Here is a 113,486-nt window from a genome sequence, read left to right on the forward strand (position 1 = left end):
CGTACCGGTTCCTGTTCATGCCGGGCACGATCGGCGCCATCACCTGGCTCGCGCGCAACGACGAGCGCGTCCGCCGGATCAAGGCGGGACTCGTGCTGGCGTGCGCGGGAGACCCGGGATCGTTGACCTACAAGCGAAGCCGCCGGGGCGACGCCGAGATCGACCGCGTGCTCGCGTACGTCCTGGCCGATCGCGCGCACAAGATCGTGGACTTCTCGCCGTACGGCTACGACGAGCGCCAGTTCTGCTCCCCCGGCTTCAACCTGGGTGTCGGCTCGCTGACGAGGACGCCGTACGCGGGCTATCCCGAGTACCACACCTCGGCCGACAACCTCGATTTCGTGTCCACGACGGCCATGGAGGAAACCCTCCAGACCTTGCTGGACACGTACGCCGTTCTCGACCGCAACCGCAGCTACGTCAACCTCAGCCCCTACGGCGAGCCGCAACTCGGCAAGCGCGGGCTGTACGACTCGCTCGGCGGGCGGAGCGACGCCAAACAAGCCCAGATGGCCATGCTCTGGGTGCTCAACCTCTCGGACGGCGAGCACAGCCTGCTCGACGTCGCCGAGCGGTCCGGGTTGCCGTTCGATTCCGTCGTCGCGGCCGCTCAGGCGCTGCACGACGCCGGATTGCTCAAGGATTAGAGGCCCCATGCGATCACTTCTGCGTTCCCAGGCCATCCGTGCCATGGCCGGACGGCTCAGCTGGGGCCTCGGCGACCAGGCCGTCTCCAGCATCACCAACTTCGCGGTCGGTCTCTACGTCGCGCGTTCACTCGGCACGTTCGCGTTCGGCATGTTCAGCCTCGCCTGGGTCAGCTACGGCGTGGTGCTCAACCTTTCGCGCGGGCTGACGACGGATCCGCTGATGGTGCGGTTCTCCGGGGTGTCCACCGAATCCTGGCGCGCCGCGACCGCGCGGGCGACCGGGACGGCGCTCACCGCGGGTGTCGCGGCCGGGATGATCAGCGTGGCCGCCGGGCTCATCGTGGGCGACACCACCGGCGGGGCGTTCGTCGCGCTCGGCGTCGTCATCCCCACGCTGCTCCTGCAGGACGCGTGGCGGTTCACCTTCTTCGCCGCCGGACACGGGAAGAAGGCGTTCCTGAACGACGTCGTCTGGGGGATCGCGCTGATCCCGGCGTTGTTCATCGCGCACCACACGTCCGACACCGTCGTCGCGTTCATCCTGGCGTGGGGCCTTTCCGGGGCGGTCGCCGCCGCCTTCGGCTGCTTGCAGTCCGGGGTCCGGCCGGATCCGCGCGGCACGGTCGTCTGGCTCAAGGCGCACCTCGACCTCGGCGCCCGCTACCTGGTCGAAAACGTCAGCAACAGCGGTTCGTCGCAACTGCGGATGTACGGCCTCGGCGCGATCGCCGGACTGACGAGCGTCGGCGCGGTCCGTGGCGCCGAACTGCTCCTCGGGCCGTTCTTCGCGCTCTTGATGGGACTTTCCCTGGTCACGGTCGCCGAAAGCGCGCGGGTGCTCCAACGGGCCCCGCACCGCTTCCGGAAATTCTGCGCCGTCCTCGGCGCCGGCCAGGCGGCGGCGGCCCTGCTCTGGGGCCTCGCCTTGCTTCTGGTACCCCATGACGCCGGCCGGTTCGTCCTCGGCGACGTCTGGGATCCCGCTTCGAAACTGATCCTCCCGGTGACCATCGGTATCGCCGCGGCGGGGTTCAACACCGGAGCGGCCGCCGGATTGCGTGCGCTCGGCGCTGCGAAAAGGAGCCTTCGCGCCCAGCTGATCAACTCGGCCGGCTATGTCGGTTTCGGGCTCATTGGCGCCTTCTTGGCCGGGGCGTCCGGATCCGCGTGGGGGGTCGCGTTGGCGATCACCAGCGGGTCAGCGGTGTGGTGGTTCCAGCTGCACATCGCCCATAAAGAAGCCCTCAACGAACACCAGACTTCGGAGAAGGAAGAAATGAGGACGTCATGAGCACCGCTCCTCGGCTGAGCATCGGGCTCCCGGTCTACAACGGCGAGGACTACCTCGCCGAATCGCTGGACGCACTCCTCGGCCAAAGCTTCGGCGACTTCGAGCTGATCGTCTCGGACAACGCGTCCACCGATCGCACCGAAGAGATCAGCCGTGACTACGCGAAACTGGACTCCCGCGTGCGCTACGTGCGTCAGCCGGTGAACATCGGCTGCGCGCCCAACCACAACTACTGCGTCGACGTCGCCCGCGGCGAGCTGTTCAAATGGGCCTCCGACGACGACCTCTACGCACGTTACCTGCTGGAACGCTGCATCGAGGCGCTCGACGAGCACCCCGAGTTCGTCCTCTCGCACTCGTGGACGGCGATGATCGACGAGAAGGGCGTCGTCACGCAGGCGCTGGAGTACCCGCTCAACACGGTTTCGCCGCACGCCGCGGAACGCTTCCGCAGCACACTGTTCGCGCCCGGCGGGGACGACGACGGCGCGGTGATCCGCACCGAGGTGCTGCGCCGCGTCGCGCCGCTGGACAGCTATCACCACGCGGACCGCACGATCATCTCGGAGCTGGCCCTGCACGGCCCGTTCCACCAGGTGCCCGATTGGCTGTACTTCCGGCGCGACCACCCCGGCCGCTCCGAACACGAGCACCCGACCGTGCGCCGCCGGGCCACCAACCTCGACCCGAAGCGGGCCGACAAGCTGCGTCACCCGATGATCCGGCTGCTCGGCGAGTACGTCCTGGGGTACGTCAACGCGATCCGCAACGCGCCGATCTCCGGCGCGGAGAAGCGTGAATGCTTCCGCTACCTGCGGCAGTGGGCGCTGAACCGGGCCGGGAACCCGGCCATGGGACGGATGCCCGTCCAGGCCGAGGCCGAAACCGGCCCGCGTGAGGTCTCCGTCGTCTCGGTCGTCGCCGGCCAGGAGGGACGAGTCCCTTGACCCCGCCCGCGAGGATCGGGCTGTTCGGACTCCTCGGATCGGGGAACCTCGGCAACGACGGTTCCTTCGAGGCGGTCCTCGGGTATCTGCGCACGGAGCATCCGGACGCCGCCATCAGTGTGATGTGCGGCGGGCCGGAAATCGTCGCGTCGCGCTACGGACTCGAGACGACCGCGTTGAACTGGTACCAGGGTGAGTACCGCACGGCCTCCGGTCCGCTTTCCATCGCCATGAAGGCTTTCGGGAAACTCGTCGACATCGTCCGCACGACGGCGTGGGTCCGGCGTCAGGACGTGGTGATCGTGCCGGGGATGGGCGTCCTGGAATCCACTCTTCCCTTGCGGCCTTGGGGTTTCCCGTACGCGCTGCTGCTGCTCTCGGCGTCCGGCCGGCTGGTCGGGACCAAGGTGGCGCTGGTGAGCGTCGGCGCCAGCGTGAGCTCGCAGCGGGTCACCCGCTCGGTCATCGGCTGGGCCGGGCGGCTGGCGTCGTTCCGGTCCTACCGGGACGAGCCGTCGCGGGAGGCGATGCGCGCGATGGGGGTGGACGTCACGAACGACCGCGTCTACCCCGATCTCGCGTTTGCCCTCCCGGCGCCGTCGGAGCCGGTGCTGCCCCGCTCCGTCGGGGTCGGGGTGATGGCCTACCGCGGCGGGAACGAGGACCGGGCCCGCGCCGACGACATCTACGAGTCCTATGTGGACAACATGACGCGGTTCGTCGCCAGGCTGGTCTCCGACGGCCGCCCGGTGCGGTTGTTCATCGGCGACCAGGCCGATCGGCAGGTCGTCGACGAGATCATGCGGGAACTGGAGTCCCCGTTGATCGCCGCCGCCGACACGTCCACTTTGGACGAAGTCATGCGGGCGATGTCGGCCGTCGAGACCGTCGTCGCGACCCGGTACCACAACATCCTGTGCGCGTTGAAGCTGGCGAAACCGACGCTGTCCATCGGGTACGCGAGCAAGAACGAGGTCCTCATGACCACACTGGGGCTGGGGGAATTCTGCCAGTCGGCCAGGGAGATCGACTTCGACGCGCTGGTCGGCCAGTTCGCCGAACTCGAATCCAGGGCGGGCGAACTGTCCGGGATCGTGGCGAAACGAGGCGCGGAACAAGTGCGACTCCTGGACGAGCAGTTCGCCGAACTGTCGGCCGCCTTCCTGCCGATGGGAGTCCGATGAAGGTGATCCCGGTGCCCGCCATCGCGGGCGCGTACCTGTTCGAACCGACCCCGCACGCCGACGAACGCGGCTTCTTCAGCCGCACGTTCGACGCCGGCGTCGTCCGCTCGGCCGGGATCGACCCGGACGGGTTCCTCCAGGACAGCGTTTCCCGGTCCCGCAAGGGAGTACTGCGCGGGATGCACCTCCGCTCGGGACTCGGTGAGGCGAAACTGGTCCGGTGCTCGTGGGGCGCCGTCTTCGACGTCGTCGTCGACCTGAGGCCGGATTCGCCGACGTACCTCGGCAAGGAGACGTTCGAGCTGTCCGGGGAGACCCAGGTCTCGCTGTACATCCCGGCAGGCTGCGCGCACGGGTTCCAGGCGCTCACCGAGATCGCCGACGTCTCCTACCGGATCGACCGCGAGCACGACCCGGCCGAGGACGTCGCGATCGCGTACGACGACCCGGATCTGGCGATCCCCTGGCCGCTCCCGGTGGCGCTGATGTCGGAGCGGGACCGCCAGGCCCTTCCTCTTTCCGCGGTACTACAAGACACGAGGTGAGAGCATGACCCGTCAGCTTCCCAAGTCGATGCGGGCCAACGAGCGCCTCCACGCGATGATCCCCGGCGGCGCGCACACCTACGCCAAGGGCGACGACCAGTACCCGGAGAACCTGGCGCCGGTCGTCTCCCACGGGCTCGGCGCGCACGTCTGGGATGTCGACGGGAACGAATACATCGAGTACGGCTCGGGGCTGCGCGCGGTCAGCCTCGGGCACGTGCACCCGCGGGTCAGCGAAGCCGCCCACCGCGAGATCGACCGGGGCGCGAACTTCGCCCGTCCGTCCATCGTGGAGGAACGGGCGGCGACGAAGTTCCTCGAAACCGTCCCGACCGCCGAGATGGTCAAATTCGCCAAGAACGGTTCGGACGCCACCACGGCCGCGGTCAAGCTCGCCAGGGCGGTCACCGGCAGGCCGCTGGTGGCGATCTGCCGTGACCACGCGTTCTTCTCCATCGACGACTGGTTCATCGGCACCACGGCGATGTCGGCGGGCATCCCGGACGAGATCACCGATCTCACCGTGTCGTTCCCCTACGGCGATCTCCAGGTGACCGAACGGCTGCTGCGGGAGAACGCGAGCCAGATCGCCTGCCTGGTGCTGGAGGCGTCCACCCAGCTCGAACCGCCCCCCGGGTATCTCGTCGGCCTGCGGGAACTCGCCGACCGGTACGGCTGCGTCCTGATCTTCGACGAGATGATCACCGGTTTCCGCTGGTCCGAGGCGGGGGCACAGGGTCTCTACGGCGTCACGCCGGACCTTTCGACGTTCGGCAAGGCGCTCGGCAACGGGTTCGCCGTCTCCGCGCTCGCGGGCAAACGCGAGCTGATGGAACTCGGCGGCCTGCGCACCACCAAGGACCGCGTCTTCCTGCTGTCCACCACGCACGGCGCCGAGACGCATTCGCTGGCCGCCGCGATCGCGGTCATGGAGACCTACACCGAAGAAGGCATCGCCGCGCGGCTGCACGCGCTCGGCGACCGGCTCGCCGCCGGGGTCCGCGAAGTCGCGGCCTCGGCCGGGGTCGGGGAACACGTCGTCGTGCGCGGCCGGGCGAGCAACCTCGTCTTCGCCACGCTCGACGCCGAGAAGAAACCGTCGCAGGACTACCGAACATTGTTCCTGCGGCAGTTGGTCACGGGCGGGGTCCTCGGACCGTCGTTCGTGGTCAGCGCCGCGTTGTCCGAAGAAGACATCGACCGGACGGTCGAAGTGGTCTCGCAGGCTTGCCTCGTGTACCGCAAAGCGCTCGACGCGGATGATCCGGCGCCGTGGCTGGGTGGCCGTCCGGTGAAGCCGGTTTTTCGGAGAAGGGTATGAGTTCAGGGATCGCACATCGCTCGGTCGGCACGCGTGCGCTTTGCGTCACGCTGTCGGTGTTATTGCTCCAGGTCTCGGTCGAAACCACGGCTGAGGCATCCGAAGAGCCGGCACGAGGGGTATGCGGCACGACAGTCGGCGTCCCCTCCGCGCCGGAAGGCGCCCTGGTCGTCGAACCGGGCACCGATCTGACCGACCGGACCCGCTTCAGCCCGCCGGGGACCACGTTCTGGCTGGCACCGGGCACCCATCACCTGTCCGACGACCAGTTCGGGCAGGTGATGCCCAAGGACGGCAACGTCTACCTCGGCGCACCCGGCGCCGTGCTCGACGGACGAAGACTCAACCGCGCGGCGTTCACCACGTCGGCCAAGGACGTGGTCATCCGAGGACTGACGATCCGCGGCTTCCTCGGCCAGCAGGACCAAGGCGTGGTCAACCACGACTCCGGCGAGCGCTGGACCATCCAGGGCAACGTCATCGAGGACAACGACGGCGCCGCGATGATGACCGGATCCGGTCAGCGGGTGATCGGGAACTGCCTGCGCAACAACGGCCAGTACGGCATCAACGCCTACCGCGCCGGCGGCGGGCTCTCCGATCTGCTGATCGAAGGCAACGAGATCACCGGGAACAACACCGGCGACTGGGAAACGAAGATCCCGGGCTGCGGGTGCAGCGGCGGCGCCAAGTTCTGGGCCGTGAACCGCGCCGACATCATCGGCAACTTCGTCCACCACAACCACGGTGTCGGGCTCTGGGCCGACACGAACAACAACGACTTCCTCATCCAGGACAACGTGATCGAGGACAACGCGTCCGAGGGACTGTTCTACGAGATCTCCTACAATCTGGACCTGATCGGGAACACGTTCCGACGCAACGCGCTGGTGCAGGGCCGCAACCGGGCCGCGAAGGGCGACAGCTTCCCGGTCGGGTCGGTGTACATCAGCGAGTCAGGCGGGGAGCCCAGGCTGCCCGCCCGGACCAGCCAGATCGACATCCGGGGCAACCTGTTCTCGGACAACTGGTCGGGGATCACGCTGTGGGAGAACGCGGACCGGTTCTGCAACAGCCCGGCCAACACGTCGTCGCTCTCCTGCACGGCACTGGTCTCACCGATGTCCACCTGCTCCGACCCGGGCATCACGACCGCGCCGCTGTACAGCGACTGCCGGTGGAAGACGCAGCGCGTTCTGGTACACGAGAACACGTTCGAGTTCGACGAGTCGCTGGAAGGCTGTCTCGACCGCTGCGGCCGGATGGCGGTGCTCTCGAACTACGGGACCTACCCGGCCTGGTCACCGTACCGGGGGAACGTGATCTCCGAGGCGATCACCTTCCGGCAGGAGAACCGGTGGTACGACAACCAGTACTACGGGCCTTGGCGGTTCGTCGCCCAGGACGCGTCACGGCAGCTGACGTCGGCGCAATGGCAGGCGGAGCCCTACCGGCAGGACGTGTGCAGCGGGTTCGGTGAGACGGTGACCTGCTGAAGTTTCACCTGTAAGTGTCCATCTGGGACGGTCCATAGTGGCCTACCGTTTCCGGTATGCCCGCGTTCCTGGTGGTCCTGCTGATGCTCGCGGCAGGAGTCGTCACGGCCTCCCCGGCTTCGGCGGCTCCTGCCGCGGCTTGCGCTTCGGGTCCGGAGAGCCCTTCGAAACCGGACGACGCCGTGGTCGTCGCGCCGGGGACCGATCTGTCCGAGAAGACACGCGAGCTCCCGGCCGGCACGACGTTCTGGCTGACCGGGGGCAAGCACACCCTGGGCCAGGACGAATACGGCCAGATCATCCCGAAGGACGGCAACGCCTACCTCGGCGCACCCGGCGCCGTGCTGGACGGGGGCGGCGTCAACCGCTACGCGTTCACCCAGCAGGCGCGCGACGTCGTCATCCGCGGCCTCACCATCCGCGGTTTCGCCGCGCCGCGGGATCAGGGCGTGGTCAACCACGACTCCGGCGAGCACTGGACCATCGAAGGCAACACCATCGAGGGCAATCGCGGCGCCGCGATGATGGCGGGGCCGCGTCAGCGGATCCTGCGGAACTGCCTGCGGGACAACGGCCAGTACGGCATCAACGCCTACCGGGCGGGTGATGGGATCACCGGGCTGCTCGTCGAGGGCAACGAGATCACCGGGAACAACACCGACGACTGGGAGACGAAGGTCCCCGGCTGCGGCTGCAGCGGCGGCGCGAAGTTCTGGGCGGTGGACGGCGCCGACATCCGCGGGAACTGGGTCCACCACAACCACGGCGCCGGGCTGTGGGCGGACACGAACAACAACGACTTCCTCATCGAGGACAACCTGATCGAGGACAACGAGGCGGAGGCGCTGTTCTACGAGATCTCGTACAACCTCGTGGTCCGCGACAACACCTTCCGGCGGAACACCCTGGTGCAGGGCCGCGCTTTCGCCGCGCGCGGAGACGATTTCCCGGTCGGGACGATCTACCTGTCGGAGTCGGGCGGCGAGCCGCGCGTCCCGGCGCGGACCTCTTCGGTGGAGATCGTCGACAACGTCTTCGAGGACAACTGGGCCGGGATCACCGCCTGGGAGAACGCGGACCGGTTCTGCAACAGCCCGGCGAACACTTCCTCCGGGTCGTGCACTCGCCTGGTTCCTTCGGTTTCTTCGTGTTCTTCGCCGGGGATCGCGTCACGGCCGTTGCACGACGACTGCCGGTGGAAGACGCAGCGGGTTTCCATACACGGCAACAAGTTCTCTCACGGGTCTTCGTGCACGGGGTTGTGCGGACGGATGGGGCTGTTGGCGAACTTCGGGACTTATCCGGAGTGGTCGCCTTACCGGGGTGCCGTGGTTTCGGACGCTGTCACGTTTCGGCAGGAGAATCGGTGGTACGACAACGCTTACTCGGGTTCTTGGCGTTTTGTCGTTCATGACACTTCGCGGACTGTGGGGGCTTCGGTTTGGCAGGGGGCTCCTTACTCGCAGGACGCGGGGTCGAGCTTCGGGTGACCGGACCTTTCGCGGTACGCGCGGCTAGGTCGAGTGTGGAGGATTTGGGACATCGAGCGCCCCAAATCCTCCACGCTCGAAAGATTTCGGGCGTGACCGGACCGTTCATCGCCTCGGGGAGCGAACTTTGTCGGTGGCGAGGTTCATGGTGATCGGGTGCAACGAGGAACCTGGTCGACCGACCCCCTGCTCATCCACGGCCCGCTGGTCGTCCGCGCGGCCGCGCTCAGAGCCGCCGGCGTGCCGGGACGAACCATTTCACGCCGATGCGGCCCCGGTGGCCCCTGGCAGCGGTTGCTGCCCGGAATCGTGCTGCTCCACAGTGGAGAACCCACCGGTGAACAGCAACTCCAGGCGGCGCTGCTCCACGGCCGTGAAACCGCGGTCCTGACCGGTCTCTGGGCGCTCCGCCGCCATGGGCTGGAGCGGCTGCCGCCACCGCGGGACGTGCATGTTCTGGTGTCCGCCGATCGTCGTGTCACGTCGACCGGTTTCGCTCACGTCGAGAGAACTCGGCATCTGCCGAGGCCGCACTTCCGAAACGACCTCCCCGTGGCACCTGTCCCCCGAGCCGTCATCGACGCCGCCCGCAGGCTCACCGACCCTGACGAGATCCAGGCGATGATGGCCGAGTCCGTCCAACGCCGCTTCTGCACCACCGAAATGCTCACCCGCGAACTGGACCAAGCCGGCCGGCCCGGAACAGCCCTGCCCCGGCAAGCTCTGGTCCCGCTTATCTGCGGGGCGAGATCAGTCGCAGAAGCCGACGCCTGGCGTCTCTGGCGAAGATCCGGCCTCCCGCCGGGCCATTGGAACGTCCCGATCTTCGACGCGAACGGCACCTACATCGCCACCCCGGACTTCTGGTGCGACGAGATCGCGTTCGCCTGGGAGATCGACTCCTACCGCCACCACGCGAACCTCGAAGACCATCGGGACACCGTCGCCCGCAACGCCAGGTACGTCGCCGCCGGGATCGTCGTGCTCCAGACATTGCCGTCCCGGCTGCGCACCGAGCCGGACCAAGTGCTCAGGGAGCTTCACGCCGCGTTCCGGACCGCCCAAGCCCGACCCAGGCCCACCGTCAGGCGGGCTGCCGCGTGAGCCGATCCACCGCCCACCCCACCATCGGGACCACCGCGACAGCGACCCCGAAACCCCCGAAGGTGTCCGTCGGATAGTGCGCCCCCAGCGCCACCTCCGCCCACCCCATCGCCAGCCCCGCGAAAGCGACCATCCCTGCCAGCACCCAAGAACCGCCGAGAGGTCCGAGCCCCCGCACGTCGATCACCAGCAGCGCGACGACGGTCGCGACGGTCACCGCGAAGGCCGTGTGCCCGCTCGGGTAAGACAGGAACTCATCGTGGATCAGCCTGCCGACCAGGGGTTTCAGGCCGGTGGTCAGCGCCACCGTCACCCCGCTGGCCGCCACCATCAGGATCGCGATCCGCGGCCGCCGGTGCCGCAGGCACAGCCAGCCGAACAGGGCGATGACGACGACCGCGCCGATCGGTTCGCCCGCGAAGTCGATGGCGGTCGCGACGTACCAGAGCGGGCCCTCGACCCGGTCGACGACGGGAAGCACGAGGGCGTCCAGTCCGGCGAGATGGGAGGTGCCGGCGTAGCGGATACCGAGCACGAGCGCGACGACGAAGCCGAAAGCGCCCAGGGTCCAGAGCGGGATCCGCGCCCGCGGTGGCAGCGCGGGCGGACCGGCGATCACGCGAAGGACACCGAATCGATCGCGGCCTGGTAGCCGCCGACGAGCCGTTCCAGGCCGACCTTCGGCGTGAACTCCTGCTCGTAGACCAGCCGCGCCGCCCAGCCCATCTCCTGGTTCCGTTCGGCGTCGCCGACGATCTCCCGCAGGCGGGCCGCGAGGGCCTCGGGGTTCCCGGGTTCGTGCAGCAGGCCGGTGACGCCGTCTTCGACGAGTTCGCGGAAGGCGCCGTGGGCCGAGGCGACCGTCGGGACACCGGCGGCCATCGCCTCGACGACGACCAGCCCGAAGGCCTCCAGCCATTCCGACGGCGCGATGACGGCGTTCGAGCGGGCGATCAGGTCGCGACACTCCTCTTTGGACTGAAGACCGACGTAGCGGACGTCGTCGCGGCCGTCCGCCCAGCGCGCGACCTCGTCCTGCATCGGACCGGTGCCGGCGATCACCAGCGGCGGCAGCGGGCCGCCCGCGGCGACGAGCAGGTCCCACGCCCGCATCAGCAGGCCGACGCCCTTCTCCGCGGTGATCCGGCCGAGGAACAGCAGGTGCTCCCCAGCGCCCTGGCGCGTCTTGCCGGGATCGGTCACGTAGTTGTACTTCACCCCGAGCCGGTCGGCGGGCATCCCGGCGGCGATCAGCACCTCACGTTGCGCCTTGGAGATGCAGAAGAACCGCGACACCCCCGACCACCAGCGGTTCCGGTTCAGCATCAGGCTCGCCGCCATCGGCACGGTCGCGAGCCCCGAGCCGCGGTAGCACCCGTGCCGCACGGCGGGCATCGGCGACCTGCCCACGCAGTCGGTGCACACCTGGCCGTCGCGGTACAGCGTGCCGGGCGGGCAGATCAGGGTGTAGTTGTGCACGGTCGCGACCGTCGGGACCCCGGCGTCGGCGCAAGCGGCCAGTACCGACGGCGAAAGCAGCGGGAACGTGTTGTGGATGTGGACGACGTCCGGCCGGTCGTCGGCCAGGCGCCGGGCCAGGTCCGCGCGCACGGCCCGGTTCCACGGCACCTGGAGCGGGACGACGGCCTTGCGCGGCAAGGACATCTCCGCGATGTCGTCGCTGCGCCGCTCGAACAGGCCGACCTCGTGCCCGGCCTCGGCCAGCAGCGCGGTCTCCTGGTCGACGACGTTGTTCTCCCCACTGGGCTGCTCGGATCTGTACCGGTTGTGGATCACGAGGACCTTCACGCGGGCTCCTTGAGAAACTCAGGTTCGTCGGTGGGCACACGCACCAGCAACGACGCGGCCAGGGCCAGATGCAACAGGTAAGGCGACGCGTCGCCGAGACCCGCCTCGGTGTAGGAGGCGGAAAGACAGTAGGTGATCAGGAAGATCGCGCACGCCCTGGCAGGCGACGGCGGGCGCAGCACCGCGACCACGACCAGCACGAGCAGGTACGCCGCCACGATCACGATCCCGACATAACCCTGTTCGTGGTACACCGCGAGCCAGCTGCTGTCGATCGGGAGCCCGTCGTAGGACTTGTCGGTCAGGCCGACGCCGAACAGGTACTCCAGCGTCGTCCGCGGCGCGTCGAGCAGCGCGTCCCACACCTTCGCGCGGCCGGTGAGACTGGAGAAGTTCTCCTCGGACTGTCCTCGCAGGAACCATGACTGCACGAGCCCGCCCAGCGCGACCACGACGAACAACCCGCCGAAGATCAGGCCGGTGAACACCTTGCGCGCGCGGGCGCTGGACATCCATTGCGAGATCAGCGCCACGATGGTCCCGACGACCAGGCCGAGCATCGCGGTGCGGGTATGGGTCAGCAGCAGCACCGCGAACGTCGGGACGATGACGACCAGCGCGTGCTTCCGTGCCAGTTTCCCGCTCAGCCACAACAGGATCGTGAGGCCGATGACGATGGCCGCGTACTGCCCGACCTGCGGCGGGGTCAGCGGCCAAACCGTGCCGGTGAGCCGTCCGCCGTATTCGAACGGCAGCGCGTTGCCGGGGCTGAGCCCGAGCCCGATCACCACCGTCACCAGCACGGCGCCGTAGGTGCGGATGTGCTGGCGGACGAGGTCGAGGCCGCCGTCCCACCAGCGGGTCAGCAACCACAGCGTGCTCAAGAAGAGCGCGAACCGGAAACACCGGAACAGCGCGCCGAAACCGCCTTCCAGGTTCAGGCTCGCGACCACGCTCAGGATGGCCAGCAGCGTGAGCAGGAAGAGATAGGCGTTCGGCCGGAACCGCAGCCTGGGGTTCAGGGCGAGCGCGATGATGAAGGCACCGCCCAGCGCGCCCATGGTGATCAGCTGGCTGACCGACCTGGGCAGCGGGAGGACCGTCTTCGCCCCGGTCGAGCCGAGGGTGTTGATGATCAGCAGCGTCCAGGCGATGGCTGTCGCTTTGGGAAAGCCCCGGATCGCGGGAGCGGGCCGGACGGCGGGATCGAGCATGTCAGCCTCCTCCCGCGCGGGTCAGTTTGCTGCCCTGGTCCTGGCGGTAGGGCGCGCCCTGCCATTCACCGAAGCCCAGCACGCGGCTCGGCTCGAACGCCACGAAGTTCCACGGCCCGGAGTAGGTGTTGTCGTGGAGCCGGTTGCCCTGGTCGAAGGTGATCGCCTGCTGGACGACCTCGCCCTTGTACGGCGACCACTCCGGGAAGGTCCCGAAGTTCGCGAGCATCGCCATCCGCGCGCAGCTCTCCTCGCAGCCGGTGACGACCGGGTCGAGCACGAACCGGTTGTGGTGGATCTCGACGCGCTGCGTCTTCCACCGGCAGTCCTCGTTCAGCGCGCCCGACGCGATCGCGGGCTGCGCGCATTTCGCCTGTTCGGGCACCAGCCGCGTGCAGGAACCGGACGAGGTGTTGGCCGGGCTGTTGCAGAACCGGTCGGAGTTCTCCCACAGGGTGACGCCGTTCCAGTTGTTCTCGAACGAGTTGCCGGAGATCTCCAGTTTGTCCGTGCGTGCCTTCACCCTCGGCTCGCCGCCGGACTCGGACAGGTAGATCGACGCCACCGGGAAGCTGTCGCCGCGGTCGATGTAGCCCTTGCCGTCCACCCAGTTGTTCCGGCGGATGGTGTTGCCGCGGATGACGGCGTTGTAGCTGGTCTCGTACATCAGGGCGGAGCCGTCGTTGTTCTCGATGACGTTGCCCTCGACGAGGAAGTCGTTGTTGTTCGTGTCGGCCCACAGCCCGACGCCGCGGTTGTCGTGCACCCAGTTGCCCCGGATGTCGGCGCCGTCGACCGACCAGAACTTGATCCCGCCGGAGCAGCCGCAGCCGTCGATCTTGCTTTCCCAGTCGCCGGTGTTGTTACCGGAGATCTCGTTGCCCTCGACTACCAGGCCCTTGATCGCGTTGCCCTGCGCGTAGGCGTTCATGCCGTACTGCCCGTTGCGCCGCAAGCAGTTCGCGCGGACCTGCTGCCGCGCGCCCGCCATCAGCGCGGCGCCGTCGTTGTCCTGGACGGTGCTGTGTTCGATGACCCAGCCGTCGGCCGAATCGTGGTTGACCACGCCTTCATCGTGCGGCGCGGCGAAGCCCTGCACGGTCAGGTACTGGATCTTGACGTCGGCCTCGTGGCCGGAGAAGGCGTACTGGTTGATCTTCCGGCCGTCGAGGATCGCGTTCGGCGCGCCGAGGTAGACGTTGCCCGTCTTCGGGTTGACCTGGTCGTAGCGGTCGTCGCCGAGTTTGTGCGTGCCCGGCGCGAGCCAGAAGGTCGTCCCGGCCGGGCTCGACCGCGTCTTCGCGGCGAGGTCGCCGGGCACCGCCGGGTCGATCTTGACCGCACCCGCCGGCGCTTCGGCCGGCCCCGCCTTCGCCTTGTCGCACACCTGCGCGATCGAGCCGGACGGCGCCTGCGCCGGATCAGGCCCCTTCCCTGCCTCGTCCGGTCCGGAAGTGCAGGCGGTGAACGTCAGCGAGCCGAGCAGCACCAGAAGTGCTGCCCGGCGGAGACGGTGCGGTCGTGCTGTCACAACGGCGGGTCCTCGTTACTGGTGTCGAAGGTGAGCTCGGTGGTGAAAGTGGCGCCGTCGGAGGCGATGCCGCCGCCGAACAGGGTCCACGCGGGCTCGCGCCTGCCGAACCCGGCCGAGTACCAGCCCATCGGGAGCCCGGTCTCGCCGCGGTGCGCCGACCAGTCCAGCTCCGGCGGCAGCATGAGCGAAGCCGTCCGGACCTGGCCGTCGGCCGTCCAGGACAACGTCGCCGTCCCGCCGGAAAGCGAGACCTCGACGGCCGGGCCGAAGTGGAACGCGAGACGGCAGTGCTGGGCCTCCCCGCCGCGGACCTCGTCGAGGATCCGGAGCGCCGAGTCCGCCAGCTCCACCGACCGGCGGTGGATCGCCGGGGCGTAGCCGTCGTGTTCCGCGCACCAGCGCGACGGTGTTCCCGCCGCGTTCACGGTGGTGACGGCGTGTTTCGTCCACAGGAACGGGCCGCCGGAGACGGACTGGTCGGTGCGGGACAGCTCCAGCGTGTTGTGCGCGGCCGTGGACCGGAAGTACGACCGCCACTTCGGTTCGCCGTGGTAGCAGTAGGTCCCGGGGTCGGCGAGGATGTCGACGCCGTCGTGCCGGACCTCCACCGAGAGCGCGTCCGCGTGCGCGTGCGCGGCGATCGACAGGAAGCCGTGCGGCCCGCCGTCGCAGCGGGCCCAGACGGCGCCCTCGCGCAGGATGGTCATCCCGGCGTCGGCGAAGTCGTCGCGGCGCCGGGCGGGACGCTGAATGCCGACCTGGACGTCCTTGGCCAGCGCGGAGAAGAGCGTCGTGCGGACATCGCCCTCACGCGTCTCCGGCCACCAGTCCAACCGTCCGAAAAGGACGGACCCGGTGTTGAGCAGCGACGCCCAGCGGCTGGTCTCGTCGCCATCGACGATGAGCCCGAAGCCGTCGTCGGCGTCACCCTGCCGCGGCGGCCGCAGCCTGTTGTCCACAATGGACGCCAGTGCGTCGGTCATCCTCAGCAGCACCAGCCAGGTCGACTCGGGCACCGCGACCCCGGCGGCCTTCGCCTCCAGTGCCCCGGCGAGCCCCAGTTCCAGGACGAGCCCGTGGTACTCGGTGGCGAGTTCACGGTTGAGACCGGAGTCGAAGGTGTTGTGGCGCAGCATCTTGTCCAGCGACGTCAGCGCCGCGTCCCGCCACTGGCCGGATTCGGGGAACCAGGCGAACGCGCAGGCGGCGGCGAGCTGCCCCGCGTCCTCGGCGATCACGTGGTTGTTCGCCGACGAACCCCGGCTCGGGAACGCGGCCAGCCAGCGCTGGTGGTGCCAGATCTGCGTGAGCGCCTCGGGGTTGTCCTCGAACAGCGCCGGGGCCTGCGCCCAGCCGTCGAGCAGCCGCCGGACCCACACCCACGACAGCAGCCGGATGCCGAGTTCGATCCCGCTGACCCAGTGCACCCCGCACATCGGCGGGTTGGCCGCCCACCACGACTTCAGGTGCGCGGCGACGCGCTCGGCGTAACGGTCTTCGCCGGTCAGCGCGTACGCCGCAGCCAGCACGGTGAGGTGCTGGTGCCGCGACGGCTCCCAGATCTGCTTGATGTCGCCGACGGTGTCCTCGCTGCGGTACGGGACGTCGAACGAGTACACGTCGGACGGTGCGCGGCGGCCGGTCTTCGGGTCGTACGACCAGTCCGGGTCGACGAGGTCGTCCCGCTCGACGCCGAAGTACTCGGCGTGCCCGTCCATCAGGCGGTCCGCGGTGACGAGCAGATCCTTCACCGCCTCACCCGAGACGGCGGCCAGGACGTCCTCGCCGGGCACCGGCGCGAACCGGCGGTCCGGCAGCCACGCGGGCCTGTCCCCCGCGACCCCGCGCCACTGGCGTTTGCGCACGACGTCGGTGACCCGGCCCGCGACCTCGGCCGGCCCCATCCGCGACAGTCTTCGCAGGTACCAGGACGGATCCATCAGGCCAACCCCTCCTTGGCGTTGATCCGCACGGCGGCGCCGGTCTCCAGGCTGCGGTTGACCGCCAGCGTGGCCAGCGTCGTCGCGACGAGCGACTCGACGGACACCGGCATCGCGACCCCGGTCCGCAGAGAAGTGACGAACGCCTCCAGCTCGGCGGCCTGGCCCTTGTCCCGGCCCTTGGGGATCCGCGAACTGGCCCACTTCTTGCGGCCGAACACCGACGCGCGCGCGAAGTCGTCGAACTTCAGCACCTTGCCGTCGGCGGTGACGTCGATCGTCTCCTTGGGGAACGCCGAAGAACCGCTGGTGGTGTAGGCGATCGACGCGGTCGAGCCGTCCGGGTAGCGCAGCAGGATCTGCAGGTCCTGGTGCCCGGGGGTCGCGGTGGCGTACACCGAGACCGGGTCGGAGCCGAGCAGCCAGCTGACCGTGTCGATGAAGTGACCGCCCTCGCCCGCGAACCGCGAACCCTCGCTGTCGGCCTGGTTGTACCAGCTGCCGGCGTCGAGCTGACCGGCGTTGACCAGGTACCGCACGGAAGCCGGGCCGATCCGCGGCCCGAAGTGGAGCACCGACTCGCCGAGCAGCGGGGCGAACCGGCGGTTGAACCCGACCTGCAGCCGGTCGTTGCCGGACTCCTCGATCGCGCCGAGCACGATCTCGAGTTCCTTCTCCGACAGCGCGAGCGGCTTCTCGACGAAGACGGCCTTCCCCGCGAGCAACGCCCGCCTGGTCAGCTCCGCGTGCGAGCTGTGCCGGGTCACGATGAACACGGCGTCGATCGAGGAGTCGTCGAGCATCGTGTCGAGGTCGGTGGTGGCGCGGCCGAAGCCGAACTTGCGCTTGGCGTTCGCGCCCGAGAGCGCGGAGGTGGTGACGACCTCGGTGAGGTCGACGCCCTCCATCTCCGTCAGATGCGGCAGAAGCATCGAGGACGCGTAGTTGCCCGCGCCGATGAACCCGATCCGCACGCCGCCGGGCCTCGGCACCGCGCGCGTGGTCACCGTCTTCGGCATCGCGACCTCGGCGACCGGCTCGGTGGTCGTGGCGGCGCGCTTCTCGTACTCGAACAGCACCGCGACGGCCTTGAGCTCGCCCTCGTTCAGCTTCCGGTACGTCTCGACGGCGTCGGAGAACTCCGAGACGTGCGAGATCAGCGGCTCGACGTCGAGACGGCCGCTGCCCATCAGGTCGACGACGCATTCGAGGTTGCGGCGCTCGGTCCAGCGGACCTGGCCGATCGGGTAGTCGCGGCCCTCGAGTTCGTACTCCGGGTCGTAGCGGCCGGGGCCGTACGAACGGGAGAACCGGACGTCGAGTTCCTTTTCGTAGTAGGCGTTCCACGGCAGGTTCAGCGAGCACTTGCCGATGTCGATCACCCGGCCGCGGTCGCGGGCCAGCTTCGCGGCCAGTTCCACCGGCTCGTTCGTGCTGCCGCCCGCGGCGAGGTACACTTGGTCGACGCCGTGCCCGGAGCTGATCTCCGCGACCGCGGTGTCGATGACGCCGGACGACGGGTCGCCGCACTTCAGGGCACCGAGCTGTTCGGCGAGCGCGCACCGCGCCGGATCCGGGTCGACACCGACCACGCGGACCCCGGAGGCGACCAGCAGCTGCACGACCAGCTGGCCGATCAGGCCCAGCCCGATGACCAGCGCGATGTCGCCGATCTGCGGTTCACCCTGGCGGACGCCCTGCATCGCGATCGAGCCGACCGTGCCGAACGCGGCGTGCCGCGGGTCGACCCCGTCTGGCACCTTGGTGTACAGGTTCTTGGGCACCCAGTTCAGTTCCGCGTGCAGTGCGTGCTCGTTCCCGGCGCACGCCACGTAGTCCCCGACGGCGACGTCGTGGATGCCCGCGCCGACCTCCTCGACCACGCCGCACAGCGAGTAGCCCAGCGGCGTGTACGAGTCGAGCTTGTTCATCGCCTTGCGGTAGGTGGCGCCGAGCCCGTTGGTCGCGACGCTCTGCATCACCTTCGCGACCTGGTCCGGCCGCGCCTTCGCCTTGCCCACCAGGGAAAGGCTCGCCTCGGACACCTTCATCATCTCGGTGCCGGTGGAGATCAGCGAATAAGCGGTGCGGACCAGCACACCGCCCGCTTTGCACGCGGGGACTTCGACGTCGAGGAGCGCCAGCTCCCCGCTCTTGTAGTTCTGCACTACCTGCTTCACGTCGCTCCTCAGCGATCAGGTGGTCCGGGCCGCGACGGCGCCGCGGTACCAGTACTCGAGGGTCAAGATGTGCCAGAGGTGCTTGGACCGGTCCTGCTGCCCGGACGCGTCTTCGTCCACGAGCTTCTGCAGCGCCTCACGACGGAGGAACCCGGCCTTCACCAATTCACCTTCGTTCGTCACCTCGCGCACCAAGGGCGCGAGGTCGCGGCTCATCCAGGCCCGCAGCGGCGCGCTGAACAGACCCTTCGGCCGGTGCACGATCTCGGCGGGGAGGATCGACAGCGCCGCTTCCTTCAGCGCCATCTTCCCTTGGCGCTTCACGATCTTCTTGTCACCGGGGATCCGGAACGCGGCCTTGACGACCTCGATGTCGACGAACGGCGTCCGCACCTCGGTCGACGCCGCCATGCTGGACCGGTCGGTGTAGGCGAGGTTGAGCCCCGGCAGGAAGAGCCGGGAATCGGCGAGACACATGCGGTTCACGAAGTCCGACAACGTGTTGTCGTGATAGGTGTCCGCGTGCTCGGTGATCACGTCGTCGACGGCGCCCGCCAGGTCCGGGTTCAGCAGCCCGGCGAGTTCGGCCTGGTCGTACATCGTGTAGCTGCGCCGAAACGCGGTCTCCTCCGGCAGTTCCGCGAACGAGAGGAACCGTTTGGCGAACCGGACCGACCGGAATCCGCGCTTCGACGTCGCCACCGGCAGTCTGTCCACAAGGGACTCGACGGGGCGGCGGACGAGGCCGGGCACCCGCTGGTACTGCACGGCGAGCGTGTTCGCGAGGTGCTTGCGGTACCCGGCGAACAGCTCGTCGGCGCCCATCCCCGAAAGCATCACCTTGACGCCGGCCTCGCGGGCGGCGGTGCAGATCAGGTAGCTGTTGATCGCCGCCGGATCGCCGATCGGCTCGTCGAGGTGATATGTCATCCTCGGCAGCAGGTCCAGCACCTGCGGCGCGATCTCGATCTCGTGCAGGTCGACGCCGAACTTCGCGGCGACCTTCTTCGCGTACATCAGGTCGTCCGGCATCGCCTCGAACTTCGCGTCCTCGGCCCGGAAACCGATGGTGTACGCGGAGATCCCCGGCTGCTCGCGCGCGGCGAGCGCGGTCAGATAGCTGGAGTCGAGCCCGCCGGAGAGGAACGTCGCGACCGGCACGTCGGCCATCAGGTGCTTGCGCGTCGAGTCCTCGATGACGGCGTTGAGGTCGAACTCGCCTTCATACGCCGCGCCCTCTTCGGCGACCTGGCGCAGCGACCAGAAGCTGCCGCGCTCGACGTCGCCGTTCGGGCGGAACCGCGCCCAGCTGCCCGGCGGCAGTTTTTCGGCTTCGCTGAACGCGCAGCGGCCGTCCGGGACCCAGTAGTAGAGCAGGGACGCGACGAGCGCGGTGTCGTCGACGGTCAGGGAGCCGCCCAGCTCGGTGGCCAGCGCCTTCAGCTCGGACGCGAACGCGACCCCCTTGCCGCGGCGCACCAGGAAGAGCGGTTTGATGCCCAGCTGGTCCCGGACCAGGGTCAACGTGCCGGTGCGCTCGTCGAAGACGCCGAACGCGAACATGCCGCGCAGCCGGTGCAGGCCCTCGGTGCCCCACTTGCGCCAGGCTTCCAGGACGACCTCGGTGTCGGACGTCCCCCGGAAGCGCACCCCGGCGGCTTCGAGTTCCTTCCGCAGTTCCGGCGAGTTGTACAGCTCGCCGTTGTAGGTCAGCGCGAGCCCGTCCTTGACCATCGGCTGCGCGCCGGTCTCGGTCAGGTCGACGATCGACAGCCGACGGTGTCCTAAATGGACTTCACCGTCGCCCGCCCGGTGGTCGTACCGCCCCGAACCGTCCGGTCCGCGATGGGCGAGGATTTTCGTCAACCGATCGGTGAGCGGTCCCCCGTCCGGCCAGAAGTAGGCCCCTGCGATGCCGCACATCTGTTTTCGCTCCCCTTATAAGGCTTCGGCGTTATCCGGTGAAACGGGCGAGAATCGTTTGGTCGGCTGATCGGCGTTGTCCTGGTCCTCGGGCCGCTTGTACGGCGTCGGCGGACGGCGTCGCGCGGACTTCTTCTCCCGCGGCGGCTCCAAAACCCGCTCGACGGTGCGTTCGGCGTCCGTCTCCACCGGCGCCACCGTCGAGAGCCGCCGCACCGGGGCGTCCTCGTCGGGGAACATCTCGACCGGCTTCGGCGCGGGCCGCGGCACCCGTCGTTCCGGCGCGACCTTCCGCTCGGGCAGGACCTTGCGCTCCGGTGCACGGGCAGGTGCCACCGGACGGGGGGTCATCACCGGCCGCGCGGGCACCGGGATCGGCTCCGGCGTGGCACCGGCACGGCCGCGCAACGCGGTGTGCAGGCCGTCCCACAGCGTCCCGTCGGTGTGGTCACGCGGATCCGGATCCACCAGGACGACGCCGATGATCGGGATGCGCCGGTCCGCCAGCTGGCGGGCGACGGTGTGCAGCCATTCGGTGTTCGCGTGCGCGGTGCGGACGACGAGGATCGTCTCCTCACCCAGGAATTCGAGGTCGGTCCACGCCGTGCCCGGCTCGATCGAACCGACTCCGATGCGGCGTTCCTTGCCATTCAACGGAGCGTCGCCGCGGTCCAGCACCTGGATCGGGGCGTCGCCCGCCAGCTCGCGGAGGTTCGCCTTCGGCAGGTCGTCGACGAGCGAGACCGGCCCCTTCTCCGCCAGTTCGCGCGCCATGTCGACGGCGAGCGCGGCGGTGACCCGGCGGGCGCCGAGGTCGAGCAGCGACACCGAACCGCCCTCCTGGGAGACGGCGCGGACCAGGGTCGCCGCGGCGCGCTGCCGCCGGGTCACCGCCCGCGAACGCCGCAGGAACCGGGGCGGTTCGGGCAATTGCGCGATCACGGAGGCGCCGAGGTGCCGCGAGATCTCCCGGCGCAGGACCGGCCGGTCCTTCACCACGCTCGTGATGGCCGCGAGTCCCAGCCCGGCGAGCAGCCCCAGCGCGAGGCCGATGCCCATGTCGGTGCCGAGGGTCTTGAGCAACGACTTCGGCAGGATCCGCGGCGCGTCCACGATCTGCGTCCCGGCGGCGACCTTCGGCGTGCCGATGCCCGCCTCCTGCGCGCGGCCGTCGTAATCGGAGATCTTGGAGGTCAACTCCGCCCGGCGCGAGTACAGCCGCTCCAGCTGGGCGGGGTTGGCGTTGCGGCCCTTGGCCTCTTCGGTGACGATCGACGCTTCGATCGGGGTGAGTTCGTTCTGGGCCTGGTTGCGCTGGTCGAGCAGGGCCTTCTGCTGCGCGGCCGCGGCCGCCTGGTTGCGGCCGATGTACTCGGCGATGAAGGCGTCGGAGATCGCCTGCGCGCGGGCTATCGCCTCGTCCTTGGTCTTGCCCTTGACCGTCAGCTGGAGGACGTTGTTCGTCAGCCCGAGCCCGTCGTAGTCCTTGAGGAACTCCTCCGGAGCTTGCGTGCTGTTCAGTTTCTTGAGCGCCTCACCGGCGGTCTTGGTGGTCTTGAGCACGGCGACGTCGGTGCGCATCAGCGTCCCGCTGTCGGTCGGTGAGTCGTCGGGGTGGATGACGAGGATCTGCGCCACCGCCGTGGGCGGCGACGGCAGGAGCATCGCGACCAGGCCGCCTGCGATCAGCCCCAGCAGAGCGGTGGCCGTCCACAGGCGACGTCGTCTCCGGATCGAGACGACCAGTCGCTGGAGGTCGATGAGCGGTTCGGACTTGGTCTTTTCGGCGCTGGTCACGCGGTACCTGCCAGTGCTTCGTGGTCGGTCGGGGTGGTGGCGCCGGGGCCGGTGCGGGTCGGCCGGACCGGGCGGATCAGCACGGTGCCCACCACGGCGAGCCCGGCGTCGGCGACGGCTTCGGCGATCCCGACCAGCTCCCAGGCGGACCGGGAACCGAGGCCGGCCACGACGAGGATCCCCTCCGCGTCGCTGTCTTCGATGACGGGCCGGACCGGGGAGATCGTCGCCACGGTGTACCAGCGGTCGGCGAGGGCGGCGATCCGCTCGGCGGCCACCTGCCCGGCGTGGTCGTCTTCGGCGGCCACGATGAGCAGCCGCCGACCGGGGAGCCGGGAAACCAGCCGCCGGTAGTGGACTTCGACGTCGATCTCGTCGGCGTGGACGTCGACCCGCGGGATGTTCCACGGCCTGTCGTCACGGAGGAGCTTGGCGCGCAAGGTCTTCCCGGCGGGTCGTTCTTCGACGGCGTCGAAGGTGGCCAGCACCGGGCCGCTGATCGCCGCGGCGATCTCCTCCTCGTCCTTCAGCCGCCGGTCCGTGCGGACGGTGAAGAGGTGCCCGAACAAGCCGACGAGGAAGAACAAGAGCGCGCCGCCGAGGGCGAGCTGCGGCAGAGTGGGCGCCGCCGGCGCGGACGGCAGCTGGGCCGAACCGAGGACGACCATGTTGCCGAGCCCGCTGGCGGTGTCGGCCGCGTTGAGGCTGGACATGGCCGACTCGATCGACGTGCGCAGGCCCTGCAGTTCGGTGCGGAGCTGGACGCTTTCCACGGTCGTCTTGCCTTCGTTGACCTTCGTGGAGAGTTCGCTGATCCGCTGGTTCGTCTGCGCGACCTGCTGCCGCAGCGTCTCGCGGCGTTCCTGCGCCAGCTGCACCGCGGCGTCGCCGGAGCCGGCGATGATCTGCGTCGAGTACTTCACGAACTCGCTCGCGACCTGGTCGGCCAGCCGCTGCGTCTGTTCGGCGGTGTCACCGGTGACCCCGATGGTGATGACATTGCCCTGTGCGACCGACGTGGCCACCTTGTCCCGCAGGTCGGCGCCGGTCTGTCCGTCGCCGAGCGTGGCGGCGGCCCGGTCGAGCACGACCGAACTGGTCGCCACCTCGGCCTGGGTGAGCAGTTCGTCCGCCTCGCGCGGGCCTTGCAGCAGCACGCTGGACGACGTCCGGTAGCCCGGAGAAAGGATCATCGAAGATCCCGCGCCGATCAGAGCGCCGAGGAGGGCGAGGGCCACCAAGGTCCGCCATCGCCCGCGCAGAACCTGTCCGATCATGGACAGGCGCACCGTGTCGTCAGTCAAAGCCGGGATCTCCCATCGGTGCGTGCGGGTGCAGCATCAATCCCGTCGGAGCGACCGCGATGTTGGTTACAGGTTTGCGCGAGTCTTGTTCAAAACGCGATCGGGAAGCCGATCAACGGACGGCGGCCGCATAGGCCGCGAGCAGGGCTTTCTGGGAGTTCTCCCAGGAGAGCGGACCGGCGACGCGCTCCCGGCCCAGCTCGCCCATCTTCGCCCGGTCCTCCGGCGAGTCGAGCAGATGCGCGATCAGCTTCGCGAACTCCGGCTCGTCGTTCGCCGGCGCGTAGAGCGCGGCCTCCCCGGCCGAGACCCGGGCCTCCCGCAGTTCAAAGGAGACGATCGGGCGGCTCATCGCCATGTACTCCATGATCTTGTTCATGGTCGACACGTCGTTGAGCGGGTTCAGGGGGTCCGGCGACAGGCAGACGTCGGCCGCGGACAGGTAGCGCAGCAGGTCGGCGTCGGAGATCCGGCCGGTGAACTCGACCTGGTCGTCGAGCTTCAGTTCCTTGGTCAACGCCACCATGGCGTCGAAGGCGTCACCGGCGCCGATGAACACGGCGTGCCAGTCGGTGCGGCCGACCTCGTCACGCAGCGAAGCGAGCGCGCGCAACGCGTAGTCGACGCCGTCCTGCGGGCCCATCACGCCGAGGTACGCCAGCAGATGCGGCTTGCCCTTCTTCAGCTCGGGCTCGGCCGGGACCATGTGGAACCGCTCGACCACGGGCGCGCTCCGCACGACGAAGACGTCTTCCGGCGCTTTGCCGCCGCGTTTCACGGCGACGTCCTTGTAGCTCTCGTTGGTCGCGATGACGACGTCGGCCGTCTTGTAGGTGCGTCGTTCCAGCGCGCAGACCGCGCGGTAGAGCAGGTCCTCACCGCGGTTGAAGCGCGAGAGGTACAGCTCGGGGCAGAGGTCGTGCTGGTCGAAGATGAACTTCGCGCCCTGGCGCTTGAGGTACAGCGCGACGAGGAACAGCATGTCCGGCGGGTTGCAGGCGTGCACGACGTCGATCTTTCCGCCCCGGCCGACCTTGCGGGCGAGCCGGAGCGTGTGCCACAACGCCGAGCCGTACTCCTGGACGTACCCGGCGGGACCACCGGTGGCGGCCTTCAGCGGGTAGCGCAGGATGTGGACGCCGTCGATGGTGACTTCGGCTTCGGTGTCCCGTTTCGTCCCTTGTGGACAGATGACGTGGACTTCCCAGCCGGCGTCGCGGAGTGTCTGGCACTCCTGCCAGACGCGGCGATCGAAGGGGACGGAAAGGTTCTCGACGAGGATGAGAGCTTTACCAGGCAAGACCGACATATCCCTCTTCAGCCCGGCGCCGGTCGGCGTCGGGTACGCGGACGAGATCGATGATGGTGCGGCCGCCGCCCGCCGGGAGCGCCGCGAGGACCTCCGGATCGACCGTGCCGATGAGGCAGACCTCGGCGTGGTCGGCGACCTCTTCGATGGAGCCGGCGAGCAGCTGGCCGAGATGCGGCAGCCTGCCCTCGATGTACTCGCGGTTCGCGCCCATCAGGCGGGAAAGGCTGACGTTGGCGTCGTAGATGCGGAGGTCGTACCCCTTGCCGAGCAGCCGCTCGGCAAGCTCGACGAGCGGGCTCTCGCGGAGGTCGTCGGTGCCGGGTTTGAAGGACAGGCCGAACAGGCCGACCTTGCGCTTCCCGGTGTTGGCGACCAGGTCGAAGGCGCGCTGGAGGTGTTCGTCGTTGGAGGGCAGCACGTGCGAAAGGATCGGGACGGCGACGTCCGCGCGGTGCGCGGCGTAGACCAGGCCGCGCAGATCCTTGGGGAGGCACGAGCCGCCGAAAGCGAACCCGGGGCGGAGGTAGGCGGGGCTGATGTTGAGCTTGCGGTCGGCGAGGAAGACGTCGATCACCTGGTGCGAGTCGAGCCCCAGGGCGCGGCAGATGGCGCCGAGCTCGTTCGCGAAGCCGATCTTGAGACCGTGGAAGGAGTTGTCGGCGTACTTCGTCATCTCGGCGACCGGGATCGCGACCCGGAAGACCTCGCCGGGAAGCCCTTCGTAGAGCGCCGCGACGACGTCGCCACTGGCCGGGTCGAGCTCGCCGATGACGGTCTTGGGCGGGTCGAAGAAGTCCTTGACGCTGCTGCCCTCGCGGAGGAACTCGGGGTTCACCGCGACCCCGAAGTCGACGCCGGCGGTGCGGCCGGACGACTTCTCGAGGATGGGGACGAGCAGGTCCAGGCAGGTGCCCGGGAGCATCGTGCTGCGGAAGACGACGGTGTGCCGCTCGGCCTTGTCCCTGAGCGCCTCGCCGATCTCCTCGGCGACGCGTTCCAGGAACGCCGTCGACAGGCTGCCGTTCGGCGCCGACGGGGTGCCGACGCAGATCAGGGAGACTTCGCTGTCCGCGATCGCCTGTCTTACGTCGGTGGTCGCTCTCAGCCTGCCCTGGGCGACCACTTCCGCGGTCAGTTCCCCGATGCGTTCTTCGACCACCGGCGCCTTGCCGCCGGAAATGAGGTCGATCTTCACCGGGTTCACGTCGACCCCGACGACCTCGTGCCCCTGCCCGGCAAGGCACGCAGCCGACACGCAACCGACGTAACCGAGCCCGAAGACACTGATCTTCATCACGAATTCCTCCAGCCGCATTCCGCTGCCCGTTGGTCGGCGGACGGACCGGGTTCGTTACCGGTGTCCGTGGTTCGCCTTCTTTTGGCGGAATGCCTGTGCGGCAAGGGAATTACTCATCGCTCGGCAGGCACGAAACGCTACAGGCGACGCGTAACGATCTCGTGAGTGATTTGGGTCGGGCGGGGAGGGGCAGGGCGGCGGTGAGGGAGAGGGAGAAGAGAGGGAGGGCTGCGGTGAGGCGTGGGTCGGGGTGGTCGTGAGTGGTAAGTGACGTTAGAACGTCACTTACCACTCACGACCACCCCGACCGAAGTTATCCACAGCCATCCTGCTCTCTCACCCCGTTATCCACAGATCCGCTCCAGGCTCTCCACAGCGGCGGTTCGGCGGCGATCGTCGAAGGGTGCCCACCCACGAACGCTGGTCCGAGGAGTCGATCCCGGCCGAACAACGCCCGAGCTGGCCGGTCCTCCTCGCCGAGCAGCACGGAATCGTCTCAAGAAGCCAATTACGCGCCTACGGCCACACCATGTCGGACATCAGGGCGAATCTCGCGGGCGGGCGCTGGCGGCGAGTTCTCCCGCGCGTTTACTCGACGTTCACCGGCGAGTTGTCCCGCTCGGCGAAGATCCATGCCGCGTTGCTCTACGGGAGCGGCTACGCCATCTTGAGCCATCGCACCGCCGCAGAAGAATGGAAACTTCTCCCGATCATCGAGGGACCGGTCGAAATCACGGTCCCGTACACCTTCTCCGCGATCTCGCAGGAGCCTTTGGTGATTGTGCACAGATCCCGCGCACTGCCCCATATCGCCGCCGGAACGAATCCGCCGCGGACCAGAGTCACGGACACGATCCTGGATCTGGCCACCGCTCAGCGGACACCGCGACAAGCGACGAACGTCATCGTCGACCTGCTCGGCCGGACCAGGATCTCAGTGGCCGCCATGGAGGCTTGCGTGTTCGTCAGGCCGCCGTTCCGCTATCGGCCCGCCATCCGATACGGCCTCGCACTCGTCGGCGGCGGACTGATGTCGGCGCTCGAAGTGGAGTACAAGGAATCAGTCGAAGACGAGCACGGTCTCCCGCAAGGCAGTCGGCAAACACCTTTCGAGGTGAACGGCAAGACCTTGTGGGAGGACGTCACCTACGACGCGCAGGGCGCCGCGGTGACCGTGCGGCTGGATGGCCGCGCGACCCACGCCACGCCCGGCGTCGCCTTCCGGGACCGTCGCCGTGACAACGCCGCGGAACTGGCTGGGCGGGCAAGGCTCGTCTACGGGTGGCAGGACGTCCGGGACTCACCGTGTGAAGTAGCGGCCGAGGTCCGCACCATTCTGATCCGGGAGGGCTGGATTCCTTCGAACGCAACAAAAGGTACGTGCTGTCACTGCCGCTGATCGCGTGAACGATCTCTGGAACACGTCCAGGCCACCCGTACGGTTGCCCGGCCTCGGCGCCGGAATGTTCCGCACTGGCCACTCGCCCGATCCGGACTTTAGGTTCGATTCGTCAACGACGATCGCCTGGGGCGCCCGCTACGGACGGGCGCGCCGGACGAGACTGGGGAGAACCGATGCGAAGAACATCGCTGCGCGCCCTCGGCGTGCTCACCACGACCTTCACCCTCGCCGGGGTGCTGACGGCCACGCCCGCGAGCGCCGAACCCGGGCCCAACCTCAAGGTGACGGCGACGGTCGTCCAAGGCCGTTATCTACCGGGCGACGAGATCCCGGTCGACGTGGTGGTCACCAACGTCGGCGACACCGCCGCCACCGAGGCCAAGGGGAGCAACTACACGACTTCGGGGCCGTACTACGCGGTCCCCCGGGGGGCCTGGGGCGACCTCGACAACGCGGGCCCCGGGGCCTCCTTCGCCCCTGGTGAGACCCGGACCTATCGCGTGGCAGGCAAGTCGATGTCCGGCGGCAGGGAGAACCCCGTCGTGCAGTTCGAGGTGCGCACACCCGGCGATGTCGACTACCGGGACAACACTTCCATCGTCACCCTGGAACACGTTCCGTTCGGCACGACCGATCGTGTCGCCGGGCAACTGTACGGCGACACGAACGGCGACGGCCTGCCGTCTCCCGGGGAGGGCCTGGCCGGGGCCGGGGTCCACTTGAGCGGCGTGGGCATGACCGGTCCCCTGGCCACGACCACGGACTCCACCGGCCGGTTCGAGTTCGCCGCCGTACCGGTCAGCCCCAACGCGGGTTTCTACTTCGACAACGTTCCCGACAACTGGGTCACCCCCTACACGGGCGGCCTCAGGGTGGACGGATCCGGCGCGCACACCGCGCTCGCGGTCAAGGCGACCCGCCCTTTGACCGATGTGCTCAAGGCCAGTGGCAGCCTCGACAAGGCGAACTACGCCGTGGGTGACATCGCCAAGGCGAAGATCGTCCTCACCAACACCGGCGCCCGGGAGCTCACCGGTCTGTGGCTGGGCTGCGACCCGGTCGGCAGCGGACTGCATCTCGAAATCGACGACACCCAGTGGGGCGACTTCAGTCCGCTGAAACGGGCCGGCGTGCTGGCGCCGGGTCAGCGTCTCGAGTTCACGGTTTCCGGCAAGGTGCCGGAAAAGGCGAGTTATTTCGGCAGGGTCTTCCTGGGGTGCTACACCGCGAGCGGCGACGACTCCAGCGGTTCTCACGTCGAGGCGTCCGGCAAGGTGCCGGGCAAGCGGGCAGATTCCCGAGGCCGGCTCTGGACTGACAAGAACGGCAACGGCCAGTGGGATTCCGGCGAACAGGTGCCGAACGTGAACGCCACCCTGAGCACCGACGACGGAAAACTCGTGTCGCTCGCGAGGTCCGACGCCGACGGCTGGCTGACGTTCCCGAACGTCGGTGTCGGTGTCTACCGGTTGCGGACCCTCGGACCGTGGCAGGCGGTGGACGACACCGACGTCTACATCGTCGCCCCGCCCTACGGATTCGGTGACTGGTACCAGCGAGTGGTCCGGCGCTGATCCGCCGAACGACGAACGGCCCCGGGACGGAAGCTCCCGGGGCCGTTGCCGTACAACGACTTTCGCTACCCGACCCACTTCGCGGCCAGGCCTTCGCCGACTGAGGTCGCCTTGTTGTGGTCCTCGGTCGGAGTCACCTTCGAGTTCTTGAAGCAGATGTAGGTGACGCCCGAGTCGACGCCGCCGTTCGCCGGGTCCGGGTTGATTCCCAGCGACTTCGCGGTCGCGTAGGACGCCTCGCCGATGATGTCCTTCGGGCCGGTGTCACCGATGACGGTGTAGAGCACCTTGTTGTTGTAGATCACCGCGCACGAGCCGGCGCCCTTGAGACCGGACTTCTCGAAGTTCCACGTGCTGCTGATACTCGGCACGACGATGTAGGGCGTCTGGTCGGCGATCAGGGCCTTGCCGTCGGAGCGCGGGTACGCGGTGCCGTCCTGGAACCACGGGTCGGTGTTCTTGTTGCACCGCGGGGTCGGCTGCCCGTCGCAGTCGACGTCCATGTCGGCCTTCCAGAACACGGCGTTCCCGGCGTCGCAGACCGCGATGGTCCGGCCGGTCTCCTCGTCGGTCTTGTACTTGCCGTTCGAGATCTGGTTGCAGCTGGTGGTCTTCGCCAGCAGCTGCTGCGCGGTCGGACCCGCCTGTATCGAAGGGGCCGCCGAGGCCGCCGCCGCGGGGGCCAGTCCTGCGGCCACCACCATCGCCGAGAACAGGAGCAATTTCCGCATACCGTGCACCCCTTAGTTAATAAGGCTTCTTTACCGAAGGGTGCTCAGGATGCCGCCGTGCACGGGTCAGCTCAAGGGCCGGCAGGGTGTTCTTTTCTCACCGTACAACGGAAACCGGTCAAAAGCGGGCAAGCCTGGCGACTCGCGCCATCATCCGTCCCGCTCGGCGGTACAGGCCATCCCGCTCACCGAGCACGCTGTCTATCCACTCCTGATCGACGTCGTGCCGGACCTCGGTCCGCGGCCGCAGCCAGCTGTCGCGCGGCACCGCGCCGCCTTCGGTCGTGTACACGCGCGTCGCGCCGGAACGCCGGAGCCTGCTGAGCACGCGCCGGTCGTAGGCGCCGAACGGCGGCGCGTACGCGCGTACGGGTTTCCCGCTCAGGTCGGCGAGCAGCTTCGGCGCGGCTTCGAGTTCGCGCCGGGCGTGCCTGCCGTCGAGACGCCGCCAGTCGCGATGTTCCCAGCCGTGCGAGCCGATCGACATCCCCGCCTCGGTCAACCGCCGCAGGCCGTCGGCGTCGACGAAGCCCCGCTGGCCGATCCGGCCTGCCAGCGGGAAGAACTCCGCTGTGAGATCGCGCTCCACCAGCTTGGGGAGCGCGATCTCGACGTCGGAGACGTTGCCGTCGTCGAAGGTGAGTCCGACGTCGTCGAGCCCGGCCACCGTGTCGAGCACGCGCTCGAACTGGTCCACCGTCACCCATGTCTCGTTTTCGCCTGGATCGAGCGCGCGCACGGGCTTGCCCACGCCGCCAATCGCCAGGATCACCATCCGCGCCTCATTCGGGACCGAGTGTGTTTCCCGATTAATCGAGTTGGCGAATGGAGTAGTTACACAATCCAGCGAAGTGTCCACGAACGGATTACTTGCGGATCTCCAGGGTGCAGCACTTCGGGCCGCCGCCGGCCTTCCTGAGCTCGGAAATGTCCACGAAGACGACCTCGTAGCCGCGGTCGGCCAGCCGCCCCGCCAACCCGGTCGCCTCGACCGGCAGGACGACGTTGCGGCCGTCGGACACCCCGTTCAGCCCAAAGCACTCCGCGTCGGCCCGGTCCGCGATTACCGCGTCGGGGAACATCCGCTCGAGCACCTTCCGCGACCCGGCGGAGAAGGCCTCCGGGTAGTAGGCGATCTGCGCGGGCGCGGCGTCGGTGGCCTCGGCGAGCACGAACAGCGCGGTGTCGAGGTGGTAGTAGCTCGGGTCGATCAGCCGCAGCGAGACGACCGGGACACCGAGGACCTCCTGCGCCTCGGCGTGCGCGGCCGGGTCGGTCCGGAAGCCGGTGCCGGCGAGCAGGATCCGGCCGGTCCAGGCGAAGTCGCCTTCGGCCTCGTTGATCTTCTCGGGCATGGTGATGTCGCGGTAGCCGTGCTCGACGAACCAGCGGCGGAAGTGCTCGGCCTCGGCGGTGCGCTGCGGGGCGCGGAACCGCGAGCCGAGGACGCGGCCGTCGACGACGGTGCCGGAGTTCGCCGCGAACACCATGTCGGGCAGGCCCGGCTGGGCGTCGATCTCCTCGACGGTGTGGCCGAGGCGGCGGTAGGTGTCACGGAGTTCGGTCCATTGCGCCATCGCGGTGTCGACGCTGACCGGGACCGACGGGTCCATCCAGGGGTTGATGACGTAGTCCACCGCGAAGTACCGCGGCGGGCACATGAGGTAGCGGCGCGTCGTGGGCACACGGGGCTGCTGCTCCAGTTCCGGCATACCCGAAGAGTAAGGCTCACCTAATTCCGCAATCAATCGCTGTTCGCTGCGCACATACCTGCTAAACATTGCGTGTGAACACCATCGACCAGCGAATCGTTTCATGCCTGATGGCCAACGCGAGGTCCAGCTACGCCGACATCGGCAAAGTCGTGGGCCTGTCCGCGCCCGCGGTGAAACGACGGGTCGACCGGCTGCTCGAAACCGGGGTCCTGCGCGGGTTCACCGCGGTGGTGGACCCCGAGGCGCTGGGCTGGGGCACCGAGGCGTTCGTCGAAATGACCTGCAACGGCAACATCACCCCGGCTCGGATCCGCGCCCGGCTGGAGCCGTTGCCGGAGGTCGTCGCGGCCTACACGGTGTCCGGCGCGGCCGACGCGATCGTCCACCTGCGCGCGTCGGACATCCACCACCTGGAGACCGCGCTGGAGCGGCTGCGCGGCCTGGAGATCGTCGACCGCACGGTCTCCACCGTCGTCCTTTCCCGGTTGCTGGAACGCCCGCCGACGCCGGAAGCGTGACACCCTCGGGCGGTGACCGATCAGATCCGCTCCAGCCACGACGGCGGCGTCGCCGTGCTCACCATCGACGCCCCCTCGACCCGCAACGCCCTGACCCTCGACCTGTCCGCGCAGCTGGCCGCCGCCGTCGCGCGCGCCGAAGCCGACGAGAGTGTCCACGCCTTGGTCATCACCGGCGCCCCTCCGGCCTTCTGCGCGGGCGCGGACCTGGACACGCTCGCCGACGCCCGGGAGGACGGGCTCCGCGCGATCTATGACGGATTTCTCTCGGTGGCGCACTGTTCCCTGCCGACGATCGCCGCGGTCGGCGGGGCCGCGGTGGGCGCCGGACTGAACCTCGCGCTCGCCGCGGACGTCCGCATCGTGGGAACGCGGGCGAAGTTCGTGGCCAGATTTCTCGATCTCGGCATCCATCCCGGCGGCGGGATGACGTGGATGATCCAGCGGCTCGTCGGACCGCAGAAGGCCGCGGCGATGACACTCTTCGGCGAAGTCGTCGACGCCGAAGCCGCTGTCGAATGCGGGCTCGCGCTCCGACTGGTCGAAGGAGATCTGGTCGAGGCCGCCCGTGAACTGGCGAAACCCGCCGTCGGCGCTCCTCGCGACGTCCTCCTGGCGACGAAGCGCACGCTCCGGCACACCGCTTCACTGACCGACCATTCGGCCGCCGTCGACGCCGAGATCGAGCCGCAGATCGCGTCACTCACCGCACCCGCGTTCGCCGATCGGCTCACCAGGCTGCGGGCCGCCATTACCGGCCGATGACCGTTCCTCGACCGGACTTCACTACGCTGGAACGAGATACGCCTCACAATCGGGGCGCGTCATTGACCGTTACCATCGGTAACACTTAAACCGGAAAATCCCCGCTCAGCGCCGAGCTCAGGACACTCGAGAAGTAGGTCCAGACCGTTTTTACGGCAACCTGGGAAGTGTGCCGAGGACTAACCTCGGAACATGGCACCTGTGACCTGGCCGACACCGCCGGGCGAGGCACCCGATCTCCGGCACGGCCGGGGACGACGCACGTCGGGAGAGAGGGAATCCCTGACCTATGAGCACGAGTGCGAACGGCAACGGCTCCTTGTCGGCCGTCAGGCCCACCGAGGTCGCCAAGCTGGACCGGGTGGTCATCCGGTTCGCCGGTGACTCCGGTGACGGCATGCAGCTGACGGGCGACAGGTTCACTTCGGAAGCGGCCGCCTTCGGCAACGACCTGTCCACCATGCCGAACTTCCCCGCGGAGATCCGCGCGCCACAGGGCACCATCCCGGGCGTCTCGAGCTTCCAGGTGCACTTCGCCGATTACGACATCCTGACGCCGGGCGACCGGCCGGACGTCCTGGTCGCGATGAACCCCGCCGCGCTGAAGGCGAACCTCGCGGACGTCCCGTCGGGTGGGACGATCATCCTCAACACCGACGAGTTCTCGAAGCGGAACCTGGTCAAGGTCGGTTTCGAGAACGACCCGCTCGACGACGACACCCTTTCGGCCTATCAAGTCCACCGGGTGGCCATGTCGACGTTGACCAGGGGCGCGCTCGAAGAGACCGGACTGTCCAAAAAGGACGCCGAACGCGCGAAGAACATGTTCGCGCTCGGGCTGCTCTCCTGGATGTACCACCGGCCGACCGAGGGCACGGAACGGTTCCTGCGCGAGAAGTTCGCGAAGAAGGCCGACATCGCCGAGGCCAACATCCTGGCCTTCCGCGCCGGCTGGAACTACGGCGAGACGACGGAGTCGTTCGCGACGACGTACGAGGTCGCGCCCGCGAAGCTGAACCAGGGCACGTACCGCCAGATCACCGGGAACACCGCGCTGGCGTACGGGCTGGTCGCCGCCGGACAGCAGTCCGGCCTGCAGATCCTGCTGGGCACGTACCCGATCACCCCGGCGTCGGACATCCTCCACGAGCTGTCCAAGCACAAGAACTACGGCATCCTCACCTTCCAGGCCGAGGACGAGATCGCCGGCATCGGCGCGGCGCTCGGCGCCTCCTACGGCGGTGCGCTCGGCGTCACCTCGACGTCCGGGCCCGGTGTCGCGCTGAAGTCCGAGGCCATCGGCCTCGCGGTGATGACCGAACTGCCGCTGGTCGTGGTCGACGTCCAGCGCGGCGGCCCGTCGACCGGGCTGCCGACCAAGACCGAGCAGGCCGACCTGCTGCAGGCCATGTTCGGCCGCAACGGCGAATCCCCGGTGCCGATCGTCGCGCCGCTGTCCCCCGCGGACTGCTTCGACGCGGCGCTGGAGGCCACCCGGATCGCGCTGAAGTACCGCACCCCGGTGTTCCTGCTGTCGGACGGCGCGATCGCGAACGGCTCGGAGCCGTGGCTGATCCCGGACGTCGAGAACCTGCCGGACCTGCGGGTGGAATTCGCCACCGAGCCGAATGCCGAGGACGGATCCGGGGAATTCTGGCCTTATGTCCGCGACCCCGAGACCCTCGCCCGCGCGTGGGCGGTGCCCGGCGCGGCCGGTCTCCAGCACCGCATCGGCGGGCTGGAGAAGGCCGACAAGACCGGTCACATCTCCTACGACCCGGACAACCACGAGAAGATGGTCCGCCTGCGCCAGGCCAAGATCGACGGCATCGACGTCCCGGACCTCGTCGTCGACGACCCGAGCGGCGGCAAGGCCCGCGTCCTGGCGCTCGGCTGGGGTTCCTCCTACGGGCCGATCGGCGCCGCGTGCCGCCGGGTCCGCAAGGAAGGCATGCCGATCGCGCAGGCCCATCTGCGGCATCTCAACCCGTTCCCGGGCAACCTCGGTGACGTACTCCGTTCGTACGACACCGTCGTCGTCCCTGAAATGAACCTCGGCCAGCTGTCGATGCTCCTGAGGGCGAAGTACCTCGTGGACGTGAAGTCGTATACGAAGGTCGCCGGGCTGCCCTTCAAGGCGGAGGAGCTGCAAGGCGTGTTCACGGAGATCATCACCAGTACGGAGGCGGCGAAGTGACCGCGATAGACCTGGGGATTCCCACACTCGGCGGTCTGGACCTGGTCCCGGCCGAAACCGAACCGCAGAAGGCGAAGGACTACAAGTCGGACCAGGAGGTCCGCTGGTGTCCCGGCTGCGGGGACTACGTCGTGCTCAACGCCGTGCAGTCGTTCCTGCCGACGCTCGGCCTCAAGCGCGAGAACATCGTCTTCATCTCGGGCATCGGGTGCTCGTCCCGGTTCCCGTACTACCTGAACACCTACGGCATGCACTCGATCCACGGCCGCGCGCCGTCGATCGCGACCGGGCTCGCGACCGCGCGACCGGATCTGTCGGTGTGGGTCGTCACCGGTGACGGCGACGCGCTGTCCATCGGCGGCAACCACCTGATCCACGCGTTGCGGCGCAACGTGAACATCAAGATCCTGCTGTTCAACAACCGGGTCTACGGCCTCACCAAGGGCCAGTACTCGCCGACGTCCGGGCCGGGCATGGTCACCAAGTCCACCCCGATGGGCTCGGTCGACACCCCGTTCAACCCGCTTTCGCTGGCGATCGGCGCCGAGGCGTCGTTCGTGGGCCGCGCGCTCGACTCGGACCGCAAGGGCCTGACCGAGGTGCTGGAGGCCGCCGCGAAGCACCGCGGGTCGGCGCTGGTGGAGATCTACCAGAACTGCCCGATCTTCAACGACGGCGCGTTCGACGTCCTCAAGGACAAGGACGAGGCCGCCACCCGGCTGATCCCGCTGAAGTCCGGCGAGCCGATCAAGTTCGGGCCGCAGGGCGAGTACGGCGTGACGCGCAGTGGCTGGGCCGGGCTCGAGGTCGGGAAGGTCGCGAACATCGGCGAGGAGAACCTCGTCGTGCACGATCCGACGATCGAGGACACCTCGTACGCGTTCGCGCTTTCCCGGATCGGCGACCAGAACCTGAACCACGTGCCGACCGGCATCCTGCGGCAGGTCGAGCGGCCCACCTACGACGACCAGGCACGTGCCCAGGTCGAGGAGGCCCGCGCGACCCGGAAGCCGGACCTTCAGGGGCTCCTGCGCGGCAAGGACACCTGGACCGTGGTCAGCTAGTCATCAGTACATGAAGGCCCCCTTCCTTGCGCCTGGCGCAAGGAAGGGGGCCTTCATGTACTTCAGCTGAGGGGGCGGAAGCCCACGCGTTCCGCGTCGGCGGCGGTGCGGAACCAGACCTCCGCGACCATCTTCGGGAACTGGGGCGAGTCCTCGGCGCAGTACCGCAGCGCGGTCACGCTGGCCTTGACCGCGAAGTCGTCGGCGGGACGGCCACCGCCCGGCCGCGGCATCGCCGAACCGGGACCGAACGGGCCGGGCGGGACGGACTCCGAGACAGGAGCGGCGGACGGCCGCGCGGGCGGCGGCTCCGGCGCCGGCATCGCGTCGCCCGGCTGGACGGAGGGCTCGAACAGCGACCCGCTCTGCCCGCCGGACAGTTCCGGCTCGCGACGTTCGATCGCCCGCATCGACGGCTGGATCGGCTGCGGCGGCTCGAAACCGCCGCGCACGGCTCCGCGCGGCGTGCGCTTGGGCAGTACCTGGGTGGCCTCGGCGGGGGTCTCGGGCTCCGAGTCGAGGAGTCCGGCCTTCGCTTCTTCGTCGGAACCGAAGGCGTACGCGGGCGGGTCGTCGTGCAGCTGCTCTTCCCGCTCGAACCAGCTGGTCTCGACGGGCGCTTCCTCCGTTTCGACGCGCGAAGCGGGGCTGAACAGCGACACGGGCTCCGGCTCCGGCTGCGTCTCGGCGCCTTCGGGATCCAGCTGGATCTCCAGCCGGGACCGGTACGGTCCGTCGCCCGGCAAGATCGGCAGCGGCTCGGGCTCCGGTTCCCGCTCGCGTTCCGGCTCCGGCTCCGGCTCCGGCTCGAGGTCCAGCTTCGACGCGGGCTGGAGGTACTCGGTCGCCGCGGCGGCGTACGGGTTCTCCGGCTCGGGCTGGGGTTCGGGCTCGGGCTCCGGCTCCAGCTGGGCCGCCGGGATGTACTGCGTCCGCTCGGCCGCGACCTCGGGCTCCGGGTCGGGCTCCAGGTCCGCCTGCGGCGCGGTGCGGTACTCGGCCTCGTACTCGTTTTCGGGCTCGAAGCCCTGCGGCTCGAAAGGCTCCACCGGCTCGACGGCCCGCACCGGCTCCGCGGGCTCGAAGATCTGCGTCGCGGAGTGCTCGGGCGCCGGCTCCTCGACGAGGTCCTCACGCAAGTCCTCACGCAGGTCCTGCACAGGCTCCGGCGCCTGCTCCTCGACGGGCTCGGACCACGGCCGCTGCGCGGGCTCGTGCTCGGTGAGCGTCTCGGGGTACGCGGGCTTCGGCTCCTCGGCGGCCGCGAACTCCTCGTCCAGCTCGTCGTGCGACGGCTTCGCGAGGTACGCGGTCCCACCCGCGACGGCGGCGGCACCGGCGCCGAGGCTCACCCCGGCGGGCAGCCGGGTCTTCTCCGCGTGCGCGGTGGCCAGCGAGCTTTCCAGCTCACGGATGCGCTTGCGCGCCGGGATCACCAGCACCAGCCAGGTGAGCAGCGCGCCGACGACGAACGCCAGCAGACTCCACAGCCAAACCTGTCCGAAAATGGACATCCAACCCGCCCTTTGTCAATGCGTTCGCGCGACCAGGTAGTCGGCGACCGATTCGCAGGCGTCCCGGGCGGGCGACGCGGGCAGCGCCGCGAGCTCGGCACGCGCCCGACGAGCGTAGTCGGAAAGAGTTTCGCGTGCGCGTTCGAGTCCGGACGAAGCGCGCAGCAGATCCAGGGCCTCGGCGACGAGCTTGTCGTCGGAGATCGGCCCCGACAGCAGCTCGACCAGGCGCGGATCGGTGGCCGGGTCGGCCAGCGCGTACAGCATCGGAAGCGTGCGGACACCCTCGCGCAGGTCCGTGCCCTGCGCCTTGCCGAGCTCGTCCGAGGCGGACGCGATGTCGATGACGTCGTCGGAGATCTGGAACGCCGTCCCGATGATGTCGCCGAAGCGGCGGAGCGCGTCGATGTAGTCGTCGGGCGCGCCGGACATCATCCCGCCGAACCGGCCGGAGGTGGCGATCAGCGAGCCGGTCTTCTGCGCGATGACGGTGAGGTAGTGCTCGACCGCGTCGTCGCCTTCGCCCGGGCCGACGGTCTCGCGCATCTGGCCGGTGACCAGTTCGCCGAAGGTCTCGGCGATGATCCGGGCCGCGTCGGTGCCGAGGTCGGCGACCAGCCGCGAAGCGTGCGCGAAGAGGAAGTCGCCGGTCAGGATGGCGATCGTGTTGTCCCAGCGGGCGTTGACGCTCTCCGCGCCGCGGCGCATCGTCGCCTCGTCCATCACGTCGTCGTGGTACAGCGTCGCGAGGTGCACCAGCTCGACCGCCGCGGCCGCGGTGACCACCTGGTCGCCCTGCTTCGGCCCGAACTGCGAGGCCAGCAGCGTGAACAGCGGACGGAAACGTTTGCCCCCCGCCTCGACCAGGTGCGAAGCGGCGTCCTCGACGGCCTTGACGTCGCTGCGGACGACGTCGCGGAGGAGCGTCTCGACGTCGGCGAGACCGGTCGCGAGGGTGCGCAGGAGCTGCTCGTCAGCGATCTGGAGCCCGACGGACGCGCGCAGGTCCTCGATGGCACCACCTGGGGCAGGTGAAGACACAGACACGTCGGCTCCGCTCTCTTTGACACCGTTCGGGGTTGCTTCCAGCGTAGTGGCTACCCACTGAGGCCTGTTGACGTGCTGTCCAGGGGAAACGGTGACGAATATGACACCCCCGCCGCGTATCCTGCCGTCCTTGGCACGAACTGGGGGAACACCATGGAAAGTCCGGACGATCCCGGCGACAGACCGGCGTGGGCACCTCCTTCCGAACAGCACCGTGAACAGCGTTCGACGGTGTGGATCACCGTCATCGTCTTCGCCTTGTTCATGGCGCTGATGCTGGTCGCGGCGGTGCTCGTGGCGGGCGGCTTGAAGGAGTCGAAGGCGGGCGCCGTCCAAACCCGGCAGCCGACCGTCTCGCCGTCCTCGACGGCTGTGACATCAGTGACGCCGCCGACATCCCAGGCGGACGTGCCGACCCGCAAGTACGAGACGGCGGCCAATCCGCTCGTCGCCCCTGGCGTGACGATGCCGAAGGTGACCTGCGAGCTGCCCAAGCTTCGCGGCACGAAGGAGCAGCTGGAGGCGTTCTACCGGGCGCTGATCCCCTGTCTGGAGCGGGCGTGGCATCCGGCCCTGACCCAGGTCGGCGAACCGCGGATCCCGGTGTCGGTCAACGCCGACGACGTCGGGAACACCGCCTGCGGTCCCCCTCCGCCGCCCGGCGAGGCCTCGGGGTTCTACTGCTCGGACGGCACGACGATCTTCGTCCCGCTGCCGAGGCAGCTTGAGGACGGCGGGCCGTATCTCTTGGACCAGCTGTTCCTGCTCGCGCACGAATACGGGCACCACGTGCAGGAGCAGTCCGGCATCCTTTCGAAGCACGACGTGCTTTACGGCGAAGCGGGCGGCGACCAGCCGAAGGTCCTCGAGCTGAGCAGGCGGCTCGAACTGCAAGCCGACTGCTTCAGCGCGATGTTCCTCGCCAACGCCGCCGGCCGCGGCTCGATCGGCGCCGGGATGATCTCCCAGCTCAAGCAGAGCACGTTCGAGGACAGCGACACCCACGGTTCGGCGAAGAGCGCCGCGTTGTGGCAGAAGCGCGGTTTGACGGCGAAGGACACCTCGGCGTGCAACACCTTCGCCGCACCGGCGAACGAGGTCTCCTGAAGTCGCGGATCAGCGGCGACGGATCTTGATGTCGTCCATGCAGGTCGCCTTGCCCGCCATGTCGCGGTACGGGTAGCCCTTCGCCTCCAGCAGCTCCATGACCTTCAGCTCTGCCTCGTCGAGCACGTCGCGTTCCTCTTCGCCCTGAAGCGTGACTCGGTACGTGAACGCGCCGAGGTGCGCGCTGTAGGTGAACAGGCCGTCCTCGGTGAACCCGATCACCTGGTGGTGACTCAACTCGGCGAGGAGCTTGGCGCGGGTGTCGGCGTCCGGGTGGTCGAACTTGCCGTTGACGAGGACGCGGTAGGTCGGCATGCGCTCGAATATACAGACCTGTATCCGGATACGAACTCGAATATCCAACGGGTGTCCATGATCCACGGTCGAGTGAAACGACCGTCACGTGCGCAACGGGCGAATCCGACACGCAGATAGTGATGACAAAGGAAGAACGGCCGATCCGGCTCGCTCTCCCCTCACGTGAGGAGGACGTGGAATGCGCATCACCATCGCAAGCCGGGCAGCCCTGGTCGGCGCACTGCTGCTGGCGGGCCTCGGCGCCGGAGTGTCCCCGGCCGCCGCCGCGAACCCCGCAGGCGTGGCCTCGCTCGGCTCCGCCGCCTTCACCAAGGGCAATTCGGCGCCGATTTCGATCTCTTCGCTCGCCGACTGCGCGGTCGAGGGACCGACGAGCAACTCGTCCGGGGTCGTGAGCAGGACCGGGATCACGTTCGGTGGCGGCACATCGACGTGCACGACCACCGTCGTCGACCCCGCGAACGACGTGACCACGACGAAGTCGGAGGCCAAGGGGGAGAACTTCGAGCTGTCGGCACTGGTTTCGTCGAGCGGCCCGCGGATCAAGATCAGGTCGTACTCGGTCAGCTGCACGGCGACCCAGAACAACACGAACGCGAGCTGGACCTACGGCGGCGCGACCGGGATCGGCACCCTGCCGTCGCCGGTGCCGGTCGGTTACGTCAAGCCGATCACCAAGTCCAACGGAACGCTGCTCGCCGAGGCGATCTTCAACGAGCAGACGCTGCCAGGCGACGGCAGCATCGGGCTGACCATGCTGCGGATCAAGTTCGCCCCGGCCTCGAACATCACCGGCGAAGTGGTCATCGGGCGCACCGCCTGTTCGCCCACCCCGTAAGCCACCCCTCCGAAAAGGGGCGTCCGGAACCTTGCCCGGGCGCCCCTTTTCCTTCTGGCTTATATAAGCCTACACTGATACCTTGGCCGCAACCGAGCCGAGGAGGGCACCGATGGCCGACGTGACCAGTCAGATCAACTCCGTCCAGCGCAAGCTGGGCAAGCGCGTGGTCGAAGCGGGCGAGGCGGTGACGGCGACCGTCAGCCAGGTCTACGACACCGGCATCGACGACCTCTGGAACGCCTGCACCGACCCCGAACGCATCCCGCGCTGGTTCCTGCCGGTCAGCGGCGACCTGCGCGCCGGCGGCAAGTACCAGCTCGAAGGCAACGCGGGCGGGACCGTCGAACGCTGTGATCCTCCGAAGAGCTTCGCCGCGACCTGGGAGTACGGCGGCGACGTCAGCTGGATCGAGGTCCGGCTGAGCCCCGAAGCCGACGGGCGCACGCGGTTCGAGCTCGACCACACCGCCATCCCGAACGAGCACTGGAACCAGTTCGGCCCGGGTGCGGTCGGCATCGGCTGGGACATGATGCTGAACGGGCTCGCGCTGCACCTCGCGTCCGGCGAGGCAGCCGACCCCGAGGCGGCCATGGCCTGGATGACCAGCGAAGAGGGCGTGCGGTTCATGACCCTGAGCAACGAGGCCTGGTACGAGGCCGACGTCGCCAACGGCACCGGCGCGGACACCGCCCGCACGCGCGCCGACGCCACCTTGGCCGCCTACACGGCGTCGCCGGAGAGCTGAAGGTCTTCGGCGAGTTCCGGGGTGCGAAGCAGTTCGATCAGTTCGTCGTCGGCCCGGAAAACGGCGCGGGCTCCGGGCATCCCCGCCTGCCGGAGCATCGCGTGGAGGACGTCGGCGTGCGGCTGGTCGAGCAGGGTCCAGGCCATCGCGCGCCGTTTCACGTCGTCCCCCAGTTCGCGCGCGGTCCACCACCCCGTGACGAGCGCGCTCACCTGGTTGACCGCTGTTTCCCGCCCGCGCGCCAGCTGCGCGCGGTTCAGCCCGCACACCTTGATGGTCTGCTCGCCCTTTTCGGTCAACGCGCGGTAGGTCCCGATCGACAGCACCAGGAACAGGTGGTCCAGCGGGTCTTCGGCGGTCGGGTCGATCAGCAGGCTGCCGCCGTCGTCGTCCACCGGGAACAGGTCGCGTTTGTGATGGCTGTTGCAGTACTCGCAGGCGAGCAGATGGTTGAGCCAGTCGAACGCGCGACCCGGGTTCCGCGCGATCGGCTCGAAATGGTCCACAGTGGACCCAAGGCCGTCGCCGCAGTACATGCAGTAGCCGCGGCCGGCGGCCATGACGTCCAGTCCCGCCCGCAGAGAACGCCGTACGGCACGGGAAACCCGCCAGAGCCTGCGTGCTTCTTTGCTGTCACCGGCGGGGATCCGCGCGGTCAGGTCTTCGAGATCGGCCACCACCCGCCCCGGCAGCGCGATCCGGCGGATCCCGATCACCGATCGTCGGCCTCGAACCGCCTGGCCACCTCGTCCACCCGGCTCGGCGGCGAGCTGCTCAACATGCCGCGAAGGCGTTCCCATTCCCGGACGCCGTTCGCGTCCGCCCGCCCGGAAGCCACTTGGAACTCGAGTTCGGCGAGGTGTTCGCGCAGTTCGACGGCCTGCGGCGAATAGGGCGTGTCCAAGCCGAAGAGGTCGGACAGCACGGCGTCGTCCCCGCTGCCGAACACGACCCGCTCGTACAGCTCCTCGGAGACCACCCGCGGCGGGACCTCCTCGTCGGGTCCGGACAGCCGGATGAGGCCGCCGGGGTCGGCGGCCTGGCAGACGTAGGGGCTGTGCGTGGTGACGATGAACTGGATCCGCGGGAAATGCGCCTTGAACCAAGGCCCCATGCGTTTCTGCCACGACACGTGGAGATGCGCGTCGACCTCGTCGATGATGACGACACCGGGACTCTCGTGATCGAGGCCCGCGCCGTTGAGCTGCTTGAGGAGGTCGACGACGAGCGCGGTCACCGTGCGGTAGCCGTCGCTCATCTCGCGCAACGGGAACCGGTCGCCGCGGTACTCGACCCAGAGCCCGTCCGAATCGACGTCCCGGATCCGGTAACCGCCGGGCAGGAGACCGTCACCGAGGATCTCGAGCGCAGTGTCCTTTAGTTCGCGGGCGCCCGCTTTTCCTTCCAGGGCACGGAGATGCTGGTTGATCAGCCACGTGACGCCCTCGGCGAGCGAGGCGTCTTCGTGGAACAGGCTGGCCATCCGCGCGAGCGAGCCCGCGCCGCGCATCCACGACTCGGCCTCGCCGCTGCCGCCCGCGAGCCGCCGGAAGGGCCCGTACGCCGCGCAGAACGGCTGACCAGGCGGAAGTCCGGAAATCGGCAACAGACCGGAGTCGAGCCAGCGGACCTCGACCGGCGCCGGCCCCTCCTCGCGCATCACCGACAGCTCGATCGACCCGGAGGTCTGGTCCATCGAGATCCAGCTGCCCGCGTCCGACAGCAGCCCCCAGGCCACGTCCGGCGCCGCCGCGACCGCGATGGCGCGCAGGAGCGAGGTCTTGCCGGAACCGTTGCGCCCGGCGAGCACCACCCAGCCGGGGCCGGGCAGCCGGAGGTCGACCGCGCGGGCGCCGCTGAAGCCGCGGATGTTCTCCAGCCGGACCCGCTCGATGTACATGGAGGAAGCTTACGACGGCGCGGACGTCACCTCGCCACCCGAAAGTGGGTCGCCATCACGAGTTCCATCACAGCGTGTGCCCTGGCGACGTCCACCGCCGAGACGGTCTTGGAGCGGTCCCAGTCGTCGATCCCCCGCTCCCGTTCGGGCGCGATCCTGAACCGGACATGCCCACGCGAGTCGAGATTCCCCAGCGGTGAGACGTAGAGGGAGAACTCGCGGTCGTCCGTCGAACGGAACGTGACGCCGGGGTTTCCGCTGAACGAGGTCTGGCGGTGGTCCTTGTAGGTCTTGTTCGGATCCGCGTGCCACTCCCCCGGCGCGCCGCCGTTCGCGGTGGCCCCGGCTTCGATCTGGAGCCGATGCCGCGGTTCGACGAAGTAGCAGGAGCCCGGTGTGGCGATCGGCTCGAACTCCGGCCCGAAGGTCTTCTTGACCGCGTCGCGGAACACCGCGCATTCGACGTTCGGATCGGCGGCGCCGGCGGCGAGGATCAACTCGGCGCCTGTGGGCACCTGCGCGGCTACGGCCGGATCACAGTTCTCGCCTTTGGTGTTGGAGACCCAGTTCGCGCAGGTCCCAACGCGTTCGTTGTCCTGGCCGTCGGGTGGGTAGACGAGATCGCGCGGCAGCTTCGCGACTCCTGCAGTGGTGAAGTCGCGAAGGAGCTCGCAATCCTTGCTCCGGCTCTGCAACCCGAGCTCGAACTTGATCGCGCGCCGGAAGCTGACCGGCACCGTGATCGCGCAACCGCTGACCACGCCCTCATGACGAGTTTCGACCTGGTAGCCCTTAACCCCGCCGAGGTCGACCACGGCTCCGTCGTTCCGAAACGCCGTGTGCCCCGGGTCCACATCGCGGACGTCGACGATGTCTTCGTAGCCGTCTCGATAAAGCGTGCACGTCTTTCTGTCGCGCTTCACCTTGGGTTCGCGCGTTACGGGCCGGGGATTGCCTCCCTTCCTTCGGTCGTAGACGGCCAGGTCGATCAGTTGGCAGAAATCGAGTGCGGCCAGCGCCGCGTCGACGGCCGGTTCGTCACGATCGGCGGGACGCGGTTGTTTCGGCTGCCATTTCGGAAACTGCGGTGGCGGCGGGGGTGTATCGACGGAATCCGTACAAGCCGCCAACAGGCTGACGAGTAACGCACCGAGAATCACTCTTCGGAACTTCATTACGCAGAGTATGCGACTCCGGCTCGTCTCCTACCAGGCATAACCTTATTTCCCGAGGCATGTTCACCTGAACGGTCTTCACGGATAGTCACCGGGTCTCTTGACTCTATTCAGCGAAGAACGGGACTTTATGCAGACGGGTTCGTCGCCTCGGGAACCCTGGTAATCTTCCCGGCGTCGGATTACGCAGGGTGCATCGGGGAGACGCGCCTTGTAGCCACGGGAGGGGCACATGACGACGGTGACTTCGGGGCGGCTTCGGCCATTCAGCGGGGAACGGTTCGGGACGGCGGGGGTGCATGGCCGTGCCTGACGAACCGCCTGTCTACAAACCGGGTGTGAACTGGGGCGACGCCCTCGGTATCGTCGCCCGCCCCACCGGGGGCTCGTACGGGACGCCTGTCGCGGAAGGCGCGGGGTTCAAGTACGACGAGGCGACCCTTCACGAACTGGTGAAGGAGTGGCTTGACCTGGCCAAAGAGTTTAAAGATGACCTCATCGACGCCGAGTTGCTCGCTAAAGCCCAGCCGCCGGGAAAGGAATTTGCCAGCGGAGGCAATGCGGACATCACCCGAGAGTCCGGCCAGGCCCTCAAGGAGACCCTCGATCAGCGCGTCGCCTACTGCGAGAAGATGGCCGACAAATACAGGACCGCTCTCGGCAAGTACGCCACCGCCGAGGACGGCGCCACCACAGCCATCAACCAACAGCCGAAGGGCATCATCTGATGCGCCGAAAGATTCTTCTCATCAGCGCGGTCGCGATTGCCCTCGCAGCATGCTCGCCTCCCAGCACCGACGGCACGCCCGCACCCACCAGTAGCGGTATGAACCCAAGTCCTTCCAGCACGGTCGGTCAGCTTCCCGGCCCTGGCGTCCCCAAAGTCGATCACCCCATCGACCTGGCGCAAATCAAACAGACTCCTTGCAAGGCGCTGACAGCAGCGCAGATCGACGAGCTCTTCGGCCAGGCCATGGAGGCCAAGCCACGAGACGGGGCCGCAGGGCCCGCGTGTCGATGGACTCCACCCTCGGACACACGTCCTCGGGTTGACGTAGTTTTCGACAGCTCAACCAAACGAGGCCTGACTGCCGTCTACGAGGCAAAGGGAAAGGCCTACAAGTTCGTCGAGCCGCTCCCGGCGGTCGACGGCTACCCACTCGTTGCCTTTGGTGTCGAGGATGAGCGGGCCACCGAGGGCAGGTGCCTGGTTTCAATCGGCACCAGCGACAACGAAGTCATCAGCCTCGCGGTCGAACAGTCCAAAGCCAACATCGGCGATAAGGACCCCTGCGATGCTGCACGCCAAGCTGCGATCAGGGTCCTCGCCACCATCCGAGGAGGCAACTGATGGCCACCGAAGGACCGCTCACTGCCGCCCAGATCTACGAACAGGTCACGGGCGGCGAGGGCACCGGCTCGCTCTCCGACGCCCAGCAAGGTGCCTACAACCTGGCGAGGCGTCACCAAGAGCGCATGCAGCGGCTCACCGCGCTCAGCCAGAAGACCGCGTCCGGCTGGCAGGGCGGGGCCAGCGACGCTGCCGTAGCCGCGACGAAGCCCCTGGTCGAGGCAGCGATGGACGACGCGATGCACCTGAGCATCGCCCAGAACGCCATCACCGCGCAGATGGGCGCGTTCGGGTCGGCGAAGAACTCCGTCAAGCCGGTTCCGCCCGAGCAGCCCGCCCCGACGGCCGAGGACGTGAAGGCCCTCATGGGTGGCGGCGGCCAGTTCGGTTACTGGGACAGGGTCAAGAGTTACCAGGCCGACAGCCAGCACAACATCGACACGTTCGCGACCTACCACTCGGCCAGCACTTCCAACGGTGACGAGCTGCCCGCCCAGTACGCGCAGCTCGTCGACCCCGGCGGGAGTGTCACGCTGGACGACGGCAGTTCCGGGAAACCGGCGGCGAAGGGGTTCGGCGACGGCTCCGACGGCAGGCGCGATCCCGGAATCGCGGAGCCTTACCGCGGCACGGGTGGGCCGAGTGGACCGAACGGGCCGGGAACCGGCACGCCCGGACCGGGTCAGGGCGGCCCCGCCGACAGCGGCCCGCAGCCGGGCCAGGGTCCGCAGCCCGGCCAAGGCCCTCAGCCGGGTCAGCACCTGCCGGGCCAGCAGCCGGGCTCCCACCAGCAGCCCGACGACGGGACCCGCGCGAATTCGTACACGCCGCCCCAGACCACGCCGGTCGTGCCCCCGGCGGCGAACCTCGACTTCGGGCCGAACGGCCGACCGCCCACCTCCTACAACCCGCCCGGCACGTTCCCGCCCGGATACGGCCCGTTCGGTCCGGGAACCGGAGGACCAGTGACCGGAGGACCAGTGACCGGCGGGCCGGGAACGGGAACAGGCGGCAGAACACCGGGCGTGTCCGGAGGCGGCTTCCGAGGCGGCGTACCAGGTGTCCCGGGTGGTCCCGGTGGCATGGCGGGACAGCCCGGCATGGGCGGTCGCAGCGGCGCCGGGATGCCGGGTGAAGGCGTAGGCGGTCGTGGCGCGGCCGGTTCCGCGGGTGCCGCCGGTCGTGGCGGCGCGAACGGGATGCCGATGGCGCCCGGCGCGGGCCGCGGGAAGGGCGAGGAGGACAAGGAGAAGAGGGCTCCGTCGTACCTCCAGAACCCGGATCCGGACGAGACCTTCGGCGGCTACACCGAAAAGCCGATGCCGCCGGTGATCGGCGAAAAGAAGAACTAGCACCACAGTCCCAGGGGAGGGAGACACGTGGTGCTCGCGCGCCCGGTCGAGATCACGCTCGACACCTTGTTGACCGCGTTCCGTCACGCCGGCTGCGGAGATCCGCATCTGATCTTCGCGGGCGGCCTGCGCTACGTCCCGCCGTCGTCGCGCAACGGCGAGGACCGGGCCGCGTTCGAGGAGCTCGGCGGGCTCGGGTTCACCGAGGGCAAGCGGCTGACCAGCGACTTCGAGGACGTCTTGCACGTCCTCGACCGGCCGGACACCGAGTACTACGCGACGCTGCGGACGGAAGCGGAGCAGTACAGCGTGCTCGTCGCCGTGCGCGGACGCGCGGCGGTGACCGCGATCTGCGAAGGCGGCCGGGTGTGGCTGAAAGGCGTGCGGACGGCTGATCGCGCGGCGGCGCTCGTGATGAACCTTCCCGAGTATCCGCCCGCGCGGTTCGCGCCGTTTTCCTTGCCCCAGGACGATTTCAAGCCCGGCGAGGGGAACGAACTGTACGACGAACCCGAGTCGCGAAGCCGGGAGGCGCGGCGGCTGGACGAGGTCTTCGAGCAGCCGTATTTCGGCGTCGGGTTCTTCGCCGCGGCGAAGCGTTCTGACGGAGGCAGACGCACCGAGGCCGTCGACGGCCTGTCGTATCTGGACCTCGACGCCGGCCGGGTGGCCATGCACGTGACCGGCGCGCCGCGGAACCGGTACATCACCGTCCTGCCCGGCGAACCCGTTCTACTGGCCCAAAAGGTCGCCGCGCTGCGGGCGAGCCTCGATCACTGACTCGATCAGCCGCACCGACCGCGCGGGATCCAGCGCCACCGCGTCCACTGTGGACTGAAGATACGGTTCGACGTCGACGGGCCGGTGCAGGATCAGCCCGTATCGGCGGCGTTCCTGGTACACCAACGACCGCGTGCCGCCGAATTCCAGCAGGACGTAGGCGCCGCCGGGATGTGCTCCGGCTGAGAAGGGGATGACCCGCAGTTCGACGGTGGGCCGGTCGGCCATCGCGACGAGGTGCTGGAGCTGGTTCGCCATCACCCGCGGCCCGCCGACCTGACGGCGCAGTGCCCCTTCGTCGATGTAAGCGACGAACTTCTTCTGTCCCAGCATCTTCTGTCGTTCCCGCCGCGCTTCGACAGCCGCGGCGGGAAGGTCCGCGGCTCTCGCATAAGACGGCGTTTGCAGCAGACCGGGCAGGAGGACGGTTCCGAATTCGACGATCTTGGTGGCCTCCTTTTCGTACTGTGCGAGGGCTTTCCACTGAAGAGACACGTCGCCGAACCACCAAGGCCCGATGTCGCGGGACAGCGTGAGCAGCGCGCTCCGCCGTTCACCGGTGACCCGGTAGACCGCGAGCAGTGCCGAAACCTCTTCGGCGGACGCCGCCCGTGCCCCGGTCTCGATCCGGCTGATCGTCGATTGGGACCACGCCAGTCTGTCCGCCACTTCGGTGGCGGACAGTCCGGCCGCCCTCCGCGCGTCTCGTAGTCCTTCGGCGAGCGCCCTCGCCTGGGGTGTGGGCTTCGGTTTCGGCATCGCCAGCACCGTGCCCGATGCGCCTCGGCAAGTCATTCCCCGACGTGGGCGACTTCGCGGATCGCGGCGGAAATGGCGCCGAAGTCCTTCTTCAGCAGCGCGCCGTGGTTGCTGTCGACCTTCGCGCTCACCTTGATGTTCGGGTTGCGCTCGGTCACCGCGTCGAGGCCGGCCCGGATCTTCTCTTGTTCGTCGCCCTTGCTGCCGAGGGAAGTTCCCGAGGCGACGACGTAGCGCGTCGGCACGGTGATGCCGTCGAGCACCGGGCCCAGCTCGCGCTCCCGCGAGAGCTTGCCGAGCTCGATGTTGCTCTCCGCCTGCTGCGCGGCGGACATGCGCGGCGTCAGGCCGGTCGGGCGCAGCAGCGGCATGAACAGGTTCAGTCGCTTGAACAGTTTGCGGATCCGTGCCTCCATGGCGTCGTCGAGCCAGTCGTGCGGGAACGCGCCGTCGACCATGACGGCGCCCAGGGTCCGCTCCGGGTTGCGGGCCGCCCAGTGCGCGGCGACGACCGCGCCGTAGGACCAGCCCACCACGACCGCCTTCTCCACTCCGCGGGCCGCGAGGACGGCGTCGACGTCGCGGACGGCGGCTTCGAAGGAGTAGTCGGCCGAACGCCCGGACTTGCCGCGCGCCCGCTCGTCGAAGGTGATGTGGCGGAAGTCCGATCCCAGGTCGGCGAGGATCCGCTTCCAGTAGCCCTGAGTCGCGAACTGGCCGTTGAGGTAGACGACCGGGATGCCGGTGCCGCCGGTGTCGGTGACGGCCAGCTCGGTGTCTTCGACCGGGAGCATCCCGGTCCAGGCGGCGGTGGAGGTGAGGGTCGAGGCGGTGCTGTTCTTGGTCATGAGAGAACTATCGCGATCCGGCCTGACACCACCCTGACGTCGCTCTGACACGAACTCTGACACGAAAAGGCCCCCTCACGACAGCGAGGGGGCCTTTCGCGACAGCAGAACTACTTGAGGGCGAAACCGCCGGAGCCCGCCCAGTCGAGGGCGAACGCCGGGATCAGGCCGAGCACCAGCGTGACGATGACGCCGAGCGTGATCGCCGTCGTGGTGAACGCGCCGGGCACGGTGACGGTCGGGCCGTCGGGCGCCGGCTCGGAGAAGTACATCAGCACGATCACGCGCAGGTAGAAGAACGCGGCGACGGCGCTGAAGATCAGGGCGACGACGACCAGCGGCGCCATCCCGTCGGACAGGGCCGCCGAGAACACCACGAACTTGCCGACGAAACCACTGGTCAGCGGGATACCGGCCAGCGCGAGCAGCAGGAACGTGAACACGCCCGCCAGCACCGGAGACCGTTTCGCGAGCCCGGCCCAGGCGGACAGGTGCGTCGCCTCGCCGTTCCCGTCCCGCACCAGCGAGACGACGCCGAACGCGGCGAGCGTGGTGAAGCCGTAGGCCAGCAGGTAGAACAGCGTGCTCGACAGGCCTTCCTCGGTCATCGTGATCGCACCGATGAGCAGGAACCCGGCGTGCGCGATGGACGAGTAGGCGATCATGCGCTTCACGTCGGTCTGCGTCAGGCCCAGCACCGCGCCGATCAGCATCGAGAGGATCGCGACGCCCCAGAGCACGCCGCGCCATTCCCAGCTGGTCGACTCGAACGCCACCGAGAACACCCGCAGGATCCCGCCGAAAGCGGCGACCTTGGTGCAGGCACCCATGAACGCGGTGACCGGGGTCGGCGCGCCTTGGTAGACGTCCGGGGTCCAGGTGTGGAACGGACCGACCGAACCCTTGAACAGCAGGCCGACCGCGAGCAGCCCGAGCCCGGCGAACAACAGCGTGTCCGACCGGTCCGAACCGGCGGCCGCGTTGGCGATGTCCGACAGCTTCACGGAGTTCGCGTAGCCGTAGAGCAGCGCGAGACCGTAGAGGAAGAACGCCGACGAGAACGCGCCGAGCAGGAAGTACTTGACCGCGGATTCCTGCGAGAGCAGGCGACGCCGCCGGGCGAGACCGCACATCAGGTACAGCGGCAGGCTCAGCACTTCGAGCGCGATGAACATGGTCAGCAGGTCGTTGGCCGCGACGAACGCCATCATGCCGCCGAGCGCGAACAGCGTCAGCGGGAAGACCTCGGTCTGCATCCCGGTGGTGCCGACCTGCGCGCGGTCCTGGACCGTGCCCGGGCGGATACCGGCCTGCGCGACGAACGCGCCGCCCGGCTCGACCGAGCGGTCCGCGATCAGCAGCAGCGCGCCCAGCGCCAGCGCCAGCAGCGTGCCCCACAGGAACAGCGACGGCCGGTCGACGGCGATCGCGCCGCTGAAGGTCGTGACACCGCCCTTCGGCGCGGACGAACTGGCGTACCAGGCCAGGAAGACGCCTGCCGCCCCGATCCCGACCAGGGACAGGAAGACCTGCGACGGCCACCGCATGTGCTTGGGCAGGAAGGCTTCGAGCAGCACGCTGACACACGCGGCCCCGAGGATGATCAGGATCGGCGTGACGGCGAAGTAGTCGATCGACGGCACCTGCACCGGTGGCGCCTGAGTCAAGAAGAGCACGGTTTACTTGCCTCCCTGCACGGCAGACATGGTCTGCTGCACCGACGGGGTGATCGTGTCGAGCACCGGCTTCGGATAGAACCCGAGCGCGATGATCAGCACGACCATCGGCGCCAGGATCGCGATCTCCTTGCCGCCGAGGTCCTTGATGGTCTTCTTGGCCCCGAGTTCCGGGGCGATGGCCGTGCCGGGGCCGCCACCGGCGCCGAGCAGGGCGTCACCGCGGACGGGGCCCTGCATGACGCGCTGGTAGAGCCAGAGCACGTACGCCGCGGCCAGCACCATGCCGACCGTCGCGATGATCGTGTACACCGGGTAGTCCACAAAGGACCCCAGCAGCACCAGGAACTCACTGATGAAGGAGTTCGTGCCGGGCAGGGACAACGTGGACAGACCGGCGATGAGGAGCATCCCGCCGAGCAGCGGGGTCACCTTCGCCATGCCGCCGTAGTCGGAGATCCGGGTGGATCCGCCGCGCATCACGATCAGGCCGACGACCACGATCAGCATGCCGGTGGCGAGGCTGTGGTTCAGCATGTACGACACCGAGCCGACCATCGCCTGCTCGTTGAAGGAGAAGATGCCGAGCGCGATGAATCCGAAGTGGGCGATCGACACGTAGGCGATGAACCGCTTCATGTCGCGCTGCCCGGCCGCGAGGATCGAGCCGTAGAGGACACCCGCGACGGCGAGCACCAGCACCCACGGCGCGAGTTCCTTGCTGGCGTCGGGGAACATCGGGAGGCAGTAGCGCAGGAACCCGAACGTGCCGACCTTGTCCAGCACGCCGACCAGCAGCACCGCGACGCCGATGGGCGCCTGGCCCGCGGCGTCGGGCAGCCAGGTGTGGAACGGCACCAAAGGGGCCTTGATCGCGAACGCGAGGAAGAACCCGAGGAACAGCCAGATCTGGGTGCCGGTCGGGGCGTCGCGGACGACGGTGACCAGCGTGGCCCAGTCGAAGGTGCCCTTGCCGAGCTTGTCCGACGCGAGCGAGTACGCCCCGATCGCCGAGGCCAGCATGATCAGGCCGCCGAGGAACGAGTACAGGAAGAACTTGACCGCCGCGTACTGCCGGTTCGCGCCGCCGTAGCCGCCGATCAGGAAGTACATCGGGATCAGCATGATCTCGAACAGCACGTAGAACAGGAAGACGTCGGTCGCGGCGAACACCGCGATGGTCAGCGCCTCCTGCACCAGGATCAGCGAGAGGAACCCGCCCGCCGAGCGCCCGGCCGGGAGCTTGTCGGTCAGGCCCAGCGCACCGACCACGATCGGCACCAGCAGGCCGATGACCGCGATCATCACCAGCGCGATGCCGTCGATGCCGAACGAGATGTGGATGCCGAAGTTCGGGATCCAGTCCATCGACGTCTTCTGCTGGATCCGGTCCCCGGCGGGCGCGTAGCTCGCCCACATCGGGATCACCAGCAGGAACGTCAGGAGGGACACCACGAGCGCGGTGAGTGTCGCCAGCCTGTCGTTTTTCTTCATCCCGGCGACGACCGCCGCACCGAGCAGCGGCAGCAGGATGGATGCGAGAACCCAGGTCATCAGGAGAACCTCACCAGCAGGAGTGCCGCCAGAAGCAGGAATGTGCCGCCCAGCATGGACAGTGCGTACGAGCGGACGAAGCCGGTCTGCAGGCGGCGCAGGCGCCCGGATCCGCCGCCGAGCCCGGCGGCGAGGCCGTTGACCGCGCCGTCGACGCCGCGGTTGTCCACGTAGACCAGCGCGCGGGCGAGCCAGGTGCCCGGACGGGCGACCAGCGTCTCGTTCAGGGTGTTGCCGTAGAGGTCGTTGCGCGCGGCCTTGACCACGGCGGAGACCCGCTCGGGGCGTTCCACCGGAACGTCCTTGCGGCCGACGAAGAGCCACGCCGCCACCGCGCCGAGCACGGACAGCGCCACGGTGAGGAACGGGACCAGCAGGTGCGGGATGACACTGTGGCCACCCTCTTCGAGCGGACCGACCACCGGCGAAAGCCATTCGGCGAACCGGTCGCCGAGGGCGAAGAACGCACCGGCGCCGAGCGAACCGACGGCCAGGACGATCATCGGCCACTTCATCACCGCGGGGCTTTCGTGCGGGTGGAAGTCGCGGCCGTCGCTGGACTTGATCTCCTTCCAGCGTTCCTTGCCGAAGAAGGTCATCACCATCAGGCGCGTCATGTAGAACGCGGTGAGCCCGGCGCCGAGCAGTGCCGCGCCGCCCATCACCCAGCCGCGCCAGCCGCCCTGGCTCAGCGCCGCTTCGATGATCGCGTCCTTGGTGAAGAAGCCCGAAAGCGGCGGGATGCCGATCAGCGCCAGGTAGCCGAGGGTGAAGGTCCAGAAGGTGACCGGCAGGTGCTTGCGCAGCCCGCCGTACTTCCGCATGTCGACCTCGTCGTTCATGGCGTGCATGACCGAACCGGCCCCGAGGAACAGCCCGGCCTTGAAGAAACCGTGCGCCACCAGGTGCATGATGCCGAGCGCGTAGGCGACCGGCCCGAGGCCGACGGCGAGCATCATGTACCCGATCTGGCTGACCGTGGAGTACGCCAGGACCTTCTTGATGTCGTCGTACGCGCAACCGATGATGCACCCGATGAGCAGCGTGACCGTTCCGACGAGGGTGACGATCAGGCGGCCGTCCGGGGTGGCGTTGAAGATCTCGTGCGCGCGGGCGACCAGGTAGACGCCGGCGGTGACCATCGTCGCGGCGTGGATGAGGGCCGAGACCGGGGTCGGGCCCTCCATCGCGTCGGGAAGCCAGGCTTGCAGCGGGAACTGGCCGGACTTACCGCAGGCGCCCAGCAGCAGGAGGATCGCGATGGCGGTGATCGCGCCGGTCGGGATCTTGTCGATCGCGCCGAAGACCTCGGCGTAGCCGGTGCTCCCGACGTACTTGAACATCAGGAAGATCGCCAGCGCGAGCCCGACGTCACCGACGCGGTTCATCAGGAACGCCTTCTTCGCCGCGGTGGCCGCGGACGGGCGGTCCTGGTACCAGCCGATGAGCAGGTACGACGCGAGGCCGACACCTTCCCAGCCGAGGTACAGCGTCACGAAGCTGTTGCCCAGCACCAGGATCAGCATCGAGGCGACGAACAGGTTGAGGTAGGCGAAGAACCGCGAACGGTCGCGGTCCTCGGCCATGTAGCCGATCGAGTAGAAGTGGATCAGCATGCCGACGCCGGTGATCAGCAGCACGAACGTCAGCGAAAGCGCGTCGATCCGGAGCCCGAAGTCGACCTGCAGCGCCGAAACCGGGATCCACGAGAACAGCTTGACGTCCGCGGTGGCCTTCGTGTCGGCCGTGAAGAAGAGGATCAGGCCGTACACGAAGGACAGTGAGACGGTCGCGCTGCCGAGGAGGTGTCCCCAGCCCCGGGCTCGTTTACCGGCCAGCAGAAGGATGAGGGCGCCGAGGGCAGGGAAGGCCACCAGCAGCCACGATGATGCGGTCAACTCGGCACTCCTAGTACTTCAGCAGGTTGGTGTCGTCGACCGAGGCCGAGCGCCGGGTGCGGAAGATCGCCATGATGATCGCGAGCCCCACCACGACCTCGGCGGCGGCGACGACCATCACGAAGAACGCCATGACCTGGCCGTCGAGCGACCCGTTGATCCGGGCGAACGTGACCAGGGACAGGTTCGCCGCGTTCAGCATCAGCTCGATGCACATGAACACGACGATCGCGTTGCGGCGCACCAGCACCCCGACCGCGCCGATGGCGAACAGCAGCGCGGACAGGAGCAGGTAGTACGTCGGGGTCATTCCTCGTCCCCTTCTTTCTTGCCGACGAGCGCGTGCGCGTCCGGGCCCGGTTCCGAGCCGGTCACCTGCTTGCGCTCGTTCTCCAGCTGCGAGGCCGAAGTCGACTCGATGATCTCCGAGAGCGACTCCGGGGCGATCGAGCCGTCCGGCAGCAGCGCCGGGGTGGCGACCGAGTTGGCCGTCGCGAAGACACCCGGGCCGGGCAGCGGCGAAGGCCGGTCGTGCTTGCCGGTGAACCGGTCGACGACGAGTTCCTTCTGCGACTTCTTGCCGCCCTTGGCGTGCCGGTCGGTGAAGGCGAGCACCATCGCGCCGAGCGCGGCGGTGATCAGCAGCGCCGAGGTGAGCTCGAACGGGAACAGGTACTTGGTGAAGATCAGCCGTCCCAGCCCGCCGGGGCCGCCGCCGTCGAGGTTCGCCGGGTCGCGCGGCAGCGCCGGGGTGACGTTGGCCAGCGCGCGGGCGAGACCCGCGGCGAGCAGCCCGCCGGTACCGATGCCGAGCAGGGTCGCCATGACCCGCTGCCCGCGCAGCACTTCGACGACCGAGTCCGAGCTCTCCCGGCCGACCAGCATCAGCACGAACAGGAACAGCATCATGATCGCGCCGGTGTAGACGATGATCTGCGTGAAGCCGAGGAACGGCGCCTGCTGGATCATGTACAGCGCGCCGAGGCACAGCATCGTCAGGACCAGCCACAGCGCCGAGTGCACGGCGTTGCGGGAGAAGATCATGCCGAGGCCGCCGAGCAGCGCGAGCGGGCCGAGCACCCAGAACGCGATGGTCTCGCCTGTGGTGATCCCGGCGGAGACGTCCGGCGCCTGGGCGAGGAGAGCCGTGATCACTTGACGGCCTCCGTCGACTCGGTGGGCTTGCGAGCCAGCTCGGGGCCGTTGACGTAGTAGTCCTGCTCGTTCTCGCCCAGCCGCATCGGGTGCGGCGGCTGCTCCATGCCGGGCAGCAGCGGCGCGAGGAGGTCTTCCTTGGTGTAGATCAACCGCTGCCGGTCGTCGTCGGCCAGCTCGTAGAAGTTGATCATCGTCAGGGACCGGGTCGGGCAGGCCTCGACGCACAACCCGCAGCCGATGCAGCGCAGGTAGTTGATCTGGTAGTCGGCGCCGTACCGCTCACCGGGAGAGAACCGTGCCTCTTCGGTGTTGTCGCCGCCTTCGACGAAGATCGCGTCCGCCGGGCAGGCCCACGCGCACAGCTCGCAGCCGACGCATTTCTCCAACCCGTCCGGATGCCGGTTGAGCTGGTGCCTGCCGTGGTAGCGCGGAGCCGCGGGGGCGCCCGCCTCCGGGTACTCCTCGGTGGCGACCTTCTTGAACATCATGCCGAAGGTGACACCGAAACCCTTGATGGGATCAAGAATCCCCATCGCCGGCCTCCCTTCCACTGGAAACCGCCGCGGGCTTGCGCTTGGCAGCCCGGGCTTCGGCCTTCGCGAGGGCCTTCTGACGCGGAGTGTGCTCCGGGACCTGCAGGTCGAGCGGCGGCACGGGGAACCCGCCGCCGGTCACCGGGACGTAGTCTTCGTCCGGGATCTTCTTGTCCGGCAGCAGCAGGCTCAGGATGACGACGACGAGGATGAGCGCGCCCCCGCCGATGAGGATCTGCGGGGTGGACAGCCCGCCCGAGTTCTTGATCGCGCGGACCGTGACGATCACGACGATCCAGACCAGGTTGACCGGCACCAGGACCTTCCAGCCCAGCCGCATGAACTGGTCGTACCGCAGCCGCGGCAGCGTGCCGCGCAGCCAGATGAAGCCGAACAGCAGGATGAACAGCTTCGCGGTGAACCACAGCAGCGGGAGCCAGCCCTGGTTCAGCGCGTGATCCGCGCTGACGAACGGGAACTTCCAGCCACCGAGGAACAACGTGGTCGCGAACGCCGAAACGATCACCATGTTGACGTACTCGGCGAGGAAGAACATCGCGAACTTCATCGAGCTGTACTCGGTGTGGAAACCGCCGACCAGCTCGGATTCGGCCTCGGGGAGGTCGAACGGGGCGCGGTTGGTCTCACCGACCATGGAGATCAGGTAGATCACGAAACTCGGCAGCAGCAGGTAGAAGTACCAACCGCTCTGCTGCGACTCGACGATCGCCGAGGTCGACATCGAACCCGCGTAGAGGATGACGCCGACGATGGAGAGACCCATCGCGATCTCGTAGGAGATCACCTGAGCCGCGCTTCGCAGCCCGCCGAGCAGCGGATACGGGGAACCGGACGACCAGCCGGCCAGCACCAGGCCGTACACGCCGATCGAGGAGCAGGCCAGGATCACCAGCACGCCGACCGGCAGGTCGACCAGCTGGAGCACGGTCCGCTCGCCGAAGATCGAGACCACCGGGCCGAACGGGATCGCCGCCAGCGCGATCAGCGCCGGCACCGCGGAGATCACCGGCGCGAGGAAGTACACCTTGCGGTCGGCGGTGTCCGGGATGATCTGTTCCTTGAACGGCAGCTTGATCGCGTCCGCCAGGGACTGCAGGTAGCCGCCGGGGCCGACGCGGTTCGGGCCGGGCCGGTTCTGCATCCGGCCGACCGCCTTGCGCTCCCAGACGATCAGGAAGATCGTCAGGATCGGGCCGATCAGCAGGATGACGACCGTCTTGATCAGGATCAGCCACAACGGGTCGTCCGCCAGCAGCGCCGCCCGCTCGGCGGCGTCCGGCATCTGGCTGAGCAACGGAGTCACTTCTCACCTCGGCATTCTTCAAAGCCGCGCGACCGCGATCGCGTCGCCAGGGCGCACTTGGGCGCTCCCGGCACAGCTGACGAGTCGGGGCGCCCTGCCGCCGCGATAGCGGGGCCTTCGGCCAGCGCGCGGCGTCGTGCTCGGTCGCCTGAGCAGAGCAACATCGAACTCACGCCTCCACCCTGGTGAGCGAAACGGCCGAACCATGGCCCGCGCTCAGGGAAGCGCGGACGGCCGAGCCGTCGGAGTTGCCCGGGAGCCACACGACGCCGTCCGGCAGGTCCGCGACCTCGATCGGCAACGTGATGGAACCGCGTTCGGTGGAGACCTTCACGCTGCCGCCCAGGCCTTCGGCGGTCTTGGCCGAGAGCTTGGCGACGACGTCGCGCTGCGTGCCCTTGAGGTGCGGCTCGTCGTCCTGCAGCGAACCGTTGTCGATCAGCTGCCGCCAGGTGGCGAGGAGGACCTTGCCGTCACCCGCGACCGCGGCGGCGGAAGCGGCCACGGGCTCGAAGGTGGCGGGCTCGGTCTTTCCGGGCAGCTTCGCCAGATCCGCGGCCGAAGCGGCCGGGGTCTGGGTGAACAGGTCGGCGTCCATCTCGACGGCGAGGGTGTCGAGCACCCGGCAGTCCGGCAGGGCGCCGGTGCCTTCGAGGGTGACGGCGAACTCGCGGCGACGGCCTTCCCAGTTCAGGTAGCTGCCCGCCTTCTCGACCGCCGGGGCGATCGGGAGGACGACGTCCGCGTGCTCGGTGACCGCGCTGGGCCGCAGCTCCAGGCTCACCACGAACTTCGCGTTCTCGAGCGCGCGGCGGGCCAGCTCCGGGTCCGGCAGGTCGTCCGGGTCGACGCCGCCGACGAGCAGGCCGTCGAGGTCGTTGCCGGAAACGGCCTTGAGGATCGCGGTGGTGTCGCGGCCCGCCGTGGCGGGAAGCGTGACGCCCCAAGCCTTTTCGACCTCGGCGCGAGCCGCGGCGTCGGTGACCGAACGGCCACCGGGCAGCAGCGTCGGCGCCGCGCCCGCCGCCAGGGCACCGCGTTCACCCGCGCGACGCGGGATCCACGCGAGCCGGGCGCCGGTGCGCTCCACCAGCCGGTGCAGGGCCGAGAAGAGACCGGGGACCTCGGCGGCACGCTCGCCGACGAGGATCACCGCGCCTTCCGACGCCAGCGCCTGGTCGACGTCCTGCGCGTGCTGCGCGATGCCGTCGATCGCGGCGGCCTCGGCACCCGGCGCGCAGGCCAGCAGCTCGCCGAAGGTCTTGCGGACCGAGGAAGTGGTCCACTGTCCCAAGTGGACGACGCGGGTGCGGTTCTTGCGAGCCGCCTTGCGCAGCCGGAGGAACACGATCGGCGCCTCGTCCTCCGGCTCGAACGCGACGCACAGCACCGTGCGCGCCCGCTCGATCTCGCGGAAGGTGACGCCGCTTTCCGGCGTCGTCCCGACCACGTGCGAGGCGAGGAAGCTCAGTTCCTCGGCCGAATGCGGACGGGACCGGAAGTCGATGTCGTTGGTGCCCAAGGCGATCCGCGCGAACTTCGAGTACGCGTAGGCGTCCTCGACCGTCAACCTGCCGCCGGTCAGCACCGCGGCGCCCTTGCCGTCACGCGCCTTGGCCAGCCCTTCGGCGGCCGCGCGCAGCGCGTCGGTCCAGGAAGCCTCGGCCAGCACGCCGTCGGCGTCGCGGACCAGCGGACGGCGGATGCGGTCGTCGGCGGTGGCGTAACGGAAGCCGAACCGGCCTTTGTCGCAGATCCACTCTTCGTTGACCTCGGGGTCGTCGCCCGCGAGCTTCCGCATGACCTTGCCGCGGCGGAAGTCGGTCCGCTCGGCGCAGCCGGACGAGCAGTGCTCGCACACGCTCGGCGAGGACACCAGGTCGAACGGCCGCGAACGGAACCGGTACGCGGCCGACGTCAGCGCGCCGACCGGGCAGATCTGGATGACGTTGCCGGAGAAGTACGACTGGAACGGCTGGCCCGACGTCGTCCGCGAAGCCAGGTCCAGCACGTCCGCGGTCTCGGCGGTGCCGATCTGCTGGTGCGCGCCGCGTTCGAGGAGCTCGATGAACGGGTCGCCGGCGATCTCACGGGAGAACCGGGTGCAGCGCTGGCAGAGCACGCAACGCTCGCGGTCCAGCAGCACCTGCGACGAGATCGGCAGCGGCTTCGGGAACGTCCGCTTCGTGTCGACGAAGCGGGATTCCGCGCGGCCGTGCGCGAGCGCCTGGTTCTGCAGCGGGCACTCGCCGCCCTTGTCGCAGATCGGGCAGTCCAACGGGTGGTTGATGAGCAGCAGCTCCATCACACCCTGCTGGGCCTTGTCCGCGACAGGCGAGGTCAGCTGGGTCTTCACGACCATGCCGTCGGCGACCGTCATGGTGCACGAGGCCTGCGGCTTCGGCATCGGACGGCCGCCCATTTCGACCTCGACCAGGCACTGGCGGCAGGCGCCCGCCGGGTCGAGCAGCGGGTGGTCGCAGAAGCGCGGGATGACCGTGCCGAGCCGTTCGGCGGTGCGGATCAGCAGCTCGCCCTTGGGCGCGATGACCTCTTCACCGTCGATGACCAGCTTGACGTGGCCCTCGGGGACCGGAGTGTCCTCTGTGGACGTACCGGGCTTGTCGGGTGCGATCGTCATGCCTGCGCCCCCACCAATTCGCGCTTGTTTGCTTGACACAAAGCCAGGAACTCGTCCCGGAAGTACTTGATCCCGCTCTGGATCGGCGAGACCGCGCCGTCGCCGAGCGCGCAGAACGAGCGGCCGAGGATGTTGTCGCAGACGTCGAGCAGGGTGTCGATGTCCTCCTCGGTGCCCTTGCCCTCGACCATGCGCTCCAGGATCTGCGCCAGCCAGTACGTGCCCTCACGGCAAGGCGTGCACTTGCCGCAGGACTCGTGCTCGTAGAACTGCGTCCACTTCATCACGGCCCACGGCACGGAAACGGTGTCGTTGAAGACCTGCACGGCCGTCGTGCCCAGCATCGACCCGGCTTCCGCCGCGCCTTCGAAGTCCAGCGGAACATCGAGGTGCTCGGCGGTGAACATCGGCGTGGACGAACCACCCGGCGTCCAGAACTTCAGCGGGACGCCGTCCTTCATGCCGCCCGCCATGTCGAGCAGCTCGCGCAGCGTGGTGCCGAGCGGGCATTCGTACTGGCCGGGGTTCTCGACGTGGCCGGAGATCGAGTAGATCTTCGGGCCGGGCGACTTCTCGCGGCCCATCTGGCGGAACCAGTCCGAACCGCCGTTGATGATGTATGGCGCGCTGGCGATGGTCTCGACGTTGTTGACCGTGGTCGGCGCCGCGTAGAGACCGGCGGCGGCCGGGAACGGCGGCTTGAGCCGCGGCTGGCCGCGGCGGCCTTCCAGCGAGTCCAGCAGCGCCGTCTCCTCACCGCAGATGTACGCCCCGGCGCCCGCGTGCACGGTGATGTCGAGGTCGAATCCGGAGTCGAGGATGTTCTTGCCGAGGTAACCGGCGTCGTAGGCCTCGCGCACGGCCGCGTTGAGACGGCGGATGCAGTGCAGCGCCTCGCCGCGGACGTAGATGAAGCAGTGGTGCGAACGCATCGCGTACGAGGCGATGACGCAGCCCTCGATCAGCGAGTGCGGGTCCGCCATCATCAGCGGGATGTCCTTGCAGGTGCCCGGCTCGCCCTCGTCGGCGTTGATGACGAGGTAGTGCGGCTTGTCCTCGTTCGGCGGCATGAAGGACCACTTGATGCCGGCCGGGAAGCCCGCGCCGCCCCGGCCGCGGAGGCCGGAGTCCTTGACCAGCTGGACGATCTGCTCGGGAGTGGCCTTGAGCGCCTTGCGGATCGCGGTGTAGCCCTCAAGGGCTTCGTAGGACTGGATCGTCCACGAGTTGGGCGAAAGCCAGCGCTTCGTGAGGACCGGAGTGATGGGATCGGCCATTACTTCTTCTCCACTTCGGGGAGCGGGACGTCCTTCATCGCGGGCGCGGTCCAGCCGCGGTCCTGCGCGACCTGCGCTCCCCGCAGGGTTTCGACGGCCTGCGAAGGACCGTCGACGTCCGTGCGGTACTGCTGCGCGTCCTCCGGGAAGAACCCGGCGAGCTGGAGTTCGGCGCCCTTGAAGCTCGTCAGCGGCGCGCCGCGCGTCGGAGCGGGCTTCTTGCCCGCCTGCAACGCGTCGACCAGCGCGACGGCCTTTTCCTCGGTCTGGTTGTCGAAGTACTCGTAGTTGACCTGGATGACCGGGGCGAGGTCACAGGCCGCGAGGCATTCGGCGTGTTCGAGGGTGATCGAACCCGGCTCGTTCGGCGTGCCCGCGGTCTCGTTGTGCTCCAGCGGCTTCTCCTCGGAACCGAGGTGCGTCTGGAGCTTCTCGTAGATCGCGTCGCCGCCCATGGCCGCGCAGAGCGTGTTCGTGCAGACGCTCACCAGGTGCTCGCCGCACGGACGGCGCTTGTACATGGTGTAGAACGTCGCGACCGCGCTGACCTCGGCGTCGGACAGGTCCAGGTTCTTCGCGCAGAAGGCGATGCCCTCCTGGCTCACGTACCCCTGCACCGACTGCACCAGGTGCAGCATCGGCAGCAGCGCCGACCGCGACTGCGGGTAACGCGAGATCAGGTCCTGCGCCTTGGCGTAGGTGTCCGCATCGAAGACGTCGTCGGCCGCGGCCTGTTCGGATGCTTGGGTCATCGGTCCACTCCCCCCATGACGGGGTCGATCGAGGCGATGGCGGCGATCACGTCCGCCACCAGGCCGCCTTCGGCCATCGCGGGCATCGACTGCAGGTTCACGAAACTCGGTTCGCGCACGTGGACCCGCAGCGGCCTGGTGCCGCCGTCGGAGACCAGGTGCACCCCGAGCTCACCGCGCGGCGATTCGACCGCCGTGTAGGTCTGGCCCGGCGGGACCTTGAAGCCCTCGGTGACCAGCTTGAAGTGATGGATCAGCGATTCCATCGACTGGCCCATGATCTTGCGGACGTGCTCCAGCGAGTTGCCCATGCCGTCGCTGCCGATCGAGAGCTGCGCGGGCCAGGCGACCTTCTTGTCCTCGACCATGACCGGGCCCGGCTCGAGCTTCTTCAGGCACTGCTTGATGATCCGCAGGCTCTGGTGCATCTCCTCGACGCGGATCAGGTACCGCGCCCAGCAGTCCGCGTCGGTCGAGGTCGGGATGTCGAACTCGAACTCGTCGTAGCGGGAGTACGGCTCGGTCTTGCGCATGTCCCACGGGAGGCCCGCGCTGCGCAGCACCGGACCGGTGACGCCGAGCGCGAGGCACGCGTCGACCGGCAGGTACCCGACGCCCTTGAGCCGGTTGCGCCAGATCGGCTGACCGGTGAAGAGCTTGTCGTACAAGGGAAGCCGCTCGTCCATCGTCTTGACGAACGCGCTGACGACCTCTTGGTAGTCGGCCGGCATGTCCTGCGCGAGACCGCCGGGGCGGATGAACGCGTGGTTCATCCGGAGACCGGTGAGGTGCTCCAGCAGGTGCAGGACCTCTTCACGCTCACGGAAACCGAGCGTCATCGCCGTGGTTGCGCCGAGTTCCATACCGCCGGTGGCGATGTAGACCAGGTGCGAACCGATGCGGTTGATCTCCAGCAGCATCACGCGCAGCAGCTCGGCACGGCGCGGGGCCTGGATGCCGAGCAGCTTCTCGACGCCGAGGCAGTACGAGAGTTCGGTGGAGAGCGGCGCGAGGTAGTCCATGCGCGTCACGAAGGTGACGCCCTGGGTCCACGTGCGGTACTCGCAGTTCTTCTCGATCCCGGTGTGCAGGTAGCCGATGACCGAGCGGAGCTGGGTGACGGTCTCGCCCTCCATCTCCAGCACGAGCCGGAGCACGCCGTGCGTCGACGGGTGCTGCGGGCCCATGTTGATGACCATGCGCTCGTCGTGGCGGGAGTCCTCGATGAGGTCTTCCCAGTCACCACCGGAAACGGTGTAGACGCGGCCTTCGGTGGTGTCGCGCGAGTCGGCCTCGGGGACTTCCGTTGCTTCTTCGTGAATGCTCACGAGTAAGACCTCCGCTGGTCCGGCGGCGGGATCTCCGCGCCCTTGTATTCGACCGGGATCCCGCCGAGCGGGTAGTCCTTGCGCTGGGGGTGACCGTCCCAGTCGTCCGGCATGAGGATGCGGGTGAGCGCGGGGTGCCCGTCGTAGACGATGCCGAACATGTCCCAGGCTTCCCGCTCCTGCCAGTCGGCGGTCGGGTAGAGCCCGACCAGCGACGGGACGTGCGGGTCCTCGATGTCGAGGGTGACCTCGACGCGGATCCGGCGGCGGTAGGTCATCGACGTGAAGTGGTAGACCGAGTGCAGCCGCTGCGGGACGTCCACGCCGTAGTCCACACCGGACACCGAGCTCAGCAACTCGAAGCGGAGACCGGCGTCGTCGCGCAGGGTCCTGGCGATCTCGACGAGGTGTTCGCGGACGACGTAGAAGGTGATCTCGCCGCGGTCCACCGTGGTCTGCTGGATCGCACTGGCCGGAACCTTGTTGTCCGCCAAGGCCGCGGAGAACTCGTCGGCGAATTCGTCGAACCAGCCGCCGTACGGGCGCTCCGCCGGGGGCGGGCTGAACGCGGGGAGCCGGACGCCGCCGTAACCGGAGGTGTCACCGGTGCCGTGCACGCCGAACATGCCCTGGCGCTCTTTACCGGTGACGACCGGCTCGGCCGGGCGGACGCCTTGCGGCTCCAGGCCGCCTTCGGGCCGGTCGGCGCTGGACTGCTCGCCGCCCGTTTCCGGGGTCTCTTCGGGGGTGTTGTCTTCGGGCACGTCGCTCACTTCTTCGCGTACTTGATCGAGGAGGCGATCAGCTCGGTGCGCTCACCGCTGGCGGCGCGGATCGCGGCCCGGCGGGCGTTGATCGGCTCGTCCTGGATCTTGGCGTGCAGCTTCAGGATCGCGTCGAGCAGCATTTCGGGGCGCGGCGGGCAGCCGGGGAGGTACATGTCGACCGGGACGATGTGGTCGACGCCCTGCACCACGGCGTAGTTGTTGAACATCCCGCCGGACGAGGCGCAGACGCCCATCGCCAGCACCCACTTGGGCTCGGCCATCTGGTCGTAGATCTGGCGCAGCACCGGCGCCATCTTCTGCGTGACGCGGCCGGCGACGATCATCAGATCCGCCTGGCGCGGCGTCGCGCTGAAGCGCTCCATGCCGAAACGCGCGATGTCGTACCGGGAACCGCCGACGGTCATCATTTCGATCGCGCAGCAGGCGAGACCGAAGGTGGCTGGCCACATCGAGTTCTTGCGGGCCCAGTTCACCAGGCCTTCGAGACTGGCCAGGAGGATGCCGTTGGGGAGTTTTTCTTCGAGGCCCATGCTTCTCTAGTTCCAATCCAGGCCGCCGCGACGCCACACGTAGGCGTACGCGAAACCGACCGTCGCGATGAACAGCACGATCTCCACCAGGCCGAACATGCCCAGCGCGTCCGCGGAGACCGCGAACGGGTAGAGGAAGACCATCTCGATGTCGAACAGGATGAACAGCATCGCGGTGATGTAGTACGCGATGGGCATCCGGCCGCCGCCGACGACCGGCTGCGGTGACGGTTCGATACCGCATTCGTAGGCCGCGAGCTTCGCCTTGTTGGGACGGCTCGGGCCGACGAGCGGGCCGAGCAGCACCGAAAGCACCGCGAATCCGAGAGCGAGGACGAACAGGAGGACCAAGGGGAGGTACATGTCCAGGTTGGGCACCGAAGGGGTGCTCGCCTGGGTCAGCACGGGCAACATCAGCACGGGGTTTTCGCCATCCTTTCCGCGCCGCTGCGGTTTTCGAGTCGGGGTTCACCGCTTCCCTCGGTCGGCACCCTAAGTCACCTGGGTCACACCGCCGAGGGTTAGGCAACCCTTACGGGCCGTGCATGACGGCCCCCTTGCTTGTGAAATAGTTCACAAGCCTCCCGTCGAGGATGTGAAGCGATTCACAAAGCATGGGGGGAGTGTAGGACGTGACTCACATTCTTGTCCCTAGGCCCCGTGCTATAAGGCTGCCCTAACTTGACCGCACGGCCAGCACGGTTTCTTCTCGCGTGCGGTACCGGTGACCTGCGACGTCGTTCCGAAGATCGACTCGGGACGTCCGATTGACCACGTTTGTCCTGTGACCGATACCACTGCGCGGAGTACCCGTGACTGGTCCAGACGTGTGGTCCGGCGCAGGTGGGAGCCGGGGTGGACGAGCCTGCGGTGAGGCGTGGGTCGGGGTGGTCGTGAGTGGTAAATGCCGTTCTAACGACACTTACCACTCACGACCACCCCGACCCACCTCATCACCGCCGCACCTGCTCCCAAGCGCGTGAAGGCCCCCTTCCCTCGGCTGAGCCGAGGGAAGGGGGCCTTCACGCGAGTTCCGGGCGTCAGCGCGGGGTGGGGGTGGCGCGGGCCAGAGCGGCGATGAGGCGGTCCACGCCGTCTCCGCCCTTGGCGTCGTAGCAGCCCGAAAGTCCCTTGTAGACCAACGGAAGGATCGAGTTGATCCGCAGCCCGTACTTCGTCGCGGCGTGCATGACCTTCGGCTTCCCGATCAGCTTCGCGAACACGTTGCCGAGCCGGTAGTAGCCGCCCATGAGCTCCCCGACGGCGCGCGGGTAGCCCTCCAGCGCCCGCTCGCGCGAAGGTCCTTCGCGCCGCGCCAGCGCCTGCACGACGAACTCCGACGCCAGCTGTGCGGACTCCATCGCGGCCGAGATGCCCTCGCCGTTGAACGGGCTGACCATGCCTCCCGCGTCGCCCAGCAGCAGCAGGCCGTCGCGGTAGTGCGGGGTGCGGTTGAAGCCCATCGGGAGACCGGCGCCGCCGACCTTGCCGATGGCGTTCTCCTCGCGGTAGCCCCATTCCTCGGGCGTCCCGTCGAGCCACTGGCGCAGCAGCGCGCGGTAGTCGGTGCTGCGGAACGCGGCCGACGTCGACAGCATGCCGAGGCCGACGTTCACCGTGCCGTCGCCCAGCGGGAACGCCCAGCCGTAGCCGGGCAGCAGCTTGGGGTCGCGCGGGTCCGAGCGGTCCCACAGCTCCAGGTGGCCCTCGATGAACGGGTCGTCGTGGCGCGGGCTCTTGTAGTACTGCCGCACCGCGACGCCCATCGGGCGCTTCTCGTTCTTCTGGATGCCGACGCTCAGCGCGAGCCGCGCGGAGACGCCGTCGCAGGCCAGGACCAGCGGAGCGCGGTAGCTGACCGGCGTCTTCTCCGGGCCGACCTTCGCCTCGACGCCGATCACGCGGCCGGTGGGGCCGGTGATCGCGCCGGTGACGGTGGTGCGCTCGTAGAGCCGCGCGCCTGCCGTGACCGCGGTCTTCGCGAGCAGGTCGTCGAAGTCCTGCCGGGTCCGCGAGACGCCGTAGGGCGGGTAGCTGGTCAGATCCGGCCAGTCGAGCTCCAGCGTCAGCTCGCCGGTGAGGATCCGCAGGCCGCGGCTGTGCACCCAGCCCGCGTCCTCGCTGGTGTCGATCCCCAGGTCGATGAGCTGCTTGACGCCGCGCGGGGTCAGGCCGTCGCCGCACACCTTCTCGCGCGGGAACTCGGTCTTCTCCAGCAGCAGCACGTCGACGCCCGCGCGGGCGAGGTACGTGGCGGCGGTGGACCCGGCCGGACCGGCACCGACGACGATGACCTCGGCGTCGTGGTCAGGGTTGCGACGTGTCATGGCTATGAATTTACAGTCGGCTTTTTGGCGCGGTGGATGGCGACGACGCCGAACGTGAGGTTCAGCCACTCCACCTCGGTCCATCCGGCGCTCGCGATGATCTCCCCCAGCGTCCGCTGGTCGGGCCACGCCAGCATGGATTCGGCCAGGTAGGAGTACGCCTCGGGGTTCGACGAGGTCCGGCTGCCGACCCAGGTGAGCAACCGCAGGATGAACTTGCGGTGCAGGAACCGGATGGGCGGGAATGTGGGCGTCGACACCTCGCAGATCACCAGCCGGCCGCCCGGTTTGACCACTCGCGCGATCTCGGTGAGCGCGGCCTTGGTGTCGACGAAGTTCCGCAGCGCGAGGGAGATGGTCACCGCGTCGAAGCTGTCGTCGGCGAACGGCAGCTTCAGCGCGTCGGCGGCCACCATCGGGACGCCGCGGTGCTTGCCCGCCTTCAGCATGCCGACAGAGAAGTCCGCGGCGAGGCACCAGGCGCCGTTGCGCGCGTACTCGACGGTGGACACGCCGGTGCCCGCCGCGAGGTCCAGCACCTTCTCGCCGCGTTTGGCGTCCAGCACCCGGGCGGTGATGGTGCGCCAACGACGGTCGAAGCCGAAGGTCATGAACGAATTCGCGCGGTCGTAGCCGTCCGCGACGTCGTCGAACATGGCGGCGACTTCGTGCGGATCCTTGTCAAGACTCGCTCGGGACATACCCGAACACTAACCCGACTCCGCTGAGACACTTCGGCCAAGCGGGAGCAAAGCGACGCCCCGTAGGGTCACCTGGTCCGGTGAAGCAACGCCGGGGCACGGTGCGCACCGGCCCCCGCGACCTCGCCGGCGAGGATCCTCCGCTCCAGCAACCGCAGTTCCGGCCCCGGTTCGAGGCCGAGCTGATCGACCGAGAACCGGCGCGCACGCCGGTACGCCGCCAGGGCGTCGGAGGTGCGCCCGGCTCGCCAAAGAGCGTCCATCAGGAGGTACTGGGCACGCTGCCGCAAGGGATGCCGCCGCACCAGGTCCGCCAGCTCGACCGCCGCACTCGCGTGCCTGCCGAGGTTCAGTTCCGCCTGGTAGAGCTCTTCGAGCAGGACCAGACGGTGCTCCGAGAGGCGCATCGTCTCGTCCGAAAGCATCGGGACGTCCAAGCCGTCGTAGGGCGCGCCGTGCCAGTGCGTGAGGGCCTGCCGGATCAGCGACGCGCGCTGCGCGGGGTCCGCGGACTTCAGTGCCTGGCTGCCGAGCGTCTCGAAGGTCTCGACGTCGAGTTCGCCGGGGTGGACCTCCAGCCGGTAGCCGCCGTTGTCGAACCCGAGCCGGTCGCCTTCGGGCAGGGCTTGGCGCAGCTTGTGGACGTGCCAGTGCAGCTTCGGCACCGCCCGGGGCTCCCACCGGCTGTCCCACAGGGCCTCGGTGAGCACGTTCACCGGCACGTAGGTGTTCGCCCGGACCAGCAGCACGCCGAGGAGGGTTCTTCTCATCCGGCCGTGCAGCGGGACCGACCGCGAACCCGAAGAGATGTTGAACGTTCCCAGTACTTCGAACCTCACGTGCCGTCCTCTCGCTCGATGGCGTGAGGGGACGATGAATGCCGGTTGTACAAAGAAGATACAAATGATCTTGGCGTGATCAAGTGTGCGCGGAGAGCATCCCTTCGACCGACCGCGGCCAGGCGAATTCCTCCGCTCGCGCCCGCGCCGCCGCACGCCGGGTGATCTCCGGTCTCTTCAGAAGCTCGGTGACGGCACCCGCGAACGCCGGGGCCTGATCGTCGACGGCCGCGCCACAGCCGGGACGCACGATCTCCCGCAGCGCCGACGACGCCGAGACCACCACCGGCGTCCCCGAAGCGAGCGCCTCCAGCGCGGCCAGCCCGAACGTCTCGTGTGGACCGGGCGCGAGGGAGACATCGGCGCTGGCCAGCAGGCGTGCGACGTCGCCGCGTCCGGCGAGGAAGCCGAGGAAGGTCACCGGGAGCCCGCGTGCCCGTCGTTCCAGCGCCCGCCGCCGGGGCCCGTCGCCCGCGATCACGAGCCGCACGCGGTGCCCTGTCTCGGTCAGCGCGGCGACGGTGTCCACACTGCGTTCGACGTGCTTCTCCGGTGACAGCCGTCCACAGTGGACGAGCAGCGCGTCCGCGTTCCCGGACAGCGTGTGCCGCCAGCCGTCGTCGCGCCGGGCGGGGGCGAACGTCTTGAGGTCGACGCCGAGCGGGACGCGGCGCACGTTCGGCGCGGCGATCCGGTCGAACTCCGCGCGGGCGAACGCCGTCGTGCAGACGACCGTGTCGTAGCGCCGCGCCATCCGCCGGTTCGCGACGTCCGCGACGCGCCGCGCGACGGGCTCCGGCATCAGGAACTGCTCCAGCAGCCTGTCCAGCCGCTCGTGCGAGATCACCATGCTGGGGACACCGTTGCGCCGCGCCCAAACGCCCATACCGCGCAAAGTGAGCCTGTCGGACACTTCCAGCCTGTCCGGTTCGAGCCGTTTCAGCACCGCGCGAACCCGGTGCGGATCGACCGCGCGGTAGCCACCCGTGCCCGGGATCTGCGGTGCCGGAAGGGAAAACCGGCGGACTCCCGAGGGCAGCGTCTCGTCCGCGTAGCGCTGCCCCGGCACCACGAGGGTCACCTGATGTCCGGTGGCCACGTAACCGGCGCCGAGATGGTGCAGCGCCGTCCGCAGCCCGCCCGAGCGTGGCCCGTAGAAGTTGGCCAGCTGGACTATGTGCATTCCAGTCCGCCTCGCGCCCGGTCTCTTCCCAGCCGGTGCATTTCGCGTCAGGCCGCGCGAGCGACTTTGCCTTGGACGGCCTCGTAGTGGCCGACCAGTTCCCGGCAGACCGCGGGCCAGGTCCGGCCCAGCACCACCTTGCGCGCCTTCTCCCCCAGCCGGGCGCGCAGCGCGTCGTCGCGCAGGTCGTTCACCTTGTCCACCAGCGCCGTCGCGAAGCCGGCCCGGTCGGCGGGCAGCAGGTACCCGGTGCGGCCGGGCAGGACCAGGTCCTTCGGGCCGCCCGCGTCCGGCGCGAGCACCGGGAGCCCGGACGCCATCGCCTCCTGGATGGCCTGGCAGAACGTCTCGTGCGGTCCGGTGTGGACGAAGACGTCGAGGCTCGCGTACGCGGCGGAAAGCTCATCGCCGTAGCGGGCGCCGAGGAACGCGGCGCCCGGGATCCGTTCGCGCAGCATCGACAGCTCCGGCCCGTCACCGACGACGACCACGCGGATCCCGTCGACGCCCGCCAGCGCGGTCAGCCGCTCGACCTCCTTTTCGGGCGCGAGCCTGCCGACGAAACCGACCAGCAGTTCGCCGTTCGGGGCCAGCTCGGCGCGCAACGCGGGATCGGCGTGGACCGGCGAGAACCGCTCGATGTCGACACCCCGCGCCCAGCGGTGCACCCGGGGGATCCCGTGCAGTTTCAGCTGTTCCATCGAATCCGACGACGGCGCGAGCGTGCGGTCGGCCCGCGAGTGCAGGCGGCGCACCCAGCGCCAGGCCGCGCGGGCGGCGAGGCCGAAGCCGTACGCGGCGGCGAAACCGGCGATGTCGGTCTGATACACCGCGACACACGGCACCCGCAGCCGTCTCGCCGCAGCGAGCCCGCGGGCACCGACCACGAACGGGGAGGCCAGATGCACCACGTCCGGCCCGAAATCGGCCAGCGCGGTGAGCACCGTCCGGGTCGGCACGCCGACCGGGAGGGAGTTCACGCCGGGGAAATCGAGGGCGGGGATCCGCACGACCGGGGCGCCGAGGTACTCGCCTGGACCCGGGCCCGGGGCGATGATCAGCACGTCGTGCGCACGGTCGCGGAGGTGTTCCACGACGCGGAGCACGGAGTTGGTCACGCCGTTCACCTGGGGCAGGAAACTTTCGGTGACTATCGCGACTCGCACGACGATCACTTTCGCATCCGGTTGTGACGCCCACGCCAACAAAAACGGAACAGACGACATGTCATCTCAAGGTCGTGTTCCGTAAACCAGTTTCGGCCACACTAGGCAGGCATGACCCTCCTGTCGTCAAGGCCGCCTCAGCCCGTCGAGCCCGGGCTGTTGTCGAGGGCCCTCGAAGTGGCCGGGCGGCTGGCCAACGACGCGACCGACGTGATCACCGCGACCGCGGGCCGTGGCGCCCAGCCCGATCCGAAGGACTCACCCTTCGACTGGGTCACCGACACGGACCGGATCCTCGAACGCCACACCCGCCGCGTACTGACCGCCGAGTTCCCCGGCATCCCCGTCGTCGGCGGCGAGTTCGGCGCCGACCACGGTGCCGACGTCGCCGAATACCGCTGGGTCGTCGACCCGGTCGACGGCACCGCGAACTACGTCGCCGGTGTCCCCTGGTGCGCGTACAGCCTCGCCCTGATCGACGCGTCGGGGCCGGTGGTGGGCGTGGTCGCGGACCCGTACCGCGCCCAGATCTACGCCGCCGCGCGCGGCCGCGGCGCCAGGGCGAACGGCAAGCCGATCACGCTCACCGACCGCCGCGGGACCGCCGGGGCGATCGTCTGCACGGAACTCACGCGCAAGGGTGTCTGGCCGGGCATGGGCCAGTTCATCGAACGGGCCGCCGCCGCGCACGCCGGGGTCCGGGTGCTCGGCTCGGCCGCGCTGGCGATCGCGCAGGTCGCGCTGGGGCACGCGGCCGCGGCGGTGCTGCACAGCTACCGCGAATGGGACGTCGCCGGCTCGGTCGCGCTGGCCATCGAGGCCGGGGCCGTGGTGCTGGACCGGCACGGGGAAGGCGCGGCCCTTCCGGTGGACGCGCTGCTGGTGGCGGCCCCCGGGGTGGCGGACGAGGTGCTGGGGTGGTGGCGGGAGTCGGTCGGCTGAGTTCCGCCTTCAATCACGCGAGTCCCGCTTCTGATCACGCGAGTTCGCCTTCTAAGCACGCGTGTCGTCCGTCTGATCACGCGTGATCGCCGGTTCCGCACAGCGAGCCCGCGGACAGGGTTCGGACGACTCGCGTGATCAGACGGACGACACGTGTGTCTGGATGGACGACTCGCGTGATTTGGCGTTCTGCCGCCGGATCCACCACAGCAGCGGACCGGCGATCAGCCAGGTGAAGAAGATCATGCTGCCCAGCGGCAGCAGCGTGTTCGACGCCGAGCGACCGGCGACCCGCGCTAGCTCCGGGTCGCCGGCGTCGTACTCGATGTTCACCAGTTGCCCGGCGGCCAGCCCGGCCGGGTAGAGCACGCCGTTGGACGGGCTGTGCATGATGCCGTCGGGAGTGGCGTAGTTGATGATCGTCCGGTCGAACGACACCGATTCGACCTGCGCGGTCGCCTTGCCGAGCTGGGCTTCGATCGCGCTGTCGTTGCGGAAGGCGGCGAACAGCAGCGAGACGCCGAGCACGGTGACGAGTGAGGCGACGACGAGGGCGGCATACCACCCGATGCGCCTCACCCGCTCCGCTTTGGCCGTCACGCCGCGAGCGTAGCGCTACCCGTCAGTGGGCGTGTCGCTCGGCGAGCAATTCCTGGGTCGCCTTGATCTGCGGGTAGGACTTGGGCGCGACCGGTGCCACAGCGGCCCGCTGAGCCGCGGCCGGCACGCCGTTCGGACCCACCGCGGGCTTGCCCTTGGTGTACAGCCAGGTCTGGAACAGGTCGTACAGCGGCTTGCCCGAGACCTTTTCCGCCAGCGCGATGAACTCCGGGATCACCGCCGACTTGCTCTTCTTCACCTGCTGCCAGGTCTGCAGGATCCGGAAGAACGTGTCGTCACCCACAGTCTTGCGCAGCGCGTGCACCGCGAGCGCGCCACGGTCGTAGACGGCCGCGTCGAACTGCTTGTCCGCGCCCGGATCGGCGGGCAGGACCTGCCAGAACGGGTCGTCGGCCGGATGCGCGTCGTAGATGTACTGGGCGAGTTCGTCGGCCGTTCCCTCGCCGGTCCCCTCCGACCACAGGAACTGGGCGTAGGAGGCGAAGCCCTCGTTCAGCCAGATGTCGCTCCACTTGCCGAGCGTGACGCTGTCGCCGAACCACTGGTGCGCCAGCTCGTGCGCGACGATCGACGTGTTGGAGCCGGACCGGAACGCCCGGGCGCCGTAGACCGGCCGCGTCTGGTTCTCCAGCGCGAAGGTGATGCCGGTGGTGACGACGCCGCCCTGCGCCTCGAACGGGTAAGGCCCGAACTTCGAGGCGAGGAACTCGGTGATCTCCGGCGTCCGCTCGATGCTGGCCTTGGCCGCGCCGAGCGATTCGCCGAGGTCGGCGCCGTAGGCGGTGATGAACGGCTTGCCGTCCGGGGTGGTCTGCTCGTTCACCTCGAACTTGCCGACCTCCAGCGACGTGAGATACGTCGCCTGCGGTTTGGTGCTGCGCCAGTTCCAGCGCGTCCAGCCCGGCCGCTGCACCGTCTTGCGCACGAGCGTGCCGTTCGACAGCGCCGCGACGTCGTTCGGGACCTCGACCGAGATGTCGTAGGTGGCCAGGTCGGTCGGGTGGTCGTTGGACGGGAACCACCAGGCCGCGCTCTGCGGCTCGTCAACGGCCAGCGCGCCGTCCGGGGTCTTCTTCCAGGCGGTGAAGCCGTCGATCTTCACCTTCGACGGCGTGTCCGCGTAGGCCACGACGACGGTCGCCGTCTGGCCCTTCTTCAGTGGGGTGGCCGGGGTGACGCTCAGCTCACCGGTGCCGTCGGTCGACGTCGCGAACTGCGCGGGCCGGTTGTTGACGCGGACACTCGACACCTTCAGTCCGAAGTCGAGGTTGAACCGCGACAGGTCCTGTGTGGCGGTCAGCAGGATCGTCGTCGACCCGGACAGCAGGTCGGTCGAGGGCTGGTAGGTCAGCCGGAGGTCGTAGTGGCCGACGTCGTAGCCGCCGTTCCCGGCGTGCGGGTAGTACGGGTCACCGATCCCGATCGAGCCGGGCGCGGGCGCGGCGGCCGCGGTGCCCACGAGCAGCACCGAGACGACGCCCGCGGTCAATCCGGCGAAGCCGGCGCGAGTCTTCAAGCGCATTGCGAATCCTCCCAGGATTTGTCAGCGCGCTCGAAACTATCCAGACGATCATCACGGAGACACGTCCGAAGGAGGGGTTCCTACCCTCTGGACTGAGACGCAAATCCGCTAGACAGCGCGTACGGCCGACGACACCGCCGTACGGAGCCGCGCGTGCAGCTCGCGGTGGCGCGTTCGGTCCACCCGGACCTCCACCACCCGCAAGCCCGGCGCGGGCTTCAGTGCCGCGCGGAACTCGGTGAGCGTCTCGGCGACGACGTGCGGCACGCGGTACCCGGCGCACAAGGCACCGAGGTCGGCGCCGTGCGGCGTCCCGAAAACGCGTTCGAAGCCGGCGTTGTGCTCGGGCGCGCCCTGCTCCAGCAGGGAGAAGATGCCGCCACCGTCGTCGTTGAGCACCACGATCGTCAGGTCGGGGCGCTGTTCGGCGGGCCCGGTCAGCAGGCCGCTCGCGTCGTGCAGGAACGTCAGGTCGCCGAGCAGGGCGTACGAATGTCCCCTGTGGACGGTCGCGGCGCCGATCGCGGTCGACACCATGCCGTCGATCCCGGCGACACCGCGGTTGCGGTGCACGAGGACATCGGGCCGCAGCCGTCCGGCGAGCGCGACGTCACGGGTCGGATTGGACGAGCCGACGACCAGCAGCGACCCTTCCGGGACCGCGTCGACCAGCTCGGTGGCCAGGCGCAGCCCGCTCGGCCACGGCTCGGCGGCCAGCGCTTCGGCCACCGCCGACGACGCCGCCTTGTCCGCCCGCTGCCAGCTGGCGAGCCACTCCGGGTCGGCCGGTTTGGTCGGCTCGTCGAACCACTGGCCGACCTGGCGGACGTTGTGCGCGGGCGCGGGCCAGTCCGAATCGGGCCGGACCAGCAGCACCTCGACGCCGGGATCGGACAGCACCCGCTGGACCTGCCGGAACACCGTCGGACGGCCGATGCACAGCACCTGTTCGGGTTTGTGCCGCGAGATGAACTCCTCGACGCCGAGCAGCCACGCGCCGGACGAGATCGCCGTCGCGCCCGCCATCCCGATGCCGCCGGTCTCGGAGACGACCGGCCAGCCGTGCAGCTCGGCCCATTCGCTGGCGGCCTGCACACCGGTGTCGCACGCGATGACCAGGCCGTGACGGGCCGAGGGCACCACGAACGAGGGAAGCGCGCCGAAGTCGGGGAGTTCGGTCCAGCGAGCGCCGTCGGGACGCCCTTCGAGCGACTCGTACCACTCGCCGTCATCGTTGATGTCGGGGACGAGCGGCTCCCGGAACGGGATGTTCAGGTGCACCGGCCCGCAGCGCCATTCGCCGTACGCGGCGTTCCAGGCGCGGCAGATCTGGCCGCGCCAGTACGAGTTCTGCCCGGCGCGGCGTTCGGCGACGGCGAGCTCGTCGAAGTAGCGGATGGCGTTGCCGTAGAGGTGGTGCTGGTCGATCACCTGGCTCGCGCCGGCGGCCCGCATCTCGGGCGGGCGGTCGGCGGTCAGGACGATCAACGGGACACCCGCGCGGTCGGCCTCGAGGACGGCGGGGTGGAAGTTCGCGGCGGCGGTGCCCGAAGTGCACAGCACGGCGACGGGGCGGCCGGTGCGCGCGGCGATGCCGAGGGCGAGGAAGGCGGCGCCGCGTTCGTCGATGCGGACGTGCAGCTGGAGCCGTCCGGCGGCCGCCGCGTCGTAGAGCGCGATCGACAGCGGGGCGTTGCGGGAGCCCGGGCAGAGGACGACGTGCGAGACGGTGTTGCGGACGAGTTCGTCGACGATCACCCTGGCCTGCGCGGTGGAAGGATTCACCGGCAGACCTCGGGTTTCACTCTACGACTCACGGCCACACGTCCTATTCTCCCAAACGTGGATGACGCCCAGGTTTCCGAGCTGTTCGACCCCGCCTTGTGGACCGAGGTCGACGGTTTCGACTTCACCGACATCACCTATCACCGCTCCGCTGAGAGCCGTTCGGGCAAACGTGTCGTGCGTGTCGCGTTCGACCGTCCCGAGGTCCGCAACGCCTTCCGTCCGCACACCGTCGACGAGCTGTACCGCGCGCTCGACCACGCGCGGATGAGCTCGGACGTCGGCTGCGTCCTGCTCACCGGGAACGGCCCGTCGCCGAAGGACGGCGGCTGGGCGTTTTGTTCCGGCGGTGACCAGCGTATTCGCGGACGCTCCGGGTATCAGTACGCGGATGGGGAGACCTCCGACACGATCGATCCGGCCAGGGCCGGACGGCTGCACATTCTCGAGGTCCAACGGCTGATCAGGTTCATGCCGAAGGTGGTCATCGCCGTGGTCCCGGGCTGGGCGGCGGGCGGCGGGCACTCGCTGCACGTGGTGTGCGACCTCACGCTCGCCTCGGCCGAGCACGCGCGGTTCAAGCAGACCGACGCCGACGTCGGCTCCTTCGACGGCGGCTACGGCTCGGCGTACCTGGCCAAGCAGGTCGGGCAGAAGTTCGCGCGGGAGATCTTCTTCCTCGGGCGCGACTACACGGCCGAGCAGATGCAGGCGATGGGCGCGGTCAACTCCGCCGTCCCGCACGCGAAGCTCGAGGCCGAGGCGCTGGACTGGGCGTGGGCGATCAACGGCAAGTCGCCGACGGCGCAGCGGATGCTGAAGTACGCGTTCAACCTCACCGACGACGGCCTGGTCGGCCAGCAGCTCTTCGCCGGCGAGACCACGCGGCTGGCGTACATGCAGGACGAAGCCGTCGAGGGCCGGGACTCCTTCCTGGAGAAACGCTCCCCCGACTGGTCGGCCTTCCCCTACTACTACTGACCGCCCGACCTGCGTTTAGCGGGCTAAACGCGATCCGGGGGCGGACGTAGGGTGGCGGGATGCGTGCGGTGGAGGTGGACGGGAGTCCGGAGTCGATCACCGAGCTGACCGCGGCACTGGCCGGGGCGCTCGGCGGCGGCCCGGCCGTCCTCCCCTGCGCGTCGGTTGCCCTGCGCGACGCGATGGAGCCGACACGCCCGGCCGAGCCCGGGACGGCGGTGATCATCGCCACCTCGGGGTCCACCGGCGAGCCCAAGGGCGTCCTGCTCTCGGCCGCCGCGCTCACGGCGTCGGCGCACGCCACCCACGCGCGGCTCGGCGGACCGGGCCACTGGCTGCTCGCGACCCCGGCGCAGTACATCGGCGGGCTCCAGGTGCTGGTCCGCTCGCTGCTGGCCGGGACGACGCCCGCCGCCCTGCACGCCCCCGGTTTCCGCCCGGACGACTTCGCCGAAGCCGCCGCCCCGCTCTTGGCCCAGGACGGGCCGCGCTACACCGCGCTCGTGCCGACCCAGCTCGGACGGCTGCTCGACGCGGGCGGCGCCGGGCTCGCGGCGGCCCGCGCCTTCGACGCGATCATCATCGGGGCCGCGGCGACCACCACCGGGCTACGCGAGCGCGCGGCCGAAGCGGGCGTGAAGATCGTCCCCGCGTACGGCATGAGCGAGACCGCCAGCGGCTGCGTCTACGAAGGCGTACCGCTGGACGGAGTAACCGTCGAACTCGAGGACGAGCGGGTCTGTATCACGGGTGACGTGCTCTCGCACGGCTACCGACTGCGACCCGACCTGACCGCGGAGGCCTTCGAGGGCGGCCGATTCCGCACTTCCGACCGGGGCCGGTGGACGCCCGACGGGCGGTTGGAGATCCTCGGCCGCGTCGACGACATGATCAACACCGGCGGGGTGAAGGTGGCCGCCGCGGCCGTCGAACGGATCTTGACCGCGCAGCCCGGAATCCGGGACGCGTGCGTGGTCGGAGTACCTGACGCCGAGTGGGGCGAGGCCGTCGTCGCGCTCGTCGTCGGCGCTGGTTGCGACGTCGATTCCCTGCGTGCCGCGTGCCGCGCGGAGGCCGGTGCGGCGGCCGCGCCGAAGCGGGTCGAGTTCGCCGAAGAACTCCCGTTGCGAGGCCCTGGGAAGGTCGACAGGACGGCCGTCAGGAATCTCCTACGAAGGTCGTGAATTCTCCACCGTTTACTGGGACGTTGTTGACACGATCATTACCCGCGGGTTTACGTCTAGGTATGACGCGCTGGACACGCACAGTATTGGCCTGCACCGCCGTCACGATGGGACTGGTCACTTTGGCCGGGCCCGCGCTGGCGGACGAACCTGAAACCGCCGTTCCGAACAGCGGCACACTCACCTGGACCCTGGAAGACACGATCAACGACCTGAAGTAGCGCGCTCCGTCGCCCGCTCGCGGTGGCTCGGCACCGCGAGCGGGTGACGAGCCCCGCATACCGGCCGGTAGTCGCCAGGGCCAGAATGGCGGCATGGCGACTACTGGTGAATGGATCGAAGGGGCGCGCCCGCGGACGCTGCCCAACGCGGTGGCGCCGGTGGTCGCCGGAGTGGGCGCCGCGCTCGCGCTCGACGGCTTCTCGTGGTCCCGTTCGGTGCTCGCGCTACTGGTCTCGCTGGCCCTGATCATCGGCGTCAACTACGCCAACGACTACTCCGACGGCATCCGCGGCACCGACGAGAACCGCGTCGGCCCGCTGCGGCTGGTCGGTTCCGGGGTCGCGAAGCCGAAAGCGGTCCTGGCGGCCGCGCTGGCGTCGCTCGGGCTCGCCGGAGTCCTCGGTCTCGTGCTCGTCGCGATCAGCGGCCTGTGGTGGCTGCTGGCGATGGGCGCGATCTGCATCCTCGGCGCCTGGTTCTACACCGGCGGCAAAAAGCCTTACGGCTACTACGGTTTCGGCGAGATCGCGGTCTTCGTCTTCTTCGGACTGGCCGGCGTACTGGGCACTGTGTACGTCCAAGCCGGACAGCTCAGCTGGACCGCGCTCGGCTGCGCGGTCGCCGTCGGCGCGTTCTCGACCGGCGTGCTGACCGCCAACAACCTCCGCGACATCCCCACCGACATCGAGTCCGGCAAGCGCACGCTCGCCACCCGGCTCGGCGACAAGGGCACCCGGCGGCTCTACCTGGTACTGGTCGCGGTCCCGTACATCGTGAGCGTGCTGCTCGCCTTCGTGACGCCGTGGGCGCTGCTGGGCCTGCTGACCGCGCCTCTGCTGCTGAAGTCGGTCAAGGCCGTGGGCGGTGGTTCGCAGGGGCGGGCGCTGATCCCGGCGCTGCGGGACACCGGGTTCGCCATGCTGGGCTGGGCGATCCTGACCGCGGTCGCCCTCGCGCTCTAGAGCCGGGCTGAAGGGGCCCTTCACCGCATCCGACGCGGTGAAGGGCCCTTTCGCTGCATCTGACGCGGGGAAAGTCCCCTTCAGCTCTCCGGAGCGAGCTTCCCGCTCACCAGGAACTCCCGGTACTTCTCCAGGTAGGGCGCGATGTCGATGTTCTTCTGCGCCAGCCACGCGTCGTCGTAGTACGTGTTCGCGTACCGCTCGCCGCCGTCGCACAGCAGCGTGACGATGCTGCCCGCCTGGCCTTCCGACACCATCCGCGAGATCAGCGTGAACGCGCCGAAGAGGTTCGTCCCGGTCGAGCCGCCCGCCCAGTGCCCGGTCCGCTCGCGCAGGATCCGGATGGCCGCCAGCGAAGCGGCGTCCGGCACTTGCAGCATCTCGTCGATCACGCCGGGCACGAACGACGGCTCGACACGCGGCCGCCCGATCCCCTCGATCCGCGACGGCATGCCTGTCGCGTAGTCGAGCGCGCCGGTCTCCCAGGCGCCGTAGAACGACGAGTTCTCCGGGTCGACGACGGCGATCTTCGTGGTGTGCCGCTTGTAGCGCACGTAGCGGCCGAAGGTCGCGCTCGTGCCGCCGGTCCCGGCGCCGACCACGATCCACGTCGGCACGGGGTGCCGCTCGGACTGCATCTGCGCGTACACCGATTCGGCGATGTTGTTGTTCCCGCGCCAGTCCGTCGCGCGCTCGGCGTAGGTGAACTGGTCGAGGTAGTGGCCGTTGCACTCCGAAGCGAGCCGCTCGGCCTCCGGGTACATGTCCGGCGCGCGGTCGACATAGTGGCATTCGCCGCCGTAGAACTCGATGAGCGCGATCTTCTCCGGCGAGGTGCTGCGCGGCACCACGGTGATGAACCGCAGGCCGAGCATCCGCGCGAAGTACGCCTCCGAAACCGCCGTCGAGCCGCTGGACGCCTCGACGAGCACGGTGTTCTGCCCGATCTGGCCGTTCACCAGGCCGTACAGGAACAGCGAACGCGCGAGCCGGTGCTTGAGCGAGCCGGTCGGGTGGACGGACTCGTCCTTCAGGTACAGGTCGATGCCCCACTCGGCGGGCAGCGGGAAGACGTGGAGGTGCGTGTCGGCGCTGCGGTTCGCGTCGGCCTCGATGATGCGGACGGCTTCGCGGACCCAGCTGCGGCTGTGCAGCCGGCTCACGCCGCTCCGTCCACTCGGTCGCCACGCAGCTGGGAGCGCAGTTCGGCACGGGCGCGAGCGCGCTTCTCGTTTCGGCGGGCGAGCCCGGCGGTCACGCGCGCGTTCAGCGAGCGGAAAAGCAGCATGCCCAGCGGCAGCCCGACGAGCAGGCCGATCAGCAGCGCCACCAGCAGCGGGACGTTGGCCAGCAGCAATCCGCCGCCGATGACCCCGACCAGGGCGAACCTGGCCAGCAAGTACAACGTCAGGTCTCGGGGCAGGTGATTGTCGCTCACATCAACGCAGGCTACGCGTTGCCGTTCCGCTCGTCCTCCAGGCCCGCGTTGTTGGGGCGCCCTTCGAAGCGGGTGGAGAGCACGACGGTGGTGTTCGTCCGGCCGACGCCGGGGATCCGCCGCAGCCGGTTGAGCGACTTCTCCAGATCGTCGACGGTCGCCACGCGCACCTTGACCACGAAGGCCTCGTCACCCGCGACGGCGTAGCAGCTTTCGACCTCGTCCAGCGCCGCGAGCGCGTCCGCCACGTCCTCGTCGGTCGCGGTGTCGGTGGGGTGGATGCCGACCAGCGCCGTCACCCCGAGTCCGACCGTGCTGGGATCGACCATGGCGTGGTAGCCGGTGATCACGCCGGCGGCCTCGAGCTTGCCGACCCGCTCGTGCACTGACGACGCCGAAAGCCCGACAGACCGGCCGAGGTCGGCGTAGGTAGCCCGCCCGTTCTCCCGCAATGCCGCGATGATCTTCCGATCCACCTGGTCCACCGCTACACCTTAGGGGCCACCGCCCGATTCGGGAGATCAGGGCGCGTTTTCGTACATCCGTGACAACTCCTCGACGCCCGCGTGCGCATGTCGTGGTTGTCGGTTTTGACCTTTAAGGGCTCTTTACTGTTGGACAACCGTTCGAGTACCTGACGGGTGAGATGCAACGATTGCCGTGTTGGCTACCCGGCACGACGGGCACTGTGCCCGCCTCCGGTTTAGCAGTGAAGCCGTGAAGGAGGCGGAAAATGACCGCGACCATGGGCGGAAGGTTGCTCACCCCCGGCGAAGTGGCGGCCCTGTTCCGGGTCGACCCCAAGACCGTGACCCGGTGGGCCACCGCGGGCCGGATCGGCTCGATCCGCACTCCCGGCGGGCACCGCCGATTCCGTGAGGCCGAAGTGAACGAGCTCCTCGCCGAGCTCACCACCGACGCCAGCGAGCCCGCTCGCAAGGTCTGACCAGGCATTTCTCCCAAAAGGGACTCCAGTGACGAAGGGTTCGCAATGGCCCTTCGTCACATTGGGGTATCCATGAGTCCCCCCGCGCGCGGCAAAGAGGCTAGCCTCGTGGGACTGAGCAACGTCCTCCACGCGGAAAGGGACCGGGCATGATCTATCTGCTCGCGGCCATCGGAGCCCTCACCGTCGCCGTGGTCTTGTGGCGCGCCTTCGGGATCGAGCGCGTCGGCGTGCCCTCGTCGCGGCCGACACTGGCCCCGGACGACGACCCCGACTTCCTGCGCAAGCTCGGCGAGCAACAGCGCAAGGGTAAAGACGAGGACAAAGAGTAAAGAGCGGCCCTAGGGCTGGATCGGCTGGTACTGCTGGCCGCCGAAGCCGTCGGCGACGGTGGCGGCCAGTTCCAGCAACGCCAGCCGGGTGTCGGCGCCGAGCCGGTCCAGTTCGATCTCGGCGCCTTCTTCCAGATGCGGGTCGAACGGGATGCGGCAGACCGAACGGACCCGCGCGCCGAAGTGCGCCGAGAGCTTGTCGAGGTCGACGGAGCCGCCCTTCGGCCGCACCGAGTTGATCACCGCGACGGAGCGTTTGACCAGGTCGCCGTAGCCGTGCGCCTCCAGCCAGTCGAGCGTGGCCGAAGCACTGCGCGCCCCGTCCACGGAGCCTGACGAGACCACCACCAGCGCGTCCGCGACGTCCAGGACGCCCTTCATCGCCGAGTGCATCAAACCGGTCCCGCAGTCGGTGAGCACGATGTTGTAGAAGTGCTCCAGCAGGTTGACCGTGCGCCGGTAGTCGTCCTCCGAGAACGCCTCAGAGACCGCCGGGTCCTGCTCGCTGGCGAGGATCTCCAGCCGGCTCCCGCCCTGCGAGGTGTACGAACGGACGTCGCTGTACCTGGTGATCTTGTCCGCGTCCCGCAGCAGGTGGCGGACGGTCGCGGTGGTCTCGATCGGGATCTTCTGCGACAGCGTGCCACGGTCCGGGTTCGCGTCGACGGCGACGACCCGGTCACCGCGCAGCGACGCGAACGTCGAGCCCAGCGTGGTCGTCGTGGTGGTCTTGCCGACGCCGCCCTTGAGGCTCAGCATCGCGATCTTGTAGCACCCGCGCAGCGGCTGGTTGATCTGCGCGATCAGCTCGCGTTTGCGCGTGTCGGCCGGGCTCTCCCCCGGGTTCACGAGCTTGCCGGTGCCCACGTAAAGCGCCTTGCGCCAGCCCGATTGCGGCTTGCGCTTCTGCGGTTTGACCAGGCTCGCGGTGGCGAGTTCGTCCGGCAGCGCGTGCCTGCCCTGCGGCTGCGGGAGTCCCGGGACGCCCTGCTGCTGGACGGGCTGCGCCGGCGGCGCGTACTGCTGCTGAGGCGGGTACTGGGCGGCAGGCTGCTGAGGCACCTGCTGGGCCTGTTGCGGCTGCAACGGCGGCAGGTTCTGGTCGTAAGGCTGCTGGTACTGCCCTTGCGACGGCTGCGGCAGCGGCGGCTGCTGTTGTTGAACGGGCTGCTGCTGCGCGTACTGGCCCTGCTGCTGCGGATATTGGGGCTGGACGACCTGGGTCGGCTCGGCCTCGAAGGCGCTCGCGGGCGGATGCGGCGCCGAGTCCGTCCGGTCCTCGGAGAACAACTCCGAGGGCTGGACGCTCTCGGTGGGTTCGGGGTGGCCAGGAGCCGATTCTTCGCTGGGTCCGGTCACCGCTGAATTCCTCCTCCGCGCACGTCTACCCCCGTTACCTCAGTATTGACGGTAGTCGGCTCGCGTGCAGCGGCGACGGTCAGCCCCCGGCGTAGGAGTGCAGACCGGAAGTCACCAGGTTCACGAAGAACAGGTTGAACACCGTCGCCGAGAATCCGACGACGTTGATGATCGCCGCCCGCTTGCCCCGCCAGCCCGCGGTGGCGCGGGAGTGCAGGTACGCCGCGTAGATGACCCACGCGACGAACGCGACGGTCTCCTTCGGGTCCCAGCCCCAGAACCGGCCCCAGGCCGCTTCGGCCCAGACGGCGCCGCACAGCACGCCGAAGGTGAAGACGGGGAACGCGAAGATGGTCGTGCGGTAGGCGATGCGGTCGAGCACGTCCGCGGTCGGCAGCTTCGGGCCGAACTTGGGGAACTTGGCCGGGTTGTCGTCGTGGGCGGCGCGGAAGAGGTAAAGGACGCTCGCGACACCGGGGACCAGGAAGACGCCCGAACCGATGATCGCCGCAGACACGTGGATGATCAGCCAGTACGACTGGAGCGCGGGCTGCACCGGCGCGGCCGTCGTGTACAGCATCGTGCCGTTGATGAACATCAGGATCACGACCGGCGTGAGCAGGAAGCCGGTGAGGTGGCGGACCGGGAACTTCCGCAGGATGACGATCCAGGTCAGGACCGCGATGAAGGTCGTGGCCATGCCGTACTCGTACATGTTGCCCCAGGGCGCGCGGTGCACGGCGAACCCGCGCAGCACGATCGCGGCCAGGTGCAGCAGCGCGGCGAGCACCAGCAGCGCGGCGCCCATGCGGCCGATGCGCTCGGGGCGGCCGATCTCGCGCGGCGGCTCGGCGGGCGTCACCGTCACCGACGGACCGCCGGCGCCGACCAGTTCGCGGACCTTCTGCTTGGAGCGCTCCGCCGCCATCCGGCCCTTCGCCCCGAAGCCCTGCTCGACGAGGGCGAACATCAGCGCGAGGACGTAGATCGCCGTCGCGGTGGTGTAGGAGTAGTCGCTGTACTGGGACAGCGTCTCGTTGATCGGCATGACCTCTAGTTGCCTCTCTGCCCCTGGACCAGCTTGTCGCTGATCCGCTGGAACTCTTCTCCGTAGCCCGCCTGATCGGTGCGCGCCAGCCCGGCGACCTCGATCACGGTACTCGTCTCACCTTCGCGGGCCGGGGTCACCCGGACCCACACCCGGCGCCGTTTGACCAGCAACGATCCGGCCAGCCCGATCAGCATCGCGACCGCGCAGACCAGCACCCAGCCCTGCACCGGGTCGTGCGAGACCTGGATGGCGACCCATTCCTGGACGCCGTCGAAGCGGACCTTCGTGCCGTCGTCCAGCACGGTCTCCTGCCCCTGGTCCAGGTTCTGCCGGGTGAGCTTCTTGAGCCTGCCGTCCTCGACGAGCGACTGGTCGATCTGGAAGATCGACTGCCCTCGGCCCGCGTCGAGACCGAGGTCGCCGCGGTAGATGTCGACGGCGACCGCCGGCTTGTTCGCCTCGGGCCGCGACGACGTCAGCACGTTGCCGTGCATGAACGCGGTCGGGGCGAGGAGGCCGGTGATCGCGAGCTGGCGGGTGCGGCGTTCGATCGGGTCGGTGATGCCCGGCTGATCGATCTTCGTCGCGCCTTCGGAGAGCTTCGTCGGCTCGTCGGCGGGACGCCACGGCGTGATGTTGGTGCGCACGGTGCCGTCGGGGAAGGTCACCGTGAACTTCGGGGAGTAGCCGAAGTTCAGCAGGTAGACGCGGTCGCCCGCGGTGCGCAGCGGCGAGTTGACCTCGAGGCCGTACGGCTTCCAGGCACCGGTCTTCAGGTCTTCGCCGGACTGGTACTCCATGTTGGAGTGGTAGTAGTTCGCCTGCCCTGTCGCTGTGTAGCGCGCTTCGAAGTCCTTGAGCCGGATGCAGAAAGCGTTGAGGTCGGTGCCGTCGACGCGCAGCCCGGCGTTGAAGGTGTCGTAGCCGAGGATTCCGGAGTTGCACCACGGGCTGTTGTCGGCCTGGACGATGACCTGGCCTTCGTAGCCGAAGAGCTTGCCGAGGGCGAAGAAGATGATCAGGCCGAGCATGCCGAAGTGGAAGACGAGGTTGCCGGTCTCGCGGAGGTACCCGCGTTCGGCGGAGATGCTTCGCGTGCCGTCGGCCTCTTCACGCTCGACGCGGCGCCAGCCCTTGAGGAGCTCGTGCGTGTCCTTCATGACCGTCTCGGGGGTCCGGTCGGTCGTGGTGGACACGTGATGCGGCATCCGCGAGAGCTTGCGCGGCGTGAGCACCGGCTTCGCGCGCATCGCCTTCGCGTATTCGAAGCTGCGCGGCGCGAGACAGCCGATGAGCGAGACCATCAGCAGGATGTAGATCGCCGAGAACCAGACGCTGCCGTAGACCTCGAAGAACTGCGTGCGGTCGAGCAGTTCGCCCCACCAGCCGTGCGCGGCGATGTACTCGTCGGTCTTGGCGGCGTTGAGGTTCCGCTGCGGCAGCAGGGCACCGGGCATCGCGGCGAGCGCGAGCAGGAAGAGCAGCACCAGCGCGGTGCGCATCGACGTCAGCCCGCGCCAGGTGTTGCGTAGGAACGCGAAGGCGCGCTTCAGCGGCGTCGGGCGATATTCGTTCTTCGGTGGGGCTTCAGTGGTGGTCACAAGGGCAGCCTGATGTCGGTCACGAGGGTGTTCCGGATCCAGCCGGTCATGTCGCCCCACAGGCCGGTCACCAGCAGGAGGCCGACGATCAGCAGCAGGACCCCGCCGAAGACCTGCACCTGACGGCCGTGGCGGCGCACCCAGTCGGTGGCGCGGACGGCCCAGCGGGTGCCGAACGCGATGAGCAGGAACGGGATGCCGAGGCCGAGGCAGTAGACCAGGATCAGCACGTACCCGCGCGCCGCCGCTCCGCCGGTGGCGCTGGCCATGGACATGACCGCGGACAGCGTCGGCCCGATGCACGGCGTCCAGCCGAGCCCGAACACCGCGCCGAGCACCGGGGCGCCCCACAGTCCGCCGCGCGGCACGTGGTGAGAGCGGAACTCGCGCTGGAGCCCCGGGATCCAGCCGATGAAGACCAGCGCCATCGCGATCGTCAGCACGCCGCCGAGCCGCTGGAGGAGCTCCACGTTGAGCGCGACGACGTCGGCGATCCAGACCAGCGTCCCCAGCGTCACCACGAAGACGACGGTGAACCCGAGTACGAACAGCGCCGCCGCGCCGACGACGGCGAAGCGGCCCTTCTTGCGCTCCTCGTCGGCGCTGACCGCAGGGGCGTCCGCGCCGACCAGCGCCGCGAGGTACGCCAGATACCCGGGCACCAACGGCACGACGCACGGTGACGCGAAGGAGATCGTCCCGGCCAGCAGCGCGACACCCGCGGCGAGCAGCAAGGGCCCTGAGAGGGCCAGCTCGGTAACGGAGTTCACCCGGCTGAGCGTAGGCAGTGTGGTCCGAGTGAAAACGCCGGGGCGTCCTCAACGGGACCTACGTCGCACCCGGTCAGGACGTTGGTCCCGTCTCCCCCTCCCCGCATTTCGTCCTCTGGATGCGGTCGTTGCACGCGCAAGGACCGCATTCAGAGGACGAAACGCGAGAGGGATCAGGCCGGTTCGGCCGCCAGGCGCTCGACGACCGGCAGCAGGTCCGAAGCCAGTAGTTCCCGCAGGAACACCGCCGCGACGCGGTGCTGTTTGTCCAGCACGATCGTCGACGGGATGATGTTGCGCGGGTAGCCCGAGAGCTGCAGCAGCGTCCGCCCCGCCGGGTCGTAGATCGACGGATACGTCAGCTTCCGGTCCCGCATGAAGTCCTGCGCCGGGGCCCGGTCGTTGTCGCGCAGGTCGATGCCGACCACCTGGACGCCGGACGCCTTGGTCCGGTCGTAGAGCTTCTGCATCTCCGGCGCCTCGACGCGGCACGGCCCGCACCACTGGCCCCACAGGTTCAGCACGATGACCTTGCCGGGGAAGTCCGCGATCGAGAGCTGCTTGCCCTCGTTCATCAGGTCGTCGCCGGACAGGGCCGGCGACGGCTGGCGGTCCGCGACGTCGTAGGTGATGTCGACCTTCCCGCCCGGCGACACGAAGTTGAACGTGCCGCCGGTGACGACGGCGTCCTTGCCGGTGGTGCAGCCCGTGACGACGAGCAGCAGCACCGCCATGGCCGCCAGCGCGCGTTTCATGCCCCGGTCACCTTCGGGTCGGTGGTGCCGGCGGGCTCGCTGTAGACGATCCGCACGAGTTCTTCGCCCTCGAAGACCAGGCTGGTCAGCGACGCGAGCGAGCACTGCCGGTTGCGCGGGTCGTGCCAGAGCCGCTTCGCCTCCAGGAACCGCCGCACGGTCCAGATCGGCAGCTGGTGCGAGACGCACAGCGCCTCGTGGCCCTCGGCCGCCCGCCGCGCCCGGTGGATCGCGCCGAGCATCCGGTGCGCGATCTCGACGTACGGCTCGCCCCACGACGGCCGGAACGGGTTGACCAGCTTCGGCCAGTGCTTCGGCTGACGGAGGGCGCCATCGCCGACGGCGACCCGCTCGCCCTCGAACTGGTTGTCCGCCTCGATGAGCCGTTCGTCGGTCTCGACGTCGAGGCGGTGCGCCGCCGCAATCGGCGCCGCGGTCTCCTGAGCCCGCTGAAGCGGCGAAGCGACGACGTGCGTGATGTCGTGCGTCGCGACGGCCTCGGCGACGGTCAGCGCCTGGCGCTGACCGCGGTCGGAGAGCTTGAAGCCGGGCAGGCGGCCGTACAGGATCTTGTCCGGGTTGTGCACCTCGCCGTGGCGGAGCAGGTGCACGATCGTCGTCGCGCTCACGCCTGGACCGCCTCGGCCGCCGCGCGAGCCGCCACGCGCAGCGCGGCCTCGATGATCTCGAATTCGGCATCGCCCATGGCCGCGTTGACGAACCAGGCTTCGTACGCGCTCGGCGGCCCGTACACGCCGTTGTCCAGCAGCGCGTGGAAGAACGCCGGGAAACGCCAGGTCTCCGAGGCCTGCGCACCCGGGTAGTTCGTCACCGGGTTCTCACTGAAGAACACGCTGACCAGGTTGCCCGCGTACTGCACGGTGTGGGCGACCCCGGCCTCGGTGAGCGACCGGTCGAACAGGTCGCCGAGCCGCTTCGCGTTGGCGTCGAGGGCCGCGTACACGGCATCGTCGGCCGCGCGCAGCGTCGCGAGTCCGGCGGCGACGGCGACGGGGTTCCCCGAAAGCGTCCCCGCCTGGTACACCGGCCCGCCCGGGGCCAGCTTCGCCATCACGTCGGCGCGGCCGCCGAAGGCCGCGGCGGGCAGCCCGCCCGACATCACCTTGCCGAAGGTGTAGAGGTCGCCGGCGACGCCGTCGAGACCGAACCAGCCCGCCTTCGAGACGCGGAACCCGGTCATCACCTCGTCCATGATCAGCAGCGCGCCGTGTTCGCGCGCGATCTCCTTGAGCCCGGCGTTGAAGCCTTCGGCCGGGGCGATGGCGCCCATGTTGCCCGCAGCCGCTTCGGTGATGATCGCGGCGATCGAGTCCGGGTTGTCCACAAAGGACTTCCGGACCGCGTCGAGGTCGTTGTAGGGCAGGACGATCGTGTCGGCCGCCTGCGCGCCGGTGACGCCGGGCGACGTCGGGAGGCCGAGGGTCGCGACGCCGGAGCCCGCTTCGGCGAGCAGCGCGTCGACGTGACCGTGGTAGCAGCCCGCGAACTTGATGATCTTCGCCCGGCCGGTGAACCCCCTGGCCAGCCGGATCGCGCTCATCGTGGCCTCGGTGCCGGAGTTGACCAGGCGAACCTGCTCGACCGGCTCGACGCGCCCGATGATCTCCTCGGCCAGCTCGACCTCGCCGCGGGTCGGCGTTCCGAACGACAGCCCGTCGAGGGCCGCTTCGCGCGCCGCGGCGACGACGTCCGGATGCGCGTGCCCGAGGATCATCGGCCCCCACGAGGAGACCAGATCGACATAGCGGTTGCCGTCGGCGTCCCAGAGATACGGACCCTCGCCGCGCACCATGAACCGCGGGGTGCCGCCGACGGAGTTGAAGGCCCGCACCGGGGAATTCACCCCGCCCGGGACCGCGGCCTTCGCTCGTTCGAACCATGCCTTGGACTGATCGACTCCGGTAGTCACGCCCCCAGTCTCGCAAATCCCGGATGACACCCGCCGCCGAGTCCTCGCGCTTACGGGCACGGCGTGACCAGGCCCACTAGGGTGGAAGACACTCCTGTCGAAACACTCGCGGAGGAATCCACGTGTCCACGGTGCCGTCTCCGCCGACTCACCACCGTCGCCTGCGCTGGCAGGCACTGGCGGGATTCGTCGCGCTGTCGGCGATCGTGGGGGCGGTGGCCGCGCTCGCCGTGGCCACCCGCCCGGAGGCGCAGGACCTGCTGGTCCGCCCGTCGTGGGCGCCGCCGGGCTGGCTCTACGGTCCGGTGTGGTCGGCCCTGCTCCTCGTGGTCGCCGTCGCGGGCTGGTGCTACTGGCGGACCGACGGCGAAACGCGCGGCTTCGCCTTCTACGGCCTCTGCCTGCTGCTCACTCTGTTGTGGACTCCGCTGTTCTTCGCCGGCAGCGCGCACGCGCTGGCCCTCGCCGACGTCGTCGTCCTGGACTTCGTGGTGCCCATCACGATGATGGAGTTCGGGCGCCGGTCGAGGCTCGCGGCCTGGCTGCTGGTGCCGTATCTGCTGTGGCTGCTGTTCTCGACCGCGGTCAACGCCGCCGTCGTCTGGCTCAACTGAGTTTCGGGTCCTTGGGTTTCCGGCCCTTGGCCCGGACGGCGAGCAGGAACTGGCGGATCGCGTCCACCACCAGGATCCCGGCCAGCACCCCCAGCCCGATGGCGCCCGCGAGCGGGCCGCCGAAGTAGCGCTGCGATTCCAGCGTCGTCGTCTCGTTGTAGGTGATCACGACCGGGACGACACCGGCCTTCCAGCACGCGAAGGCGCCCCACACCGCGAGCGCGGCGAGGATCACCTCGGCGGCCCCCACCAGAGCGCGCAGGGGTTTGTGCAGCCGGGCTTCTCGCCGGTCGTCCTCCGATGGCCAGAGTTCGGCACCGGTCGGCTGGGGAAGGTCGATCACGGTGAGCAGTTTCTCATGACTCTGTGGTGCGAGCACGCACCAAATCCTCGAGCGCCTCGCGCAGGGCGTCCGGATCCTTGGCCCAGGCGCGGACGTAGACGCCGTCGTCGAGCTTCAACCCGACCTCGCCGTGCTTCTTGGGGATCGTCCAGCCACCGCCGAGGACCCGCGAGCCGACCGGCGTCTCCTCGTCACCGAGGACCTCGGCGATCCGGGCCGCTTCCAGGGTTTCCCTGCCCTGCCGGTAGCCGCCGGGGGTGACTTCGAGCGAGAGGTACCGGCGGCGGGCGTAGACCCACGGCACGGTGATCGCGACCAGGCCCACCGCGACCAGGATCCAGGCGAGCCAGTGGACCGGCCCGCCCGTCGCCAGCTCGGCGACCAGCCCGGCGAGGGCGAACAGCGGCGCCCAGAGCAACGCCGTCCAGCCGACGCCGGGTTCGCCGTAGGTCGCGTCCGGCTCGGGCGTCATGGCAGCTTGCGCCCGACCTTCGGGAAGAAGTCGGAGACGCTGGGCAGGTACATCAGGATCAGCGCGATCGCCACCAGCAGGGTGGAGACCAGCAGGAACACGTTGAGCGAGCCGCGGAGGATCAGCAGCTCCACCAGCACCAGGAAGACCGCCCCCACGGTGAGGACAGTCCTGGCGGAACGCGTTCCCTCGCGGGCCTTGTACGCGAACAACGCGAACAGGACGGCGAAGGTGACCGCGCCACCGAACAGCATCCACAGCAGGGTGTTCACGCCGGACGCGACCAGCGCCGGGTCGGCGGGCTGGCCGGGGACCGGGTTCTCCTTGATCTGCTTGAGGATCCCCTCGGTCAGTTCGTCTTTCAGCACCAGCAGGGCGACCTGCCCCGCGATCAAGACGACCCCGGCCACGATCCACAGCCAGAACGAGATGGCGACGGGCTTCGGCACCACGATCTTCGGCGGCTTCTGACCAGGGAGGATCGGGTCGGGCGCACGTCCCCGCTTGCGGCGCTCGTCGTCCGTTTCGCCCGCTTCGCTGTCGGTCACGCGAGGCAGCCTAGTCCAGCCAAGCCGCGGCTTCGGCCGCCCAGTAGGTGAGGATCATGTCCGCGCCCGCGCGGCGGATCGACGTCAGCACCTCGAGGATCGTGCGCTCGCGGTCGAGCCAGCCGTTCGCCGCGGCTGCTTCGACCATCGCGTACTCGCCCGAGATGTTGTACGCCGCCACGGGAACCGGCGACGCCTCGGCGGCCGCCCGGATGACGTCCAAATAGGACAGTGCGGGCTTGACCATGACCATGTCGGCGCCCTCGGCGATGTCCAGCTCGATCTCGCGCAGCGCTTCGCGCACGTTGCCCGGATCCTGCTGGTACGTCTTCCGGTCGCCCTTCAGCTGCGAGTCGACGGCCTCCCGGAAGGGGCCGTAGAACGCGCTGGCGAACTTCGCCGAGTACGCGAGGATCCCGGTGTCCGTGCGTCCGGCGCGGTCGAGCGCGGCGCGGATGACGCCGACCTGGCCGTCCATCATGCCGCTCGGGCCGAGCAGGTGCGCGCCCGCTTCCGCCTGCGCCAGACCCATTTCCGCGTACACGCGCAGGGTCGCGTCGTTGTCGACGGCGCCGTCGGCGTCGAGGACGCCGCAGTGGCCGTGGTCGGTGAACTCGTCGAGGCACGTGTCGGCCATCAGGACGGTCGCGTCGCCGAGCTCGGACCTCAGGTCGCGCAGGGCGACGTTGAGGATGCCGTCCGGGTCGATCGCGCCGGAGCCCTCCGCGTCCCGCGTCTTCGGGATGCCGAACAGCATCAGGCCGCCGACCCCGGCGTTGACCGCGTCGACGGCGGCTTTGCGCAGCGTGTCACGGGTGTGCTGGACGACCCCCGGCATGCTGGAGATCGGGCGGGGCGCGTCGGCGCCCTCGGCCACGAACATCGGGAGGATCAGCTGGCGCGGGCGCAGCGACGTCTCACCGACCAGCCTGCGCATGGCCGGAGTGGTACGGAGCCTGCGGGGACGATGCTCAGGAAACACCCTTACGACGGTACTCCCGCCCGCTTGAGAACCGGTCCGCAGGCGCGGTGAACGGCTCGTTGGGCCGGTCGGGCGACCTTCCCTAAGCGACGGTAAAGAGTCACGTTCGTCCGTTTTGCTCCCGGTGTGACGCGGGTTACCTTCCACCTCATGTCGAGTTCAACGGTGAGCGACCAACTGGAAGAACCGCCCGCCGGCTGGCGTGCCCGGCTCCGCCAGGTCGGACCCGGGATCATGGCCGCGGCGACCGGGGTCGGCGCGGGCGACCTCGTCGCGACGATGGTGGCGGGCTCGCGTTTCGGGTACACGCTGCTGTGGGCGGTGCTCGTCGGGACGATCTTCAAACTCGCGCTGGCCGAGGCCGTCGGCCGCTGGCATCTGACCTCGGGACGGACGATCCTGTCCGGCTGGCGGACACTCGGGATCTGGGCGCTGATCTACTTCGGCGTCTACGCGGTGATCTGGGGATTCGTCTACGGCGCGACCGCGATGTCGGCGTCGGGCCTGCCGCTGAACGCGCTCTTCCCCGCGCTTTCGGTGCGGTACTGGGCGATGATCTGCGGCCTGCTCGGCTTCGCGCTGGTGTGGTTCGGCCGCTACGCGATCATCGAGAAACTGATGACGGTGCTCACCGGCGTGATGTTCGTGACCGTGGTCGGCACCGCGGTCCTCGTCGTCCCGGACTTCGCCGAGCTGTTCAAGGGCGCCGTCCCGACCCTGCCCGACGGTTCCCTCGTCTACATCCTCGGCTTGATCGGCGGCGTCGGCGGCACGATCACCATGGCGGCGTACGGCTACTGGACGCTCGCGAAGGGCTGGCGTTCGGCGAAATGGCTGCCGATGATGCGCACCGACAACGCCGTCGGATACGTCATGACCGGGATCTTCGTGATCGCGATGCTGATCGTCGGCGCGGAACTGCTGCTGGGCCAGAAGATCATCTCGGGCGACAAAGGCCTGCTGTTCCTCGGTGACACCCTCGCCGCCGACTACGGACACTGGGCGCGGATCCCGTTCCTCATCGGCTTTTTCGCGGTCTCGTTCACGTCGGTGATCGGCGTCTGGCACGGCGTGAGCCTGCTCTTCGCGGACTGGTGGCGCATTCTGCGGCTGCCCGCGAACACCACGGAAAGTGTCGAGACGTATGAGAAGAAGGCCGGTGAACGCAGCGTCGCGTACCGGGGATACGTGCTGTGGCTGACCTTCCCCCCGATGGCGTTGCTGTTCCTGGACCAGCCCTTCCAGCTCACCGTGATCTACGGCGTGCTGGGCGCGTTGTTCATGCCGTTCCTGGCGGCGACCTTGCTGGTGCTGCTGAACACTTCGCGGGTACCGCGAGAGGGACGGTCGGGCTGGGTCTCGAATGGACTGCTGGGGATCTGCCTGGCGATGTTCGGGTACCTGGCGTACACGGAGGTCGTGAAGTTCTTCAGCTGAGCGGGTCGGTCCGTGAAGGACTCCTTGAGGGACTCTGGGTCCCTCAAGGAGTCCTTCACGGACGACCGGTATGTGGCTACAGCGGCACCGTCACCGTGTTGCACCCGGGCGTGGGGCCGACGGCGCAGGCGCTCACGACCAGCTCGGTGAAGGCGTCCGGCGCGGTGATCAGCTGCCGCTTCGACTCGTTGTCGGCGTCGACCTGCTGCAACACGGACTGCGGCCCGCGCAGGAGGAAGCGGGCGGTAAGGGACGAGGTCGACGAACTGTCGGTGACGGTGGCGATGATCCGGGTCAGGCCTCCGGTCCTCTCGACGGTGCCCTGCACGCTCTGCACCGTGCATCCGAGCGGGCTGCAGACCTGGAACGGCGTGGGCAACGGCGCACCGGCGGCGGTACCCGTGAGCCCGACGAAACCGAGCGCGAAAGCGCCGACGGCGGTACCGATCCGGGCGGCATGAACCAGTGATTTCATGATCACTCCCCAGTGATTTTCGGTGGAACGTCGACGCTAGCGTTCGCCGTCACCCGCCCGCCAAGGTTTCACCAGGGAATGAAAACGCCCCCTCACCCCGCGGGATTCGCGGAGTGAGGGGGCGTTCCCTGCCTTCGGCTCAGGAGCGGCGGGCCCGCTTCGCCTTGCGCGGCGGCGGAAGCGCACCTTCGGCGCGGAGCCGCGCGGCGTGCTCGGCGAGCGCGTCGACCAGGTGCGGGACGTCGGCCTTCTCGGGCTGGACGTCGACCCGCAGCCCGAACTCCACGGCGGTTTCCGCGGTCTTCGGGCCGATGCACGCGACCAGCGTGCGGGTGTGCGGCTTGCCGGCGATGCCGACGAGGTTCCGCACGGTCGAGGACGAGGTGAAGCAGACCGCGTCGAAACCGCCGGTCTTGATCATCTCGCGGGTCTCGGCTGGCGGCGGGGCCGCCCGAACGGTGCGGTACGCCGTCACGTCGTCGATCTCCCAGCCGCGTTCACGCAGGCCGGCCGACAGGGTCTCGGTGGCGATGTCCGCCCGCGGCAGCAGCACGCGGTCGACCGGGTCGAGGACGTCGTCGTACGGCGGGAACTCGGCGAGGAGGCCCTCCGAGGACTGCTCGCCCTCCGGGATCAGCTCGGGGATGATGCCGAACGAGCGCACCTTCGCGGCCGTCGATTCGCCGACGCAGGCGATCTTCACGCCGGAGAACGCGCGGGCGTCGAGGCCGAACTCCTCGAACTTCTCCCATACCGCGCGGACGGCGTTGGTCGAGGTGAAGACGATCCACTGGTAGCGGCCGTCGACGAGACCCTTGACCGAACGCTCCATCTGGGCGGGGCTGCGCGGCGGCTCGACCGAGATGGTCGGGACCTCGTGCGAGGTGGCGCCGTGGCCGCGAAGCCGCTCCGCCATCTCACCGGCCTGCTCCTTGGTGCGCGGCACCAGGACCTTCCAGCCGTACAGCGCGCGCGACTCCCACCACGACAGCTTCGAGCGCTGGCCGACGGCCTGGCCGATGGTCACGATGAGCGGACCGACGAGCTCGCCCGCCTCGTTCGCGACGGTGGCCAGCGTGGTGTCCAGGGTGCGCTGGGTGTTGATGGTGCCGTTGGACGTCACCGCGACCGGGGTGGTCGGCGCCAGCCCGTGCTCGGTCAGCGCGGACGCGGCCTCGGCCAGGTGCGCCGACGTCGCGTGCAGCACGATCGGGCCCGGGGTGGCGGCCAGCGCGGCCCATTCGACGTCGCCGCGGACGTCGACCTCGGTGTGTGTGCCGCCGAGCGCGACACCGGCGTACGCCGGGACGGCGGCGCCGGGCGAGACGCCCGGGATGATGTCGAACACGGCGCTGGTCCGGGAAACGGCCTGCACCTCGGCGACGACGGCGGGCTGGGTCAGCGGGTCACCGGCGATCAGCCGGAGCACCAGCCGTCCGGCCTTGGCCTCGTTCACCAGGTCCTTGGCGACCTCGGTGGCCTCGCCGACGGCGGGGCGCACTTCGGCGCCTTCGGCGGCGAAAGCCAGGACGCCCGAAGGGACGTCCGGGTCGGTCACCACGACCTCGGCCTTGGCGAGCAGCTCCTGAGCGCGGACGGTCAGCAGACCGGCGTCACCGGGGCCCGAGCCCACGAAGGCGACACGCCCGGTGGTCTTACGCGCGGGGGTCATCTGTGCGTTCTCCTCTTGAGCGGCCGCAGTCGAGCGCGGCCCTACCTTCAACGTTCTGACTCACTGGGCGGGGCCGGACAGCGCGCCCGCCCCCAGGTCGAGCAGCTCGGCGGCCAGTGTCCGGCCGAGCTGTTCAGCATCACGGATGTCGGCGAGCGCGGAAGCGCGCACCATGTCGACCGCGTCCCCGTCCACTTCGACGGCGGCGGTGCCCCGCAGCGAGATCCGCTCGATGACCCGCCCTTCGGCGTCCAGGTCCTCGACGATCTCCGCCAGCGCTCCGACCGGTGCGCTGCACCCGGCTTCCAGCGCCGCGAGCAACGCCCGCTCGGCGGTCGCCACGGCACGGGTGCCTTCATCGTCCACTGTGGACCCGAGCAGGTGCTCGATGTCCACGTCACCGGTCCGGCACTCCACCGCCAGCGCACCCTGCGCGGGCGCGGGCAGCATCTGGATCGGGTCGAGGGTCTCGGTGATCTCCTCCGCCCGGCCGATCCTGGCCAGTCCGGCACGCGCCAGGACGACGGCGTCGAGCTCTCCGTCGGTCACCTTGCGCATGCGGGTGTCGATATTGCCTCGGATCGGCACGATTTCCAAACCGAGACCGAGTGAACGCAGTTGCGCGGTGCGCCGCGGCGAGCCGGTACCGACGGTCGAACCCGGCGGGAGCTCACCCAGGGTGAGCCCGTCGCGCGCGATCAGGGCGTCACGCGGGTCTTCGCGGCGCGGCACGGCGGCGAGCGTGATGCCCGCCTCCGGCTTCGTCGGCAGGTCCTTGTACGAGTGGACGATGACGTCGACTTCCTCGCGCAGCAAGGCTTCGCGCAGCGCGGAAGTGAAGACGCCGACCCCGATCGTCGGAATCGGCGCGGACGACTTGTCGCCGGGGGTCGTCACGGTGACGAGCTCGACCTCGGCCCCGGTGGCCCGCAGGGCGTCGGCGATGGTGCCGGTCTGCGCGAGGGCGAGTTTGCTGCCGCGCGTGCCGATGCGGATGACTCTGCTCACTTGATGATCACTCGTCTTTCGGCGTCGTGGGACTCGCCACCGCGGCGGGCGCCTGCGGGTCGAGGCAGAACAGCTCGCGCAGCGCGTTGGCGTAATCGGTGTCGGCCGTCTCGGCGGCCAGCTGCTTGACCCGCACCGTCGGCGCGTGCAGCAGCTTGTCGACCACGCGGCGGACCGTGCGGCCGACCTCCTCGCGGACCCCGGCTTCGAGGTCCGGCAGGCGGTTGTCCAGGCGCAGCAGTTCGGCGTCGACCACCTCGGCCGCCCGGCGCCGCAGCGCCGTCACCGTCGGGGTGACCTCGGCGCTGCGCTGACCGGCGAGGTACTCGCGCACCTCGTCGAGCACGATGCCGGTGGCCTTCGCGGTCTGGCGTTCGGTGGTCGGGGTGCCCGCTTCGCGCATGCGGCGCTGGATGGTCTCGAGGTCGACCACGGTGACGTCGGCCAGCTCGGCGACGTCGTGGTCGACGTCGCGCGGGAGGCCGAGGTCGCAGACGACCAGCGGTCGCCCGGCGCGGGCCGGGACGTGTTCGGCGGCGAACACCGCGGCCTGCGCGCCGGTGCAGCAGACGACGACGTCCGCCTCGGCGACGGCGGCGGCGATCCCGCTCATCTGGACGGCCTTCGCGGGCACTCCCTGCTCGACGCTCGCGGCGGCGAGGCGGGCGGCCCTGGCCTCGGTCCGGTTGGCGATGGCGATCTCGCCGATCCCGGATTTGCGCAGGTGGGAAGCGGTGAGCGCGCCCATCGACCCGGCGCCGACGATCAGCGCGCGCTTGCCTGCGATGTCCCCGGCCGCGGCCAGCGCCTCGGAGACGACCGACGCGCCGAGCTGGTCCAGCCCGGTCTCGGTGTGGACGCGTTTGCCGACGCGCAGCGTGGTCTGGATCAGCTCGTGCAGCGTGCGGCCGACGGTGCCCGCCTCACGCGCGGTGGCGTACGAGGACCGGATCTGCCCGAGGATCTGCGTCTCGCCGACGACCATCGAGTCCAACCCGGAGGTGACCGAGAACAGGTGCTCGATCGCGGCGCCCGCATAGTGCACGTACAGCGAGTCGTAGAGGTCCGCGGGCTGCATCCCGGCCTGGCGGGCGAGCACGTCGGAGACGTCGTTGAGGCCACCGTGGAAGGTCTCGACGACGGCGTAGACCTCGATGCGGTTGCAGGTCGAGACGAGGATCGCCTCGCTGACGTGCTCGGCCTGCTGCAGTTCGTGGAGCACCTTGGTCACGTCGGTCGCGGGGACCGCGACGCGTTCCAAGGTGCTCAGCTCGGCACTGCGGTGCGAGAGACCGACCGCCAACACGCTCATTTTCAGCGCACCACCATTCCGTTGCCGTGGCCGTTCACGCTGCCATTCTCGGCGCCCCCAGGGCCACCGTCTCCTCCGCCGTTGCCGTTGGCGGCCAGATCCGCGCGGCGAGCGACGTGGAACGACAGGATCTGCAGTTCGACCGCGAGGTCGACCTTGCGCACCTCGATATGTGCCGGAACTTGCAGCACCACCGGGGCGAAGTTGAGGATGCACTGCACGCCACCTGCGACAAGGCGGTCACAGACCGACTGCGCGGCGGTGGGCGGAGTGGCGATGACGCCGATGGAGATCTGCCGTTCGGCGCAGACTTTGGGGATCTCGTCGAGATGCGAGACCGGGAGGCCGCCGACCGGGACACCGACCAGATCGGGGTCGAGGTCGAACAGCGCCTCGACCGGGAACCCGCGGCCGGGGAACCCGCCGTAGTTGGCCAGCGCGTGCCCGAGGTTACCGATACCGACCACGGCGACCTTGTGCTTGCGGGTCAGGCCGAGGATCCGTTCGATCTGGCTGACCAGGACCTGGACGTCGTAGCCGACGCCGCGGGTGCCGTAGGAGCCCAGGTAGGACAGGTCCTTGCGCAGTTTCGCGGAGTTGACTCCCGCGGCCTGGGAAAGTTCCTCGCTGGAGATCGTCGTCGCGCCCTGCTCGGCCAGTCCGGAGAGGACACGGAGGTAGACGGCGAGGCGGGCGACCGCGGCCTCGGGGATCGACTTCGCGCGGACCGCTTCCGGCTCGGCTGCGGCCTCGACGGCGGGCATCTCCGCGGTGGGCGCGTTGTCGGCGTCCGGTGTCACCCGGGTGCGCCGGCCTCGTTGCGACACCACGCTTGTCCGCTCCTCTGGTCCTGCTGACGACATGATTCGCCCGAACCTGGAAATCGGCTCTTGACCCGCGGCGCTGAGTCCGGTTCGATGCCGGGCGCTCCGGTGGCGACGTATCTACGGTAGCCACTTGTGAACGCAGGCACAAAGTCACTGGTAGGTGCTGTGGTCAAGGTCGCGTAAGGCCCGCCTCGGTCGTCCGGGCGCGTGGGTCGTGAGTGGTAAGTGTCGTTCTAACGACACTTACCACTCACGACCACGGTGACCGAGGCTCTAGCGCGCGTTGACCGTCACCTTGTGCCATCCGGTGGCACCGTCGGGCACGGTTCCGGCGACCTCTTGCGTCTGCGTGTAGCCGGACTGGTCCGTGGCCCGGACGGCGATCTCGTGCTGACCAGGGCCGACCCAGACCTCGGTCCACCACATCCGCCAGGTGTCCTTCGACGTCTCGGCGGACAGGACGGTCTCCTTCCACGGCCCTTGATCGACCCGGACCTCGACCTTGGCGACGCCGGTGTGCTGCGCCCACGCGCTCCCGGACACCACGACCTTCCCGGCGGTCACCGCCGAACCGGGCGCGTCGATCCGCGACTGCGTCTTCACCGGTCCCTCGCGGCCCCAGCCCCGGTCGAGCCAGTACGCCCGGCGCTCCTCCCAGGTGGTGATCTCCAGCTCGGTGACCCATTTCGTGGCGGACACGTAGCCGTACAGCCCGGGGATCACGATCCGCGCGGGGAAGCCGTGTTCGATCGGGAGCGGTTCGCCGTCCATGCCGATCGCGAGCATCGCGCCTCGGCGCGGGTCCAGGGCCGCTTCGACCGGGGTGCCGCAGGTCCAGCCGTCGACGCTGGTCGCGAACAGCTGCTCGGCGCCGGGTTTGACGCCCGCCTCCAGCAGCAGGTCGCGCAGGTCGACGCCGATCCAGCGCGCGTTGGAGATGTACGGGCCGCCGACCTCGTTGGAGACGCAGCACAGGGTGACGTCGCGTTCGATCAGCGGCCGCGAGCGGATGTCCTCATACCGGTAAGTGACCTCACGGTCGACCATCCCGCGGACCTGGAGGCTCCAGTCCTCGGTGCGGACCTGCGGGACCACCAGGGCCGTGTCGATCCGATAGAAATCCTTCGAAGGAGTGAGATACGGCGGGGTGCCGAACTTCACGAAGTCCGCGTCGGGCGGGATCGGCGGCGCGGTCCTGGCCGGGACGAGCCTCCCGACGGCGGCACGCGACTCCTCGGCGTTCTTCCTGGTCCCCGCGATCTGGCCGACCAGCGCGGCGACGCCGGCCCCGGCCGCGACGGAAATACCAGTGACCAGCACCTTCCGCCTGCCCGGCCCCTCGCCTTCACGGTCGTCGAAGAACACCTTCGGGCGAAAGAACAGATGCAGCCTGGTGAAGACGACGAGCCCGGCGACCGTCGCGGCCACCGGCGCCAGCAGCGCGATCTGCCCGAGGTCGGTGCGCGCGTAGACGGCGGCGACGCCAGCCGCGCCCAGGACGCCGACGAGCACCTGCCCCGGCAGCGGCTTGCTCCGCGAAAGCTGCCCGGCGAGCAGCGCGAATAGCACCAGGACCACGGCCAGGCCGATCTTGAGGATGGGCTTGTCCCACGTCTCCAGGGTCCGCTCGGCCCAGGCCACGACCGCGTGCGGGCTGTGGTCGATGACGAAGTTCGCGACGGCGACGAACGGCGAGGCCGTGTACCCGACGAAGCCCGCGACGAGATGACCGACGCCGAGGGCGGCCGCCAGTGTCAGGAGGCCGGTCAGTGCGGCTTGGCGGAAGGTGAGCCTGCGTTCGTCGTCCACGACTCCATCTTCGGAGCGAATGCCGGTCCGGGTCGGCCGATCGCCCCTTACGAGTGTGTTACGCCAGTGCTTTCCGGAGCCTGTCCTCTTCGACGCGCCAGTAGCCGTGCTCGGCGTCGTCGATCAGGATCACCGGCACGCGGTCGCCGTATTCGGCCCGCCATTCGGGATCGCTGTCGACGTCCTGCGCGGACCAGGCGACGCCCAGCTCGCCGCAGATCCGCTCGATGTCCTGTTCCGCGACCTCGCACAGGTGGCACCCGGTGCGGGTCATGACGGTCACGTGATGCGCCATGGCCCCATGTCTACCTGAGGCGGAGACGCCGAAGTTTCCCGGTGGCCGAATGCGGCAGCGACTCCGCGAACTCGACGGTGTGCGGCACCTTGTACCCGGCCAGGTGCTCCGCGCAGTGCTCGACGACCTGCTGCTCCGAGAGCGACGCGCCGGGCGCGGGGACGACGACGGCCTTCACCGCTTCACCGGTCCGCTCGTCGACGACGCCGACGACACCCGCCTCGACGACCTCGTCCAGCATCGAGATCACGTTCTCGACCTCGTGCGGGAAGACGTTGAAGCCGTTGACGATGATCAGGTCGTTGGCCCGGTCCACCAGGTGCAGGTCGCCGTCTGTGTCGAGGTAGCCGACGTCGCCGGTGCGGAACCAGCCGTCCTCGTCGGGGCCGTGCGAGCCGTCGGGCCAGTAGCCGGAGAACAGGTTCGCCCCGCGGATCGACACCAGCCCGGTGCCGCCGTCCTCGTCGAAGGCGTCGCCGAGGTCGTCCGGGTCCAGCGGGACGGGCTCCGCGTCGCCGTCGCTGTCGACCAGCCGGAGCTCGACGCCGGGCAGCGGCCGCCCGACCGAACCGGGCTTCGGGTAACCGGTGACCAGGGTCGTGGTGACCACGGGCGCGCATTCGGTGAGGCCGTAGCCCTCGTAGACGTCCAGCCCGGTGGCGCCGCGCAGCGCGGTGAGGATCTTGGGGTGCAGCGGCGCCGCGCCCGAGGTCATCCGCCGGACTGTGGACAGCCCGGCGCCCAGTTCGTCCGGGTCCATCGCGGCGAACTCGGCGTACATCGCGGGGACGCCGGCGATCGAGGTCACCCGGTACTCGGCGCAGTCGGCCAGGGTCCGCTCGGCGAGGAACCGCTCGGACAGGATCGCCGTCGCCCCGACCGAGGTGGTCTGCAGCAGGCCTGGCCCCAGGCCGTAGACGTGGAACAACGGGATGGTGATGAGCACGCGGTCGCCGTGCACGAGCGGCGCCGGGACGATCCGGCTCAGCTGGTCGAGGTTCGTCAGCAGCGCCCGGTGCGACAGCATCACGCCACGCGGCGGGCCGGTCGTGCCCGAGGTGTACGAGATGACCGCTATGTCCTCACCGGACCCGGCCGCGTCGACCGGTTCGGCTGCTCCATCCGAGGTAACAGGCGGTGAGAGGCTTGTCACTCCGTCGGGGAGTTCTTCGGTCGCTTCACGTTCCAGGACGAGCCTCGCGCCGCTGTGCTCCAGCAGGCCGGCCAGCTCCGCCACCGGGGCCTGCGGCGAGATCGGGACGACCACCGCGCCCGCGCGGAGCGCCCCGAACAGCGAGACGGCGAAAGCGGCCGACGTCGGCAGCCGCAACGCCACCCTGTCGCCGGGTTCGATTCCGGCGTCGAGCAGGGCGCGGGCAAGCGCGTGGGCGGCGTTGTCGAGGTACGCCCAGGTCAGCGTGACCCCGTCGCCGGTCTCCTGGACGGCCACCTTGCCGGGCCACTGGCGGGCGGCCTCGGCGAGCAAAGTGGGCACACTGGGATCGGCAACCTGCTCCGCGCTCAACTGCGAACCTCTTCCCTCGGTGAAACTGCGTTGCCAGTTTGTCATCTCGGCCACCGTCATGGGTGCCACTCGCTTTCGTCGCAGTTCCGTAACCCCGGCACCGCTACCTACTTCGCGGTAACTACACGTATGCTGCTGGGCGTCGTCGAGTGGTGTTGATCACTCGATGGTGAGAAAGGGAGTCCGGACGTGCAGATCTTGCAGGCCCACGCGGCGGTGGGACATGCGGGCCGGTCCTCCCTGTCCGGAACGGGAGGTGGACAGTGACTCTTCCCGCGCCGAACCCCGTCTCGATGCTGGCGGGCCACATCCTCCGCCGGAGCGGTTTCCCCGCCGCTCCGTCGTCTCGGGCCAAGAGCGAAGAAGCGACCGACGCCGCCGCCGAAGCCGCCAAGGCCGAGGCGTGGGAGATGGTCAGCGCCGCACAGGGCGGCGACACGTCCGCCTTCGGCCGGCTCTACGACCGCTACGTCGACGTCGTCTACCGCTACGTCCTGTTCCGCCTCGGCGACCGGGACCTCGCCGAGGACGTCACCAGCGAGACCTTCCTCCGCGCGCTGCGCCGCATCACCTCGGTGAGCTACCAGGGGCGTGACGTCGGCGCCTGGTTCGTCACCATCGCGCGCAACATCATCCTCGACCACGTGAAGTCGAGCCGGTTCCGCCTCGAGGTCGTCACCGACGAGGTCGCCGAGCCGAACGGGGCACCGATCGGGAACGTCGGCGTGCAGGCCGTCGCGGGCCCCGAGCAGCAGGCGATCAGCCGCGCCACCCGCGCCGAACTGCTGCGTTGCGTCGCCGAACTCGGCGAAGACCAGCGCGAGTGCATCGTGCTGCGGTTCATGCAGGGCCTTTCGGTCGCCGAGACCGCCGCGATCATGAAGCGCAACGAGGGCGCCATCAAGGCCCTTCAGCACCGCGCGGTACGCCGTTTGGCACAACTTCTGCCCACGGGACTGCGTTAAAGTTCCATATTTGGTCGTCACCGGGCCTTGCCGTAACCCATGGGCGTCTCCGCTCGTTTTCACTGCCAGACCGGTGGTCAGGACCGGGCTGATCAGATGGAGACTTCGCCGTGGGCGTGCCGGGATGGTTCGCGCGTGAGCGGGCGGACGGTGACCGCTTCGCGGACCTTGTCGACGGCACTGCCGGCACCGAAACCCCGGACGACGACGAGTTCGCGCACGAGCTCGCCCTCGTCGGCGGTTTGCGCGAACTGGGCGCCAGTGGCGCGCCCGACGCGGAGACCCGGCAGCGGATCCGCGACGAGATCGCCGGACGTCTCGCCGAAGCCGAAGCCCCGTCGAAGCGCCGTGGTCACGCCGTCGCCAACCTCGCCGCGGCCGCCGTCGCCCTCGTGCTCGCGCTGGGCGGCATCACCCTGCTGCTGTCCAAGGACGCGTTGCCGGGCGATCCGCTCTACGGCATCAAACGAGCGGGTGAATCGGCCGCGCTCGGGCTCACCTTCGACGAGCGGGACAAGGCGAAGAAGCATCTGGAGTTCGCCGCGAACCGCGTCGGCGAACTCGACGAACTGACCCGGCAGGAGGCGCCCACCGGGGCGTACTTCACCGGCCTCGCCGATTTCGAGACCGACCTGCGGGCCGGCGTCTCGCAGCTGACGGCGCTCGTCACCGATCAGGGTGGCCAGACCCGGCTGACCGAACTCCGCACCTGGGCGCGGCAGCAGTCCGAACGGCTCGGTCTCCAGGCCGGGAACGCGCCCGCCGAAGCGCGCGACAAGTTCGCCGCGGCCCGCGTCCTGCTCGACAAGGTCCAGACCCGCACGACGGACCTCGGTTCGCGGTTGGTCTGCTACACGATCACCACGGGCTCGTCCGACGACCTGGGCGCGGTCCCGGCCGCAGGTGACTGCGTCCGCAACCCCGACTCCCCGAACGCCGCCGTCCCCCCGCTGACGTCGACTCCGCCGTCTTCGGCACCGGCCGAGTCACCGGCGCCGAGTTCGGCGCCGCCGCCGTCGTCGTCGTCCATCGTGGACACCGCGACCCCGACCGGGCCGCTCGCGCCGCCGTCGGGCGGAACGCCGCCGCCCGTCGTGGCCACGCCCCCGCCGACGACGAGGACCGTTCCGCCGACGACCACCACCCCGAAGCCGCCGCTGATCTCGATTCCGCCGCTCATCCCGGGACTACCGCCGATAACCATCGGCTGACACCGCGTCACGTGAGGGAGACGCCACACCTGGGACAGCGTGGTCGGCCGCTCGCTACGCTGTGCGCAGGCACCTGGGATTCCGGAGGCGGTGTGCGTGTCAGTTTGGCGGGGCAAGGATAAGAGTCAAGAGCTCGAACGGCTGGCCGAGCTCGCGGGCGAGGCGTCGGCCGAGGCCGCCATGGCGACCGCGTCCGCCGAAGCCCTCGAACCGCCCGCGCCGCCCGCCCCGCCGGATCTGACGGCGGCCGCGTTCTTCGACGTCGACAACACCATGATGATGGGCGCGTCGATCTTCTACTTCGCCCGCGGCCTGGCCGCGCGCAAGTTCTTCACGTCCGCCGATCTCGCCGGTTTCGTCTGGCAGCAGGTGAAATTCCGGCTCGGCGGCCGGGAGAACAAGGAGGACATCAAGACCCACCGCGAGCGCGCACTGTCCTTTGTGGCCGGTCGCACCGTGCAGGAACTGACCGACATCAGCGAAGAGATCTACGACGAGCTGATGGCGGACAAGATCTGGTCCGGCACCCGGGCGCTCGCGCAGATGCACCTCGACGCCGGACAGCGCGTCTGGCTGGTCACCGCGACCCCGATCGAGCTCGCGGCCATCATCTCGCGGCGCCTCGGCCTCACCGGCGCGCTGGGCACGGTCGCGGAGACCAAGGACGGCGTCTACACCGGCCGTCTAGTCGGCGACCTGCTGCACGGCCGGGCGAAAGCCCACGCCGTCCGGGCGCTGGCGTCACGCGAAGGGCTGAATCTCAAGCGCTGCACGGCGTATTCGGACTCGCAGAACGACGTCCCGATGCTTTCGGTGGTCGGGACCGCGGTCGCGGTGAACCCGGACGGCGGTCTTCGCGACGTCGCGCGGGCGCGTGGCTGGGAGATCCGCGATTTCCGGACCGGGCGCAAGGCCGCGAAGATCGGCGTGCCCTCGGTGCTCGGCGTCGGTGCCGTGGCCGGTGCCGTCGCGGCCGGAATGGCCTACCGGCGCCGCTGACCCCCATGCGTTTAGTCCTCTGAATGCGGTCCTTGCGTATGCAACTACCGCATCCAGAGGACTAATTGCGGAGGTGTCTAGCCCTTGAAGACGCTCTTCCGCTGCGAAAGGCGTTTGTACAGCGACTGCTGGATCGACTCCCGCACCTGGTCGGTCAGGGTGAACACCAGCATCGGGTCGTCCACGGCGTCCGCGTCGTAGGTGTCCGTGCGGATCGGCTCCCCGAATTCGATGCTCCACTTCGTCGGCAGCGGGATCGCGCCGAGCGGGCCGAGCAGCGGGAAGAACGGCGTCACCGGGAAGTACGGCAGGCCGAGCACTCGCGCGAGCAGCTTGATCTCGCCGACCTTCGGGTAGATCTCCTCCGCGCCGATGACCGACACGGGAATGATCGGCACCCCGGTCCGCAGCGCGGCGGAGACGAAACCACCGCGGCCGAACCGCTGCAGCTTGTACCGCGACGAGAACGGTTTCCCGATCCCCTTGAACCCTTCCGGCCACACGCCGACGAGTTCTCCGTTGCGCAGCAAGCGTTCCGCGTCGGCGTTGCAGGCGAGCGTCTGCCCGGACTTGCGGGCGAAGGAGCCGACGAGCGGCACCTGGAACACGACATCCGCGCCGAGACCGCGCAGATGCCTGCCGCCGGGAACGTGGTCGTGCACGGCGACGGCGGTCATCAGCGCGTCGAGCGGCAACGTGCCGGAGTGGTTCGACACCAGCAGCGCGCCGCCGTCGGCAGGCAGGTTCTCGACGCCGAAGGTGTCGACCCGGAACCATTTCTCGTACAGCGCCCGCAGCGGCGGCAGCAGCAGGGTTTCGGTGAGCTCGGCGTCGAAACCGAACTCGTCGACGGTGTAGTCACCGGTCAGCCTGTCCCGCAGGAAACCCAGCGCCGTGCGGAGCGAGGCAGGCAGGAGGTCCGCGTCGGCCGGACGTGTCCGGGCCGGTGAGACCCGCGCCGCCCCGGGGAACTCGACGACGGGCGCGTCGGCCCGGCGTTCCTGTTCCAGATGTTCTCGCGCTTCGTCGGACTCGCGAAGATCCCGATCCGCCTGCGCGGCCGGGTCCGGCTTCTCTCTGCCGGGGCCGTGCAACGGGATGACCTGCGCTTCAGCGCCGCTCACGTCTTCCGCCTCGCCTTCGTGAGAGTTCTCGGGGTTGTCCTCGTAAGGCCTGCTCACCGGCTCGCCGCCTGCCCGGTCGCCGCTGCCACCAGAACCTTGCCTGCGAACCCGGCGAGCTTGCCGCCGTCCACCACGGGCCGGAGCCCGCGGCCGGTGATGTAGTCGTCGAACGCCTCTCGCGTCGTCCACCGCGGGGTGTACCCGAATTCCTTCTTGAGCTTCGTGATGTCCACGACGCGGCCGAAGTTCAGCAGCCGGACCTGGTCGGCGGAGAAGTCCACCACCCTGGCCCCGCGCAGTACCTTGCCGACCGACGGCACGACACCGCTGGGCATCGGCAGTTCGACCCGGCCGGCTCGCCGGATCGCCTGTGACAGCGTGAGTACCCCCTCCGAGCCGACATTGAACACGCCGGGTTTGTCGTTCAGCGTCGCTTGCTCGAACACGGCCAGCGCGTCACTGGCGTGGAGCAGTTGGATCCGCGCGTCGTAGCCGAAGACGGTCGGGACCACCGGCAGCGCGAAGTAGCGCGAGAGCACGGTGTCGATCTCCGGGCTGATGATGTTGGCGAACCGGAACAGCGTCGTGGTGATGTCGGGACGGCGGCGCATGAGCCCGCGGACGTACCCCTCCATCTCGACGGCGTCCTTCGCGTAACCGCTGGTCGAGGTGGGGATGAGCTCGGAATCCTCGGTGAAGACGGCCTGCGAGCGCGCGCCCGCGCCATAGACGGCGGCCGTCGACTTCACCACGAGCTTGCGCACGAGCGGCGAACGCTGGCAGGCCGCCAGCAGCCGCATCGTGCCGATGACGTTGACCTCTTTGATCGCCGTGCGGCGCGCCGGACCGGCCGGATGCGCGGTGCACGAGGCGTGCACGACGGTGTCGACCTTGGCCGTGCTGATCACCTTGGCGATCAGCGGATTACGGATGTCGGCCCGGACGTATTCAGCGCGCCCCATGCGCTGCAGCACCGACTTCTGCGGGGGCGTGGTGTCCACGCCGATCACCCGCTCGAACTCCGGATTGTTGCCGAGTCTGGCGAGCAGCTTCCCGCCAAGGTCTCCCCCGACCCCGGTGACGAGCACGATGTTCGACGGCATAGGACTCCCTGCGGCTTTTGGGGCGGTTCTCGGACTTCGATCACGGGGTCCTGATGACCTTGAGCGCGAATTGATCTACCGAGTGTGCGCGTACCTGCACTCACTGGAAGCATCGCGCGGCTGCCCTTGAGATGTTACCGCTCATTAGGGGTAGTCGAGCCAGCGCTTACATGCTATTAACCCGCCGCTCGCAGAGGGGATCCACGTCTCACTCGAACGGGCGGAAAAGGTCCACCAAATGGGAGTGGCCCGTCCAGAAACTGGACGGGCCACTCACCGGCTGTGTCTTACTTGCCGGCCTTCCTACGCTGAACACGCGTCCGGCGCAGCAACTTGCGGTGCTTCTTCTTCGACATGCGCTTACGGCGCTTCTTGATCACAGAGCCCATCGAGAGCGCTCCTTCCTTCGTCGTCGGTCACGCTGCCCGGCGCAGCGTCCAACGGGTGGAGCGCACAGGCACGAGCGGTCTTCCAGGGTACTCGCGCCCCGGAAGACCCCCTCGGGCGGGCGGTCTGTGCTCCGCGAAGCGGGCCTCAGCCCACGTCGAAGTACGCGCCCTGCAGATATTCGTGAACGGCCTTTTCGGGCACTCTGAACGACTTCCCGACGCGCACCGCGGGCAACTCGCCCGAGTGAACTAGGCGGTAGACGGTCATCTTGGAGACCCGCATCAGCGTGGCCACCTCGGCGACCGTCAGGAACTGGACCTGACCCACTGTGTTGACCTTGGCCAGGTCATCCTTCTTGTTCGGCGGCATGATTCACCGTGTCCTTCGACACGTGTCGCGCCACGAGGCTTCCCCACCTGTGGTATCGACACGCACGTGCTCTCCTGAGAGTAGCGGGACACATGTGGCTAAAGCGACGCGAGTCACCGAGATGGGCCCGTCCGACTACGCGTTTCGTCCTCTGAATGCGGTAGTTCGCCGGTGAACTACCGCATTCAGAGGACTAATCGCGGGGGTCGTGGGCGCGGCCCAGCTCGGTCGAGCGGTCCTTCGCGGCCTCGATGGCGGCCAGGAGCGCCGCGCGGACGCCGTGCTTCTCCAACTCGCGGATGGCGTTGATGGTCGTCCCTGCGGGCGAGGTGACGGCTTCGCGCAGCAGCACCGGGTGCTCGTCGGACTCCGCGAGCATCTTCGCCGCCCCGACCGCCGACTGGATGATCAGCTGCCCGGCGAGCGCGCGGGGCAGGCCGAGCAAGATCCCGGCGTCGATCATGGCCTCGACCAGGAAGAAGAAGTACGCGGGCCCGGATCCGGACAGCGCCGTGACGGCGTCCTGCTGCGATTCCGGCACCTCGACGACCTGCCCGACGTGCGAAAGCAGGTCCTTCACCACGGCGACGTGCTCGGCGGTCGCGTGCGCACCCGCGGAGACGGCGCTCATCGCCTCTCCGACGAGCATCGGCGTGTTCGGCATGACCCGCACCACCGGGATGCCCTCGGCCAGCCTGCGCTCGTACAGGGCGGTCGGCAGGCCCGCGCACAGCGAGACCACCAGCGAATCCTTGCCGAGCAACGGCGCGACCTCGTCCAGCACCGGGTCGATGTCCTGCGGCTTCACCGCGACGACCAGCACGTCGGCCCGGCTCGCGGCTTCGGCGACGGTGACCCCGTGCACGCCGTAGCGCTCGGTCAGCTCGGCCGCGCGCGCCGGGTACCGCTCGGTGAACAGCAGGTCATCGGGGCTGTGCCCGCCCTGCAGCAGGCCCGAGAGCAGGGCCTCCCCGATCTTCCCGGCACCCAGAACCGCGATCACACTCATGCCGTTCAGCGTGCCAAATCGCCGTCAGCCCCCGGGCGCCGGGGCAAGCGCCAGCTGACGCGCCTGGCAGACCAGCCTGCCCTGCGAGTCCACCACCACGGCGTCGGAGTCGAACCAGGCCTCGTGCACCGACTGGGCCTGCACGATCACCCGCAGCCAGCCCGGCGCCGGCCGGGTGCGCAGCAACGCGGTCAGCTGCACCGTCGGCGCCCAGCCGACCCGGCCGAGGTTGTAGACCACCGGCGGGTTCACGTCGCTCGCGAGCAGCGCGAAGAACGGGTCGGGCAGACCGTGCCGCGGCCGGACCCACAACCGTATCTTCGGCGGGTCGCCGATGCGGCCGTGCAGGTAACCGACGCTCGCGGGATCGAGCCGGACTTCGCAGCCCTTCGCGAGGTTGAACAGGCCTTCGGACGTCTCACCGGTCACGGGTACCGCGCCGGGCGGCGGCTCGGCGGGCATGGCCGGGACGTCGGTCCACTCCGGACGCCGCATCGGCAGCCGTCCGGTGGTCACCCTGGCCTCGACGCAACTGCGGCCCCGCTGTTCCAGCAGGACCGCGACGACCGAGGCGCGCCTTCCGACCTTGCGGACGTCCATGCGCAGCAACACCGGCCCCACAGCGGGCGGGTGCAGGAACTCCGCGCTGATCGCCAGTGGCTCGGACGGCGGTTCGCCACGCTCGTGAAGGAACGCCGACGCGGCCCGTGCCATCAAGGCCATCAGGAAGCCGCCGTGCGGATGTCCGCCGATCGACCATTCGGTCCGTAATACCGCTGTGAACGTGCCGTCACCCAGTGATCTCGTCGCGCAAGCCGCGTCGAAGGAGGTGCCCGTTTCGTCGGCCGCGCTCACCGAGCACTGACCCAGGCCACGAGCCGATCCATCGGGGTGCGGGAGATCAACAAGCGCAGCTGGTTCACGGTCGGAACTTTACGTGTAGCAGCGCCTCCGGCGCAGGGAGGAATGAATCTCCGCACCTGAGGACGATCTTTGTCACTGGCCGAGGTGGAACCTCGCGAACAAGAGTGACTCCGCGAGATCCCTTGACCGCTGCGCCGCGTTCGGCGATCGGCGGGTGTTGATCTCCAAAACGATCTGTCCGGAGAAATCGCTGTTCACGAGCTTTTCGAGAAGTTCCGCGCAGGGTTCGATCCCGCGTCCGGGCACGAGGTGCTCGTCCTTCGGGAGACCCGTCCCGTCCGCCAGATGGACGTGGGTGAGCCCGGAACCCATGCGTTCGGCGAGCGCGAGGGCGTCCATCCCGGCTGCCGCTGTATGGGACAGGTCGAGCGTGTAGTGGCGAAACCCTACGTCCGTAGGGTCGATCGACGGCCGGAACGCCGACACGCGCGACGTCCGCGAACCGCCGGGCGGGCGGACCTTGAACATGTTCTCGACCGCGACCTCGATGCCGCTGGCTTCTTCGAGCTCGTCGACGAGGTCTCCGAACGCGTCGCCGTAGCGGCGCTGCCAGCGGAACGGCGGATGCACCACGACCGTGCGGGCGCCCAGTTCCAGCGCCGCGTCCACGGACATCCGCAGGCGCACCTCGGGATCCGGCGACCACACGCGCTGGGTGATCAGCAGCGACGGCGAGTGGATCGACAGCACCGGCACCCCGGTGCGGCGCGACCACCGGCGCAACGCGGAGACGTCCTGGCTCACCGGATCGGCCCAGACCATCACCTCGACACCGTCGTAGCCGAGGTCGGCGGCCATCTCGAAGGCCGCGCCCGCCTTCAACGGCCAAACGGAGGCTGTCGATACGCCTACGGCTATATCTGTCGCGCTGTGTTTGTCTGTCGCGCCCTTCGCGATCTCGCTGCCAGGGCGCGAGTCCCCGAGAGCACTCACGGTGAGAGCCTAAGGGCGCCCTGCCATCGAGATCGCGAGCCTCCGGCGAAAGGGGGGCGCGACGGTCAAGTCTCCGTCGCGCTGGCGCGCTTTCGGAGACCCGTGTGGTCACCTCGGGTCGTGGTCAACGTCGTCCGTGTCGCCTTGGCGCCGGCTAACGAGCGACCAGCAGGAGTGCGGCCGGTGAGACCGTCACCACCAGTCCGACCAGCACCGCGAGCACGAGGGTCTGGAGGTCCTCCGCCTTGCGGATCTTCCGGACGATCCACACCAGCGCGACGATCACCAGCAACGCGGCGACCAGCGCGGCGGCGGGGATGTTCACCCACAGCCAGTTGAAGCCCAGCCAGACCCCGGCACCGCCGACCACGCCGAGGGCGAGCTGACCGGCCAGCGCCAGCCACTGCTTCCCCGGTGAGGTGTTCTCGGCGGGCGCCTCGGGCTCGTCCACCTCGACGTCGTCGACGGCGTCCTCGGCCCGGTCGTCTTCGTAGTCGTCCTCGTACTCGTCGGCGCGATACCCGTAGTCGTCGCGGTCGAAGTCCGGATTTCCGTCGGGGTACGCCGGGTCGGCGAACTCGCGCTCGTACTCGTCGAGGTTGTCCTGCTGCCGCGAGCGGTCGTCGAGCGAATGCGGCGGCACGAACGGCATCGGCGCCGGGTGCCCCATGGTCGGCGGACCGGCGTCGAACGGGTCCGGTTCGGGATCGATGTCCGGTTCGACGGGGGCGACCGGGGGCGGCACCGGCGGGATCCCGCCGACCTCGGTGTCCTCGGACTGCACCTTCTGCCTGCGCTTGCGCCATCCGGCGAGCCCGGCGGGCGGCGCGGGCGGCTCGACGGGCGCGGATGCCTCGGGTTCGGCCCCGGCTTCGTCACCGACGGCGGCGAACTGCTCCGTGCTCGGCTCGGCCTTCGGCTGCGGCGGGCGGGCCGCCGGACGACGGCGGCGCGCCGGCTGCGCGGGCGGGGTCTGGAACGCGCCGCTGGGGGCTGGTCCTGGACGTCGTCCGGCTCGGCGTC

At 69.0% G+C, this 113,486-nt stretch carries 107 protein-coding genes and 1 pseudogene (1 of these 108 only partly in view); 34 read left to right on the forward strand and 74 right to left on the reverse strand.

The features are described from left to right. The 9 genes from B0293_RS19430 to B0293_RS44315 form a co-directional block, all read left to right on the forward strand. Nucleotides 1-647 carry the 3' portion of a DUF4910 domain-containing protein gene (locus tag B0293_RS19430; RefSeq protein ID WP_005151968.1) on the forward strand. Its footprint begins 628 nt before the window's first position, so 647 of the gene's 1,275 nt are visible here — the last part of the coding sequence; its start codon lies off the left edge, out of view; the stop codon is at nucleotides 645-647. 7 nt (nucleotides 648-654) lie between these two features. Further along, nucleotides 655-1,941 carry an MATE family efflux transporter gene (locus B0293_RS19435; RefSeq protein WP_005151967.1) on the forward strand — a complete coding sequence of 429 codons (1,287 nt, stop codon included), beginning with the start codon at nucleotides 655-657 and terminating at the stop codon, nucleotides 1,939-1,941. Then, nucleotides 1,938-2,888 (forward strand): glycosyltransferase family 2 protein, encoded by a 951-nt coding sequence (locus B0293_RS19440; RefSeq protein ID WP_005151965.1) that lies wholly within the window; start codon nucleotides 1,938-1,940, stop codon nucleotides 2,886-2,888. Before B0293_RS19435 ends, B0293_RS19440 begins: the two co-directional genes overlap by 4 nt. Next, entirely contained in the window at nucleotides 2,885-4,072 is a 1,188-nt protein-coding gene (locus B0293_RS19445) for a polysaccharide pyruvyl transferase family protein (RefSeq protein WP_039915761.1), read from the forward strand. Before B0293_RS19440 ends, B0293_RS19445 begins: the two co-directional genes overlap by 4 nt. Continuing rightward, nucleotides 4,069-4,617, forward strand: coding sequence for a dTDP-4-dehydrorhamnose 3,5-epimerase family protein (locus B0293_RS19450; protein ID WP_005151964.1), 549 nt, complete (start codon nucleotides 4,069-4,071; stop codon nucleotides 4,615-4,617). The genes B0293_RS19445 and B0293_RS19450 overlap by 4 nt, the downstream gene beginning before the upstream one ends. A 4-nt stretch (nucleotides 4,618-4,621) precedes the next feature. Further along, a complete protein-coding gene (locus B0293_RS19455) occupies nucleotides 4,622-5,938 on the forward strand; it encodes a glutamate-1-semialdehyde 2,1-aminomutase (RefSeq protein WP_005151962.1) in 1,317 nt (438 codons plus the stop codon). Next, nucleotides 5,935-7,434 (forward strand): right-handed parallel beta-helix repeat-containing protein, encoded by a 1,500-nt coding sequence (locus B0293_RS19460; protein WP_245191851.1) that lies wholly within the window; start codon nucleotides 5,935-5,937, stop codon nucleotides 7,432-7,434. Before B0293_RS19455 ends, B0293_RS19460 begins: the two co-directional genes overlap by 4 nt. 56 nt (nucleotides 7,435-7,490) lie before the next feature. After that, complete coding sequence (locus B0293_RS19465) at nucleotides 7,491-8,924, forward strand: right-handed parallel beta-helix repeat-containing protein (RefSeq protein WP_005151957.1); 1,434 nt, start codon at nucleotides 7,491-7,493, stop codon at nucleotides 8,922-8,924. A gap of 156 nt (nucleotides 8,925-9,080) precedes the next feature. After that, entirely contained in the window at nucleotides 9,081-10,028 is a 948-nt protein-coding gene (locus B0293_RS44315; protein WP_005151954.1) for a hypothetical protein, read from the forward strand. On the opposite strand, the gene B0293_RS19475 is transcribed toward B0293_RS44315, so the two are convergent. The 11 genes from B0293_RS19475 to B0293_RS19525 all read right to left on the reverse strand — a co-directional run bounded on the left by B0293_RS19475 (nucleotide 10,009) and on the right by B0293_RS19525 (nucleotide 26,335). After that, nucleotides 10,009-10,647, reverse strand: coding sequence for a phosphatase PAP2 family protein (locus tag B0293_RS19475; protein ID WP_005151952.1), 639 nt, complete (start codon nucleotides 10,645-10,647; stop codon nucleotides 10,009-10,011). The two genes, B0293_RS44315 and B0293_RS19475, sit on opposite strands and share 20 nt — an antisense overlap. After that, nucleotides 10,644-11,837: a glycosyltransferase family 4 protein gene (locus tag B0293_RS19480; RefSeq protein ID WP_005151951.1), complete on the reverse strand. Its 1,194-nt coding sequence runs from the start codon at nucleotides 11,835-11,837 to the stop codon at nucleotides 10,644-10,646. Before B0293_RS19480 ends, B0293_RS19475 begins: the two co-directional genes overlap by 4 nt. Continuing rightward, nucleotides 11,834-13,051, reverse strand: coding sequence for an O-antigen ligase family protein (locus B0293_RS19485; protein WP_005151949.1), 1,218 nt, complete (start codon nucleotides 13,049-13,051; stop codon nucleotides 11,834-11,836). The genes B0293_RS19480 and B0293_RS19485 overlap by 4 nt, the downstream gene beginning before the upstream one ends. Nucleotide 13,052: 1 nt before the next feature. Continuing rightward, nucleotides 13,053-14,582 (reverse strand): right-handed parallel beta-helix repeat-containing protein, encoded by a 1,530-nt coding sequence (locus B0293_RS19490; protein WP_005151947.1) that lies wholly within the window; start codon nucleotides 14,580-14,582, stop codon nucleotides 13,053-13,055. Beyond that, nucleotides 14,579-16,525 carry a heparinase II/III family protein gene (locus B0293_RS19495; RefSeq protein WP_005151943.1) on the reverse strand — a complete coding sequence of 649 codons (1,947 nt, stop codon included), beginning with the start codon at nucleotides 16,523-16,525 and terminating at the stop codon, nucleotides 14,579-14,581. Before B0293_RS19495 ends, B0293_RS19490 begins: the two co-directional genes overlap by 4 nt. Further along, entirely contained in the window at nucleotides 16,525-18,705 is a 2,181-nt protein-coding gene (locus B0293_RS19500) for a bi-domain-containing oxidoreductase (protein WP_005151941.1), read from the reverse strand. The genes B0293_RS19495 and B0293_RS19500 overlap by 1 nt, the downstream gene beginning before the upstream one ends. Before the next feature lie 15 nt (nucleotides 18,706-18,720). Further along, the gene (asnB, locus tag B0293_RS19505) at nucleotides 18,721-20,628 is read right to left on the reverse strand and encodes an asparagine synthase (glutamine-hydrolyzing) (protein ID WP_005151940.1); all 1,908 of its coding nucleotides are present in this window, start codon (nucleotides 20,626-20,628) and stop codon (nucleotides 18,721-18,723) included. Between the two features lie 15 nt (nucleotides 20,629-20,643). Next, nucleotides 20,644-22,425 carry a Wzz/FepE/Etk N-terminal domain-containing protein gene (locus tag B0293_RS19510; protein ID WP_005151939.1) on the reverse strand — a complete coding sequence of 594 codons (1,782 nt, stop codon included), beginning with the start codon at nucleotides 22,423-22,425 and terminating at the stop codon, nucleotides 20,644-20,646. Further along, nucleotides 22,422-23,702 (reverse strand): GumC domain-containing protein, encoded by a 1,281-nt coding sequence (locus B0293_RS19515; protein ID WP_052014294.1) that lies wholly within the window; start codon nucleotides 23,700-23,702, stop codon nucleotides 22,422-22,424. The genes B0293_RS19510 and B0293_RS19515 overlap by 4 nt, the downstream gene beginning before the upstream one ends. A 139-nt stretch (nucleotides 23,703-23,841) precedes the next feature. Then, on the reverse strand, nucleotides 23,842-25,038 hold the full coding sequence (locus B0293_RS19520; protein ID WP_039915756.1) for a glycosyltransferase family 4 protein: 1,197 nt from the start codon (nucleotides 25,036-25,038) through the stop codon (nucleotides 23,842-23,844). After that, nucleotides 25,019-26,335, reverse strand: a complete 1,317-nt coding sequence (locus B0293_RS19525; protein WP_005151935.1) for a nucleotide sugar dehydrogenase — start codon at nucleotides 26,333-26,335, stop codon at nucleotides 25,019-25,021. Before B0293_RS19525 ends, B0293_RS19520 begins: the two co-directional genes overlap by 20 nt. 406 nt (nucleotides 26,336-26,741) lie before the next feature. Between B0293_RS19525 and B0293_RS19530 the strand changes: the two genes are divergently transcribed. Next, on the forward strand, nucleotides 26,742-27,737 hold the full coding sequence (locus B0293_RS19530; protein WP_005151932.1) for a dehydroquinate synthase/iron-containing alcohol dehydrogenase family protein: 996 nt from the start codon (nucleotides 26,742-26,744) through the stop codon (nucleotides 27,735-27,737). Nucleotides 27,738-27,913: 176 nt separating this feature from the next. Then, nucleotides 27,914-29,314, forward strand: coding sequence for a hypothetical protein (locus B0293_RS19535; protein ID WP_005151931.1), 1,401 nt, complete (start codon nucleotides 27,914-27,916; stop codon nucleotides 29,312-29,314). A gap of 65 nt (nucleotides 29,315-29,379) precedes the next feature. Here the strand turns inward: B0293_RS19535 and B0293_RS19540 are convergent, their stop codons facing one another. The 3 genes from B0293_RS19540 to ddaH all read right to left on the reverse strand — a co-directional run bounded on the left by B0293_RS19540 (nucleotide 29,380) and on the right by ddaH (nucleotide 31,757). Continuing rightward, entirely contained in the window at nucleotides 29,380-30,045 is a 666-nt protein-coding gene (locus tag B0293_RS19540) for a glycoside hydrolase family 75 protein (RefSeq protein ID WP_005151929.1), read from the reverse strand. 118 nt (nucleotides 30,046-30,163) lie between these two features. Beyond that, a complete protein-coding gene (locus B0293_RS19545; RefSeq protein ID WP_005151927.1) occupies nucleotides 30,164-30,820 on the reverse strand; it encodes a polysaccharide deacetylase family protein in 657 nt (218 codons plus the stop codon). Between the two features lie 91 nt (nucleotides 30,821-30,911). Next, nucleotides 30,912-31,757 carry a dimethylargininase gene (gene ddaH / locus B0293_RS19550; RefSeq protein ID WP_005151925.1) on the reverse strand — a complete coding sequence of 282 codons (846 nt, stop codon included), beginning with the start codon at nucleotides 31,755-31,757 and terminating at the stop codon, nucleotides 30,912-30,914. 74 nt (nucleotides 31,758-31,831) lie between these two features. On the opposite strand from ddaH, the gene B0293_RS19555 reads away from it, so the two are divergent. The 4 genes from B0293_RS19555 to B0293_RS19570 all read left to right on the forward strand — a co-directional run bounded on the left by B0293_RS19555 (nucleotide 31,832) and on the right by B0293_RS19570 (nucleotide 36,304). Beyond that, the gene (locus tag B0293_RS19555) at nucleotides 31,832-32,278 is read left to right on the forward strand and encodes an Lrp/AsnC family transcriptional regulator (RefSeq protein WP_005151923.1); all 447 of its coding nucleotides are present in this window, start codon (nucleotides 31,832-31,834) and stop codon (nucleotides 32,276-32,278) included. Between the two features lie 12 nt (nucleotides 32,279-32,290). Then, nucleotides 32,291-33,043 carry an enoyl-CoA hydratase gene (locus B0293_RS19560; protein WP_005151922.1) on the forward strand — a complete coding sequence of 251 codons (753 nt, stop codon included), beginning with the start codon at nucleotides 32,291-32,293 and terminating at the stop codon, nucleotides 33,041-33,043. Nucleotides 33,044-33,332: 289 nt separating this feature from the next. Further along, nucleotides 33,333-35,240: a 2-oxoacid:acceptor oxidoreductase subunit alpha gene (locus B0293_RS19565; RefSeq protein ID WP_005151919.1), complete on the forward strand. Its 1,908-nt coding sequence runs from the start codon at nucleotides 33,333-33,335 to the stop codon at nucleotides 35,238-35,240. After that, nucleotides 35,237-36,304, forward strand: a complete 1,068-nt coding sequence (locus tag B0293_RS19570) for a 2-oxoacid:ferredoxin oxidoreductase subunit beta (protein ID WP_005151918.1) — start codon at nucleotides 35,237-35,239, stop codon at nucleotides 36,302-36,304. Before B0293_RS19565 ends, B0293_RS19570 begins: the two co-directional genes overlap by 4 nt. Nucleotides 36,305-36,366: 62 nt before the next feature. On the opposite strand, the gene B0293_RS19575 is transcribed toward B0293_RS19570, so the two are convergent. Both B0293_RS19575 and B0293_RS19580 read right to left on the reverse strand, forming a co-directional pair. Further along, nucleotides 36,367-37,818: a sunset domain-containing protein gene (locus tag B0293_RS19575; protein WP_005151916.1), complete on the reverse strand. Its 1,452-nt coding sequence runs from the start codon at nucleotides 37,816-37,818 to the stop codon at nucleotides 36,367-36,369. Between the two features lie 15 nt (nucleotides 37,819-37,833). Beyond that, entirely contained in the window at nucleotides 37,834-38,859 is a 1,026-nt protein-coding gene (locus tag B0293_RS19580) for a polyprenyl synthetase family protein (protein WP_005151913.1), read from the reverse strand. Between the two features lie 159 nt (nucleotides 38,860-39,018). On the opposite strand from B0293_RS19580, the gene B0293_RS19585 reads away from it, so the two are divergent. Then, complete coding sequence (locus B0293_RS19585) at nucleotides 39,019-39,972, forward strand: neutral zinc metallopeptidase (RefSeq protein WP_005151912.1); 954 nt, start codon at nucleotides 39,019-39,021, stop codon at nucleotides 39,970-39,972. Between the two features lie 9 nt (nucleotides 39,973-39,981). Here the strand turns inward: B0293_RS19585 and B0293_RS19590 are convergent, their stop codons facing one another. Next, nucleotides 39,982-40,287 (reverse strand): DUF6204 family protein, encoded by a 306-nt coding sequence (locus B0293_RS19590; protein WP_005151911.1) that lies wholly within the window; start codon nucleotides 40,285-40,287, stop codon nucleotides 39,982-39,984. 181 nt (nucleotides 40,288-40,468) lie between these two features. Between B0293_RS19590 and B0293_RS19595 the strand changes: the two genes are divergently transcribed. Further along, nucleotides 40,469-41,128, forward strand: coding sequence for a hypothetical protein (locus tag B0293_RS19595; RefSeq protein WP_005151910.1), 660 nt, complete (start codon nucleotides 40,469-40,471; stop codon nucleotides 41,126-41,128). A 112-nt stretch (nucleotides 41,129-41,240) separates the two neighbouring features. Continuing rightward, a complete protein-coding gene (locus B0293_RS19600; RefSeq protein ID WP_005151909.1) occupies nucleotides 41,241-41,876 on the forward strand; it encodes an SRPBCC family protein in 636 nt (211 codons plus the stop codon). Here B0293_RS19600 and B0293_RS19605 read toward each other — a convergent pair. From B0293_RS19605 to B0293_RS19615, 3 genes are read right to left on the reverse strand one after another with little or no spacing between them, the layout of a single operon-like run. Then, complete coding sequence (locus tag B0293_RS19605; RefSeq protein WP_005151907.1) at nucleotides 41,852-42,592, reverse strand: HNH endonuclease; 741 nt, start codon at nucleotides 42,590-42,592, stop codon at nucleotides 41,852-41,854. The two genes, B0293_RS19600 and B0293_RS19605, sit on opposite strands and share 25 nt — an antisense overlap. Next, nucleotides 42,589-43,776 (reverse strand): AAA family ATPase, encoded by a 1,188-nt coding sequence (locus tag B0293_RS19610; protein WP_005151906.1) that lies wholly within the window; start codon nucleotides 43,774-43,776, stop codon nucleotides 42,589-42,591. Before B0293_RS19610 ends, B0293_RS19605 begins: the two co-directional genes overlap by 4 nt. A gap of 26 nt (nucleotides 43,777-43,802) precedes the next feature. Continuing rightward, on the reverse strand, nucleotides 43,803-44,699 hold the full coding sequence (locus B0293_RS19615) for a hypothetical protein (RefSeq protein WP_245191850.1): 897 nt from the start codon (nucleotides 44,697-44,699) through the stop codon (nucleotides 43,803-43,805). A gap of 551 nt (nucleotides 44,700-45,250) precedes the next feature. Between B0293_RS19615 and B0293_RS19620 the strand changes: the two genes are divergently transcribed. Genes B0293_RS19620 through B0293_RS19635 form a run of 4 tightly spaced genes read left to right on the forward strand, consistent with a single transcriptional unit; the run spans nucleotide 45,251 to nucleotide 48,434 of the window. Next, on the forward strand, nucleotides 45,251-45,679 hold the full coding sequence (locus B0293_RS19620) for a hypothetical protein (protein ID WP_039915752.1): 429 nt from the start codon (nucleotides 45,251-45,253) through the stop codon (nucleotides 45,677-45,679). Continuing rightward, on the forward strand, nucleotides 45,679-46,302 hold the full coding sequence (locus tag B0293_RS19625) for a DUF3558 domain-containing protein (protein ID WP_039915748.1): 624 nt from the start codon (nucleotides 45,679-45,681) through the stop codon (nucleotides 46,300-46,302). Before B0293_RS19620 ends, B0293_RS19625 begins: the two co-directional genes overlap by 1 nt. Continuing rightward, on the forward strand, nucleotides 46,302-47,654 hold the full coding sequence (locus B0293_RS19630; protein WP_005151901.1) for a PPE domain-containing protein: 1,353 nt from the start codon (nucleotides 46,302-46,304) through the stop codon (nucleotides 47,652-47,654). Before B0293_RS19625 ends, B0293_RS19630 begins: the two co-directional genes overlap by 1 nt. Nucleotides 47,655-47,681: 27 nt before the next feature. Beyond that, nucleotides 47,682-48,434, forward strand: coding sequence for an ESX secretion-associated protein EspG (locus B0293_RS19635; protein WP_005151898.1), 753 nt, complete (start codon nucleotides 47,682-47,684; stop codon nucleotides 48,432-48,434). On the opposite strand, the gene B0293_RS19640 is transcribed toward B0293_RS19635, so the two are convergent. The 21 genes from B0293_RS19640 to B0293_RS19740 all read right to left on the reverse strand — a co-directional run bounded on the left by B0293_RS19640 (nucleotide 48,387) and on the right by B0293_RS19740 (nucleotide 71,668). Then, nucleotides 48,387-49,193 (reverse strand): helix-turn-helix domain-containing protein, encoded by an 807-nt coding sequence (locus tag B0293_RS19640; protein ID WP_039915785.1) that lies wholly within the window; start codon nucleotides 49,191-49,193, stop codon nucleotides 48,387-48,389. The two genes, B0293_RS19635 and B0293_RS19640, sit on opposite strands and share 48 nt — an antisense overlap. 32 nt (nucleotides 49,194-49,225) lie before the next feature. Further along, on the reverse strand, nucleotides 49,226-50,041 hold the full coding sequence (locus tag B0293_RS19645; protein ID WP_005151891.1) for an alpha/beta fold hydrolase: 816 nt from the start codon (nucleotides 50,039-50,041) through the stop codon (nucleotides 49,226-49,228). Nucleotides 50,042-50,151: 110 nt separating this feature from the next. After that, on the reverse strand, nucleotides 50,152-51,717 hold the full coding sequence (gene nuoN, locus B0293_RS19650; protein ID WP_005151888.1) for an NADH-quinone oxidoreductase subunit NuoN: 1,566 nt from the start codon (nucleotides 51,715-51,717) through the stop codon (nucleotides 50,152-50,154). A 3-nt stretch (nucleotides 51,718-51,720) separates the two neighbouring features. Beyond that, nucleotides 51,721-53,271, reverse strand: coding sequence for an NADH-quinone oxidoreductase subunit M (locus tag B0293_RS19655; protein ID WP_005151886.1), 1,551 nt, complete (start codon nucleotides 53,269-53,271; stop codon nucleotides 51,721-51,723). Continuing rightward, on the reverse strand, nucleotides 53,271-55,169 hold the full coding sequence (gene nuoL / locus B0293_RS19660) for an NADH-quinone oxidoreductase subunit L (RefSeq protein ID WP_005151884.1): 1,899 nt from the start codon (nucleotides 55,167-55,169) through the stop codon (nucleotides 53,271-53,273). The genes B0293_RS19655 and nuoL overlap by 1 nt, the downstream gene beginning before the upstream one ends. Before the next feature lie 10 nt (nucleotides 55,170-55,179). Next, nucleotides 55,180-55,479, reverse strand: coding sequence for an NADH-quinone oxidoreductase subunit NuoK (gene nuoK, locus B0293_RS19665; protein ID WP_005151882.1), 300 nt, complete (start codon nucleotides 55,477-55,479; stop codon nucleotides 55,180-55,182). Beyond that, nucleotides 55,476-56,324, reverse strand: coding sequence for an NADH-quinone oxidoreductase subunit J (locus B0293_RS19670; RefSeq protein WP_005151880.1), 849 nt, complete (start codon nucleotides 56,322-56,324; stop codon nucleotides 55,476-55,478). The genes nuoK and B0293_RS19670 overlap by 4 nt, the downstream gene beginning before the upstream one ends. Further along, nucleotides 56,321-56,860, reverse strand: a complete 540-nt coding sequence (gene nuoI, locus B0293_RS19675; protein ID WP_005151864.1) for an NADH-quinone oxidoreductase subunit NuoI — start codon at nucleotides 56,858-56,860, stop codon at nucleotides 56,321-56,323. The genes B0293_RS19670 and nuoI overlap by 4 nt, the downstream gene beginning before the upstream one ends. Beyond that, nucleotides 56,847-58,184 carry an NADH-quinone oxidoreductase subunit NuoH gene (nuoH, locus tag B0293_RS19680; protein WP_005151862.1) on the reverse strand — a complete coding sequence of 446 codons (1,338 nt, stop codon included), beginning with the start codon at nucleotides 58,182-58,184 and terminating at the stop codon, nucleotides 56,847-56,849. The genes nuoI and nuoH overlap by 14 nt, the downstream gene beginning before the upstream one ends. 169 nt (nucleotides 58,185-58,353) lie before the next feature. Beyond that, on the reverse strand, nucleotides 58,354-60,825 hold the full coding sequence (locus B0293_RS19685) for an NADH-quinone oxidoreductase subunit G (RefSeq protein ID WP_005151858.1): 2,472 nt from the start codon (nucleotides 60,823-60,825) through the stop codon (nucleotides 58,354-58,356). Then, nucleotides 60,822-62,102 carry an NADH-quinone oxidoreductase subunit NuoF gene (gene nuoF, locus B0293_RS19690; RefSeq protein ID WP_005151856.1) on the reverse strand — a complete coding sequence of 427 codons (1,281 nt, stop codon included), beginning with the start codon at nucleotides 62,100-62,102 and terminating at the stop codon, nucleotides 60,822-60,824. The genes B0293_RS19685 and nuoF overlap by 4 nt, the downstream gene beginning before the upstream one ends. Next, the gene (nuoE, locus tag B0293_RS19695) at nucleotides 62,102-62,854 is read right to left on the reverse strand and encodes an NADH-quinone oxidoreductase subunit NuoE (protein ID WP_005151855.1); all 753 of its coding nucleotides are present in this window, start codon (nucleotides 62,852-62,854) and stop codon (nucleotides 62,102-62,104) included. The genes nuoF and nuoE overlap by 1 nt, the downstream gene beginning before the upstream one ends. Further along, nucleotides 62,851-64,182 carry an NADH-quinone oxidoreductase subunit D gene (locus tag B0293_RS19700; RefSeq protein WP_005151853.1) on the reverse strand — a complete coding sequence of 444 codons (1,332 nt, stop codon included), beginning with the start codon at nucleotides 64,180-64,182 and terminating at the stop codon, nucleotides 62,851-62,853. The genes nuoE and B0293_RS19700 overlap by 4 nt, the downstream gene beginning before the upstream one ends. Further along, the gene (locus B0293_RS19705) at nucleotides 64,179-64,946 is read right to left on the reverse strand and encodes an NADH-quinone oxidoreductase subunit C (protein WP_005151849.1); all 768 of its coding nucleotides are present in this window, start codon (nucleotides 64,944-64,946) and stop codon (nucleotides 64,179-64,181) included. Before B0293_RS19705 ends, B0293_RS19700 begins: the two co-directional genes overlap by 4 nt. Before the next feature lie 5 nt (nucleotides 64,947-64,951). Beyond that, nucleotides 64,952-65,500 carry a NuoB/complex I 20 kDa subunit family protein gene (locus B0293_RS19710; RefSeq protein WP_005151847.1) on the reverse strand — a complete coding sequence of 183 codons (549 nt, stop codon included), beginning with the start codon at nucleotides 65,498-65,500 and terminating at the stop codon, nucleotides 64,952-64,954. Between the two features lie 6 nt (nucleotides 65,501-65,506). Next, nucleotides 65,507-65,914, reverse strand: coding sequence for an NADH-quinone oxidoreductase subunit A (locus B0293_RS19715; protein ID WP_039915783.1), 408 nt, complete (start codon nucleotides 65,912-65,914; stop codon nucleotides 65,507-65,509). Nucleotides 65,915-66,540: 626 nt separating this feature from the next. Beyond that, a complete protein-coding gene (locus B0293_RS19720; RefSeq protein WP_005151845.1) occupies nucleotides 66,541-67,827 on the reverse strand; it encodes a geranylgeranyl reductase family protein in 1,287 nt (428 codons plus the stop codon). A gap of 2 nt (nucleotides 67,828-67,829) precedes the next feature. Continuing rightward, the gene (locus B0293_RS19725; RefSeq protein ID WP_005151844.1) at nucleotides 67,830-68,528 is read right to left on the reverse strand and encodes a demethylmenaquinone methyltransferase; all 699 of its coding nucleotides are present in this window, start codon (nucleotides 68,526-68,528) and stop codon (nucleotides 67,830-67,832) included. Between the two features lie 68 nt (nucleotides 68,529-68,596). After that, on the reverse strand, nucleotides 68,597-69,367 hold the full coding sequence (locus B0293_RS19730; RefSeq protein WP_005151843.1) for an AfsR/SARP family transcriptional regulator: 771 nt from the start codon (nucleotides 69,365-69,367) through the stop codon (nucleotides 68,597-68,599). 79 nt (nucleotides 69,368-69,446) lie between these two features. Further along, nucleotides 69,447-70,550 carry a glycosyltransferase family 4 protein gene (locus B0293_RS19735; RefSeq protein ID WP_005151841.1) on the reverse strand — a complete coding sequence of 368 codons (1,104 nt, stop codon included), beginning with the start codon at nucleotides 70,548-70,550 and terminating at the stop codon, nucleotides 69,447-69,449. A gap of 47 nt (nucleotides 70,551-70,597) precedes the next feature. Continuing rightward, on the reverse strand, nucleotides 70,598-71,668 hold the full coding sequence (locus B0293_RS19740) for a glycosyltransferase family 4 protein (RefSeq protein ID WP_280617646.1): 1,071 nt from the start codon (nucleotides 71,666-71,668) through the stop codon (nucleotides 70,598-70,600). A 159-nt stretch (nucleotides 71,669-71,827) separates the two neighbouring features. On the opposite strand from B0293_RS19740, the gene B0293_RS19745 reads away from it, so the two are divergent. Continuing rightward, nucleotides 71,828-72,658, forward strand: coding sequence for an inositol monophosphatase family protein (locus tag B0293_RS19745; RefSeq protein ID WP_039915745.1), 831 nt, complete (start codon nucleotides 71,828-71,830; stop codon nucleotides 72,656-72,658). Between the two features lie 138 nt (nucleotides 72,659-72,796). Here B0293_RS19745 and B0293_RS19750 read toward each other — a convergent pair whose 3' ends face one another. From B0293_RS19750 to menD, 3 genes are all read right to left on the reverse strand, one after another. Beyond that, nucleotides 72,797-73,258, reverse strand: coding sequence for a DUF3592 domain-containing protein (locus tag B0293_RS19750; RefSeq protein WP_005151832.1), 462 nt, complete (start codon nucleotides 73,256-73,258; stop codon nucleotides 72,797-72,799). Nucleotides 73,259-73,280: 22 nt separating this feature from the next. Beyond that, nucleotides 73,281-74,801, reverse strand: coding sequence for a M1 family metallopeptidase (locus B0293_RS19755; protein ID WP_005151829.1), 1,521 nt, complete (start codon nucleotides 74,799-74,801; stop codon nucleotides 73,281-73,283). A gap of 108 nt (nucleotides 74,802-74,909) precedes the next feature. Further along, nucleotides 74,910-76,586: a 2-succinyl-5-enolpyruvyl-6-hydroxy-3-cyclohexene-1-carboxylic-acid synthase gene (menD, locus tag B0293_RS19760; RefSeq protein ID WP_005151826.1), complete on the reverse strand. Its 1,677-nt coding sequence runs from the start codon at nucleotides 76,584-76,586 to the stop codon at nucleotides 74,910-74,912. 57 nt (nucleotides 76,587-76,643) lie between these two features. Between menD and B0293_RS19765 the strand changes: the two genes are divergently transcribed. The 4 genes from B0293_RS19765 (at nucleotide 76,644) to B0293_RS19775 (ending at nucleotide 79,935) form a co-directional block, all read left to right on the forward strand. Next, nucleotides 76,644-77,567, forward strand: a complete 924-nt coding sequence (locus B0293_RS19765; protein ID WP_005151818.1) for a 1,4-dihydroxy-2-naphthoyl-CoA synthase — start codon at nucleotides 76,644-76,646, stop codon at nucleotides 77,565-77,567. Nucleotides 77,568-77,626: 59 nt separating this feature from the next. Then, nucleotides 77,627-78,751: an o-succinylbenzoate--CoA ligase gene (gene menE, locus B0293_RS19770; RefSeq protein ID WP_005151817.1), complete on the forward strand. Its 1,125-nt coding sequence runs from the start codon at nucleotides 77,627-77,629 to the stop codon at nucleotides 78,749-78,751. A 62-nt stretch (nucleotides 78,752-78,813) separates the two neighbouring features. Beyond that, nucleotides 78,814-78,972, forward strand: a complete 159-nt coding sequence (locus B0293_RS43730; protein ID WP_167334531.1) for a hypothetical protein — start codon at nucleotides 78,814-78,816, stop codon at nucleotides 78,970-78,972. 93 nt (nucleotides 78,973-79,065) lie between these two features. Then, the gene (locus B0293_RS19775) at nucleotides 79,066-79,935 is read left to right on the forward strand and encodes a 1,4-dihydroxy-2-naphthoate polyprenyltransferase (RefSeq protein ID WP_005151811.1); all 870 of its coding nucleotides are present in this window, start codon (nucleotides 79,066-79,068) and stop codon (nucleotides 79,933-79,935) included. An 80-nt stretch (nucleotides 79,936-80,015) separates the two neighbouring features. Here the strand turns inward: B0293_RS19775 and cds1 are convergent, their stop codons facing one another. The 3 genes from cds1 to B0293_RS19790 are packed head-to-tail and all read right to left on the reverse strand — an operon-like array spanning nucleotide 80,016 to nucleotide 81,858. Further along, nucleotides 80,016-81,098, reverse strand: coding sequence for an L-cysteine desulfhydrase Cds1 (gene cds1, locus B0293_RS19780; RefSeq protein WP_005151808.1), 1,083 nt, complete (start codon nucleotides 81,096-81,098; stop codon nucleotides 80,016-80,018). Next, nucleotides 81,095-81,373: a DUF4229 domain-containing protein gene (locus B0293_RS19785; protein WP_039915740.1), complete on the reverse strand. Its 279-nt coding sequence runs from the start codon at nucleotides 81,371-81,373 to the stop codon at nucleotides 81,095-81,097. Before B0293_RS19785 ends, cds1 begins: the two co-directional genes overlap by 4 nt. Nucleotides 81,374-81,384: 11 nt before the next feature. Further along, nucleotides 81,385-81,858, reverse strand: coding sequence for an Lrp/AsnC family transcriptional regulator (locus B0293_RS19790; protein ID WP_005151796.1), 474 nt, complete (start codon nucleotides 81,856-81,858; stop codon nucleotides 81,385-81,387). Between the two features lie 248 nt (nucleotides 81,859-82,106). On the opposite strand from B0293_RS19790, the gene B0293_RS19795 reads away from it, so the two are divergent. Beyond that, nucleotides 82,107-82,319 (forward strand): BldC family transcriptional regulator, encoded by a 213-nt coding sequence (locus B0293_RS19795; RefSeq protein ID WP_005151795.1) that lies wholly within the window; start codon nucleotides 82,107-82,109, stop codon nucleotides 82,317-82,319. Nucleotides 82,320-82,468: 149 nt separating this feature from the next. After that, nucleotides 82,469-82,651, forward strand: a complete 183-nt coding sequence (locus B0293_RS19800) for a hypothetical protein (protein WP_005151794.1) — start codon at nucleotides 82,469-82,471, stop codon at nucleotides 82,649-82,651. Nucleotides 82,652-82,660: 9 nt separating this feature from the next. Here B0293_RS19800 and B0293_RS19805 read toward each other — a convergent pair whose 3' ends face one another. The 7 genes from B0293_RS19805 to hemL all read right to left on the reverse strand — a co-directional run bounded on the left by B0293_RS19805 (nucleotide 82,661) and on the right by hemL (nucleotide 90,117). Continuing rightward, nucleotides 82,661-84,010, reverse strand: coding sequence for a MinD/ParA family ATP-binding protein (locus tag B0293_RS19805; RefSeq protein ID WP_005151790.1), 1,350 nt, complete (start codon nucleotides 84,008-84,010; stop codon nucleotides 82,661-82,663). Nucleotides 84,011-84,089: 79 nt separating this feature from the next. Further along, the gene (gene ccsB, locus B0293_RS19810; protein WP_005151787.1) at nucleotides 84,090-85,058 is read right to left on the reverse strand and encodes a c-type cytochrome biogenesis protein CcsB; all 969 of its coding nucleotides are present in this window, start codon (nucleotides 85,056-85,058) and stop codon (nucleotides 84,090-84,092) included. Nucleotides 85,059-85,063: 5 nt separating this feature from the next. Beyond that, entirely contained in the window at nucleotides 85,064-86,662 is a 1,599-nt protein-coding gene (gene resB, locus B0293_RS19815) for a cytochrome c biogenesis protein ResB (RefSeq protein ID WP_005151786.1), read from the reverse strand. After that, complete coding sequence (locus B0293_RS19820) at nucleotides 86,659-87,432, reverse strand: cytochrome c biogenesis CcdA family protein (RefSeq protein WP_039915734.1); 774 nt, start codon at nucleotides 87,430-87,432, stop codon at nucleotides 86,659-86,661. The genes resB and B0293_RS19820 overlap by 4 nt, the downstream gene beginning before the upstream one ends. Before the next feature lie 173 nt (nucleotides 87,433-87,605). Further along, the gene (locus B0293_RS19825; RefSeq protein WP_005151773.1) at nucleotides 87,606-88,187 is read right to left on the reverse strand and encodes a TlpA family protein disulfide reductase; all 582 of its coding nucleotides are present in this window, start codon (nucleotides 88,185-88,187) and stop codon (nucleotides 87,606-87,608) included. Then, a complete protein-coding gene (locus B0293_RS19830; RefSeq protein ID WP_005151771.1) occupies nucleotides 88,184-88,816 on the reverse strand; it encodes a histidine phosphatase family protein in 633 nt (210 codons plus the stop codon). The genes B0293_RS19825 and B0293_RS19830 overlap by 4 nt, the downstream gene beginning before the upstream one ends. Continuing rightward, complete coding sequence (gene hemL, locus B0293_RS19835) at nucleotides 88,813-90,117, reverse strand: glutamate-1-semialdehyde 2,1-aminomutase (protein WP_039915732.1); 1,305 nt, start codon at nucleotides 90,115-90,117, stop codon at nucleotides 88,813-88,815. Before hemL ends, B0293_RS19830 begins: the two co-directional genes overlap by 4 nt. 122 nt (nucleotides 90,118-90,239) lie before the next feature. Between hemL and B0293_RS19840 the strand changes: the two genes are divergently transcribed. Then, entirely contained in the window at nucleotides 90,240-90,731 is a 492-nt protein-coding gene (locus B0293_RS19840) for a TspO/MBR family protein (RefSeq protein ID WP_005151768.1), read from the forward strand. Here B0293_RS19840 and B0293_RS19845 read toward each other — a convergent pair. Genes B0293_RS19845 through hemB form a run of 4 tightly spaced genes read right to left on the reverse strand, consistent with a single transcriptional unit; the run spans nucleotide 90,724 to nucleotide 93,076 of the window. Beyond that, nucleotides 90,724-91,110, reverse strand: a complete 387-nt coding sequence (locus tag B0293_RS19845; RefSeq protein ID WP_005151766.1) for a hypothetical protein — start codon at nucleotides 91,108-91,110, stop codon at nucleotides 90,724-90,726. The genes B0293_RS19840 and B0293_RS19845 overlap by 8 nt on opposite strands. Beyond that, a complete protein-coding gene (locus B0293_RS19850; RefSeq protein ID WP_005151764.1) occupies nucleotides 91,088-91,546 on the reverse strand; it encodes a hypothetical protein in 459 nt (152 codons plus the stop codon). The genes B0293_RS19845 and B0293_RS19850 overlap by 23 nt, the downstream gene beginning before the upstream one ends. Next, on the reverse strand, nucleotides 91,543-92,094 hold the full coding sequence (locus B0293_RS19855) for a hypothetical protein (RefSeq protein WP_005151762.1): 552 nt from the start codon (nucleotides 92,092-92,094) through the stop codon (nucleotides 91,543-91,545). Before B0293_RS19855 ends, B0293_RS19850 begins: the two co-directional genes overlap by 4 nt. A 10-nt stretch (nucleotides 92,095-92,104) precedes the next feature. Then, on the reverse strand, nucleotides 92,105-93,076 hold the full coding sequence (gene hemB, locus B0293_RS19860) for a porphobilinogen synthase (RefSeq protein WP_077241339.1): 972 nt from the start codon (nucleotides 93,074-93,076) through the stop codon (nucleotides 92,105-92,107). Nucleotides 93,077-93,226: 150 nt separating this feature from the next. Between hemB and B0293_RS19865 the strand changes: the two genes are divergently transcribed. Continuing rightward, nucleotides 93,227-94,513: an Nramp family divalent metal transporter gene (locus B0293_RS19865; protein ID WP_039915729.1), complete on the forward strand. Its 1,287-nt coding sequence runs from the start codon at nucleotides 93,227-93,229 to the stop codon at nucleotides 94,511-94,513. 76 nt (nucleotides 94,514-94,589) lie between these two features. Here the strand turns inward: B0293_RS19865 and B0293_RS19870 are convergent, their stop codons facing one another. The 8 genes from B0293_RS19870 to B0293_RS19905 form a co-directional block, all read right to left on the reverse strand. After that, a complete protein-coding gene (locus B0293_RS19870) occupies nucleotides 94,590-94,988 on the reverse strand; it encodes a hypothetical protein (RefSeq protein WP_005151750.1) in 399 nt (132 codons plus the stop codon). Nucleotides 94,989-95,127: 139 nt separating this feature from the next. Next, the gene (locus B0293_RS19875; protein ID WP_005151748.1) at nucleotides 95,128-96,660 is read right to left on the reverse strand and encodes a bifunctional uroporphyrinogen-III C-methyltransferase/uroporphyrinogen-III synthase; all 1,533 of its coding nucleotides are present in this window, start codon (nucleotides 96,658-96,660) and stop codon (nucleotides 95,128-95,130) included. Nucleotides 96,661-96,720: 60 nt separating this feature from the next. Beyond that, nucleotides 96,721-97,668 (reverse strand): hydroxymethylbilane synthase, encoded by a 948-nt coding sequence (gene hemC / locus B0293_RS19880; RefSeq protein ID WP_005151744.1) that lies wholly within the window; start codon nucleotides 97,666-97,668, stop codon nucleotides 96,721-96,723. A gap of 7 nt (nucleotides 97,669-97,675) precedes the next feature. Next, nucleotides 97,676-98,980, reverse strand: a complete 1,305-nt coding sequence (locus B0293_RS19885) for a glutamyl-tRNA reductase (RefSeq protein WP_039915727.1) — start codon at nucleotides 98,978-98,980, stop codon at nucleotides 97,676-97,678. Between the two features lie 2 nt (nucleotides 98,981-98,982). Continuing rightward, nucleotides 98,983-99,810, reverse strand: a complete 828-nt coding sequence (locus tag B0293_RS19890) for a redox-sensing transcriptional repressor Rex (protein WP_005151741.1) — start codon at nucleotides 99,808-99,810, stop codon at nucleotides 98,983-98,985. Nucleotides 99,811-100,080: 270 nt separating this feature from the next. After that, on the reverse strand, nucleotides 100,081-101,616 hold the full coding sequence (locus tag B0293_RS19895) for a molybdopterin-dependent oxidoreductase (protein WP_005151739.1): 1,536 nt from the start codon (nucleotides 101,614-101,616) through the stop codon (nucleotides 100,081-100,083). A gap of 58 nt (nucleotides 101,617-101,674) precedes the next feature. Beyond that, the gene (locus B0293_RS19900) at nucleotides 101,675-101,911 is read right to left on the reverse strand and encodes a glutaredoxin family protein (protein ID WP_005151738.1); all 237 of its coding nucleotides are present in this window, start codon (nucleotides 101,909-101,911) and stop codon (nucleotides 101,675-101,677) included. 10 nt (nucleotides 101,912-101,921) lie between these two features. After that, nucleotides 101,922-103,406 (reverse strand): AMP-binding protein, encoded by a 1,485-nt coding sequence (locus B0293_RS19905; RefSeq protein WP_085939586.1) that lies wholly within the window; start codon nucleotides 103,404-103,406, stop codon nucleotides 101,922-101,924. Nucleotides 103,407-103,699: 293 nt separating this feature from the next. Between B0293_RS19905 and B0293_RS19910 the strand changes: the two genes are divergently transcribed. From B0293_RS19910 to B0293_RS19920, 3 genes are all read left to right on the forward strand, one after another. Continuing rightward, nucleotides 103,700-104,401 carry a sigma-70 family RNA polymerase sigma factor gene (locus tag B0293_RS19910; protein ID WP_005151729.1) on the forward strand — a complete coding sequence of 234 codons (702 nt, stop codon included), beginning with the start codon at nucleotides 103,700-103,702 and terminating at the stop codon, nucleotides 104,399-104,401. A gap of 110 nt (nucleotides 104,402-104,511) precedes the next feature. Continuing rightward, entirely contained in the window at nucleotides 104,512-105,612 is a 1,101-nt protein-coding gene (locus B0293_RS19915; RefSeq protein ID WP_005151725.1) for a DUF5667 domain-containing protein, read from the forward strand. A 96-nt stretch (nucleotides 105,613-105,708) separates the two neighbouring features. Beyond that, a complete protein-coding gene (locus B0293_RS19920; RefSeq protein ID WP_005151723.1) occupies nucleotides 105,709-106,611 on the forward strand; it encodes an HAD family hydrolase in 903 nt (300 codons plus the stop codon). Between the two features lie 77 nt (nucleotides 106,612-106,688). Here B0293_RS19920 and B0293_RS19925 read toward each other — a convergent pair whose 3' ends face one another. The 8 genes and pseudogenes from B0293_RS19925 to B0293_RS19960 all read right to left on the reverse strand — a co-directional run. Then, the gene (locus tag B0293_RS19925) at nucleotides 106,689-107,792 is read right to left on the reverse strand and encodes a lysophospholipid acyltransferase family protein (RefSeq protein ID WP_005151717.1); all 1,104 of its coding nucleotides are present in this window, start codon (nucleotides 107,790-107,792) and stop codon (nucleotides 106,689-106,691) included. Beyond that, nucleotides 107,789-108,838, reverse strand: coding sequence for an NAD-dependent epimerase/dehydratase family protein (locus B0293_RS19930; RefSeq protein WP_005151716.1), 1,050 nt, complete (start codon nucleotides 108,836-108,838; stop codon nucleotides 107,789-107,791). Before B0293_RS19930 ends, B0293_RS19925 begins: the two co-directional genes overlap by 4 nt. 287 nt (nucleotides 108,839-109,125) lie before the next feature. Next, nucleotides 109,126-109,227 (reverse strand): 30S ribosomal protein bS22, encoded by a 102-nt coding sequence (locus tag B0293_RS19935; protein WP_007030867.1) that lies wholly within the window; start codon nucleotides 109,225-109,227, stop codon nucleotides 109,126-109,128. A 145-nt stretch (nucleotides 109,228-109,372) separates the two neighbouring features. Next, nucleotides 109,373-109,597 (reverse strand): helix-turn-helix domain-containing protein, encoded by a 225-nt coding sequence (locus tag B0293_RS19940; protein ID WP_005151704.1) that lies wholly within the window; start codon nucleotides 109,595-109,597, stop codon nucleotides 109,373-109,375. Nucleotides 109,598-109,790: 193 nt separating this feature from the next. Further along, nucleotides 109,791-110,606: a pyrroline-5-carboxylate reductase gene (proC, locus tag B0293_RS19945; protein WP_005151702.1), complete on the reverse strand. Its 816-nt coding sequence runs from the start codon at nucleotides 110,604-110,606 to the stop codon at nucleotides 109,791-109,793. Between the two features lie 24 nt (nucleotides 110,607-110,630). After that, nucleotides 110,631-111,461 (reverse strand): thioesterase family protein, encoded by an 831-nt coding sequence (locus B0293_RS19950; protein WP_005151701.1) that lies wholly within the window; start codon nucleotides 111,459-111,461, stop codon nucleotides 110,631-110,633. A gap of 141 nt (nucleotides 111,462-111,602) precedes the next feature. Beyond that, entirely contained in the window at nucleotides 111,603-112,328 is a 726-nt protein-coding gene (locus B0293_RS19955; protein ID WP_245191853.1) for a sugar phosphate isomerase/epimerase family protein, read from the reverse strand. A gap of 289 nt (nucleotides 112,329-112,617) precedes the next feature. Beyond that, nucleotides 112,618-113,486, reverse strand: a pseudogene (locus B0293_RS19960) (hypothetical protein); the annotation flags it as partial.

It is taken from the genome of Amycolatopsis azurea DSM 43854 (assembly GCF_001995215.1).
Classification (GTDB): Bacteria; Actinomycetota; Actinomycetes; order Mycobacteriales; family Pseudonocardiaceae; genus Amycolatopsis; species Amycolatopsis azurea.

Bases quoted from the DNA above. Each gene is read 5' to 3' on its own strand.
- B0293_RS19435 (WP_005151967.1), top strand. From the start codon at position 655: ATGCGATCACTTCTGCGTTCCCAGGCCATCCGTGCCATGGCCGGACGG.
- B0293_RS19440 (WP_005151965.1), top strand. From the start codon at position 1,938: ATGAGCACCGCTCCTCGGCTGAGCATCGGGCTCCCGGTCTACAACGGC.
- B0293_RS19450 (WP_005151964.1), top strand. From the start codon at position 4,069: ATGAAGGTGATCCCGGTGCCCGCCATCGCGGGCGCGTACCTGTTCGAA.
- B0293_RS19455 (WP_005151962.1), top strand. From the start codon at position 4,622: ATGACCCGTCAGCTTCCCAAGTCGATGCGGGCCAACGAGCGCCTCCAC.
- B0293_RS19460 (WP_245191851.1), top strand. From the start codon at position 5,935: ATGAGTTCAGGGATCGCACATCGCTCGGTCGGCACGCGTGCGCTTTGC.
- B0293_RS19465 (WP_005151957.1), top strand. From the start codon at position 7,491: ATGCCCGCGTTCCTGGTGGTCCTGCTGATGCTCGCGGCAGGAGTCGTC.
- B0293_RS19485 (WP_005151949.1), bottom strand. From the start codon at position 13,051: ATGCTCGATCCCGCCGTCCGGCCCGCTCCCGCGATCCGGGGCTTTCCC.
- B0293_RS19495 (WP_005151943.1), bottom strand. From the start codon at position 16,525: ATGGATCCGTCCTGGTACCTGCGAAGACTGTCGCGGATGGGGCCGGCC.
- asnB (WP_005151940.1), bottom strand. From the start codon at position 20,628: ATGTGCGGCATCGCAGGGGCCTACTTCTGGCCGGACGGGGGACCGCTC.
- B0293_RS19515 (WP_052014294.1), bottom strand. From the start codon at position 23,702: ATGATCGGACAGGTTCTGCGCGGGCGATGGCGGACCTTGGTGGCCCTC.
- B0293_RS19520 (WP_039915756.1), bottom strand. From the start codon at position 25,038: ATGTCGGTCTTGCCTGGTAAAGCTCTCATCCTCGTCGAGAACCTTTCC.
- B0293_RS19525 (WP_005151935.1), bottom strand. From the start codon at position 26,335: ATGAAGATCAGTGTCTTCGGGCTCGGTTACGTCGGTTGCGTGTCGGCT.
- B0293_RS19535 (WP_005151931.1), top strand. From the start codon at position 27,914: ATGCGAAGAACATCGCTGCGCGCCCTCGGCGTGCTCACCACGACCTTC.
- B0293_RS19540 (WP_005151929.1), bottom strand. From the start codon at position 30,045: ATGCGGAAATTGCTCCTGTTCTCGGCGATGGTGGTGGCCGCAGGACTG.
- B0293_RS19545 (WP_005151927.1), bottom strand. From the start codon at position 30,820: ATGGTGATCCTGGCGATTGGCGGCGTGGGCAAGCCCGTGCGCGCGCTC.
- ddaH (WP_005151925.1), bottom strand. From the start codon at position 31,757: ATGCCGGAACTGGAGCAGCAGCCCCGTGTGCCCACGACGCGCCGCTAC.
- B0293_RS19565 (WP_005151919.1), top strand. From the start codon at position 33,333: ATGAGCACGAGTGCGAACGGCAACGGCTCCTTGTCGGCCGTCAGGCCC.
- B0293_RS19575 (WP_005151916.1), bottom strand. From the start codon at position 37,818: ATGTCCATTTTCGGACAGGTTTGGCTGTGGAGTCTGCTGGCGTTCGTC.
- B0293_RS19585 (WP_005151912.1), top strand. From the start codon at position 39,019: ATGGAAAGTCCGGACGATCCCGGCGACAGACCGGCGTGGGCACCTCCT.
- B0293_RS19590 (WP_005151911.1), bottom strand. From the start codon at position 40,287: ATGCCGACCTACCGCGTCCTCGTCAACGGCAAGTTCGACCACCCGGAC.
- B0293_RS19595 (WP_005151910.1), top strand. From the start codon at position 40,469: ATGCGCATCACCATCGCAAGCCGGGCAGCCCTGGTCGGCGCACTGCTG.
- B0293_RS19600 (WP_005151909.1), top strand. From the start codon at position 41,241: ATGGCCGACGTGACCAGTCAGATCAACTCCGTCCAGCGCAAGCTGGGC.
- B0293_RS19610 (WP_005151906.1), bottom strand. From the start codon at position 43,776: ATGTACATCGAGCGGGTCCGGCTGGAGAACATCCGCGGCTTCAGCGGC.
- B0293_RS19620 (WP_039915752.1), top strand. From the start codon at position 45,251: ATGGCCGTGCCTGACGAACCGCCTGTCTACAAACCGGGTGTGAACTGG.
- B0293_RS19625 (WP_039915748.1), top strand. From the start codon at position 45,679: ATGCGCCGAAAGATTCTTCTCATCAGCGCGGTCGCGATTGCCCTCGCA.
- B0293_RS19630 (WP_005151901.1), top strand. From the start codon at position 46,302: ATGGCCACCGAAGGACCGCTCACTGCCGCCCAGATCTACGAACAGGTC.
- B0293_RS19640 (WP_039915785.1), bottom strand. From the start codon at position 49,193: ATGCCGAAACCGAAGCCCACACCCCAGGCGAGGGCGCTCGCCGAAGGA.
- B0293_RS19645 (WP_005151891.1), bottom strand. From the start codon at position 50,041: ATGACCAAGAACAGCACCGCCTCGACCCTCACCTCCACCGCCGCCTGG.
- B0293_RS19655 (WP_005151886.1), bottom strand. From the start codon at position 53,271: ATGACCTGGGTTCTCGCATCCATCCTGCTGCCGCTGCTCGGTGCGGCG.
- nuoK (WP_005151882.1), bottom strand. From the start codon at position 55,479: ATGACCCCGACGTACTACCTGCTCCTGTCCGCGCTGCTGTTCGCCATC.
- nuoI (WP_005151864.1), bottom strand. From the start codon at position 56,860: ATGGGGATTCTTGATCCCATCAAGGGTTTCGGTGTCACCTTCGGCATG.
- B0293_RS19685 (WP_005151858.1), bottom strand. From the start codon at position 60,825: ATGACGATCGCACCCGACAAGCCCGGTACGTCCACAGAGGACACTCCG.
- nuoF (WP_005151856.1), bottom strand. From the start codon at position 62,102: ATGGCCGATCCCATCACTCCGGTCCTCACGAAGCGCTGGCTTTCGCCC.
- nuoE (WP_005151855.1), bottom strand. From the start codon at position 62,854: ATGACCCAAGCATCCGAACAGGCCGCGGCCGACGACGTCTTCGATGCG.
- B0293_RS19710 (WP_005151847.1), bottom strand. From the start codon at position 65,500: ATGGGCCTCGAAGAAAAACTCCCCAACGGCATCCTCCTGGCCAGTCTC.
- B0293_RS19715 (WP_039915783.1), bottom strand. From the start codon at position 65,914: ATGTTGCCCGTGCTGACCCAGGCGAGCACCCCTTCGGTGCCCAACCTG.
- B0293_RS19720 (WP_005151845.1), bottom strand. From the start codon at position 67,827: ATGACACGTCGCAACCCTGACCACGACGCCGAGGTCATCGTCGTCGGT.
- B0293_RS19725 (WP_005151844.1), bottom strand. From the start codon at position 68,528: ATGTCCCGAGCGAGTCTTGACAAGGATCCGCACGAAGTCGCCGCCATG.
- B0293_RS19735 (WP_005151841.1), bottom strand. From the start codon at position 70,550: ATGCACATAGTCCAGCTGGCCAACTTCTACGGGCCACGCTCGGGCGGG.
- B0293_RS19745 (WP_039915745.1), top strand. From the start codon at position 71,828: ATGACCCTCCTGTCGTCAAGGCCGCCTCAGCCCGTCGAGCCCGGGCTG.
- B0293_RS19755 (WP_005151829.1), bottom strand. From the start codon at position 74,801: ATGCGCTTGAAGACTCGCGCCGGCTTCGCCGGATTGACCGCGGGCGTC.
- menE (WP_005151817.1), top strand. From the start codon at position 77,627: ATGCGTGCGGTGGAGGTGGACGGGAGTCCGGAGTCGATCACCGAGCTG.
- B0293_RS43730 (WP_167334531.1), top strand. From the start codon at position 78,814: ATGACGCGCTGGACACGCACAGTATTGGCCTGCACCGCCGTCACGATG.
- B0293_RS19775 (WP_005151811.1), top strand. From the start codon at position 79,066: ATGGCGACTACTGGTGAATGGATCGAAGGGGCGCGCCCGCGGACGCTG.
- B0293_RS19795 (WP_005151795.1), top strand. From the start codon at position 82,107: ATGACCGCGACCATGGGCGGAAGGTTGCTCACCCCCGGCGAAGTGGCG.
- B0293_RS19800 (WP_005151794.1), top strand. From the start codon at position 82,469: ATGATCTATCTGCTCGCGGCCATCGGAGCCCTCACCGTCGCCGTGGTC.
- ccsB (WP_005151787.1), bottom strand. From the start codon at position 85,058: ATGCCGATCAACGAGACGCTGTCCCAGTACAGCGACTACTCCTACACC.
- B0293_RS19825 (WP_005151773.1), bottom strand. From the start codon at position 88,187: ATGAAACGCGCGCTGGCGGCCATGGCGGTGCTGCTGCTCGTCGTCACG.
- B0293_RS19850 (WP_005151764.1), bottom strand. From the start codon at position 91,546: ATGACGCCCGAGCCGGACGCGACCTACGGCGAACCCGGCGTCGGCTGG.
- B0293_RS19865 (WP_039915729.1), top strand. From the start codon at position 93,227: ATGTCGAGTTCAACGGTGAGCGACCAACTGGAAGAACCGCCCGCCGGC.
- B0293_RS19870 (WP_005151750.1), bottom strand. From the start codon at position 94,988: ATGAAATCACTGGTTCATGCCGCCCGGATCGGTACCGCCGTCGGCGCT.
- B0293_RS19875 (WP_005151748.1), bottom strand. From the start codon at position 96,660: ATGACCCCCGCGCGTAAGACCACCGGGCGTGTCGCCTTCGTGGGCTCG.
- B0293_RS19885 (WP_039915727.1), bottom strand. From the start codon at position 98,980: ATGAGCGTGTTGGCGGTCGGTCTCTCGCACCGCAGTGCCGAGCTGAGC.
- B0293_RS19900 (WP_005151738.1), bottom strand. From the start codon at position 101,911: ATGGCGCATCACGTGACCGTCATGACCCGCACCGGGTGCCACCTGTGC.
- B0293_RS19930 (WP_005151716.1), bottom strand. From the start codon at position 108,838: ATGCCGTCGAACATCGTGCTCGTCACCGGGGTCGGGGGAGACCTTGGC.
- B0293_RS19935 (WP_007030867.1), bottom strand. From the start codon at position 109,227: ATGGGCTCTGTGATCAAGAAGCGCCGTAAGCGCATGTCGAAGAAGAAG.
- B0293_RS19940 (WP_005151704.1), bottom strand. From the start codon at position 109,597: ATGCCGCCGAACAAGAAGGATGACCTGGCCAAGGTCAACACAGTGGGT.
- proC (WP_005151702.1), bottom strand. From the start codon at position 110,606: ATGAGTGTGATCGCGGTTCTGGGTGCCGGGAAGATCGGGGAGGCCCTG.
- B0293_RS19955 (WP_245191853.1), bottom strand. From the start codon at position 112,328: ATGGCCGCCGACCTCGGCTACGACGGTGTCGAGGTGATGGTCTGGGCC.